The 115,343-nt window shown below is 47.3% G+C and carries 98 protein-coding genes, 1 tRNA gene, 1 pseudogene and 1 riboswitch; of the genes and pseudogenes, 44 read left to right on the top strand and 56 right to left on the bottom strand.

Going from position 1 to position 115,343, the window contains the following annotated elements; all coding sequences use genetic code 11:
• Nucleotides 1-354 precede the first annotated feature (354 nt).
• Entirely contained in the window at nt 355-567 is a 213-nt protein-coding gene (locus tag JIE71_RS05175; protein WP_199507668.1) for a PspC domain-containing protein, read from the bottom strand.
• Nucleotides 568-1,211: 644 nt separating this feature from the next.
• On the opposite strand from JIE71_RS05175, the gene nadR reads away from it, so the two are divergent.
• Nucleotides 1,212-2,270, top strand: a complete 1,059-nt coding sequence (nadR, locus tag JIE71_RS05170; RefSeq protein WP_206767398.1) for a multifunctional transcriptional regulator/nicotinamide-nucleotide adenylyltransferase/ribosylnicotinamide kinase NadR — start codon at nt 1,212-1,214, stop codon at nt 2,268-2,270.
• A 108-nt stretch (nt 2,271-2,378) separates the two neighbouring features.
• A complete protein-coding gene (gene pnuC / locus JIE71_RS05165) occupies nt 2,379-3,134 on the top strand; it encodes a nicotinamide riboside transporter PnuC (protein ID WP_199507667.1) in 756 nt (251 codons plus the stop codon).
• Between the two features lie 69 nt (nt 3,135-3,203).
• On the opposite strand, the gene JIE71_RS05160 is transcribed toward pnuC, so the two are convergent.
• From JIE71_RS05160 to JIE71_RS05085, 16 genes are all read right to left on the bottom strand, one after another.
• Nucleotides 3,204-3,446 (bottom strand): hypothetical protein, encoded by a 243-nt coding sequence (locus JIE71_RS05160; RefSeq protein ID WP_199507666.1) that lies wholly within the window; start codon nt 3,444-3,446, stop codon nt 3,204-3,206.
• Nucleotides 3,447-3,870: 424 nt separating this feature from the next.
• Entirely contained in the window at nt 3,871-4,098 is a 228-nt protein-coding gene (locus JIE71_RS05155; RefSeq protein ID WP_199507665.1) for a hypothetical protein, read from the bottom strand.
• A gap of 645 nt (nt 4,099-4,743) precedes the next feature.
• Nucleotides 4,744-5,175 carry a hypothetical protein gene (locus JIE71_RS05150; RefSeq protein ID WP_199507664.1) on the bottom strand — a complete coding sequence of 144 codons (432 nt, stop codon included), beginning with the start codon at nt 5,173-5,175 and terminating at the stop codon, nt 4,744-4,746.
• A gap of 40 nt (nt 5,176-5,215) precedes the next feature.
• Complete coding sequence (locus JIE71_RS05145; RefSeq protein WP_199507663.1) at nt 5,216-6,283, bottom strand: polymorphic toxin type 44 domain-containing protein; 1,068 nt, start codon at nt 6,281-6,283, stop codon at nt 5,216-5,218.
• On the bottom strand, nt 6,273-9,113 hold the full coding sequence (locus tag JIE71_RS05140; protein WP_199507662.1) for a type VI secretion system Vgr family protein: 2,841 nt from the start codon (nt 9,111-9,113) through the stop codon (nt 6,273-6,275). Before JIE71_RS05140 ends, JIE71_RS05145 begins: the two co-directional genes overlap by 11 nt.
• Nucleotides 9,114-9,481: 368 nt before the next feature.
• Nucleotides 9,482-10,582 (bottom strand): type VI secretion system protein TssA, encoded by a 1,101-nt coding sequence (tssA, locus tag JIE71_RS05135; RefSeq protein ID WP_199507661.1) that lies wholly within the window; start codon nt 10,580-10,582, stop codon nt 9,482-9,484.
• Nucleotides 10,579-13,377, bottom strand: a complete 2,799-nt coding sequence (tssH, locus tag JIE71_RS05130; RefSeq protein ID WP_199507660.1) for a type VI secretion system ATPase TssH — start codon at nt 13,375-13,377, stop codon at nt 10,579-10,581. Before tssH ends, tssA begins: the two co-directional genes overlap by 4 nt.
• Before the next feature lie 99 nt (nt 13,378-13,476).
• Nucleotides 13,477-14,472, bottom strand: coding sequence for a type VI secretion system baseplate subunit TssG (tssG, locus tag JIE71_RS05125; RefSeq protein WP_199507659.1), 996 nt, complete (start codon nt 14,470-14,472; stop codon nt 13,477-13,479).
• Nucleotides 14,436-16,259 (bottom strand): type VI secretion system baseplate subunit TssF, encoded by a 1,824-nt coding sequence (gene tssF / locus JIE71_RS05120; protein WP_199507658.1) that lies wholly within the window; start codon nt 16,257-16,259, stop codon nt 14,436-14,438. The genes tssG and tssF overlap by 37 nt, the downstream gene beginning before the upstream one ends.
• A 57-nt stretch (nt 16,260-16,316) precedes the next feature.
• A complete protein-coding gene (gene tssE, locus JIE71_RS05115; protein ID WP_199507657.1) occupies nt 16,317-16,796 on the bottom strand; it encodes a type VI secretion system baseplate subunit TssE in 480 nt (159 codons plus the stop codon).
• 75 nt (nt 16,797-16,871) lie between these two features.
• Nucleotides 16,872-17,375, bottom strand: coding sequence for an Hcp family type VI secretion system effector (locus tag JIE71_RS05110; RefSeq protein ID WP_199507656.1), 504 nt, complete (start codon nt 17,373-17,375; stop codon nt 16,872-16,874).
• A gap of 37 nt (nt 17,376-17,412) precedes the next feature.
• Nucleotides 17,413-18,885, bottom strand: a complete 1,473-nt coding sequence (gene tssC / locus JIE71_RS05105) for a type VI secretion system contractile sheath large subunit (protein ID WP_416232012.1) — start codon at nt 18,883-18,885, stop codon at nt 17,413-17,415.
• A gap of 6 nt (nt 18,886-18,891) precedes the next feature.
• A complete protein-coding gene (gene tssB, locus JIE71_RS05100; RefSeq protein WP_199507654.1) occupies nt 18,892-19,401 on the bottom strand; it encodes a type VI secretion system contractile sheath small subunit in 510 nt (169 codons plus the stop codon).
• Nucleotides 19,402-19,440: 39 nt separating this feature from the next.
• The gene (locus tag JIE71_RS05095) at nt 19,441-20,106 is read right to left on the bottom strand and encodes a hypothetical protein (protein ID WP_199507653.1); all 666 of its coding nucleotides are present in this window, start codon (nt 20,104-20,106) and stop codon (nt 19,441-19,443) included.
• A gap of 44 nt (nt 20,107-20,150) precedes the next feature.
• Nucleotides 20,151-20,579 carry a tetratricopeptide repeat protein gene (locus JIE71_RS05090; RefSeq protein WP_199507652.1) on the bottom strand — a complete coding sequence of 143 codons (429 nt, stop codon included), beginning with the start codon at nt 20,577-20,579 and terminating at the stop codon, nt 20,151-20,153.
• Nucleotides 20,580-21,228: 649 nt separating this feature from the next.
• Nucleotides 21,229-21,303, bottom strand: a tRNA-Gly gene (locus JIE71_RS05085).
• Nucleotides 21,304-21,719: 416 nt separating this feature from the next.
• Between JIE71_RS05085 and JIE71_RS05080 the strand changes: the two genes are divergently transcribed.
• From JIE71_RS05080 to JIE71_RS05065, 4 genes are all read left to right on the top strand, one after another.
• A complete protein-coding gene (locus tag JIE71_RS05080; protein ID WP_199507651.1) occupies nt 21,720-22,532 on the top strand; it encodes a M48 family metallopeptidase in 813 nt (270 codons plus the stop codon).
• 215 nt (nt 22,533-22,747) lie between these two features.
• Complete coding sequence (locus JIE71_RS05075) at nt 22,748-23,083, top strand: BolA family protein (RefSeq protein ID WP_199507650.1); 336 nt, start codon at nt 22,748-22,750, stop codon at nt 23,081-23,083.
• A gap of 49 nt (nt 23,084-23,132) precedes the next feature.
• The gene (locus JIE71_RS05070; protein ID WP_199507649.1) at nt 23,133-23,492 is read left to right on the top strand and encodes a SirB2 family protein; all 360 of its coding nucleotides are present in this window, start codon (nt 23,133-23,135) and stop codon (nt 23,490-23,492) included.
• A gap of 138 nt (nt 23,493-23,630) precedes the next feature.
• Nucleotides 23,631-24,029: a hypothetical protein gene (locus JIE71_RS05065; protein WP_199507648.1), complete on the top strand. Its 399-nt coding sequence runs from the start codon at nt 23,631-23,633 to the stop codon at nt 24,027-24,029.
• A 43-nt stretch (nt 24,030-24,072) separates the two neighbouring features.
• Here the strand turns inward: JIE71_RS05065 and trxC are convergent, their stop codons facing one another.
• Entirely contained in the window at nt 24,073-24,510 is a 438-nt protein-coding gene (trxC, locus tag JIE71_RS05060) for a thioredoxin TrxC (protein ID WP_199507647.1), read from the bottom strand.
• A gap of 166 nt (nt 24,511-24,676) precedes the next feature.
• Nucleotides 24,677-25,558, bottom strand: a complete 882-nt coding sequence (locus JIE71_RS05055; protein ID WP_199507646.1) for an MBL fold metallo-hydrolase — start codon at nt 25,556-25,558, stop codon at nt 24,677-24,679.
• A gap of 366 nt (nt 25,559-25,924) precedes the next feature.
• On the opposite strand from JIE71_RS05055, the gene JIE71_RS05050 reads away from it, so the two are divergent.
• From JIE71_RS05050 to JIE71_RS05030, 5 genes are all read left to right on the top strand, one after another.
• Nucleotides 25,925-26,308, top strand: a complete 384-nt coding sequence (locus tag JIE71_RS05050; protein WP_416232011.1) for an ArsR/SmtB family transcription factor — start codon at nt 25,925-25,927, stop codon at nt 26,306-26,308.
• Nucleotides 26,309-26,363: 55 nt separating this feature from the next.
• Nucleotides 26,364-28,067, top strand: coding sequence for a SulP family inorganic anion transporter (locus JIE71_RS05045; RefSeq protein WP_199507645.1), 1,704 nt, complete (start codon nt 26,364-26,366; stop codon nt 28,065-28,067).
• Between the two features lie 109 nt (nt 28,068-28,176).
• Nucleotides 28,177-28,503 (top strand): beta-lactamase hydrolase domain-containing protein, encoded by a 327-nt coding sequence (locus tag JIE71_RS05040; RefSeq protein WP_199507644.1) that lies wholly within the window; start codon nt 28,177-28,179, stop codon nt 28,501-28,503.
• A 91-nt stretch (nt 28,504-28,594) separates the two neighbouring features.
• Nucleotides 28,595-28,927, top strand: a complete 333-nt coding sequence (locus tag JIE71_RS05035) for a TIGR01244 family sulfur transferase (protein WP_199507643.1) — start codon at nt 28,595-28,597, stop codon at nt 28,925-28,927.
• Nucleotides 28,928-29,154: 227 nt separating this feature from the next.
• Entirely contained in the window at nt 29,155-29,592 is a 438-nt protein-coding gene (locus JIE71_RS05030; protein WP_199507642.1) for a hypothetical protein, read from the top strand.
• Nucleotides 29,593-29,791: 199 nt separating this feature from the next.
• Here JIE71_RS05030 and JIE71_RS05025 read toward each other — a convergent pair whose 3' ends face one another.
• Both JIE71_RS05025 and ahpF read right to left on the bottom strand, forming a co-directional pair.
• Nucleotides 29,792-31,240 carry an alanine/glycine:cation symporter family protein gene (locus JIE71_RS05025; protein ID WP_199507641.1) on the bottom strand — a complete coding sequence of 483 codons (1,449 nt, stop codon included), beginning with the start codon at nt 31,238-31,240 and terminating at the stop codon, nt 29,792-29,794.
• A gap of 255 nt (nt 31,241-31,495) precedes the next feature.
• Nucleotides 31,496-33,073: an alkyl hydroperoxide reductase subunit F gene (gene ahpF / locus JIE71_RS05020; protein WP_199507640.1), complete on the bottom strand. Its 1,578-nt coding sequence runs from the start codon at nt 33,071-33,073 to the stop codon at nt 31,496-31,498.
• A gap of 429 nt (nt 33,074-33,502) precedes the next feature.
• Here ahpF and JIE71_RS05015 point away from each other — a divergent pair, with 429 nt between their 5' ends.
• Nucleotides 33,503-33,751: a YdcH family protein gene (locus JIE71_RS05015; RefSeq protein WP_199507639.1), complete on the top strand. Its 249-nt coding sequence runs from the start codon at nt 33,503-33,505 to the stop codon at nt 33,749-33,751.
• 175 nt (nt 33,752-33,926) lie between these two features.
• Here JIE71_RS05015 and ahpC read toward each other — a convergent pair whose 3' ends face one another.
• Complete coding sequence (ahpC, locus tag JIE71_RS05010; protein WP_199507638.1) at nt 33,927-34,493, bottom strand: alkyl hydroperoxide reductase subunit C; 567 nt, start codon at nt 34,491-34,493, stop codon at nt 33,927-33,929.
• A 186-nt stretch (nt 34,494-34,679) separates the two neighbouring features.
• On the opposite strand from ahpC, the gene JIE71_RS05005 reads away from it, so the two are divergent.
• Nucleotides 34,680-35,588, top strand: coding sequence for a hydrogen peroxide-inducible genes activator (locus JIE71_RS05005; RefSeq protein ID WP_199507637.1), 909 nt, complete (start codon nt 34,680-34,682; stop codon nt 35,586-35,588).
• Between the two features lie 69 nt (nt 35,589-35,657).
• Here the strand turns inward: JIE71_RS05005 and JIE71_RS05000 are convergent, their stop codons facing one another.
• The 6 genes from JIE71_RS05000 to JIE71_RS04975 all read right to left on the bottom strand — a co-directional run bounded on the left by JIE71_RS05000 (nt 35,658) and on the right by JIE71_RS04975 (nt 43,460).
• On the bottom strand, nt 35,658-36,284 hold the full coding sequence (locus tag JIE71_RS05000) for a M48 family metallopeptidase (RefSeq protein WP_199507636.1): 627 nt from the start codon (nt 36,282-36,284) through the stop codon (nt 35,658-35,660).
• A 43-nt stretch (nt 36,285-36,327) separates the two neighbouring features.
• On the bottom strand, nt 36,328-37,743 hold the full coding sequence (locus JIE71_RS04995; RefSeq protein WP_199507635.1) for a DUF1513 domain-containing protein: 1,416 nt from the start codon (nt 37,741-37,743) through the stop codon (nt 36,328-36,330).
• Between the two features lie 2 nt (nt 37,744-37,745).
• Nucleotides 37,746-38,888, bottom strand: coding sequence for an imelysin family protein (locus JIE71_RS04990; RefSeq protein ID WP_199507634.1), 1,143 nt, complete (start codon nt 38,886-38,888; stop codon nt 37,746-37,748).
• A 318-nt stretch (nt 38,889-39,206) separates the two neighbouring features.
• Nucleotides 39,207-40,874: a di-heme oxidoredictase family protein gene (locus JIE71_RS04985; protein ID WP_199507633.1), complete on the bottom strand. Its 1,668-nt coding sequence runs from the start codon at nt 40,872-40,874 to the stop codon at nt 39,207-39,209.
• 161 nt (nt 40,875-41,035) lie between these two features.
• Nucleotides 41,036-42,487 (bottom strand): imelysin family protein, encoded by a 1,452-nt coding sequence (locus JIE71_RS04980; RefSeq protein WP_416232010.1) that lies wholly within the window; start codon nt 42,485-42,487, stop codon nt 41,036-41,038.
• 316 nt (nt 42,488-42,803) lie between these two features.
• The gene (locus JIE71_RS04975; RefSeq protein ID WP_199507631.1) at nt 42,804-43,460 is read right to left on the bottom strand and encodes an OmpA family protein; all 657 of its coding nucleotides are present in this window, start codon (nt 43,458-43,460) and stop codon (nt 42,804-42,806) included.
• Nucleotides 43,461-43,822: 362 nt separating this feature from the next.
• Between JIE71_RS04975 and JIE71_RS04970 the strand changes: the two genes are divergently transcribed.
• The 5 genes from JIE71_RS04970 to minE all read left to right on the top strand — a co-directional run bounded on the left by JIE71_RS04970 (nt 43,823) and on the right by minE (nt 48,297).
• On the top strand, nt 43,823-44,785 hold the full coding sequence (locus tag JIE71_RS04970) for an acyltransferase (RefSeq protein ID WP_199507630.1): 963 nt from the start codon (nt 43,823-43,825) through the stop codon (nt 44,783-44,785).
• 57 nt (nt 44,786-44,842) lie between these two features.
• Nucleotides 44,843-45,916, top strand: a complete 1,074-nt coding sequence (locus JIE71_RS04965) for a hypothetical protein (protein WP_199507629.1) — start codon at nt 44,843-44,845, stop codon at nt 45,914-45,916.
• Nucleotides 45,917-46,115: 199 nt separating this feature from the next.
• Nucleotides 46,116-46,889, top strand: a complete 774-nt coding sequence (gene minC / locus JIE71_RS04960; RefSeq protein ID WP_199507628.1) for a septum site-determining protein MinC — start codon at nt 46,116-46,118, stop codon at nt 46,887-46,889.
• A gap of 302 nt (nt 46,890-47,191) precedes the next feature.
• Nucleotides 47,192-48,004, top strand: a complete 813-nt coding sequence (gene minD / locus JIE71_RS04955) for a septum site-determining protein MinD (protein WP_199507627.1) — start codon at nt 47,192-47,194, stop codon at nt 48,002-48,004.
• 2 nt (nt 48,005-48,006) lie between these two features.
• Nucleotides 48,007-48,297 (top strand): cell division topological specificity factor MinE, encoded by a 291-nt coding sequence (minE, locus tag JIE71_RS04950; protein WP_199507626.1) that lies wholly within the window; start codon nt 48,007-48,009, stop codon nt 48,295-48,297.
• A 130-nt stretch (nt 48,298-48,427) separates the two neighbouring features.
• On the opposite strand, the gene JIE71_RS04945 is transcribed toward minE, so the two are convergent.
• The 9 genes and pseudogenes from JIE71_RS04945 to pilG form a co-directional block, all read right to left on the bottom strand.
• The gene (locus tag JIE71_RS04945) at nt 48,428-48,955 is read right to left on the bottom strand and encodes a cytochrome b (RefSeq protein ID WP_199507625.1); all 528 of its coding nucleotides are present in this window, start codon (nt 48,953-48,955) and stop codon (nt 48,428-48,430) included.
• 55 nt (nt 48,956-49,010) lie between these two features.
• On the bottom strand, nt 49,011-49,583 hold the full coding sequence (locus tag JIE71_RS04940; RefSeq protein WP_199507624.1) for a hypothetical protein: 573 nt from the start codon (nt 49,581-49,583) through the stop codon (nt 49,011-49,013).
• A 48-nt stretch (nt 49,584-49,631) separates the two neighbouring features.
• Nucleotides 49,632-50,627, bottom strand: a complete 996-nt coding sequence (locus JIE71_RS04935; RefSeq protein ID WP_323126910.1) for a chemotaxis protein CheB — start codon at nt 50,625-50,627, stop codon at nt 49,632-49,634.
• Nucleotides 50,620-57,660 (bottom strand): Hpt domain-containing protein, encoded by a 7,041-nt coding sequence (locus JIE71_RS04930; RefSeq protein ID WP_199507623.1) that lies wholly within the window; start codon nt 57,658-57,660, stop codon nt 50,620-50,622. Before JIE71_RS04930 ends, JIE71_RS04935 begins: the two co-directional genes overlap by 8 nt.
• 131 nt (nt 57,661-57,791) lie before the next feature.
• Nucleotides 57,792-58,655: a CheR family methyltransferase gene (locus JIE71_RS04925; RefSeq protein ID WP_199507622.1), complete on the bottom strand. Its 864-nt coding sequence runs from the start codon at nt 58,653-58,655 to the stop codon at nt 57,792-57,794.
• Between the two features lie 111 nt (nt 58,656-58,766).
• A pseudogene (locus tag JIE71_RS04920) lies at nt 58,767-59,804 on the bottom strand (methyl-accepting chemotaxis protein); the annotation flags it as partial.
• Nucleotides 59,805-60,348: 544 nt separating this feature from the next.
• Complete coding sequence (locus JIE71_RS04915; RefSeq protein WP_199507620.1) at nt 60,349-60,879, bottom strand: chemotaxis protein CheW; 531 nt, start codon at nt 60,877-60,879, stop codon at nt 60,349-60,351.
• Nucleotides 60,880-60,882: 3 nt separating this feature from the next.
• Entirely contained in the window at nt 60,883-61,245 is a 363-nt protein-coding gene (locus JIE71_RS04910) for a response regulator (RefSeq protein WP_199507619.1), read from the bottom strand.
• A gap of 134 nt (nt 61,246-61,379) precedes the next feature.
• Nucleotides 61,380-61,766, bottom strand: a complete 387-nt coding sequence (gene pilG / locus JIE71_RS04905; RefSeq protein ID WP_199507618.1) for a twitching motility response regulator PilG — start codon at nt 61,764-61,766, stop codon at nt 61,380-61,382.
• Nucleotides 61,767-62,319: 553 nt separating this feature from the next.
• Here pilG and JIE71_RS04900 point away from each other — a divergent pair.
• From JIE71_RS04900 to JIE71_RS04870, 7 genes are all read left to right on the top strand, one after another.
• The gene (locus JIE71_RS04900; RefSeq protein ID WP_228284550.1) at nt 62,320-63,447 is read left to right on the top strand and encodes an efflux RND transporter periplasmic adaptor subunit; all 1,128 of its coding nucleotides are present in this window, start codon (nt 62,320-62,322) and stop codon (nt 63,445-63,447) included.
• A gap of 260 nt (nt 63,448-63,707) precedes the next feature.
• Complete coding sequence (locus JIE71_RS04895) at nt 63,708-64,430, top strand: response regulator transcription factor (RefSeq protein WP_199507616.1); 723 nt, start codon at nt 63,708-63,710, stop codon at nt 64,428-64,430.
• A 95-nt stretch (nt 64,431-64,525) separates the two neighbouring features.
• On the top strand, nt 64,526-66,400 hold the full coding sequence (locus JIE71_RS04890) for a sensor histidine kinase (RefSeq protein WP_199507615.1): 1,875 nt from the start codon (nt 64,526-64,528) through the stop codon (nt 66,398-66,400).
• 232 nt (nt 66,401-66,632) lie between these two features.
• Entirely contained in the window at nt 66,633-67,403 is a 771-nt protein-coding gene (locus tag JIE71_RS04885) for a methionine ABC transporter ATP-binding protein (protein ID WP_199507614.1), read from the top strand.
• Between the two features lie 19 nt (nt 67,404-67,422).
• Nucleotides 67,423-68,109 (top strand): methionine ABC transporter permease, encoded by a 687-nt coding sequence (locus tag JIE71_RS04880; RefSeq protein WP_416232009.1) that lies wholly within the window; start codon nt 67,423-67,425, stop codon nt 68,107-68,109.
• A 343-nt stretch (nt 68,110-68,452) separates the two neighbouring features.
• Complete coding sequence (locus JIE71_RS04875; protein WP_199507613.1) at nt 68,453-69,436, top strand: MetQ/NlpA family ABC transporter substrate-binding protein; 984 nt, start codon at nt 68,453-68,455, stop codon at nt 69,434-69,436.
• Between the two features lie 379 nt (nt 69,437-69,815).
• Entirely contained in the window at nt 69,816-70,664 is an 849-nt protein-coding gene (locus JIE71_RS04870; RefSeq protein WP_199507612.1) for an aldo/keto reductase, read from the top strand.
• Between the two features lie 106 nt (nt 70,665-70,770).
• Here the strand turns inward: JIE71_RS04870 and ccmE are convergent, their stop codons facing one another.
• From ccmE to ccmA, 5 genes are all read right to left on the bottom strand, one after another.
• Nucleotides 70,771-71,268 (bottom strand): cytochrome c maturation protein CcmE, encoded by a 498-nt coding sequence (gene ccmE, locus JIE71_RS04865; protein WP_199507611.1) that lies wholly within the window; start codon nt 71,266-71,268, stop codon nt 70,771-70,773.
• Nucleotides 71,269-71,500: 232 nt separating this feature from the next.
• Nucleotides 71,501-71,701 (bottom strand): heme exporter protein CcmD, encoded by a 201-nt coding sequence (gene ccmD, locus JIE71_RS04860; RefSeq protein WP_199507610.1) that lies wholly within the window; start codon nt 71,699-71,701, stop codon nt 71,501-71,503.
• A gap of 16 nt (nt 71,702-71,717) precedes the next feature.
• Entirely contained in the window at nt 71,718-72,506 is a 789-nt protein-coding gene (locus JIE71_RS04855; RefSeq protein WP_199507609.1) for a heme ABC transporter permease, read from the bottom strand.
• 156 nt (nt 72,507-72,662) lie between these two features.
• Complete coding sequence (locus JIE71_RS04850; protein ID WP_199507608.1) at nt 72,663-73,364, bottom strand: heme exporter protein CcmB; 702 nt, start codon at nt 73,362-73,364, stop codon at nt 72,663-72,665.
• 16 nt (nt 73,365-73,380) lie between these two features.
• Nucleotides 73,381-74,010 (bottom strand): heme ABC exporter ATP-binding protein CcmA, encoded by a 630-nt coding sequence (gene ccmA, locus JIE71_RS04845; protein WP_199507831.1) that lies wholly within the window; start codon nt 74,008-74,010, stop codon nt 73,381-73,383.
• Nucleotides 74,011-74,667: 657 nt separating this feature from the next.
• Here ccmA and JIE71_RS04840 point away from each other — a divergent pair.
• Together JIE71_RS04840 and JIE71_RS04835 are read left to right on the top strand one after the other, a co-directional pair.
• Nucleotides 74,668-75,381: a YbjN domain-containing protein gene (locus JIE71_RS04840; protein ID WP_199507607.1), complete on the top strand. Its 714-nt coding sequence runs from the start codon at nt 74,668-74,670 to the stop codon at nt 75,379-75,381.
• Nucleotides 75,382-75,438: 57 nt separating this feature from the next.
• Complete coding sequence (locus JIE71_RS04835) at nt 75,439-76,368, top strand: histone deacetylase (protein WP_199507606.1); 930 nt, start codon at nt 75,439-75,441, stop codon at nt 76,366-76,368.
• Here the strand turns inward: JIE71_RS04835 and JIE71_RS04830 are convergent, their stop codons facing one another.
• Both JIE71_RS04830 and coaBC read right to left on the bottom strand, forming a co-directional pair.
• A complete protein-coding gene (locus tag JIE71_RS04830; protein WP_199507605.1) occupies nt 76,369-77,142 on the bottom strand; it encodes a sulfite exporter TauE/SafE family protein in 774 nt (257 codons plus the stop codon). It lies immediately after the preceding gene.
• Between the two features lie 45 nt (nt 77,143-77,187).
• A complete protein-coding gene (gene coaBC, locus JIE71_RS04825; protein WP_199507604.1) occupies nt 77,188-78,504 on the bottom strand; it encodes a bifunctional phosphopantothenoylcysteine decarboxylase/phosphopantothenate--cysteine ligase CoaBC in 1,317 nt (438 codons plus the stop codon).
• A gap of 191 nt (nt 78,505-78,695) precedes the next feature.
• On the opposite strand from coaBC, the gene radC reads away from it, so the two are divergent.
• From radC to JIE71_RS04810, 3 genes are all read left to right on the top strand, one after another.
• Nucleotides 78,696-79,415: a RadC family protein gene (gene radC, locus JIE71_RS04820; protein WP_199507603.1), complete on the top strand. Its 720-nt coding sequence runs from the start codon at nt 78,696-78,698 to the stop codon at nt 79,413-79,415.
• A 245-nt stretch (nt 79,416-79,660) separates the two neighbouring features.
• The gene (locus JIE71_RS04815; protein WP_199507602.1) at nt 79,661-82,489 is read left to right on the top strand and encodes an acyl-CoA dehydrogenase; all 2,829 of its coding nucleotides are present in this window, start codon (nt 79,661-79,663) and stop codon (nt 82,487-82,489) included.
• 487 nt (nt 82,490-82,976) lie between these two features.
• On the top strand, nt 82,977-84,344 hold the full coding sequence (locus JIE71_RS04810; protein ID WP_199507601.1) for a dicarboxylate/amino acid:cation symporter: 1,368 nt from the start codon (nt 82,977-82,979) through the stop codon (nt 84,342-84,344).
• Between the two features lie 104 nt (nt 84,345-84,448).
• Here JIE71_RS04810 and JIE71_RS04805 read toward each other — a convergent pair whose 3' ends face one another.
• Nucleotides 84,449-85,204 carry a TSUP family transporter gene (locus tag JIE71_RS04805; RefSeq protein WP_199507600.1) on the bottom strand — a complete coding sequence of 252 codons (756 nt, stop codon included), beginning with the start codon at nt 85,202-85,204 and terminating at the stop codon, nt 84,449-84,451.
• Nucleotides 85,205-85,577: 373 nt separating this feature from the next.
• Between JIE71_RS04805 and nhaA the strand changes: the two genes are divergently transcribed.
• Entirely contained in the window at nt 85,578-86,777 is a 1,200-nt protein-coding gene (nhaA, locus tag JIE71_RS04800) for a Na+/H+ antiporter NhaA (protein ID WP_199507599.1), read from the top strand.
• Nucleotides 86,778-86,939: 162 nt separating this feature from the next.
• Nucleotides 86,940-88,226 (top strand): oxygenase MpaB family protein, encoded by a 1,287-nt coding sequence (locus tag JIE71_RS04795; protein WP_199507598.1) that lies wholly within the window; start codon nt 86,940-86,942, stop codon nt 88,224-88,226.
• A 27-nt stretch (nt 88,227-88,253) separates the two neighbouring features.
• Here JIE71_RS04795 and JIE71_RS04790 read toward each other — a convergent pair whose 3' ends face one another.
• Complete coding sequence (locus JIE71_RS04790; RefSeq protein ID WP_199507597.1) at nt 88,254-88,994, bottom strand: NUDIX hydrolase; 741 nt, start codon at nt 88,992-88,994, stop codon at nt 88,254-88,256.
• Nucleotides 88,995-89,340: 346 nt separating this feature from the next.
• Here JIE71_RS04790 and JIE71_RS04785 point away from each other — a divergent pair, with 346 nt between their 5' ends.
• The 3 genes from JIE71_RS04785 (at nt 89,341) to JIE71_RS04775 (ending at nt 92,163) form a co-directional block, all read left to right on the top strand.
• Nucleotides 89,341-90,156 carry an SDR family oxidoreductase gene (locus JIE71_RS04785; protein ID WP_199507596.1) on the top strand — a complete coding sequence of 272 codons (816 nt, stop codon included), beginning with the start codon at nt 89,341-89,343 and terminating at the stop codon, nt 90,154-90,156.
• Nucleotides 90,149-91,423 (top strand): AGE family epimerase/isomerase, encoded by a 1,275-nt coding sequence (locus tag JIE71_RS04780; protein ID WP_199507595.1) that lies wholly within the window; start codon nt 90,149-90,151, stop codon nt 91,421-91,423. Before JIE71_RS04785 ends, JIE71_RS04780 begins: the two co-directional genes overlap by 8 nt.
• 176 nt (nt 91,424-91,599) lie before the next feature.
• Nucleotides 91,600-92,163, top strand: a complete 564-nt coding sequence (locus JIE71_RS04775) for an NUDIX hydrolase (RefSeq protein WP_199507594.1) — start codon at nt 91,600-91,602, stop codon at nt 92,161-92,163.
• 130 nt (nt 92,164-92,293) lie between these two features.
• Here the strand turns inward: JIE71_RS04775 and JIE71_RS04770 are convergent, their stop codons facing one another.
• The gene (locus tag JIE71_RS04770) at nt 92,294-95,362 is read right to left on the bottom strand and encodes an insulinase family protein (protein WP_199507593.1); all 3,069 of its coding nucleotides are present in this window, start codon (nt 95,360-95,362) and stop codon (nt 92,294-92,296) included.
• A gap of 604 nt (nt 95,363-95,966) precedes the next feature.
• Here JIE71_RS04770 and JIE71_RS04765 point away from each other — a divergent pair.
• The gene (locus JIE71_RS04765) at nt 95,967-96,434 is read left to right on the top strand and encodes a universal stress protein (RefSeq protein WP_199507592.1); all 468 of its coding nucleotides are present in this window, start codon (nt 95,967-95,969) and stop codon (nt 96,432-96,434) included.
• Nucleotides 96,435-96,603: 169 nt separating this feature from the next.
• Here the strand turns inward: JIE71_RS04765 and JIE71_RS04760 are convergent, their stop codons facing one another.
• Nucleotides 96,604-97,542, bottom strand: a complete 939-nt coding sequence (locus JIE71_RS04760) for a LysR substrate-binding domain-containing protein (protein WP_199507591.1) — start codon at nt 97,540-97,542, stop codon at nt 96,604-96,606.
• 188 nt (nt 97,543-97,730) lie between these two features.
• Here JIE71_RS04760 and JIE71_RS04755 point away from each other — a divergent pair, with 188 nt between their 5' ends.
• Nucleotides 97,731-98,828 (top strand): YeiH family protein, encoded by a 1,098-nt coding sequence (locus JIE71_RS04755; protein ID WP_199507590.1) that lies wholly within the window; start codon nt 97,731-97,733, stop codon nt 98,826-98,828.
• Nucleotides 98,829-98,846: 18 nt separating this feature from the next.
• On the opposite strand, the gene JIE71_RS04750 is transcribed toward JIE71_RS04755, so the two are convergent.
• Nucleotides 98,847-99,272, bottom strand: coding sequence for a YbaN family protein (locus tag JIE71_RS04750; RefSeq protein ID WP_199507589.1), 426 nt, complete (start codon nt 99,270-99,272; stop codon nt 98,847-98,849).
• Nucleotides 99,273-99,521: 249 nt separating this feature from the next.
• Nucleotides 99,522-99,638, top strand: a riboswitch (TPP riboswitch).
• A gap of 114 nt (nt 99,639-99,752) precedes the next feature.
• Between JIE71_RS04750 and JIE71_RS04745 the strand changes: the two genes are divergently transcribed.
• A complete protein-coding gene (locus JIE71_RS04745; RefSeq protein ID WP_199507588.1) occupies nt 99,753-100,646 on the top strand; it encodes an ABC transporter substrate-binding protein in 894 nt (297 codons plus the stop codon).
• Between the two features lie 106 nt (nt 100,647-100,752).
• Here JIE71_RS04745 and JIE71_RS04740 read toward each other — a convergent pair whose 3' ends face one another.
• Nucleotides 100,753-102,036 (bottom strand): VWA domain-containing protein, encoded by a 1,284-nt coding sequence (locus tag JIE71_RS04740; RefSeq protein ID WP_199507587.1) that lies wholly within the window; start codon nt 102,034-102,036, stop codon nt 100,753-100,755.
• Nucleotides 102,037-102,214: 178 nt separating this feature from the next.
• Here JIE71_RS04740 and JIE71_RS04735 point away from each other — a divergent pair, with 178 nt between their 5' ends.
• Together JIE71_RS04735 and JIE71_RS04730 are read left to right on the top strand one after the other, a co-directional pair.
• A complete protein-coding gene (locus tag JIE71_RS04735; RefSeq protein WP_199507586.1) occupies nt 102,215-102,493 on the top strand; it encodes a hypothetical protein in 279 nt (92 codons plus the stop codon).
• A 99-nt stretch (nt 102,494-102,592) separates the two neighbouring features.
• Entirely contained in the window at nt 102,593-103,069 is a 477-nt protein-coding gene (locus tag JIE71_RS04730) for a hypothetical protein (protein ID WP_199507585.1), read from the top strand.
• Between the two features lie 366 nt (nt 103,070-103,435).
• Here the strand turns inward: JIE71_RS04730 and JIE71_RS04725 are convergent, their stop codons facing one another.
• Nucleotides 103,436-106,366: a valine--tRNA ligase gene (locus tag JIE71_RS04725; RefSeq protein WP_199507584.1), complete on the bottom strand. Its 2,931-nt coding sequence runs from the start codon at nt 106,364-106,366 to the stop codon at nt 103,436-103,438.
• A gap of 311 nt (nt 106,367-106,677) precedes the next feature.
• Between JIE71_RS04725 and JIE71_RS04720 the strand changes: the two genes are divergently transcribed.
• Complete coding sequence (locus JIE71_RS04720) at nt 106,678-107,700, top strand: formate/nitrite transporter family protein (RefSeq protein ID WP_199507583.1); 1,023 nt, start codon at nt 106,678-106,680, stop codon at nt 107,698-107,700.
• Between the two features lie 30 nt (nt 107,701-107,730).
• Here JIE71_RS04720 and JIE71_RS04715 read toward each other — a convergent pair whose 3' ends face one another.
• The 5 genes from JIE71_RS04715 to JIE71_RS04695 all read right to left on the bottom strand — a co-directional run bounded on the left by JIE71_RS04715 (nt 107,731) and on the right by JIE71_RS04695 (nt 111,540).
• Nucleotides 107,731-108,198, bottom strand: coding sequence for a YbjQ family protein (locus tag JIE71_RS04715; protein ID WP_199507582.1), 468 nt, complete (start codon nt 108,196-108,198; stop codon nt 107,731-107,733).
• Nucleotides 108,199-108,247: 49 nt separating this feature from the next.
• Complete coding sequence (locus tag JIE71_RS04710; protein WP_199507581.1) at nt 108,248-108,658, bottom strand: YbjQ family protein; 411 nt, start codon at nt 108,656-108,658, stop codon at nt 108,248-108,250.
• 171 nt (nt 108,659-108,829) lie between these two features.
• Nucleotides 108,830-109,387 carry a YecA family protein gene (locus JIE71_RS04705; protein ID WP_199507580.1) on the bottom strand — a complete coding sequence of 186 codons (558 nt, stop codon included), beginning with the start codon at nt 109,385-109,387 and terminating at the stop codon, nt 108,830-108,832.
• Nucleotides 109,388-109,781: 394 nt separating this feature from the next.
• Nucleotides 109,782-110,033, bottom strand: coding sequence for a PA3496 family putative envelope integrity protein (locus JIE71_RS04700; protein ID WP_199507579.1), 252 nt, complete (start codon nt 110,031-110,033; stop codon nt 109,782-109,784).
• Between the two features lie 148 nt (nt 110,034-110,181).
• Nucleotides 110,182-111,540 (bottom strand): hypothetical protein, encoded by a 1,359-nt coding sequence (locus tag JIE71_RS04695; protein WP_199507578.1) that lies wholly within the window; start codon nt 111,538-111,540, stop codon nt 110,182-110,184.
• Between the two features lie 355 nt (nt 111,541-111,895).
• Here JIE71_RS04695 and serB point away from each other — a divergent pair, with 355 nt between their 5' ends.
• From serB to JIE71_RS04680, 3 genes are all read left to right on the top strand, one after another.
• Nucleotides 111,896-113,092, top strand: coding sequence for a phosphoserine phosphatase SerB (gene serB, locus JIE71_RS04690; RefSeq protein ID WP_199507577.1), 1,197 nt, complete (start codon nt 111,896-111,898; stop codon nt 113,090-113,092).
• A 348-nt stretch (nt 113,093-113,440) separates the two neighbouring features.
• The gene (locus tag JIE71_RS04685; RefSeq protein ID WP_199507576.1) at nt 113,441-114,397 is read left to right on the top strand and encodes a DUF368 domain-containing protein; all 957 of its coding nucleotides are present in this window, start codon (nt 113,441-113,443) and stop codon (nt 114,395-114,397) included.
• 418 nt (nt 114,398-114,815) lie between these two features.
• Nucleotides 114,816-115,205, top strand: a complete 390-nt coding sequence (locus tag JIE71_RS04680) for a hypothetical protein (protein WP_199507575.1) — start codon at nt 114,816-114,818, stop codon at nt 115,203-115,205.
• Nucleotides 115,206-115,343 lie beyond the last annotated feature (138 nt).

The following is a 115,343-nucleotide window of genomic DNA, read 5'->3' as shown; positions in this document are numbered from 1 at the left end:
GGACACAGCAGCGCTGCATTTGCCAATATCGGCACTCGCTGCCTTGGTGTGTCCATTTGTTTGCTCACCTTACTAAAAAACAAGGATTTTATCCATACATCGCGCAACTAAATTTTTGTCTTAAGCACGATTGACGCGCATTTGCACAAAAAAATACCCAGATGGATGAGCATCTGGGCAGGAGGAAAAGCGGATGTTTATGATCCTGCTTGTGCAGGTTTTTTATTATAAGTACGCACTTGTTCTTATTATTATTAATCTGTCAATCTTACTGCTGTCTGAGATAAAGCGTTTTCTTATACTGGTAAAAAAATATGCTTTATTAAATTAAACGTATTAACAAATATAAAAGCATTAACGATATGAAGCGTCAGTGGCGTTTGGCATCACAACCCACAAAACGATATAAATCAAAATACCAGGGACAGCCGCGCTTAACGAAGATATCACTACGAATAAGACACGCACCCAAAACGGTGACCAGCCAAAATATTCTGCAATACCACCCATCACGCCAGCAATCATGCGGTTTTTTCGCGACCTGTGTAGTTTTGCTAGTGTTTCCACAATAAGTACCTCTCTCTGTGTTTCTTTATCGTTTTAATCGTTATTTTTAAATGATTTTTAAATTTGTAATGTCTAAATATTTAGTAGCAATCCGTTTAAATTTTAAAAAATTGTTTGGTATTTATTCTAATACTTCTTTTTAATATTCAGATACTAGAACACAGCATCAACACTTTTTTATATTTGTTTTATTATTCTTTTTGCGCTTAATGGCGCTTATTTTTTATAAAAGTGTCGTGCTGTGAACTTAACTTTGAGTATAGCAAGCGGACGCTTTTCTACTGTTGAGTGTATGAGTGTACTTTGTGAACTTGTGCAACGTAATATTGCCCTTACCTGTCACACCTTGTCATAAATCCCTGATTCTAAATGGGTATTTCAAAATGTTTCGATATTAACTTTGTTGCTCAGGTGTTACTTTGCAGGCTTTATGATGCTAAGTCTTTCAAATTAAACGTATAAATCTAACACGTGTAAATTTACATCTATACAGCATAACAGCGCTGCCGCTTACAATAACCTACCTGCATTCCAATAGAATTGTTTATACCATATTTTATGCTTCAGACCATTTGCCAAACCTTAAGGCAAATAAAGAACAAACCAAACATAAGAATAAGACAAGAAAAAGGATGTAATACGCGATGATTCAAGATTTTGGGGTATTGATTTCGGATTTTGAACCGCTGCATTTAGGACATCTACGCCATATTATGGCGGCGGTTGGACAGGTTAAAACGTTGCATGTGGTGATTACGCCAAGTGCGCGCCCGCATTCTGATTTTGTCATTACTTTGCAAGACAAAGCGCGCTGGCTACAGATGGCGTGCGCCGATTTGCCTTTTGTGGTGCTACACCTGTCACAAGCGCCTATTCCTGCTTATGATGCTAAGGCGTTGCCTACACCACTGGGCGATTATAAAACACAAATCTCAGCACTGTATAAAACGCTAGAATGCCCTACCGAGACGCCGCTGTATGTAACCAAGGACAGTATTTTTGCCCAGCTTGATGACGTTCAGGACAAAGAAATAGAAACCGCTGCTCTACCCTTTATGACATTGGAAACAACAGGCTTTGATAGCGCAGCCATTGCAGCAGACCCTGTCGCGTACTGGTCGGCGCTACACCCTGAGGCGCGCGGCGACTATACCAAAACCGTGGCAATCGTCGGTGGTGAAAGCTCTGGCAAAACGACTTTATTACATAAGCTGGTCAATTATTACGGTGCAAGCTACGCGCTAGAAATGGGGCGGCTGTATGTGGGTACGGACTTGGGCGGTAGCGAGCTGGGCTTGCAATACAGCGACTATGCGCCGATTGCCCTCGACCATGCCGAAGCGATGCGCGCCGCGAAAAAAGAAGCGCTGGCGCCTGTCACCATCATTGATACCGACTTTGTGACCACGCAAGCATTTTGTGAGGAGTATGAGGGGCGCACGCATCCATTTGTGGCTGCCTGTGCGGAGACCTTTCGCTGCGACTACACCATCATGCTCGACAACAATACGCCGTGGGTCGATGATGGTATGCGCTCGCTGGGCGACCCTGAGGCACGTGGACGCTTTGAAGCGCGTCTGCTTGAGATATTTGCGCGTCATAACATCATCCCGCATGTGATTGATGCGCCTGACTATGACGCCCGTTATGAAGCGGCAGTGGCATTTATTAACGCGCATATCTATCAGCAAAATGACGATTGATTACCTGTTTGGTTTGCACGGACAACGTGTCTACTGAGTACGATTTCGAGATTCTGTTAATCACTTTAATAATAAAAAGAACAACCAATATAAGTAAGGACGAGCCGTATGCGTATTCAATTTTTGGACAATTTAACAGGTAAATGGGCGATGCAATGGATTATCGCTTGGTTTATTTTTGGGGTCGCAGCACTGTCAGCGGGGTTTTGGCTGACGACAGAGCACACAGGACTAGATATATTTTATTTAGGCGTGTCCTTTGTGGGACTTATCTGTGTGGTATCGCTGTCGTTTCGTAAAAACGTCATGGGTAATGGCTTGGGCATGGCGGCGACCGCAGGTGAAGTCGTGGTACAGGCGACCTCAGGCGCGGTCGGTCTGATGCTTGCGCCGCTATTTAACTTTTTTACCCACGTCTACGGTATTTTTTATTGGTCAAAGCACACCGATGCTGATGGCGACATGGTGCCTAAGTCAGCAAGCAAATGGGTATGGCTGATTACTGCGGCATTTATTGTGATTGGTTTGGCACTTTTCCCAACCGTGAACCGCTTGCTCGCCAGCTACGGCTATGCAGTGGTCGAAAATGACAACAGCTTATTTTTAGGTGTAATATCGTTCTTTTGGATTAATGTGTTGGCGTTCGTGCTGTCCATCACCGCGCAGGCGGCGATGATTTTGCGCTACTCGTTTAACTGGTGGCTATGGATTATCGTGAATTTTGTTTGGCTCATCGTCAATCTGATGTCGGGCAACTGTATCTTTGCCATCCAAACGATGGTTTATCAGGTCAATGCTTTTGTGGGCTTGTATGAGTGGCATCGCAGTGAGCAAGACGCTGCTAACGCGCCTGCGAGTCCATAGCACTTACTTAACCTTTTGCCCTACACTTTTAGTCAGTCTCGGGTAAGCTGCTAGGTAAAAGCATTTCATTTAACCGTTATAAGCCATCACTGCTAGCGCAAATAGCCAGATATTGATACCGATAGCAACTATCCAAGAGAGGTTGACCTGCCAGTTTTTACCTGTAAATGCCTTTTGTGCTTCGGGGGTTATCGGTTGTATGGGGTAGGGATTGTCCTTACCATCCCACGTCAGCAGCTTTTTTACTTCAGGGTGTAAAATAGCGCGCTTGGCAAGCGTAATGATTGGCTTGAAATAAATTATCCAGTGCAATGAGTGACCCAACTATCAGCATAACTGCCCGCCCAGCGCCTGTATGACGGCTGTTTAGTATGCCTAATTTGCGATAAATGATATCTGCGCACGCAAATAGCGACTTGCTGGTATCTGCAGGATAGGCTTGGCAAATCTCGTTATCAATTGGTAAATCCTCGGCTGGACGCTCCATATAGGTACGAATAAATGCCCAGTGTACGCGGGGGTCTACTCTATAGTCCTCAAGCTTAAGGTGATGAGTGATATCACCCGTTTTAGGATCTGCGACATAAAGATTGAGCGGTGTATAAGCTTGGTTATAGCGATCTAAATGTAAGTCTGGATGAACGTCTTTATAATCGACTATTTTAAGCTCATAAGGCTGCCTAAACTTCATTAATGGTAAATACCCCCAAATCACATGGGTTCGCTTTTTACCTTGTCAGTTGTAGCGATCGATACAAGGTTTTCCTATCGGTGCATAATCATGAGAGCGAATGGTCTGGCTCTCAAAGCCACTTTCATCTATATAAATAATACGGTAGCCTTGCTGTATAAAGCGATCAAGCTTATGCTGATATATCGCTCTCTTCATCGGACACGCTTTTGGATGTTCCAAGGTCTTTTTTTGACTAATCTCAAGGCGTTTTAGAGCATGAAAGATACCCATGTTCATCAAAAAAATAATTACGCTTTTCTGCAGATGAAAAGAATTTATCCATAGGTTCTAGAATATCAACTATTATTTATTTTGCTTTAATTATCTTTTTAAAAAAATATTGATTATTTACTTGACTATAAGTAGCCTCTTATAGCAAATATTAAAACTACTTGTTTTTATATCTATAAAATCATCATAAATTTTAATTGCATACTTACAAAACCCATCATCACTAATAAAAAATTATTTTGAATATTCTGTAGATGTTGTATTGATTGAATCAGCATCATACAAAGCTATATTAACTTTGTTTTCTTTACTGGAGAAAACATACTTTCTTCTAATACTAAAGGAATATGACTCCTGTGGTTTTATAGTAGTAGTACTATTGAGCATTCTATCTACCTCTTCCAATGAAGGCTCTATAGAATTAGCGTTAGACTCACCTCTAAATAACTTTAAATCATAATTTTTTAAGTTAACTACTTCTACCCCAGGGCTTAAAACACAAGAATATACAATAGAAAAATTATAAATAAAGATATAAACGAAAAAGGTATTTTGAAATCTTCATACTTTTTAAAACACCTCTAAATTTCTAGGATTTACTTTTTATACAAAAACAGTAGTGATTGATTTTTATTATTAATTTAACTAAATATCATCTTCAGCTATTGACAACTTTCTATAGCAAATATCCAATCCTCTAGTCTCAATATCATTATAACCATCATAGATATTTATTTTATACTTACAAGACCCACTATCTCCTATTATAAAACTTCTTCCCGAAACTAAACCTTCTTTTTCGTATGATACATCTACTCTTATTTTTTCATTATTTATTAAGGATTTCATACTAATATTATAAGTATAACTTTCATTTGGTTTTATATATACTATATTATCAAACATGTCTTCCACTTCATCTAGATCAGGGTCAGAATTTTTGTTTTTAAATTCACCTTTAGTTGCTCTAATAATATTATTTGTATTATTAATTATTTTTAAACCTGGAAAGAAAAGACTATAAAAAATATAAGCCAAAAAAGAAATAATTAAAAAAATAGCTATTTTATATTTCATAAAAAATCCGTATAAATTTCAATCAGTATGGTTTCATTAACTATCTAAGACAATAATGTTTTACTTTTGAAACTGGAAGTTTATTATTTGGTTGAGAAATTATCTCCCTTAAAAGTATAGATGCTGTAATATTTTTGCTTAGTTTATACTTTTCGTAAAGTCCAATTCCAATTTCCATAGCTGTCTTATCATCCGCAGTATCGCCGCTCATTTCTAATCTTACAGCGTCACTTACATACTGAGCGATATTAGAACCTGTAATCAACTCATTTGCTGTAAATCCAACTGACCTTCCTACGTACCCATAATGAATGTTCGACCATATATCTAGATAGTAATCATATTCTTTGTACTTATGATAGTAAGTTTCAGACCACGTATTACTTGGTGGTGGTAGAGGACGATGGACAGCTACATGTTTAAACTTCTCTCGAATTTTAAGCTTATGATCCCATGGCTTTCCAGTATTCACTTGTCCAATCCAAAGCTCTGCAGCGGTAATTTTAGATCTACTTCTATGGTTTGCACCTGATATAGGGTACCCTGTCTGTTTAGATATTCGTGTAATTGACGCGTCAGCTTTATCAAACACCCTTCTGAGTTGATTAGAGAGTTCACCTGTTAAGTGATATCTCATTCTATGTGCAACTGGAGAATTAACATTAGTCTTTATTTCATCAACGATATATTGAGCTACTTGGATAGCACCATCTTTATGACTACAAGCAGCAATACGCACTTGCCGTTCCATCTCCTTATTTGATTGAGTCACAGCTTTTGTTGATTTAATATAAATTGAATTGGAGTTTCTGCCTAGTGAGTCCATACTTCCTGTATCAGAAGCCTCTATTATACCTTGAGCTAAAACAAGTTTGGTATTAGAGCTCGCCATTACTTGGTAAGTTATAAGCATATCGTCAACACTAACTTTGGTATCATCGTATTGAAACCGAATTGTTTTACTTCCTAATTTTTCGATAGACCCTATCAATGGTAATTTAGAAAAAATACCAGCATTATTAATGTCAATTCGATACTGAATTTTAGATAGAACTGGTAGGCTACCACTGATATGCAAATGAATATACCCTGTTTTCTTAGCCATCATCTTGCCCCTCTATAACATGTATTTCAATTTCTGCTGGCTCTTCAGTAATGAACTGCTCAGTGTATCCAAAATTATCCGTTTTACCCGTGATCACTTCTTCTGAGGTATGGTTATAGGCAATATAATCACGGTTACGTATAGGATTTCCCTGTTCGTCCTCAGCTTTATATTTTAGATAAAACTTCTCGCCATCTATAATTCTGGACTGTCTTAAACTAATTGATTGAATGCCCCCGTCACCCTCCCCACCCCCACTACCCCAGTCCACCTTACTTGCCTTATAGCCCGCTTGACTTGGCGTAATCAATGTCACATCGCCACCTAACATCTCAATACCGCTACCTGCCGCTTTTAGGGTCAGTGTATCGGGCGCGATGATGTCGATACTGCTGCGGCTATGGATGCGTAGGATCTGCTCACTGTCTAGGCGCATCTCGTTTTGATGCGCTTGGATGACCATATCGCCATGAGCGGCGGTGTGCGTCTGGGCTTTGTTGCTGTAGTACTGCACATTGCCCGCGACCAGATGATTGATCTGCGATTGGCTGTGGTGATGTGTGCTGTCTGTGGCATGGCTATGCGTATTTTTCGTGCTGGTCTGCTGACTGTGCTGCCCTGTAAAGATACCCATATCATGCTGGGCGTGTATTAGGATATGCGGCTGTTGCCATGTACCTGCATCACTCAAGGCAGTGTCGGTGCTGTCTTTACTAACCTGTGCATAGGGGGGTTCGCCGTCTTCCATGGGTGGTTCACTGTTGGCTTTTAGTCCAACAGGCTGATGGGTGCTTGCTAGGGTGGCGTAGGCTTGTTGCTGCTGGTCGGCGGTTTGTAGTTGGCTGTGGTTTTGATGACTCATGTGCCCTTTGCTATTGTCGCTACTGATGTACAGTCCTGTGCTGCCTTGTAGACTGCCTGCCGCTTGGGTTTCGATGCTGATACCTTGTCCACGCGCTTGACCTCGGATGTGGTCGGTCTGCTGATACAGTTGCCCAAGGTTCATGCTGCTGTGATGACTGCTACTGTAGAGACTGATTTGTTCACTGCCTGTATATAGGTCAAACATCAGCTGGTTGTAGCCATTGGTGGTGCTGTCTTTGGTAGCGTCCCCTGTACGGCTGCTATCGATACTTTGGGTCTTGATGCCGTCGATAGGGTGGCTGTGACTTTGGTTCATAAACCATGTGGGGCTGGTGGCGTCAATGGCATCGCTGTCACTGGTGATGCTGTTGTGCTGGGCATCAGGGTTGCCTTGACCATTATGCGTGCTGCCGACGATGACAGGGTGAGTGATGTCACCACCGATAAAGTCGATTAAAACGTGCTGACCATGGCGTAGTGGGTGCGTCTGCCCCATGTGGTCAGCGACCACATGGCTTGCGATGGGTACCCACTGTGCGCTGTCGTCCATGCTCATGTCATCTTCGTGCTGCCAGTGGTAGCGGATATGGGCGCGGTGGTTGCGGTCGGTGGTGATGCCTTGGCTGCCCTCTGCAATGATGCTGGCGCTCATGAGTCCATGCAGGCTCGGATGTGCTTGTCCTAAACTGGTGAGCTGCTGCCCGTAGGGAATGTGATGGTGATACGGGTGCGGCTGATAGTGCGCGATGATGTGATGGGTGTGCTCGGTCTTATTAAGCTTGGCTTTGCCGCGCTGTTTGGGCTGCAAGGTGGTCGGGTCGATATACGATTGCCCGAGCCATTCTACAGGTAGGTGGTTGTCTATCTTGTGACAGATGGCGCTGATGCTAATGGGCTCGGTGACAAAGGGGTTACCTGCCACGTGATAGCTGTGCGGCAGCTGTAGATGACGAATATTGCCTTGTAGCTCGCCTTGATAGGCACGCTGCTCATAATAGTATTGCTGGCGCTGTGCCAGCTGCTCAAGGGCATCGCTGTCCATGTGGGTATGGCTGTGCAGATAGCGTTGATGTGCGCCGTCTTGCTTGGTGTCGCTTTGATGACTGCCGCTATAGCGGTCGCGTAGGCGGTTGTCATAACGGTGCAGATGTGTTTCTTTAACATGACCGCTGATTTGCGGGCGTAGCATGGTGATGCGGTCTTGGGTGTCTGCCATGCTCGCAGGGGTTTGGCTTAGGGTATCGGCGATGTCATCGCCATCAGGGTGCAAGGCTTTGTCATCGTGGCGCACGAGCACGAGGGTGTGTGCGCTATCGCTATACTCGTAGTAGCCTGTGATGCCAAAGCGCTGTAGATGCTGCTGCAAGTAGGCAAGGTCGGTTTGGTTGTACTGGACGCTATGCTGTATGTGGCAGTCTTTGAGCACGTCGCTCATTTTTATATCAAAATTAAAGGGGCTGACAATGTCCTCTACCAAGGCCGCCAAGCTTAGGTGATGGTGACGGCGATTGTGCGCGCTCAGGCGCAATTGATACAAGGCAGGCTCAACCACGATGCGATATGTTGCCATACCGCCATTACTGCCAAGGGCACTTGCCTCTGTGATGATACCGTGGCGCACTTGGCGGGGTGTGAGCATGCTGCCTGTTTGCCAATGCAAAGACAGCGCCTGACCAATCCATGACGCGACCGACAGCCCTGCGCGCTCATTAACCAGTGTGATGACATAGCGATAGCCGCAAAATAGCGCATCGGTACGCGCCTTGTAAGACAGTCGGCGTAGGTCTTGATGATAAGGACTGGGATAGTGTTCAGGCGCAGGCAGCGCGTCTGTTTCTTGATACGCCGCATCAGGGATATCCGCCCCGAGCAAGCTTTCTAATAAGAACGCCTCACTGATGATACTTTGCGCCAGCTCCGTTTGTGCGCTACGCAGCTGTAGGTATCGATGCGCCTGTGTCCACACCATGATTGACTCCTATTGAATGACTTCACGTCATGAGCAGTGACCCATACATCACATTGTGGGCGTTTGCCTGCCTCTGATTTTTAAAGGATTAAGGTAATGCGTTGGGTGGCTATGGTCTTTATTAATGACTTTTCTGTAGCTAGGACGTGTCTTCACTTCAAACGTCTACGACTAAATAGGCTAAAAATGGCTAAATCTTTGGCAAACGGTGTCAAATAGCTGGTCAATACCTCAATATTATCTGCGCTATTTTCCTTGTTTGCCTGTGATTTATCTCATTTTTATCACCATTTTTAAAATGAAGACACGCCCTAAAGACCATAACCGATATAGATAGCGGCATCTGCTAGTCAATGCCGCTGTGTTTTTTAATACTCTTCATGAGCAGGGGCTGGCGGTGTGATACCGATCATATCCACCAATGAAGACATTTGCTGCTCGTCCTTGATGACCCGTGCCAGCCACTGATCCAGCGGCATATCCGCCCACTCAATCGCCCGCTTTAATAAAAAAGTCACAGGGCTGTGTGGCTCATTGCGCGCAAAGTAGTCTTGAATTTGTGCCATCTGTGTCAGTGCATGCTGTCGATTGGTAAGGTGGTCGCTGTGCTGAGGATTAAAGCCCGATACAGCAGGTTGCAGCGGTGCGCTGGACTGTCCTGCGTCTTCTAAACCCTCACTGACTGGAATTGCTGTCTCAGCTGCTGCCGCTGCGTGCTCAGCAATCAATGGACCAAGGTGCGCGTCTAGGGTTTCAAGCAGCTCGGTCACTGGCGCAAAGACAGGCGCGTCCATACCCATCACATCATTTAACTGATCGGTCAGTGCTTGCCAGCGCGTTTGCATGGTTTTTAACGCATCAAACAGCGTGGTCTGCCAATGCGGGGCGCTTTGGCGAATGGCTTGGTGATAGTCGCCGACACTCAGACCCGCCTCGACATCATGGTTTTGCTGACGCTGCTTGTCATGCTCACGCGCACTTAAAAAGTGATTGTAGTTATAGCTGTGATGCGCGGCGTCCGATAGTGGCAGCTGACGCAGATTATCAATCATCGCTTTGACAAACCAAGACAGCAGACCTGCACGGATATCCATGCTGTCATCATCATCGAGCGGTGGATACATCGCTGCCCAATACTCTGTATTGAGCGCGTTCAAAAAGGCAAGACCGTGATTAAGACCCGTTAAGTGATCGGTGTGACCGAGTGCATCCACATACCACAGCGCAATTTTCAGGTCTTTACTGGTCTCAGTAATCAAGCTTACGCATTCTGACTTGACAAAATCCCAATCCGCCACGCGCAGCTCAGTTACCCAGTCCCCTTGTGCCAATGCTGGGTCGTCTTCGATACGGGCAGCCGTGATGGCGTCCAGTCTGGGGTCAAAGCTTAAGTCCTCGCCCACACCGTAGTCACTGGGCTCAATCGGCGTCAGTAGGGTTTCAATATCCGTTAATACCGTACGGCTCATGACAATGCCTCCTCTGACTCAGTAGCACTGCTACCCGCGTGCGCGCTGGACTGTGCCATTTGTGACAAAGGTACGACGGGCGTGGTGATTAGCTCATAAACAAACCCATCCGCCTCATCAACGCTGATTGTGATGCGCTCAAGTGTGCCTTTGGTATCATCATGTGCGAGCAATTGACTGGCAAGCTGCGGCAATAAAGTATGATTAATAATAGCGTCCGCGTTTCTCGCGCCCGAATCGACTTCATGACAGCGCGACAAAATCACCTCAATCACTTCAGGATCAATCTGGCACTCCACACCATAATTGGTATGGATACGCGCAACGATTTTATTTAATTTGATATCAATAATGGTTGCTAGCGCATCATCGGTTAGCGGATAAAAAGGAATAGTGGTCAGACGCCCCAAAAATGCAGGTTTAAAGTCCTTATACAGCTGCGGATTGATCAGCTGTTTGAGCGCTTCGCTATCAGGCAGAACATGCTCACTGTCACCTGTGGTATTGAGGCACGCCTGCATGATGGTCGATGACCCAACATTACTGGTCAGTAAGATCAAGGTGTTTTTAAAGTCAATGACGCGACCTTCGCTGTCTTCCATCACGCCTTTATCAAACACTTGGTAAAACAAATCGAGTACATCAGGGTGCGCTTTTTCAACTTCATCGAGCAGCAATACGCTATAAGGACGACGGCGGACAGCTTCGGTCAACACGCCACCTTCACCATAGCCCACATAGCCTGGCGGCGAGCCTTTGAGTGATGCCACACTATGCGCTTCTTGGTATTCTGACAGATTAATGGTAATCAGGTTCTGCGCGCCGCCGTACAACACTTCTGCCAAGGTATGCGCCGTTTGCGTTTTGCCCACGCCACTCGGGCCGACCAATAAGAAAATCCCTTGTGGGCGACTTGGGTCATCCAAACGCGCTTTTGCGGTATGAATGCGTTTTACAATGGCGTCTAAGGCGTGGTCTTGTCCAATCACTTGCTGCTGTAATACAGGCGCAAGCTTGAGCACACGCTCTTTTTCATCGCCCGCCATGTCGTTAAGTGGAATACCCGTCCAGTCAGAAATGACTTGTTTAATCACCACTTCGTTTAGTACCGCGTGTACCAAGTGATACGCGTCTTGCGCCTCTACCAAGGCTTGCTCGATTGATTGATATTCGGCTTGTTTGTCCAAGCGCTCACTTGAGGACAGCTCACCGCGCAGCTCAGCACTTAACGTATCTAGCTGTTGATTCAGCGTTTGCTGCGTTTGCCATGCTGTGGTCATCGCGTCCGTAAATTTTTTATTTTCTTGACGTTCTTCATCAAGGGCAGCAATTTTTTGGCTCAGCTTTTCTTGTAGCTCGGTACTGCCCACACGTTTAAGCTGGTCATCCAAATGCTGGATATGCAGAGTAAGCTGTTTATCGGTGGCAAGGCGTTTATCAATCGCGTTTGGAATGGAGGTTTTTGACAGGCTGACGCGAGCAGCGGCGGTGTCCAGGACGCTGACTGCCTTATCGGGCAATTGACGCTCGCTGATATAGCGCGCTGACAGCTCGACAGCGGCGCGCAATGCGTCATCTTCGATAATGATGTCAAAGTGCTGCTGCATCTTGGCGCTTAACCCACGAATCATGGCAATCGCAGTTTTGGTATCAGGCTCTTTGACCTGCACCACTTGAAAACGGCGGGACAATGCCGCGTCTTTTTCAAAGTATTTTTTATATTCTGACCATGTGGTCGCGGCAATCGTACGCAGCTCCCCACGTGCTAAGGCAGGCTTTAACAAGTTTGCCGCATCGTTTTGCCCTGCCGCGCCGCCTGCCCCAATCAAGGTATGGGCTTCGTCAATGAATAAAATAATCGGCTGCGGCGACGACTGTACTGCCTCAATCACTTGTTTTAGGCGGCTTTCAAACTCGCCTTTGACGCTAGCCCCTGCCTGCAACAGTCCCAAGTCTAAGGTGTGTAATGCCACATCTTGCAATTGTGCGGGCACGTCTTTAGCGACAATTTTTTGTGCCAATCCTTCAACGACTGCCGTTTTACCCACGCCAGCTTCCCCTGTCAGGATAGGGTTGTTTTGACGGCGGCGGATAAGAATATCAATCAGTTGATGAATCTCAAATTCGCGCCCGATAACAGGGTCAATTTTGCCTGCGCGTGCTTGAGCGGTTAAGTTATAAGTATATTGATCGAGCGCTGCCTGTGCGTCATTATTACCCGATTGAGTGGTGTCTACAGTTGCTGCTGGTTCAGACGCTTGTTGGCTGTCCTTGTTTACTGGCTCATCGGACTCGCCAGCGACTGATGCAGATTCTGTACTTTGCGCGCAGATTTTGTCATAGTCATTCTTTAGCATCGCCGCATCAATATAGCACAGCGCTTCAGGCAGACTTGCCAAAAGTGGCTGATAGTCATCAAAATTTAACAGCACCAGCAGGATATGCCCTGATTTTACTTGTGCTTCTTGGGCGTTGTGGTTCGCCTGCGTACTCGCCACTTGCCACGCATCTTGTAATAGCGCCATCAAACGACTGCTAAAGACGACCGAGCTTTCAGGACTGACCGACCATGTCTCTAGCTGCTCCTGTAGCATAGCCAGCAGCTCAGGCTGATTGATGCTGTTTTTATTTAAAATGGCAGCGACATCGTTATTTGGCGTGGCAACCAGCTCATAGAGCAGATGCAGGACATCGACCTCTTGATGCCCCATTTCAATACAGTGCTTTGCCGCTTGTTGTAGGCTTTGACGGCAGCTTGGGCTGAGGCGCGTAATGACCGCTTTTAATTGGCTCATAATAGATATCCTAGGTAAATAATGGCTAAATAAACAAGGAGTTGCGTTAACAATAAGAACGAAACCAGCAGATAAGGTAAAAGGACATCGTCATTACCTTTATGCTGCAGGCAGTAGATAGCGGGTATCGCGGTGATGCTCGGTCGCGGGTTTTGAGCATAAGAAGTTGCCTTGTCCCAAACCGCCCAGACTGCTTTTATTGAGCTGTAAACCGTGAATGTGCCGTTTGTGCAGCTCAAGCGTCATTTCAATGGCAAGGGTGATACCGCACCACTTACGCACAAAATCAACAATCACGCGGCACATATCCCCCGATGGCAATAATCGCAGATACTCTTCTTCGTTGAGACGGTGGCATATCAGCCTGATTTTGCTGTCGTACTGCACCACACGCGAGCCACAAAAGCTGGATACACCGAGACTCGCATGCTGCGTGCCCAGTGCCGTCTGTTCCTCGCTTGGTAAGTCAAACCACTCCGCGACGAACTGCTCTACCGTCACTTTAATATTTAAAAAACGTGATAGCGCGTGTGCGAGCTGGGCTGCCGTCAAGCGTCCTGGGGCAATCGTCCCTGCATAGGCAATCAGACTATCGGTCGTTGATATTTTTTTAGGCTGACGTGCAAGGCTGCGTAGGCTTAGCAGGTATTTATCATTTTGCGTGCCCATTTCATATTGCAGCGGCAAGTGATAAAACCAGCTGGCATCGACGTACAGCTGGGTTAGACGGTGATTGAACAAGTCCATAAAAGCAGCAGCGGCTTTGTCTTTGCCATGTTGCACACGCGACGCCAAGTAATCGGTATATAACGCGGGCATTGCCGACAAAGGACCTGTCAAACCAATGACACTGGGACAAATATCTAAGCTCGGCTGGTGATTGTCCCACGACTCTTGCGGCTGCAAAGTCATAGACTCAATCTCAGCGAGCGGAAACGCGAGCGATAGTGAGGCGCGAAAATTCACCGTTATCGGCTGTTCACTACGGTTTACTGCCTGCTGAATCAACCGATAGGCTTGTATCAGCTCATAGCGCTGCGGCTCAGCGAGTAGCGAGCCTAAATAAGAGGAGCAAAACCGCTGCGGGGCTGACATCGATAGATCTCCTCTTTGGTTACGGCATCTGTCATCACAATTTCCACAAAACTGTTTAGGCTGGCATGGTAGCCAAATACCACCGCCAATAAATGCGCAAACTGGCGGATACTAACTTCTAAAAATGGCTCTTTTTGGATGCCAATATGAATGACGGTACCGCGTATGAACCCTGGCTGTGGATAGCGCTGAATGCGCTTGGTTTTTACGCTCGTCTCTACCGAGACCAAACCATCAATCAGTTGTTTATTGGCAGCAGTTTCAGGCGCATCAAACAGTGTTAGGTATTCTTTTAACAGGTCGGCATTTTGTGCGGACAAAGACAAAAAGTTTAAGCCCAATAAAGAGATTAAGCGCCAGCGTTCATCGCCTGTATAGTTGACACGCACCGTGCGGGTCGGCTGCTTTAAAAATGTCAAACGACTAAAGCCTGTCATACTGTCACTAAACAAGTCACCACGGCTCTGCCCAAACAGCAGCTGTGATGGCAAATCACGATTGGTACAGCGCAAGGTGGCACTCATCGTCAAAGTATTGGCGACGTCTTCTGCATGCTTATCAACAAACATAATCTGATATTCAAAGCCTTGATGAAACTCAGCCATATCTTTATCACGCTTGAGGTGATAATAGCGACCCGCCCCTTGCTGCTCATGGTGATTCAGACCATAAAACGAGTAGTAGCGATGCTGTAATAGCTGATGGTCGCGCTTTTTGGATGCGGTGACAGAGGTGACATCAAACACTTCATGTTGATACAGCGCATTGGTATCGGGGACAAGGTCGTAATATACGCTCTGATGCGTGACTTGAATGGGTTTTGCCGCGCAATCAAAGATATTAACCATCGGCGTACAAAACAGCTTAAGACTACCTGCGCTCAATTGCTGCAAGTTTTTTAGGCGGATGGAATCTTTTTTATCAAATTTAAAAAAGCACTGTATCTCAAAGCCTTGAGAATCAATATCTTGCGCTGAACACAGCGTATCCAGCTCTAGCCGCAAAAAGTTAAACTTTTCAGGAAAGTAAAAATACTCTTTTAATAAGGTAGAGGCGGCATTACTGACATTGGTATCAGGCAATATTTGCTGCTCAGGATCAAAGCCCAGCAGCGTAAAAGGACTGCCCGCTTTATGGATATCACGGACGCCGCGAATACGCGTCTGCTCGACATCGCAGTACAGTAAATCCCATAGGCTTGTGCCTTGACTGGCGTCATTATCGACATACAAATCAATCGGATGCTGCATCAGGCAAGTGGCATCGATATTGGGATTGGTCAATGAAATTTTGATTTTGATACAGCCATTTAGATAGCTGCCTTTTGAATATATCGGATCTTTTAACGACTCAAAGACCACCTCATCAATGGCAATCGGCAAGAGCGTGACATCTTGGGTGGATTGGAACTGACAGACCGTGCCTTTAATTTTTTGTGTGTTAAAGCTGCTGTGGCGCGGGATACGTACGCCGTTTGTGAGCGTACTGGCATGCACGCCTGTGGTAAATTGGGCGATGGATGTTGCGGGTAGCGGCTTTTGGTAATCAGGATAGACCACTTGTAGCAGCGACTCGGTAAAATCTGCATACGAGTCATCGAGCTTTTTATTGATACGCGCACTGATAAGTGAGAACGCCTGAATCAGCCGCTCAATATGCGGGTCATCAACCGTATCTTGCCCCATCAATAAACGACTGGCAATTTTGGGATATTTTTTGGCAAACGCCTTTGACTGCTTGTTAAACAAGCTAAGCTCATGCTCAAAATAAGGCAGCAAACTGTCCATAATACCTCGGTAGCATCAGTAGCAGCACAATACGCTGATACGACAGCTGTCTAAAAACTACATAATCTCGTAACGCTGGGTGCTTGGCTCAAAATAAGCATCAAAACTCACCAGCTCCTGCGAGGGATATACTTTTAATAACGCATCAATAGAAAAGCACAACTGATTAACGTCGGCAGCACCAATATCAAGGCTGACTTTGACATTTTTCAAACGGCTGTCTTGCAGCTCGACCGTACGCGCAATCTGACGACAGATATAATCACAATCATTGGGATTGGCACTGCTCAGCCCCACAAAATCCAAAATACCAAAGTTTAAAATAGAGCCTTCAATATGCTCATAACCTGCGACATTTTTATCAAATACTGCACGGGTATTGAGCAAGTACTCTAAGTCTTTAGCCACCGACGCCTTTAGCTCTTCTAGATTTAAGCGTCTGACCAGCATGTCTTCAGCAGCGACGCGAGGCTTATCATCGAATAACAAATCAAACAAGTTGGGTCGAAAGCCAATCTCTTGTTTACCAAAGCTCATCGCGCACCTACCTAAATCAGAAAAAAGAAAGGCTTGTTTCCAAACCCTTCTTTTTTGTTTAATCCACCATACCCATTACGCGGTATAGGTTGGGGTGTTGTTCGCCAGTGACCATTTTTTGGTAACCGCGCCTTTGGCTGTACCGTTAATGTCTTGCTGGGTGTATGTCCACTCAACCGCAGCATACTTTAGACCGATCTCTTCAGTTGGCACGCCTTCTGCTTGTACTGATGGTTCAACGTGTGAGATGAGCGCATGCTTTAGTTTTACTTCTAGATATTTCACGCGCTTATCACCGTTGGCACGGTAAAAGTCAATCTGTACTTCATCAAAGGTATAACCCGCTGAACACGCTTCCCACAGCTTTGGACTGGTTGAATCCAAATCTTTTAGGAACGTCATATCAGCGTGCTCACAGCGCTCTGAGGTATGACCACCAACACTACTGGCGGTGGCTGATTTTGGCTGACGAATCAGGTGATCCCAAGTGTTTACTTCAAGCCAGCCTTTGTGCTCGCTGTCACGTGACTCGCCGTCAACCTTGTATTTACCACGGAACTGAATATAAATATCTTTCATTAAGAACCCTTAAATATAAAAAAGTAAGATAACTTGATTAGCCATTTGCTTGTGGCAACTGAGTGACCAAGCGCAAAGAAACCGACAGCTCATCAAGTTGGAAATGCGGTCTTAAAAAGACCACCGACTTGTAGACACCTGGTTTACCAGGTACTTCTACAACTTGTACTGAAGCTTCACGCAGTGGATATTGCGCTTTGGCTTCTTGAGAGGCGCCATCGTCCAGCAACACATAGCGAGAGATCCAATCGTTCAAGAATGTCTCAACATTACCAGCAGACAAGAAGCTGCCGACTTTATCGCGCATCATGGCTTTTAAGTAGTGAGCAATACGCGAGACCGCCATGATGTACTGAAGCTGCGTTGACAGTACGGCATTGGCATTGGCGTCATCATTTTGATAGGTTTTCGCCTTTTGCGCTGATTGCGCGCCAAAAAATGCCGCGTAGTTGGTGTTTTTACAGTGCACTAAGGGGATAAAGCCCAAATCACTCAGCTCTTTTTCACGGCGATCAGTGATCGAGATTTCTGTTGGGCATTTTAGTGCCAAATCACCTTCATCGGTCTTAAAGGTATATACAGGCAGACCTTCAACCAAACCACCACCCTCAACACCGCGAATCGCAGCACACCAGCGGTAATCTGAAAAGGCTTCGGTCAATCGTGAGGCAAAGGCATAGGCGGCGTTAATCCATAAGTATTCGTTATGGTCCGCACCCGATACCGACTCTACAAAGTTAAAACCATCAACGACCGTACCGTCTTTAGGATTGTATGGCAGACGACCTAAAAAGCGTGGTACTGTCAGCGCCACATATCTTGAGTCTTCTGACTGTCTAAACGCGCGCCAGCGGATGTATTCTGCGGTCTCAAAAATCTTGGACAAATCGCGTGGACGACCAATATCGGTGAACGAATCCAAGCCAAACATCTCAGAAGACGCCGCTGAAATGAAGGGCGCATGCGCAGCGGCGGCGACGTGTGACAGCTGCTCAAGCAAGTACATATCCGCATTTTGGCGAGTAAATTCAAAGTCACCAATCAAAGCGGCATACGGTTCACCACCGAAGCTGCCAAACTCTTCTTCATAGATTTTTTTGAACAGCGTGCTTTGGTCAAAATCAATAGACGATTGAAAATCCTTGGTCAGCTCACGCTTGGTCGTGTTAAGCATACGAATCTTGAGCATCGACTCAGAGGGGGTTTGGCTGCACAGATAATGCAGGCCGCGCCAGCTGGATTCCATCTTTTGAAATTCAGGCGCATGCATGATGGCGCTTAGCTGCTCTGAAATCAGCGCATCAATTTCAGCAATACGGGTATCAATAGAAGCGGCTAAATTATCTGACATCACTACCGTGCCTTGCATTACTTCATGGGCAAGCTCGGAGATTTGGCTTTTAGCGCGGTCTTTTTCTTCCGTCGATTTGGCAATATTACTTTGGGTTACGATATCGTCTAGGATGTCGTATTGCTCTTCTGCCATTGGCAATTGCTGTGCTAGGCTCATGGTCATTTACTCCTGATTGGCGGCGCTGGTCTTCGCCATTTGTTTGACCTGCTCCGTATTGTTCAGCACGTCTTCTAGCAAATCCTCAAGCTTTTCATTGGCTGAGATTTTGTTACGGATATCAGCCAGTCGATCACGGGCTTCAACCAATTGGCGTAGCGGCTCGACCTGATTGGCAATCGACTCGGGACGAAAGTCATCAATACTGTTAAATGCCAAATCAACCGCAAATTCGCCGCGCTTGTCGCTGACTTTGTTATCAACCTTAAAAGTCGCGCGTGGTGCGAGTCCTGACATCACCTCATCGAAAGTGTCTAGATCAATTTCAACGAACTTCTTGTCTTTTAACTTGGGTTGCTCAAGGGTTGAGTCGCCTGAGAACTCCCCCATCACACCGACGACGAAAGGAATCTCTTTGGTCTCAATCGCATCACCAATCTCGACGTCATAGGTCAAGTGCACACGCGGCGCACGGACTTTAGAGAGCTTTTTTTGGATACTGTCTTGCTTTGCCATAATCTATTACCTAACGTTAATCATAATAAGAAGTGAGCGCTACTTAGATGAGCGTACAACGCCAAACGGATCTCGTGGGCTGCTGCTGGCTCTAGGCGCACTATAGGTTACCCGTTTTGGTGTGGTTATCTTTTTCGCAGGTCTTTTTACCGTTGGTTTTGCCGCTCTTCTAACAACAGTACGTGGTTTGGTGTATTTTTTACGTACGACGCGTTTTTTAGGCAGCGATTCATCGTAGTTAAACCCATAGATGTCGCCATACGTTTTGCTTAGCGCGTGTTGATACTCTTTTAAAAACGTCGCATCACTCTCTGCCAGCCCAATGCTATAGCCAGATTGTATTTGTGACTCAGCAAGCGCCACACTGTCTAACAGTAAGATTTGTTTGATATAAGGTGCGTCACTACCAAGCACTGCCGCTTCGCCTGCAGCATACACTGCATCTTCTGCATAGCCGTATTGATAATAAGTCTGTGCCAACGTCTCCCACGCACGTCTGTCCTCAGGATGAGTCAATACATAGTCATTAAGCTGGGCAACCAACTGCTCAACCTTTTCTGGCTTTAGCGCTGCGGTCTCTACTACGGCAGTCTCTGCCTCATTAACTGACGTCTCTTGAACGTCGTCGGCATGACTCAGCTGAAAGGGTAAAAGCAGTACGAGAGCCAACAAGGTCTTGCGATAAGTACGGTATATAGGCGTCATAGCGATATTCTTTTGATGTCGGGCACGGTTATACAAAAAATGAGTCAAGAAGCATTAATCAAACTGGTAATACTGGTCAGACCTTCTTTAATCTCTTCGCGTTCGGAATCATTAATGAGTGCTTCGTTATGATAACTACTGCTGTTTTGCTGCACGATACGAATGGTCGAGAGCAATGCAATTTTACGTGCACCAGTAGTGTCAGGATTGAGCGCCAATGCTTCATTGGCGGCACGTAGCGCACGGGTATAGTTATGACTGTCAAAATAGCCTTGTGCGCTTTGCACCCAGTCTTCTGCAGAAAGAGATGTGCCTGCTTCATCAAGATGAGGCACTAAATGAGCAGCGTTTAATGTAGGTAGCGACATCTGAGTGGGTGACACTGTTTTGTCAGTCTTACCTGTTGTGCTACAAGCTGAAAGCGCTAGGGACAGTGCCAATACGGTCATGACCGATACGGTACGTAAGATCATTGTAATCACCTGATGCTAAACAAAAGACAAATAAGCATGGATAAGTATCAACGTTTGAAACAATCTATTTAAATTAAAACCAAACATTTATCTCATATATTAGAAAAGAGATTATACATATAGCTAACAAAATTTCAATAAAAAAATTTGATTTTTATTTGACTATTAAATTAAACTTAACTATTTATTTTCAAAATCCTTTATTACTGTATAAATTAAACATAAAACGCTTAAATATGATAAGTATGGGCAAATGACACTATGATATACAAGTCAACAAAAGGTAAATATATTGTAGATATTTGTTCTTAAAAAACCTTAATATAAATAGGGTTTTATACTATATATCTAAGAAATTTTGTTTGTTATATACGTATTTGTTATATGCACAGGAGCGTCAATTTTTATTGAGCAGTGTAAAACGTGAGAGCATCGCCTAAGCAGTCGACCATGCAAGATACCGTGAAATCGCTGCAGAAAAACAGATTAATAGCTGAGACGGGAAAAATTTGGTTAAAAGTTTGAGGAGTAAAAGCGGCACAAAAGCTCGCTGCCCAAATAGATGGGTATGAGAGTGCTAGAAAAGATATGATAAAAAAATACAGACGAAAAAAAAGCCTCACAAATACTGTGAGGCTTTTTTAGAATTTGGAGCGGGATAAGAGATTCGAACTCTCGACCCCAACCTTGGCAAGGTTGTGCTCTACCACTGAGCTAATCCCGCATGTTTCAAGTCGGTCTGTGGTGTATGACGTTTTGGCTAAGCGATGTGCTGTTGCCGTTATGTCTGTGCCGTCTTGATAGGTTGGCTATTATAGAGAATTTAACTTTACTGTCAACACCTTTTTTTCAATTTTTTTGGATTTATGAGCAAATATCTTACAAGCCATTGATTTTAAAATTTTTATTCTAGCGCTTTTTTTATATTTTTTTAGCAGCGCCTCATCTTTTGATAGCGCCGATCCATAAAGGTACGCAAACCTTTCTTACATTTAGACAATACTTACAATCGCACGCAGTAATGTTACGGTTTGCTTCTTGGTTTTTATACGTCTGTCTCTTTATACTTTTTATCATTAACGCAGTGCGCTACTGATTTAGCATTGCGTCTGCTTTGATAGATTTCTTACGAGGGTAATTATGAAAAAGTTATTAACGACTGCCGTACTGGCCACGTCTGTATCGGCGATGGGTCTGACAGGCTGTACCAGCACGACCAATACAGGCGCGATCGGTGTTGACCGCAACCAGTTATTACTGGTATCTAGTGAGCAAGTACAGCAAATGTCAGCGCAAAGCTATGCACAAAGTATCCAAGAAGCACGTGCTAAAGGTGTCCTCGATACCAATACCGCGCAATTAAACCGCTTAAAACGTATTGCCAATCGCTTGGTAGGACAAGTGGGCGTCTATCGTCCTGACGCGGCGAAGTGGAACTGGGAAGTACATACCATTAAGTCCAATGACTTAAATGCTTTTGTGATGCCAGGTGGTAAAGTGATGTTTTATACAGGCATTATTGATCGTTTAAATCTGAGCGATGATGAGATTGCTGCGATTATGGGTCATGAGATGGCGCACGCCTTACGTGAACACGCGCGCGAGCGTCTGTCACGTCAATACGCGACACAAACAGGTATTGGTGTGGCTGCTAGCGTATTCGGTCTGTCACAGAACCAAGCCCAGCTTGCCAATATCGCAGGGGATGTGGGTATCAGCCGTCCGCATAGCCGTACCCAAGAGAGTGAGGCCGACCAAATCGGTCTAGAGCTGATGGCACGCGCAGGGTTTAATCCTAATGCCGCAATTACTTTATGGCAAAAAATGCAGCGCGCTGAGAGCGGCGAGCCGCCACAATTCTTAAGCACGCATCCAAACAGTAGCAACCGTATTGCCAACTTACAAAGCTTGATGCCAAAGGTACGCCCACTGTATCAGCAAGCGATTCGTTAATATGATTTTGCTAGGCAAATGAAGCAAAGCGTAACGCCCAAACCGTTTGATTAAATACAAAAGCGCTTATGGATATAGGCGCTTTTTTTGTGTCTGTTTGTTTACATACGCTTGGGTGGATATACGCACGCCAAAGCCCTTTGCTACATTCTTTTCTGTGTGGGCGTCTGTGCTTTGTTATAATCGGGCAGACATTTTTTTGTGAGGACAACGCCATGTTTGATGCCACCACTGCCCCAGTCCATGCCGCTTTACTTGACGCTTTGAGCGTATTGACGCCGCAGCATATTGAGCTACTTAATGAGTCGATGAATCATTCGGGCTATTTTGAAGGTAAAGAAAGTCATTTTAAACTGACCATTGTCAGTGACGCCTTTGCAGGTAAGCGCTTGGTTGCCCGCCATCAGCAGATTTATGGTTTGGTCGCGCCGTTATTGACCGCGCAAGGCGGCTCGGTACACGCGCTGGCGATTCATGCCTACACGCCTGATGAATGGCAAGGGGAAAGCCCTGACAGTCCACTCTGCGCGAGCAAACGTCAGGCGCAATAATCACTTTATTATTTGCCAATAAAAACACACCGAACCTAGGATAAAGGTCATGAAACACGTGCATATGTTGATGGCGGTAGTGGTCATCCTCCTTTTCTTGTACCAAAGCTATTTGGCAGTCAGTGCCAATAAACGCGCCCCAAAAGCAGTAAAAATCGGCACGCATATCGTGTACGCGGTATTGATACTCTCTGGCGGCTGGATGCTGATGCAACTATTGAACGCGGGTGCCCCTGTACAATGGGTGATGGCAAAAATTGTGCTACTGGTCGCTGCCATTAGCGCGAGTATCAAAGCCTTTAACCCACAAGCGACCGCCGCGCAAACCAAAGCGGGCGTCTTTATCGCAGGCGTGGCGTATATCGGTATCGTGACGCTCGCCTTTATTAAGCCTGACAACTTTTTCTAAAGCGGTGTTTAAATGGTATTGTGTGACATACCCCGTTAAAATAATAGCGCCCAAACAGGCTACAGCAAAATCACAGAAGACGCGTGCCATCTTTGCTATGCTAAAACAAGTAAAACCAATACAACGGAGGGAGGCAATATGAAACTATGGTTAGCGGCGAGCGCGCTATTGCTCGGTGGTGCGGGTCTGACAGGGTGCGCCTCGACTGGCAATATCGCGCCGCAGTACGTCTCCCCCGCACAGTATCAACCGTACGACTGTCAGACGCTCGTCAATGAATACAATCGCGTGGAGCGCTATATCGATGGCGCTCGCCGTGAGCGTAGCACGCTTGCGGCCTCAGGTGTGGGCGTGGGTATCTCGGCAGGACGCTGGGGCATCTCGCCCAATATCAGCCTTGGTGTGGGTCAAAGTAACAATACGCGCGCGCGTGATGCCAAGCTTGCCCGCCTCTATGGCGAACGTGATGCGCTGATTCAATCCGCACGCGCTAAAGGTTGCAATTTTGCCAGCAATCTAAAGCTGTATGGCGAGTAAAAAATCGCTATCAGTACAAATCAGACGAATAGAATAAGGTCAGTTAAGCAGGCAGCGAGCGCACCCATTGCATAATTTGTGCGGCGGATAATGCGCCTGACTGCCGCCCGATGGCCTGCCCGCCTCTAAACGCCACCATCGTCGGTAGGCTGCGAATATTAAACGGTGCGGCGGCTTGTTCATAGCGGTCGGTTTGTAGTTTAGCAAACACGACGGTCGGCATTTGGCTTGCTGCCTCTTTAAACTGCGGCGCCATTATCAAACACGGCTGACACCAGCTCGCCCAAAAATCTACGATGGTCAGCACGTCATTTTTTTGCGTGACTTTGGCGATGTTCATATCCGTCAACTCTTGCACTTGCCCTGTTAATAGCCCTTGTCCGCATTTACCGCACTTTGGCGCATCTTGCACGCGCTCTACGGGTAGACGATTGGTGGCATTGCAGTGGGTACAAACGATATGCTGAGACGGTGCACTCATAGTCTATTTCCTTTTCGCTATTTTTAATTGTAGGTTAAAACCAAGCCTGCTGGTCTTCAGACAGGCTTTTTTATGCGTGATATCGCATATCTTAGCATGACCCAGCTTGGCAATTTTGGTCAGTGCGGGTTTGGTAAACCAAACTTTACGACAAAAGAATCAAGCATCAATGCGCGGTCACACCCAAGACATTGATCGGTACTTTAAGATAGCGTGTACCGTTATCTTCAGGCTCAGGCAATGCGCCTGCATCAATATTAATCTGTACTGACGGAATAATCAGACGCGGCATCGCAAGTGTGGCGTCACGGCGCTCACGCATCTCAACAAACTCAGCTTCGTTGATACCGTCTTTGACGTGGATGTTACCTTGTTTTTGCGCACGCACGGTGGTGGTTGGGCAATGCTTGCGCCCCTCAGACGGATAGTCGTGACACAAGTAAATCATGGTGTCTTCATCGAGCGCTAAAATCTTGTGAATCGACTGGTACAAGGTCGCCGCGTCCCCACCAGGAAAGTCACAACGCGCCGTACCCACATCAGGTGCAAACAAGGTATCGCCGACAAAGATAACCTGCTTGTCGGTATCAGTTGCCACATACGCCATGTCCGCAGGTGTGTGCCCTGGTACGTGCATGGCACGAATCTCAATCTTACCCAGCATCAAGGTGCTGCCCTCTTCGGTTAATATATCAAACTGGCTGGCGTCGGTGCGAAAACTGCTGTCAAAATTATAAATCTCTTTAAATATCGTCTGTACTTCGGTGATGTACTTACCCATCACCAGCTCGCCGCCGAGCGCGTCTTTTAACGCTATTGCGCCTGATACGTGGTCAGCGTGCGCATGCGTATCAATGATGTATTTAAGCGTCCAGCCTTTGTCTTTTACAAAGTCCGTTACCGTATCGACACTTTCGGTACTCGTGCGGCCTGACTTGGCATCAAAATCCAGCACGGGGTCGATGATGGCGCACACGCCTGCGTCCGCATCCGCGAGTACATGAGAGAAGGTTTCGGTATCGTTATGTAAAAATGAATGGACTTGCATAATAATCTCCTTATATGAGTGAGATAGTGATACGGTATGTCTGTGTAATTACGGCTTATATGTAATAACACCACCTTAGCATTTGTATTTTATTACATAAATTTATATTATGTAAATAAATATAATATTGTGGTATTATGCATATAGTTAAGTCAACTTAAAAATGATACAGCGAGATTAAAGGCTATTTTTTCAGCATCAAAAGACGAAGTCACAGCAAGCCAAGGAAAATAGCATTTAATCGAGCGTTTTTCTGACGCCATATCAGTTTTACTTAGGTTTTACTATATACCTAATAATGACTTTCTGATTCATAAAGCGGATGCTTTATACTATAGGTTCTGTTTGTTATTTTTGGACGCGCTTATGACCACACAGACATCAGACTATACTGATACAGATGCTCAAGATTTGACGGAATTTAATGCCCAAGTGGATACACATACCCTCACCGCACATATGCAGGCCGCCTCACAAGAAGCCAGCCAACTGCTTAAGTCTTTGTCTCATCCTGACCGCTTACTGCTTTTGTGTCAGTTGACGCAAGGTGAGTATTGCGTGAGTGAACTGGAAGGCTTGGTAGGCATTGGTCAGCCGAGCCTGTCGCAGCAGCTGGGCATTTTGCGTAAAGATAAGCTCGTGAGTACGCGCCGCGCAGGAAAGCAAATTTATTACCGCATCGCCAGCGACGATGCGATGGCCGTTTTGGCACTGTTATACGAGCGCTTTTGTAAGCCATCTACCTCATAAATAACCCGCACTATCAATACTTCTTTTATCATCAAAGCACAGCTGCGGGGTACACATGCAAACCATGCTTGACTGGCTGCCCACATGGATACGCCACTATTCGCTCAAGTCTTTGCCGACCGATGTGGTGGCAGGGGTTGTGGTGGGGATTTTGGTCATTCCGCAGAGTCTTGGCTATGCGGTGCTGGCAGGCTTGCCGCCTGTGTATGGGCTGTATGCGGCGATTGTTCCTGTACTGGTATACGCGTGGCTTGGTTCAAGCAATGTGCAAGCGGTCGGACCTGTGGCAATTACCGCCATTATGACCGCGAGCAGCTTACACAGCTTTGCTGATGAGGGCAGTACACAATATGCACTGATGGCAAGTTTGCTGGCCGCGATGGTTGGTGCGCTCTTATTTATCGCGGGACGCTTGCGGCTAGGCTGGATTATGCAGTTTATCAGTCGCGGGGTGTCGGCAGGCTTTGTGAGTGGGGCGGCGGTCTTAATTTTTGTCAGTCAGATTAAATATGTGACGCACATTCCCATCTCAGGCGACAGTTTGATTGGTTATTTGACCAGTATGCAGCAGCATATAGCCGACTGGCATTTATTGACGCTGATTATCGGCGGGCTGTCTTTTCTTTTATTGATCATCAACCGCTATGGGTCGCAGTGGGTATGGCGTCCGCTATTGCCTGCGGCGGCGGCAAAGTGGGCGGAGCGCTTATTTCCTTTGGTCTTATTAGTCATTGCCACCGCGCTAAGTATGTCGCTGGATTGGTCACAGGCAGGCGTATCTGTCATTGGCGCGATTCCTAAGGGTTTGCCTGCCTTTACTGTGCCGTATTTGCCTGATTTTCATGATGTGCTGGTGCTGCTACCAAGCGCGGGGTTGATGGCGCTGATTGTTTTTGTTTCCAGCAGTTCGGTTGCCAGCACGTATGCGCGCCTGCGTAACGAGCCATTTGATGCCAACCGCGAGCTGACAGGCTTGGGGCTGGCAAATATTGCAGGCGGACTGTTTCAAAGCTTTGCGGTCGCGGGCGGCTTTTCGCGTACCGCAATCAATGTCGACTCGGGCGCAAGAACGCCGCTTGCCAGCGTTGTTACTGTGCTGGTGATGATTGGGGCGCTGATTGCCTTTGGCCAACTGCTCGCGCCCCTGCCCTATGCGCTGCTTGGCGCGACCATCATGGCGTCGATTATCGGGCTGATTGATATAGCAACGCTGCGCTCAGCATGGCAACGTGACCGCTTGGATGCGGCAAGTTTTTTGGCGGCGTTTATTGGCGTGCTGGCTTTCGGGCTAAATACAGGACTCGTCATCGGGCTGATGGTGTCCTTTGCCAGTCTGATTTGGCAATCGAGTCATCCGCACGTGGCTATCGTTGGCGAGCTGTCGGGCACGGGGCATTTTCGCAATATTCATCGCCATAGCGTGCGTACCTTTGAGCATATGATTTTATTACGCGTCGATGAGAGCTTGTTTTTTGGTAATAGCGAATCGGTACATCGGCACATTGTCGATGCCATGCATGCCTATCCTAAGGCGACGGAAATTGTGCTGATTATGGCAGCAGTCAACCATATTGATTTGACCGCGCAAGAGATGCTGATTAAGCTCAATCAAGAACTGATAGCGCAAGGCAAGCGTCTGCATTTTAGCTTTATTAAAGGCCCTGTGATGGACGTTATTGGTGATACACCCATTATCACTGAACTGTCAGGACATGTGTATTTAAGCACGGTCGATGCCGTGCATACGTTAAGCAAATAGCACGAAGAAACATAACCTTTAGATTTTTACTATATTCCTTTATGGCAATACACGCGTAACCTTTATTCTGTTATTATATTCCTTTATAGCAATATTATGATGATGCGTTATGAATGATGATATTACCCTTTACCGACAGATTTACCCACGTCAGTGCGCCCCACTAAAGGCGCTTGGGTATCAAAGCATAATGAATGTGCGCCCTGATAATGAGACGCCTGAGCAGCCGAGTAGCGCACAAATCGCCGATGCAGCCAAAGAGGCAGGACTGCACTACTATCATCTGCCTGTGGTGCACCAAAGTATCAGTAAAGCGGCGGTACAGCAGTTCGCCGATTATTATAAGGCCGCGCCCAAGCCGATATTTATGTGCTGCGCGACTGGCGCACGTGCCAAAAAGCTGTATCAAATCGCCTGCGTACAAGGGCTATTGTAAAGCGCGTATACGTGCTACTGTAACGCCAGTATTGAGCGGCGCAGCCTGTGCTGCCTATACCCAAAATAGTTATCATAATAAGGAACCTACCATGAGCCACAATATCCATATCACAGGACAAATCAGCCCAGAGCAAGTACCGATGATTGCCGAAAATGGCTTCAAAACCATCATCAACAACCGTCCTGATGGCGAATCACCCGACCAGCCGACCAGCGCTGAGATTGCGGCGGCATGTGAAGAAGCAGGTATTGCTTATAAAGAGATTTCGTTCTCAGGTAATGGCTTGACGCAACAGCATGTTGAAGACTTTGCCGATTATTTTAATCAAGCCGAGCAGCCAATGCTGATTTTTTGCCGTACGGGCAACCGCTCAACAGGTATTTATGAAGCAGCAAAACAGATGGATTTGTTAGACGACTAATAAGTGCTTTTGTGCGTGTCCATAATCGTCGCATACCTTAATCAGCTGCGCCCTTCCAAAATTTGGATGGGCGTTTTTTTGTCAGCCCTATCATAAAGTTTCATTCAAGATTTATGATAAGGTCTGTGTTTAAACCTTTCATGCAATGAAAGTCAATAATCATTCTAATTCTTCGCTCGGTTGACTGATATGAAGGGCGCACAATATATTCTATAAGGCTGATGATAATGAAATATATCAAACAGATTAAAAGACCTGATGGTATCCGTTATTGGGACTTATCGTACTACTACGACGAAATCGTGCCCGAGTTACTTAAACGCAGAGAAGACTTGGGCGACTTATTATCAAGTGATTTAAACGGCATAGCTAATAGAGAGAAGACGCTCAACAGTGGTGTAATCAAGACGATTTGTTATGATTTGGAAAATGATAAAGTATCATTGACGATTGATCAAAGACAAGGCAAAGAATCAATAGAAATTATCTATTCTGGTATCGTAAATTTCAATATTAATTGTTGTATATTACCAATCACCATCATGGCACATGAAATAGACGTTACTCCTGATAATGATGTCGTACACTCATTATTCTTATTGGGCGACACCGCAATGGATTTTAAATGTAAAAACATAGCGCTGACCTATAAGCCTATTGAGTAAGTCACCGTTCAGGCTCTAAGTAAATGCTTTGAAAAATATGGTGCAAAACACGCATCATCCCAGAAGATGAAGCGGGTGAAATACTTTGCCTATCGGGCGTTTTGGCAAGGCACCAGTATTTGGCATAAAAAAACTATTTGCCATAAAAAAACCACTTTAGCTGAGCCAAAGTGGTTTTTTAAAATAAAGCAAAGAACGGTTACTGCTTTTGTTCTAGCGCTTCTTGTACAGCTTTTTTACCCCATGCACTTAAGTCAAGATCCAGCTTTTCGTACTCTTGCGCGTCAAATAACGGCTCTTTGATACCTGCCTTTAACTGACTTGCAAAGTCGTCAAGTAGACGCTTGGCACGTGGGAACAGCATGATGAGTGCCAATAAGTTTGCTAGCGCCAATACGCCCATGAGTGGATCTGCGAAGAAGAACACCGCGGTCGCTGCGGGTGCCACTGCGCCCAAGAACAAGATAGCAATCACGACAATACGTAGTACCAAGGTTGCCATTTTGACGTTCTTTTTGACCAAGAAGTTAATGGCGTTTTCACCCATGTAGTAGTTGTACATGATTGAGCTTAATGCAAACAACAACAGCGAGATGGTCAATACATATTGCGACCAATCACCAAGCTGGGCGGTCAGCGCTTGCTGCGCGAGTACAATACCGTCAACCTCTGCACCTGGCTGATACACGCCGCTTAAAAGCACCATAAAGGCGGTCGCACTACAGACCAAAATAGTATCGATAAATACTGATAACGATTGCGAGATGCCTTGACTGACTGGGTGCGTGGCATAAGCGGTAGCCGCAACGTTCGGCGCTGAACCTAGACCGGCTTCGTTTGAGAACAGACCACGTTTCATACCTTGCTCAATCGCCACACCGATACCGCCACCGACGACAGACTCAATACCAAAGGCATTTTTGAAAATCAGTGCCATCAAGGCAGGCAGTTCTGTGATGTTTAACACAATGACAATGACTGCCATGCCAAGGTAGATCAGTGCCATGATAGGAATAATAACGTCAGCTGCTTTAGCAATACGCTGAATGCCACCAAAGACAATAAAGCCACCTGCAATTGCCAGTACCACACCCGATATCCAGCGATCAATACCAAAGCTTTCTAAGGCAGAGCCCGCTACCGTGTTGCCTTGGAAGGCCACGAAGCCAATAGAGAAAGACAGCAGTAAAGAGACGGCATAAATAACCGCCAGCCAGCGATAATCTTTACCCAAACCATGCAAGATATAACTTGCAGGGCCACCACGGAAGTTGCGGTCAGCATCTCGGCGTTTGTACAGCTGAGCCAAGCTACACTCTACAATACTGGTCATCATACCAATAAGGGCGACTGCCCACATCCAAAACACCGCGCCAGGACCACCTAACGAAATAGCAACCGCTACACCAGCGATGTTACCGCCGCCGACACGTCCACCGATCGAGACAAGCAACGCCTGACGGGCAGAAATACCATCTTCGCCCACTTCGTCGGTTTTGAACACACGGAACATGCGCTTAAAATAGGTAAACTGAGCAAACCTACCCACGATGGTGAACAGCAACCCGAAAATAATCAGCATGGGCACGAGCGCCCAGCCCCACGTTAAATCGCCAACTAAGGCGAAAAAGTTTTCAATATGTTCCATATTTAATTTCCTTATACGACATGGTATTACAATAGGCTTTGCCGAGCGCATTATCACATTATCAAGATAAATTTGTAACGAAAATGCAGGTTTTGTAACATAAATGATGACTTTTTTTTGAAAAAATTGCTGTACTTATCAACTTAAGTAAATTTTTTTAATTTTAAAATGCAGCTTTATGACCTTTGCGAATATGGTACGCATAAAAAAAGCCACCTCAATAGAGATGGCTTCTTTGTCAACACAGTCTACAATTTATTGCATAACCAAATATTCAAAGGCAGACAGCGCCGCTTTACTGCCTTCGCCCATAGCGATGTTAATTTGCTTGAAGGGTACGGTAGTCACGTCACCACAGGCAAAGATACCTTTACGATCAGTGCGGCAGCGCTCATCAATTTCAATCTCGCCAAAGCGATTCACATCGACGAAGCCTTTAATAAACTCAGTGTTGGGTACCAGACCAATCTGTACAAACACAGCGGATAAATCCAGCGTTTTTGTCTCACCTGTCACGCGGTCTTGGTAGACAATCGCGCTCACTTTACCATCAGTCGCTTTGATTTCTTGGGTTGCAGCATTGGTAATGATATCGATATTGGCTTTACTTTTCGCTTTGTTAATCAGCACTTGGTCAGCTTTTAGGCTATCGGCAAATTCAAAGACCGTCACATGCTTGACGATACCCGCCAAATCAAGCGCCGCTTCGATACCTGAGTTACCACCACCAATCACCGACACGTCTTTTCCTTTAAAGAATGGACCGTCGCAGTGCGGGCAGTATGCCACGCCTTGACCGATATTCTCCTCTTCGCCTGGCACACCAAGCTTACGCCATTTTGCCCCTGTGGCCAGGATGATGCTGCGTGTGGTAAAGGCTTCGCCTGTATTTAGGTGAATGCGGTAGTTTTCGTCTTCGGTTTCGCTGATTTCTTTAACCGTCACGTGCTGCTTAATGGTGATGTCGTACTCTGCCAAGTGCTTTTCAAAATCGCTTGATAAGTGACTGCCAGTAGTTAGCGGCACAGAGATCAGGTTTTCAATATCTTGCGTGTCTTTGACTTGTCCGCCGATACGGTCAGCGACCATCGTCACTTTCAGCCCTTTACGTGCCGTATAAATCGCCGCTGCCACACCCGCAGGCCCCGCACCGATGACGGTCACGTCTTGCTGCTCTAGCGCTGGGCTGTCTTCGCTCGGCGCGGACAATAAGTCTGGATACTGATCTTGCAGTTTTTCAATCAGCTTTGCGGTATCAATTTTACCATTGGCAAAGGGCTTGCCATTTAAAAATACCGCAGGTACGCCTTGGATATTGTTGGCCTCAACTTGCTCTTGGAACAGACCACCATCAATCATCTCGTTGCTGATATGGTCATTTAATAGGGCAAATTGGTTCAGCGCCTGCACGACTTCTGGGCAGTTGTGGCATGACAAAGAAACATAGGTCTGAAAGTTCAGCGGTTGACCAATACGCTTGATGATGCTTTGGATACCTTCGTCCAGTTTGAGGGTGTGGCCACCCGCCTGCAAAATTGCCAAAATCAGCGAGGTAAATTCGTGCCCACCTGGAATACCGCTAAAGATGATACCTGTATTGCGTGCGTCGCCATGCTCTAAGCTCTGTACGCTAAAGCTGATGGGGCTTGGCAAACTGTCATCACTTTGTGCAGGGTCAAAGACAATCTTGTCAGTTGCGCTGGCTACTTTTTCTAAAAAGTCGATAAGCTCAGCACGTTTTTGATGCTCGCCTGCGCCGAGTACAAAGGCAACATTGTGGCGCATGTTTTCGCTATAGCTGGTAATGGCGTCGATTAAACTCTTATCTATCATGATGTGTCCTCTTATTATATGCTTTGTTACGTGCGTATCATTAGCCCGTCTGTCTGTATGAAATGGTTAAGCATGCTTTAGCATCGTTTACTCAAAAAAAAGAGGCCAAAGCGGCTGTTGATGTGTCTATTATCAAGGTATCGCCTACAACTGACAAGCTGAGAAACTCAATCACTACGTTTTATAAAACTTATTATTGACAGACATATATTTTAAATTATTAATAAATAGCCATAAAATAAACTTGGCAGGTGTGCATTGTTTTCGCTACAATCGAGAATAGGTTGCAAATAGAACAGGCGAAATAATGCTCCTTTTTTGTCCTTATGCAGCCTTATACCTTATTGATAAATAAGGACAAGCAGGCTATCAACACCGAATGCGCCAAGGCGGTTCGACCACATTGGTGCCACATACAAGGATGAGTTTATGATAAAGACCGACACATGGCTTGAGAATCGCGACATCATCAAAGAGCTGCAACAAACCGACGCCCATTTTGCTGAAATATTTGAAGCGCACTGTCAGCTGGATAAGAAAATCAACCGTCTGGAACAAGACGTCATCAAGCACAGCAGCCGAGATGAAGAGATTGAGCAGATGAAACGGCAAAAACTGCATCTAAAAGATGAAATTTACCAAATCATTCAAAAGAATAAAGCCCAAACCGCCACGTAACCGCACGCATATTTTTATCTTGTTATACCCCCTTTTTATTCAATACCTTTTACTACCCTCTCAATGATAGCCTACCTCTACCACGAAAAAGCCCCCATCTTTTTGACGGGGGCTTTTTGTGCTAAGCGCTCAGTTTTTACCCTAAGCGATAGACTGTATAAAATAAAGCGGTTGCTTAGATTTTACCAACAAGGTCAAGGCTTGGCTTCAAGGTCGCTGAACCTTCTTCCCATGCTGCTGGGCAAACTTCGCCGTCGTTTTCACGCACGTACTGAGCCGCTTTTACTTTGCGAACCATATCTTTTGCGCTACGGCCGATGCCTAGGTCATGAATTTCTGCAACTTTGATCAGACCGTCTGGGTCAACCAAGAAGGTGCCGCGTAGGGCTGCGTTGTCTTCTTCAATCATGATGTTAAAGCCACGGGTGATTTTGCCAGTACCGTCGCCCAGCATTGGGAACTGTACTTTACCGATAGCATCTGAAGAATCGTGCCATGCTTTGTGTACAAAATGCGTGTCGGTAGATACTGCGTATACTTCTACGCCCAAGCCTTTTAGCTCTTCGTAATGGTTTGCCATGTCTTCAAGTTCAGTTGGGCACACAAACGTAAAGTCATGTGGGTAGAACATAAAGATTGCCCAGTTGCCTTTTACGTCATCTGAAGTAACGGTTTTAAACTCACCATTTACAAATGCTTGTGTTGAAAATTCTGGGATTTCTTGATTGATAATAGCTGCCATGTTGGCTCCTTTTTTTGTGTGTTTTGTAGAATAGATGATGGTGGTCTTAAGCTTTTGCCTTGACCCCGTCGACTTACTCGACCTACTATACGTGAATCAGACAATTTATCCAGTTAAAACTTTTTATCCTGATGTTTTGTTTTATTAATGTTGTTAGACTATTCTATCTACTATAAGCGAGTCGTTATGATTACTCTGCGTCAACTTGAATTTGCCTTAGCCGTTGCCAAGCACCGTCATTTTAAACGCGCTGCTGAAGACTGCAATATCTCTCAATCTGCTTTGAGCTTGGGCATCGCTGAGCTAGAAAAACAGCTAGATACACAGATTTTTGAACGTAATAACAAACAAGTCTTAATCACCCCAATCGGCAAAGAAATCTTGAACCGTGCTGAGCGTGTGTTTGCTGAGATTCACGATCTGACCGCACGCGCACACAGCCATCAGACGCCGCTTGCCTACCCGATGACCGTGGGTATTATCCCAACCATCGCACCCTACTTATTACCTAAAGTCTTGCCAAGTTTGCGCAAGCAATATCCCAATTTTCGCATGACCATCATCGAGCAGCAGACTGAGCGTTTGCTCGAAAAGGTGCGCTACGGGCATATTGATACTGCCATTATTGCGCTGCCGTATGCGGTCGATGGCTTGCATACGTTTGAGTTTTGGGCGGAGGACTTTTTTGCGGTCTTTCCGCAAGATGACAGCCATGCCAAGCTCGACACCATTGACGCGGACACCCTAGCAACCGCCAATTTAATGCTGCTTGGCGAAGGGCACTGCCTAACCGATCAAGCGCTGTCGGTGTGTCAATATGAGCGTGCTGATATGAAATCGAGCTTTTCTAACGCCAGTCTAAATACCTTGATTCAGATGGCGCTGACCAATATGGGCACGACTCTTGTGCCAGAGATGGCGCTAGATCAGCTGCATTTGCAAGACCAAGGCGCGGTGGCAATCCCACTTGATGAAGCAGGGCCGCATCGCCGCATTGCCTTTGTCACTCGCTTAAATTATGCACGCGTGGACGATGTCAATCTGCTCGGTAATTTGTTTAAAAAAGCTTTAACTCTTGATGCAACGAAAGAATAGAGCAAACCTAACGGTCAGCAAACTGCAAACACCGTTGGGGATAGGCGACGATATGGGTATACCTTTTGGCTATGGTGTGCGACCTGCCAGCCTGTCATGCCAATACTGATAATCAGGCATGGCCTGCCGGAGTGTGCGCCAAAAGGCGGGACTGTGATTGGCATGGTGCAAATGGCACAGCTCATGAACAATCACATACTCTGTGCATTCAATCGGATACGCGGGCAAGTATACGGACAGCCAGACCCGCCGTGCGCGCGTGTTACAGCTGCCCCAGCGGGTATGCATTTTCTTAATACGCACTTCATTGGCGGTTGCCCCTACAATGGGTTGCCACTTGACAAACAGCTCGGGAATGACGGTCTGTAACTGATTACGGTAGTAGCGTAGTTTGGCGGTATCGTTCAGCGCAAAAGGCTGCTCTTGTCCCCACAACACCGTCATCGATGAGGAAAGCTGCTGCGATTGCTGCTGCATCACTACTTGCGGGTGATGTGTCAGCGCCCACGCGACACGCTGGCTGATGGCGTGTGCCATTTGCGACATCGACAATCTATGCGGCACAGAGCATTGCAAACGATAGGGCTTTAGGCGAAAGTTAATATTCTTGACAGACTTTTTTTGGATATCCAGTGTGATGCCTGCACCCAGCAGCTGAGCACGCACGGCGTCCAACTGTACGGTTGCGTCATTCACTGTCTATCTCCTAATTACCCATCACTCATTTCATAGTGCAAGGCTATAGCGCTTGTAAATGATTGTCAAAAGACATGCGGTGATGCACATGCTGCACCTCTAGGTGATAGCGCGTATTGCCTTTACTGTCTGTATCGCTATTCGCGTCTTTGTCTTTAACGTCATTTTCTATCACCGCAATATGCGTCAGTTGTCCTTGGCCGTCACTGACAATAAAGCCCGCTTCATCCGCCAGTGCGTGTACCGCCGCGCCCGCACAATCGGGCAGTTTGACACTGTCAATCAAGGTATGCGTCGCCACATCAAACACCGCCGCACAACCGCCGATGGGTGTGGTTACACACAATAAATCCCGCGCACTGTCCACCGCCACACTGGCAATATACTGGTGAAAGCGCTGCCAGGCGCCATTGGGCATTTGCATGGCCGTTAAGCTCGGCTCGCCGCGCTGATGCGTGAGTACCAGCGGTACGTTCAAATGTCGCTCGCCTTGAAACTGCACGCCAATCATCACGCGACCATCATCATGCACGTCTAAATGGCGAATGCTCATCTGAGTGTGCTCGGGCGTGACCTCTTCGAGCAAGCGCCCATCGTAGCGGTTTAGGTAGGCAAGCGTTGGGCGCATGCTGTCGAGGTTCAACTCCTTACGTGAAGCTTGCTCGGTTTTGATGCCACCATTAGCAATAATGAGCGTCTCGCCATCAGGGTGCATGACCAGCTCATGTGGCCCGATACCGTAGGCGTCAAATTCTTTGATTTTTTGATAACCATGTTGCGCATCATACACGCCGATTTTACCCGTTAACTCGACCGTATCGTTTTCACTGACGTACAGCAGCAGACCATCTAGACTGTAGCACGCATGCCCATAAAAGTGCCGATGTATCGGTGCGGTAATTGCGTGCTTTAGTTGACCGTGATTACTCCCAAGCACCCAAAAACGCTCGCTCGGTCGCCGACCCATGACCACTACATCCCGCGTGGCAGTATCCGCGCTCGGCTGTACCACGATGTCGTGCACGCGCTCGGGCATGGTGGTCTGCCACACCAGTTGGCGCTCAGCATCAATACCGACCACACCATAGCCCGCTTCTGTACTATCAGAGGCATTGTCTGCGAGATGCTGATACGGCATCGAGGCGACGCCACTGACCCAACACACCGTACGCGGTAGCTGCTGGGTCTGATAGCGGATACCATCTTGATAGATACTGCTGCTGGTAATTGAGTGATATTGGTGCTGCATATCGGGCATTTGCGTCCGTGTAAGCTCGGTCAGTCGTTGACGTACGCCGTCAGTATAGTCACGCAATGTGGCCTCAGGGTGCTGCTGCTTGCGATACCAATGGTGCGCGCCGACGATAGCCGCTGTGCCGCATAGCGTGCCAGCAATGCCCTTTAGCCCCTCGTACCACCAAGGCTGCGCGGTAGCGGATGGTTTGGATAAGCGGGTCATGATTAATCGCCGTCAGTACTGTTAAAGCCCACGCGAATGCCGAGCGCAGGTATCAGCTGGTGCTTAATAATTTGTGTGATGTGGGTCAGATGCTCGTGCAGCTTGGTTTGCTGTGCTTTATCCGCCGTCGTGATATCCTCAGGCATTTGCGCAAGTAGACTGCTGGTCTCAGCGAGCGCGGTCGATAACTCATTACCGACTTGGCTATTGCTGCTGCTCAGCATGGCGGTCAATACAGGGTCAGTCAAGGCCGTGTTTAACGCAGCGACTTTGGCATTAATGATGGCACGGCTTTCACCCGCTGTTGCAGCTGGCACGTGCCCTTTGGCTTTGCTTGTTAAGCCAAGCGGCTGCTCAATGGCATTGGACTTCATGGTCTCAACCAAAGACAGCAAGGAGTTCATCCATTGGTTTAAGCCTTTGTCATTGTCTTGAGTTTCATCAATCGCCAACAGTGTCGCGGCGTTTTGTTGCCAGTTGTCAGTGATGCTTTGTAAACGCGTTTGTAAAGCTTGACTTGCACTCAACACATACGCGCACTGCCCAGCATCTAAGCTGTCATTAGCATATAGCGCCTCTTCCAATCCTGGCACGCCTTGGACGATGGCGCTTTCATTGGCGAGTGCATCGGCAGTTAGCTTTGGATTGGCACGGATCAGCTCGGACACGCCGCTGTGTACGAGACCGCGCTCATCAGGATAATAATTGATGTACAGATTGCTCATGCTCTCGGTCGCTGGACCAAAATGAATCATTTCTGCATTTGCCCACGCTTGCGCCAGTACCAGCCACTGCGCGCGCAGTGCGTCTAGCCCCTCTCCTGAGACAGGCGCATTTTGGCAATGCTTTTGTGCTAATGTATTCAACATTTCGCTTTCTTTAACCGCGTCCGCATACGCAGGTATCACTAGATCATTGGCGACGTGCTTTAGATATGCCGCCTCAGCTTCAGGACTGATGTCCGCCGCTGGAATGGTTGGCTGGCTGTCAGCGGCTGCGCTCGTATCGGTTTGGGCATCGACTTTTTGGCTATCGGCTTGGGCATCTGCATTCGCCGTTTGTTTTTCAGCGGGCTTGGCACAGCTGATTAACAAGCCTGCACTAAGCGCGGAGAGAGCCATCATCAGGACATGATTTTTTTTCATAATCTTCTCGGTGGTGAGTTCAGCATAATGTGCTGATAGGTATTTATATCGAGCGCGTTTTTGGCATTGACGCTTTCAGTAGAACTGCTGGACATAGCGCAGATTGGGTCAGTGCGCTTGTTTTCACAAATTCTTTAGGGCGTGTCTTCATTTTAAAAATGGTGATAAAAATGAGATAAACCGTCGTCAAACAAGGAAAAAATTGCAGAGAATATAGACATATTCACAAAATTTTTGACGATGTTTGGCAAGATTTAGCCGTTTTTAGCCCATTTAGTCACAGACGTTTGAATTGAAGACACGCCCTAATACATTTATTTATAAAGACTGCAAAAAGGCGCTTAACTCTGCGCGGCCTTGCTTATCTAACTGTAAAACTTTTTCTTGGTGTGTTTTGGCTTCGCCGCCATGCCACAGCACCGCTTCCATCGGTGTGCGAGCGCGACCATCGTGCAAGAAAGTGGCTTGCTCATCGACCGTTTTTGCCAAGCCAATACCCCACAACGCAGGTGTGCGCCAATCATACGAAGTCGCTAGAAACTCAACTTGCGCGCTTTTATCAGGCAGCGTGCCTGCAACCGTACGATCAGCCAAGTCCTCACCCATATTGTGCAGCAGCAAGTCGGTATAAGGATAAATCACCTGCCCATGCTGTTCAAGGCGGTCATCATTAGTAGTTGGCAACTGATAACGTGGGGTGTGACAGCTCTGACAACCTATATCATAAAAACGCTTTTTGCCCGCCAAGACTTGCGAGTCATTGGCGTTACGACGGTTGGGCACCGCAAGGTTGCGGGTATAAAATTCCACAAAGCGAGCAACCTCATCACTGACCTCGACACGCGGTTTGCCCTCGCCTTGCGCGTCTGCACCTGTCGGCGCGTTCAGACAAGCACTTTGCGCTTTAGTGCACGATTCATGCGGGCGGATGCTGGATGTTAAGCCCATGTCTTCATTAAAGGCGCTTTGGTTTTGGGTTAACAGACGCGTCTGCCCAGCTTTCCAGCCAAAGCGTCCAAGCGCATGTTCGCCTGTCTGGGGGTCCAACACCCAGTTATAGCGTCCGCGAATGCCGTCAGCGTCCTTATCATCACTGTCCGCTTGCTGCTTAATTTGTTCATCAGAGATTTGCTCCAGCAAACCCAAACCAATCATTGGTGGTGCCACACGTGGCGAGAGCATCAACGCATCATCAAGCGTGCCGTAGCCTGCGTCACTCAAGCGAAACGTCGGCTTACGCAGCGTCTCAACATAGCCATCAGCAAAGCGCATCGGCACCTCTTCCCATGTAACCTCAATACGCGCTTCGGCAGGCACACCTTCAATAGCGCGGTCTTGCAATTGTCCACCATAAATGGGGTGCGCGACTTTTTCTATCATAGAATTTTTGAGCTTTTCACGCTCATTGTCATTGCTTGCTGGCATCGCAAGGCGCATCAATAGACTGTCCGCGCTATCGGTCGCAGACATCGGCGCATGACCGCGTCCATCTTTAATATGACAGGATTGACACGCTGCGACATTAAATAATGGCCCAAGACCATCGCGGCTGTCGGTGCTGGCAGGCGCAATCACCCACGGCTGCTTAAAAAATGCATTACCAATAAAAAACTGCCCCTTGCGTGAGGCACTGATATTTGATGAAGGCTTAGAATAGCTCTCGCTGCTGGTAATGGTAATACCCGTGTCACCGCCTTGCTTAATCTCTTGCGGGTCAAAGCGTACCAACTGCTGCATCGACACACCTGCCAGCGACTCGATGGTCTCTGCTCGCGCCTCGCTGACACTTAATAGCTCGTTATCAGTTTTGCTGGTTTGGCTCGGCACATCATTGGTCGTCGATTCCGACTCATTCGCTGGTTGACAAGCGCTTACTAAGAGCGCAGATAAGGCGACGAGTACGTTTGCTCTGATAATACTCGACGCATACTTTGGCGTATGACGAAAAGTCGCAGCGTGAGAAAAAGCAGCCCATAATAGGTTCATAAAAATAACCTCAAGAATGGCAAAATATCAGCTATTAATCAGCAATGATAACAATGAAGATTGAAAATAAAAACAACCAAAAACGCCATCACCTATACGTGCGTCAGCAAGGCGCTGAGCACATAACAGATGATGGCGTCATAAAGTTAATGCCCAAGCCCTTAGAACTGCGAACCTGTATCGGCATCTAAATTATCAATACCAATCGCATTGGCGGCGTTTTCAATACCCGAGGTAAGGTTTTGTAGGCTGCTAATGGCCGCTTCCATATAGCCACGGCGTTTGTTTTGCTCTTCTGCCGAGACGCCAACCTTGTCTGCTTGCCCAACGGTTGCAATCATTTGATCGACTTTTACACCTTTTTCTTCACCTTGTACGACGATGGTATTAAACGCATCTTTAACTTGCTGGAAGTCAGCTGCCAACTTATCCGCTGCCTCCTTTTGTTCATTGTCTACCAAATACTGCTGAACCCCATAGCCGCCGACCGACTCGCCAGCGACCGTTTTATAGCTGCCTTCAAAGACGTTTTGAATACCGCGTGCATTGTTGGCATAGCTTAGGTGCGTCAGGTCACTAAAGCACTCATGCTCATCTTCTGTCGAGCCTGTAACGAACGCCACTTGCATACGCTCAGAGGCCAGCTCACCAAGCGCAAGGCTGCCCATTTGATACATGATTTGGCGAACGGCATTGTCATTTTTGCGTGCCAAAAAGTCACTGCGTAGCGTATCTGTGCTGTCAGTTCGCCACTGCGCTTCCATGGCTGTCAAATCATCCACCAACAGCTGTGCAGCGGCTTCTAAATATTCACCGCGGCGGGTACAGATACTGGCATCCTCATTGGTCATACTGCCACTGGTGCATTCGCCATCGCCTGTCTGATAGTCACTCACAGGACGCTTGCCCGCGCCTGCGTCTACCCCATTGGTGTCTTGACCCCATAATAAAAACTCAATGGCATGATAGCCTGTGGTCACATTGGCTTCGCTACCGCCGACTTCGTTCAACTCTGCAAGCAACTCAGGTGTGATACTGCTGGTGTCTTTTTTAACGCTACCAACACTGATGCTGTCGCTATTAATGATATTGTCTTTGCTATTGTACTCGCCTTGATAGTCATCACTGACATAGTCAATCAGCGCTTCATCCAGTGGCCATGCGTTTAACTGCCCTTCCCAGTCATCGATACTGGCAATAGCACGCTTGTCATTTTTGGTGACAAAACCTTGGTCAAAACGGAAAATCTCAGTTTGAGAGTACGGCACACGTGCTGTTTTGTACGCTGCTTTAGCCGCTTCTAAATTGGCTTCAGTTGGCGTCTCTACAAATGTATTAATCGCCGCTTTAAGCGCTTTTGCCGTATCAAGTGAATCACTATAAGCTGCATGTGCCATATCTGCATAACTCATAACCAGTCGGTCAATACTCGCCTGTTCTGTACCTGAAAGCTCGTCACTTGCTTGTGCTGGGCTGCTTTCTGTTTGCGTCGTCTGCTCTGTCGCCGCACTGTCATCGGTTTGTTTGGTACAACCGCTCATCAATAACACACTTGCCAAAGCCGCTGCTAAAGTCGTTGGAAGTAGCTTGCGAGTAGTCACTGTGGTTTTCATACGCATCCTTGGTAAAAGTTTTGGATAAATTTAGTAATAATTGCGTTACAAAATAGTGGCATAAATTATAAGGTTATTGATAACGATTATCAAATGTATTTTGAGCTATCAATGGCCTCTTTTTCTTACCTCTTATGCCCTGTCTTTACAATCTCGAGCACGTTTTTATTTTTATTAAATAACTACTAAAAATTTAAAAACGATGGACGAAAAAAAGGGCTGACTGTGCGTCAACCCTTGATTGGTTTCTGTCTATTCGATTGATTTTTTTTATTTTAAGTCAAAAAAACAGTCTAAGACTAAGCCTTACCGTCTATTAGTTAACGCTTTGTGGTGCGTTAATAGTTAGCTCAACACGGCGGTTTTGCTGACGGCCTGATTCAGTGTTGTTGCTTGCTACTGGACGAGACTCACCATAAGCAACAACTTGGATGCGACTAGAAGCAACACCACTCGCTGTTAGATAGTTGGCGACCGAGTAAGCACGTTGACGAGACAGATCCATGTTGTAGGTGGCATCGCCGCGGCTATCAGTATGACCTGCGATGGTCACTGTCGTTTGATTATATTGATTCATGGTTGAAGCCAACTTACTTAATGTTGGTTTAAACGATGAGTTTAAAGTCGCATCATCAAATGCAAATGTGATATTGCCTGGCATCACAAGGTCAATATCACCTGTGGTTGGATTTTGCTCGACGCTCACACCTGTGCCGCTCATTTGCTGCTCAAGCTGCTTTGCTTGACGCTCCATGTAATAGCCTACACCAGCGCCTAGAGCTGCACCGATAGCAGCGTCACGACCTGTCTTGTCACCACCAGTCGCTTTAGAAATGGTAGCACCACCAACAGCACCTGCGATAGTGCCGATAGCGGTCTTATTTAGACGCTGCTGCCCTGTATTTGGGTCAGTAGTACACCCTGTCAAAACCATACCAGAAGCAACTGCAGCAATCATAAGTTGGTTACGCATAAATTTCCCCTCAACAAATAATGTGTCCCTCAAGTGAAAATAGGATGACGGTAGATAAACCACCATTCCTATGTACCCTAAAGGTCATTTATTAAATTAATTCATTTGTAGTGCCTTGCACTTTCTTTATTATTATGGCGAGGAGAACCTATCTGTGTGTAATATTTTGTCACACCTATGTATGAAATGTGCATGACAGTTTGCCCATTTACAAGTAGTTCTGCTTTCAGCAGATACTATTCTCATTTTTGAATATGTTAACGGTCGTACACTCATATAGATTTCTGCTAGAATCGAACCTATAGTGCATTATTTTCACTCTGATTGCGCCAACCATCATTGCGGATACAAGGACATCACTCATGCAACTGGCATCTGTCATCAAAAAGCTACATCAGCGTAGCCCAAAACTGGGACAAGCTGTTTCATTGACCACGGCGACCAGCGTCATTGCTGCCAACAGTATCGTATGTAGCCTACCAATTTGGTTTACAGGTGGCATGAAAATGATTACAGGCGCAAAAATTGCTGATAAGGCGGTAATTGGTATTACCAACCATTGGATTGGGGTAAACAACAAACTGATTGATGAATTGGTACCACAAAAAGACTGGCGTATCGATTTACCTGATGATATCGACCCGAATGGCAAGTATCTTTTGGTCAGCAACCATCAGTCATGGGTAGATACCAGCATTATGCAATATATCAGTGAAGACCGTCTGCCTTTGACACGCTTTTTTACCAAGTTTGAGCTGATTTACATTCCGATTGTCGGGCAGACCTTTTACTTTTTAGATTTTCCAATGATGCGTCGTCATTCAAAAGAAGCCATCGCCAAAAACCCAGCACTACGTGGTAAAGATATTGAGGAAGCCAAACGCGCCTGTTCACTACTAAAAAACAAACCCTTTACCCTACTCAACTATCTTGAGGGCACAAGGTTTACACAAGCAAAACACGATGCGCAAAATGCTCCTTATAAGCATCTGTTAAAACCGCGTGCAGGCGGCTTTGCCTTGGCTTTACAGACGCTTGGCGAGGAGATTGATGGTATTCTTGATATGACCATTGTCTATCCTGAAGGTGTGCCAACCTATAGCGACTTGTGGAAAGGCAATGTCAAGCAGCTTGGCGTGCATATCCGTCATGTAGAGATGCCTGAAACCTTGTTTCATGACATTAAGGCTGGCGGCTATAATGAGGACGAAACCATAAAATCTGCGTTATTTGATTGGCTCGATGGCATTTGGCAAGACAAAGACAAGCGTATCGATAAGATGTTGGCAATGTTTGAAAACCCGCACAAAGACGGCGCTGAATAAATAGCAAACCACCACGCATCACGATTATATTACATCACGACTAAATAAGGTAAGCCTGTGTCCCAAACCCAAGCGCCCCCGATCACTGAGCAGCCGACCCAGCAGACAGTTACGCACGCGCCCAGCCCCCCGCCCAAGCCGCCCAGTCGCTTAAAGCTTGGCTATGATATTTTTATGCTGGTGGTCATTAGTATTGACTTACTATTCATCAGTCTCGATGCAGTGCTGATGAGTCAGTTTAGTGCCAATGCTGCTGAGTGGCTGAACATCACACAAAGTCTTGCTTGGTATCAAAACACACTGCATGAGCCATTACGCACAGCAGGCGGATTTTTTACCGTATTCTTGGTGGTGGAGCTGTTTGTTCGCTGGATGCTTGCCGTCTATCAGCGCACTTATTATCGCTGGTTCTTTTTTCCTTTTGTACACTGGTACGAGGTGCTGGGCTGTTTTCCGCAGCTGCGTATGCTCAGGCTGTTTCGTGTGGTGGTCATCGGGCGCAGGCTGTATCAGCTCGGCTATCAGGTCTTACCTCAGCTGTGGATTGAGCGCATCAAGTTTTATGGCGATATTTTGCTCGAAGAGCTGTCCGACCGCGTGGTCTTGACGATTATTGCCAACTTTCGCGGTGAGCTGACTGATCCCAAAGCACAGCAGTCGATTATTGATTCCGCCATCACGCGCAACCGCGAACAGATAGAGACTGGAATACTCTCGATGCTACGCCAAGAGCTGATTCCGCAGTTGCAGCAATTAAAAGGCAATCCCGCAACAGGCAATATCATCGCTACCGAGGTGGGCAATGCCATTGAAGACGGCTTAGCAAACACGCCTGAGCTGCGCCGCTATGTGCGTATGATACCAATTGCAGGCAGCTTGATTGAATCGCAAATGCTACAAATCGGGCACAACGTCGGTGAAAATGTAGCGAGTGCGATTGCTGAGCGTTTGCTTGAGACCGAGCGTTTGGATGCCTTAATGCAAAGCATCGCGCACGGTATTGCCAATATGGATACCCAAAACAGCGCACTTGAAACATTGATTGCTGCCTTGATAGCTGATAGCTTAAGCGGTCTTGAAGCACAGGTCAAAGTACAGCAATGGAAACACAAGGATATGCTGAATCTGTAACGCTGCCCGATAACGTAAAGCGCTTACTTAGCTAAGCGCATTTTGTCATATTTTATCCCATCTAGGGCTTGTGAAACCCGCCTGTCTCTTAGTACACTGCTGTGTATCTGTACGCCTGACCCTATAACAACAATGACACCATTCACGCTGACCGCTTGCGCTGCGATGGCAGCATCAGTATCTTTTAAGGACCCGCTTTATGACGATTTCAGATACCGACTCTAACGCCGCCACTCCTGCCATCAATTTTTATGGCAAAATGCTGACCTTTTCGCGCTTGCAGCTGCATACCGATGATATGGCAGCGTTAGAGGCACAGTTCGCGCAAACGCTAAGTAATAAAGAAAGCAATATCCCTGTGATTATCGACAGTAGTGTTGAGCAGGATTTGAGCGCGCTGGTTGATTTACTCTGGTCATGGGGACTCCAGCCTATCGGTGTAGTGACAGGTATCTTAGAAGAGCAAGCACGTGCACTACGTCTTGCCATCTTTCCTGCCGATGGTAAGCGTATTGAACGCATCGTCCCCAAAAAAGCCCCTATCGTTGAGCCGCAGACACAAGAGGCCGCGAGCACAGCGGCAGACACTACCCCTGCCCCACAGTTTGATGACGCGCTGGCCTCTGAAGGGCAAAACACCACTCTGATTTATGACCAAATGCTGCGCTCAGGACAGAGCCTCAATCATGTGGGCGGCGATTTGATTTTGACCAACAGTGTCAACAGCGGCGCAGAAGCCATCACTGATAATAGTTTGCACGTCTACGGCCGCGCGCAAGGTCGTCTCGTCGCAGGCGCAACGGGTGATAAAGATGCGCGTATCTTTTGTCACGTGTTCAATCCAACCCTCGTGTCTGTCGCAGGCACGTACTGCCTACGCGACAACTTGCCTGATGAGGTGATTGACCGCGCAGTACAAGTCCGATTTGTTGAGGGTGAAGGCTTGGTTTTTAGTATTATTGATGACGATTAATCGTTATTTTAAGCAGTTTATCAGCGCTGATGACTGAGTATTACTATTCATTTGACGCTCAGCATCAGCATAGCGTTACCTTTTGATTATTTCGCCGTGACTTGCTATAAATTTTTGTTTATTTATGCTAGGCTTACGGTCGCAGGTTGCGCTTATCCCCAAAGCTTTGAGTCGATTCGGTCATCCATACCCAATCCTCAAACTGCCACTGCACGGTGTGTTCAACACGTCTTTTTTGGCAAGGATAAGCCACCTAGTATTATTTATTCAGACATCTCATACATTCATAGGAGTGCGCCATTGTGGCAAAGATTGTTGTGATCACTTCGGGTAAAGGCGGTGTGGGCAAAACCACGACCAGCGCTTCTTTTGCTGCCGGCTTGGCGTTACGCGGAAACAAAACCGTTGTTATCGATTTCGATGTGGGTTTACGTAACCTTGATTTAATCATGGGCTGTGAAAACCGTATTGTTTACGATTTTGTAGACGTTATCAGCGGTAATGCCCGTCTGTCTCAAGCGCTCGTTAAAGACAAGCAGCTGGAAAACCTCTACATCCTACCTGCCAGTCAGACGCGTGACAAAGACGCGCTTACCGACGAAGGCGTGGCTGAGGTAATGGCCGAGCTCTCTAAGCAGTTTGACTATATTATCTGTGACTCGCCTGCAGGTATCGAGCGCGGCGCGCAGCTGGCCATGTATCATGCTGACGAAGCGATTATCGTCACCAACCCTGAAATTTCTTCAGTACGTGACTCAGATCGTATTATCGGTATTTTGCAAAGTCGCACTAAAAAGGTTGAAGAAAACCAAGGCTCAGTCCGTGAACATTTGGTCATCACTCGCTACAACCCAGAGCGCGCAGCAGCCAATGAGATGATGGATATCGACACCATCTCAAATGACATTCTAAAAGTGCCACTGCTTGGGGTTATTCCTGAAAACCACGCTGTCCTTGAAGCATCGAACCATGGTGAGCCTGTCATTCATTATACCGACTCTGTTGCGGGTCAATGCTATGATGATATTGTCGCCCGATTCTTAGGCGAAGAGCGCCCATTGCGTCATCTTGAGGTGAAGAAAAAGAGCTTCTTACAGCGCTGGTTTGGGGGTTAATAATGAGTAAGAAAAAAGGATTTTGGAGCAGCTTGTTTGGTTCAGAGAATCAAACAAACGGCAGCGCAAACATGGCAACTGAGCGCTTAAAAGTCATCGTTGCCAGCGAAAACCGCTTAAACAGTCGCTTGACGGCTGAGCGCATCGAAAAGATGAAACGTGAAATCTTAGAAGTGGTTAATAAGTACGTGAATGGCGTGCAAATTAATGATGTCAATATCAACCACCGTCACGAAGACAGCCTCGATGTGCTTGAGATGAATATCAGCTTGCCTGAACATCAAAAAAAATAAGCACTATAAGCCTTATGGCACTTGCATGATAAATGACCGAACATAACGTACAAAAAGACCCTCAATAATGATTGAGGGTCTTTTTTATATCAAGGATGACTGCTAACGCTCGTCAAGACCATTTGCGCCCTTATTTCATACGTGCAATCAAATTGTCTTTTTTGATAAATTGATGATATAGCGCTGCGCCAATGTGCAACAGCGTAAAAATAATAATCATGGGCCAAATAATATCAGTGTGTAAATCGTTATAAAAACGTGCCATTCCTCTGTCTGGGGTGACAAATACAGGAATCTGAAACACACCAAAAATATCGACAGGACGCCCGCCATAGACGCTCATAAGTAAGCCTGCGATAGGCATTGCAATCAATATAGCATATAGCGCAAAATGTGTTAAATGTGCCATGCCTGTTTGCCATTTTGGTGCAGGCGCAGCTGGTGGTGCTTTGGTAAACAAACGATTAATTACCCGTGCAATCATCCAACACAACAAGCTGATACCAAATGCTTTATGAAGGCTCATGTAACTGCTGCCGCCTATGTTTTCATTGAGCAAAATCATGCCCCACGTAATCAATAATAATACAGCGCTTATCCAATGAAAAATACGGCTACTCACAGACCATTTTTGTACCGTACTATTAGAATGATTCATACATTTTCTTCTTATTGTTTTTATTTACATGGTTTAAATGAGATGGCTTTCGCTGTTAGCTGTCCAAATCTACTAAATGGTGCGCAATTTTTTCCAAGTCAGGAACAAGATAAACGGTATCTGCAACCATTACTGCTTGATACATGTACGATAACACGACATTTTCTCCCAAATGTTCACCAACTACATGGTTATTGTTATCAGTATCAGTAGATTTACGAAAAATATTTTGGCTGTATTTTTGTCGGTTTTTTTCAACATTAATGGCAGATGCCGTTTGATACTCTTCAGGCAAGTCAATGTCTTTTACTTCTGAGATACGCACCATAAAACTGTCCAGCTCGCCTTTGGTTTGTAGCGCGATGCGATGTACATCAGTATTACCCTCTAGCACAATCAATTTATCAGGATTCGTATCACGCGGGAGTAAATGAAACACGGACACTTCTTGCGCTTGCCATAAGTAATTCCAGATACGTTCATGATAGCTATCCACACTGAGAATCAAACTGCTGGGTATCAACCAGTCTGGCTGATTTTTTGCAGGTATAACCGTAACTTCGAACAAGCCGTTATCGGTCGTTAATAAGCTGACTGCTTCAAAAGTGTGTCTTCGAACTTGGCTCATAGGTTATCCACCGTGGGTTTCATCATCTGTATGTTTTATCCGTAGTCATCATGACAATGAATATGAAATTTGTGTCATTTCGGCAATATAATCGGTCAACTTTTGCGCCAGCGCTTCAGGACTGCCTACAAACTGGCAGTATCCTGAATCAATAATGCTTTGAGGCTGACTGGGACAGGTGCTGAGACTGGGCTCCTGTGCCCACAGCTGGCTGTGATTGTCTTGAATCCCTGCCAAGTGCTGTGAGCCATCTTTTCCCATACCTGAGAAAATAATACTAATCAGACGGTTGCCATAAACATCACTGGCATTTTTAAGAATTTCACCGATTGCAGGCTTATAACCACCCTGCCATTCTTGATCCTTAACAATCACGCGCCCCTCAGAGTCGCAGACAATTTGCTGATTGATCGGAACGATTAAGCAGTGACCTGATTGCAATCGTCGCGTACTGGTAATCAGTTGACAGCGCCAGTTATTATGCCGATTAATAACACGTGGCAAAGTCTCAACCATACTTGGGTTAAAATGATGCGCCAGCAAAATACAAATGGGTAAGTTTGGCGATAAATTGTCTAAAAATGTTTTGATTGCACTCGGACCACCCATTGAAGCACCAAGTAGCACTACATATTGCCAATGGGGCTGCGTATGCGCATATATCGAAGATGTGACCAGTGTCGGTATCTCCAGTATCTGTGCCAGTTTTCGCTTAAGCTTACGCTGCCACTTGCTGTAACATTGAACGGCATTAAAGTAAGGGGCTTGAGAGAAGCCAACCAACACTGCTTTTGATTGCGTATTGGCAATTAAAGTCGCTGTTTCATCGTCATAATCCCCATCAATGAGCCATACATCAATCTTATTCTTAATGGGTTTTCGTTTTAGCTGTGCACGGTTGACACTATCAATTACTGTAAAACCACAATCACGAACGGTCTCGCTCAGCGCCAGCCTTTGATGCTGATTTTCAGCGACAATCAGCATACTAATATCGCCTGTCCTACACTTGGCCAATAGCGTGTGCTCCCTTTCATCAGTCACTGCTAACACTTAACTCTATACCCAATAAAGTTTGGATTTTATTGAGCAGCTCATTTTCTTGGAAAGGTTTGCCCATATAGTCGCTCACCCCTGCCTCAAAAGCACGCTCGCGATGCTTTTCACCCGTTCTTGAGGTAATCATGATGATCGGAATATCGCGTAAGCGCTCATTGTGGCGTACTTGATTGGCCACTTCAAAACCATCCATACGCGGCATTTCAATATCAAGTAAAATCAAATCAGGCTTCGCTTCTTGGAGTATCTCTAGTGCATCAATACCGTCTTTAGCGACCATGGTACTGATACCTTGGCGCTCTAAGAAACGTGACGTTACTTTTCTTACGGTTACGGAGTCATCGACCACCAAGACACTAATAGTCTTGTCTTCTTGCGTTTGCTTTTTCGCCTGTCCTACTTGCTTCATTTCTTTGATGATGGTGGTATTTCGCATCAGAGCAATCGGATCTAAAATCAGCATAACCGAGCCATCACCCATGATGGTCGCCGCTGAGATGCCCGATAGATGTGACAGCTGGCGGCCAAGTGGCTTCACGACCACCTCAATGCGCGAGCCTGCGATTTGGTCAACCTGTAACGCAAGATTTTGGCCTGCTCGGTTTTTGATAATAATAACAGGTAGGCTACTGCTGGTATTGACGGACAACTCGTTTAGCTCTGCGCCTGTTAAAATCTCATTGAGATAACGCACACGGTAATCGTTGTCTTCAATGCGCATGGTGGACTTGCCTGAGCGGTAGTGGCTGTATAGCAGCTCAGGCTCAAGACGTATCACACGCTCGATATGCACCAGCGGAATAGCATAGTAGCGATCCGCGGCGCGTACCACCAGCGCATCAGATACAGCAACGGTCAATGGCACACGAATGGTAAATCGAGAGCCGAGACCACGTTGTGAGTTGACGGATACCACGCCCCCAAGTTGGCGAATCTCGCTAATCACGACGTCCATACCGACACCGCGCCCTGAGATTTGGGTTACTGTTTTGGTCGTGGTCAGGCCTGCGTTAAAGATATACTGCATGACTTCAAGGTCAGACAGTTGGTCATTGCTATCAATCAAGCCTTGAGCAATGGCTTTTTGGCGAACGGCCTCAACATTAATACCACGGCCATCATCAGTAAGATGAATGACCATCTCGCTACCTTCACGCGCCAGTTCCAAGCGAATCTGACCCCCGCGCTCTTTACCTGCCTCCAAGCGCTCTTGCGGACTTTCAATACCATGGTCCACAGCATTACGTAGCATGTGTTCAAGGGGTGAGGTAATACGCTCCAGGATGGTTCTGTCCATTTCATCGTCAGCAGTATCAACAATCAACTCAACCGATTTGTTCAGCTCATTGGCTGTCTGTCGTACAATACGCTCAAGACGTGGTACCAGACGCGAGAAAGGTACGATTCGGGAGTTCATCAAGCCGTCTTGCAATTCCGCTTGCGTCCGTGATAACTGAAGCAATAGGTTTTCGTTATCGCGGGTTTTTTCTAACAGCGTTGTGTTGATGTCTAGCAAATCCGACGCCGACTCAGAAAGCGACTTGGACAACTGATTTAGCGCCGAGTATTGATCCATCTCGAGTGGGTCAAAACCTTCGTTTTCAATCAGTTCGACATCATCGATCTGTGACAGAATTTGTGCTTCAAGCTCAATCTCCATACGGCGCAGCTGATCGGCCAAGCGCTGTACAGTCGTACCCATTTCTTCAATACTGTTGGTTAAGCTGCTCATACCCATATCAATGCGCGCACGGTTGATAGCAGACTCACCTGAGAGGTTAATCATGTGCTCAACCAAATTGCTTGAGATACGGATCATCTCGTTATTGCTGCTTTGCTGTTCTTTATCAAACGCTCCTGTCATTGAAGGCATACGACTGATGTCTTCAACGCGGCGTATGGCAGCTTGCTTGTTTTGGTTGGCAAGGACAACTGCCAACTGCGTTTGTAATGACTGAGTTGGTATTGCTTTTAAGCTGTCTGGATTTTTGATAAATTTTTGTAGGGCACCAATCAAAGCACTGGGAATGGGTGCATTGATTTTATGCTTTAAAATAAATATGGCATCGGATAACCAATCATGACACGCCACTAAAAGTTGAGCGACTTTTTTGGTTGCTGGACGACGGCGAATGGCCAACTCTTCGTATACCGACTCCATTTGGTGGGCCAAGTCTGCCACCCCATTGGCGTCTACCATACGAGCGCCACCTTTGATAGTATGCAAGTTACGCTGCAGTGTCTGTAAAGCGACCAAGTCACTGATGTTGTTTAAAAACAGTTGCAAGTATTTATTGCTACTTAAAATCAGTTCATCCGCTTCTTCTAAGAACACGTCTAAAATATCAGGATCAGGCAAGCCATTAGGCCATGACGCGTCAATCATCACATCCAAGCTGACCAAGTCATTATCGTCACTATCAGCAGTCACTTCTTCTGCGTCAATCTCTGGCTCAGCGTCGATGTAGTTTTGAGTTTGTAGCGCAGGCAAGACAAGCGTGACCGTCTCAGGCAACTCTTTTGCCTGTAAAAACTCTTGCAGTTGGGCAATCAGTTCTTTGGCAAAGAAAGACTCTTGATAACGCACCATATGGTCAATTTGCAATGATAGCGTGTCTTGTACCATCTGCATGATAGTCAACCATTGATCGGTAGGCTCAATGGTTTGCTCAACGAACGCTTCATAAATACTTTCTGCTTCGTGCGTAAGGTTACCAATACTTTGAATACCCGCCATACGCGCACCACCTTTAATGGTGTGTAAATGACGCTGTAGTACCTTTAAGGTATTGGTGTTATAGATATCATCACGCCACGCTGTAAACGTTTGAGATACCGCTGTGTCTAACTCCTGCGCTTCTTCTAAGAAAATCTCAAGCAGCTCAATATCAGTATCAATCGTTTCAGGTAGCGACTGCTCTGCAGGCATCGTTTGCACAGGCTTTTGTGGTAATGGTTCAGTACTTTCTACTGGGGCTGTTGGCGCTGCAAAGATAGGCGCATAATCTGGCGCAGGTACTTCCTCTACCGATTCAGTGCTTGGCGCAGTAACTGCCTCTACTTCTTGCTCAGATGTACTGTCCTCATAGCTGTTTAACCATGCTTCTAATGCACTAACAATCTCTTTATCTATCTTAAGCGACATACTGCCTGCTAAAGCATCAAACAACTCTACAAGTTGCTTATGCGCACTGCTCATCAGACGAATAAAATCTGCCTCAAAACGAATCGCTGGCTGCTGTTCAAGCAGCGCGTACGCTTGATTCAGCGCTGTGAGAATACGTGTAAATTTGACCGATTTTGTCGTTTTCGCCATCAGTGCAGTCGCCTGATGCTGCTGGGCTTGGGCATACTCTTGAATCTGATTGTCATCATAGGTGGTGCAGATAGATTCTAGATTCATTTCGGCGTCAAGCAGACCATCAACACCGATATCTAGCAGCTCAGCAACATTTAAATCAATAGGCATTACAGATTGTGGTTCTGATTTCTCTAACAGTCCTTGTAAATAGGATATGTCGTTCTGCTGATCTGACGATACTGGCTCTGGCAGACTCTGCATTCGCATACTGTCTTCATAAGCATTTAGGTAGTTATTAATCAGCACACTTGCCTGCTGCAGGGCTTGTAAATGCTGCACTCTAATAGGTGTATCGTGCTGCTGTAGTTGCTCTAAACTCTTTTCAATCATGGCACTAACATCACTGATAGCGCTTAATGTGTTTGATCCTGATGCACCGCGTAGGGTATGAAAAGCACGCACCAACTCATCACTGACTTCAGCTTCTGCGTCTTGCTGATGGGTATCAATAAATTCATCAATAATGTGTAACAATGATTTTGCTTCATCAATAAATATCTGACAAAACTCAAGCTCGTCCTCATCGGCAATCGGCTCAACGGCCGAGGTATCGACGATAAGCTCATTGGCGGAATAAATACTTTGTAAGGCTTTATCGAGTAGCGGTGCTTCTGTGGATGTGGTCTCATTATTTGCATCATCAGATACTTGATCTGATTGTAGCTCACGATAGCTAAAGGCATCGCCAAGCTGTTTGCTATAAGCCTGCGCACATGCAACCCAAAGCGTCATCATTTCAGGGTAATCTTGATGCTGCTCGGCAAAAATAGTAATCAATTCAGGATAGGCATCTAGCACATCACCAACCAGCGCTACGGTATCGGCTGAAGCAGCGATGGTACGATCCAGTATGCGATTTAGCATATTCTCAATCGCCCATGCAAGCTCGGCTGTATGGTGAGCGCCTACCATTCTTCCTGAGCCTTTGAGCGTATGAAAACCTCGGCGAATGTCTTTTAGCGTATCTAAAGCTTCAGGATTTTGTTGCCACTGCTGATATAATGGTACGATTTCTTCTAAGACTTCTTCAGCCTCTTCAATAAAAATCTCTTTAATATCAGGGTCAGCATCGTCACTGTCTTTGGGTAAATCTACTTCAGCAATAAAAGGCAATAGTGCTACTGGTATGTCAGGGACTGACTGCATCACTGATTCTGACTCATGAACACTGGCTACAGGTGCAACCGCAGTCTGGGTATCGTATTCGTCCTGCTCTGCAACACCTGTAATCTCAATGGGTTCCACCACAGGCGCGCTAACGGCAGCATTTGTATTTGCATCAGCATCGACTACTGTATCAGTAGACGCTACCTCAGAGGACAAGCCATCATGATATGCACGATGGGCTAATATGTTGTCACAATGCAATATAAGCACCGCAGTATCTATACTCGGTGTTTCCTCTGCTGCAAAATCAGCAACCAGCACCTTGGTGGCTTGCGCAGCGTCACCAACCACAGTGGCGACCTCTGTAGTCACGTCAATGGTTTTATCCAAAACACGATTTAATAGGTTTTCGACCGCCCACGCCATTTCACTAATACCAAACGCACCGACCATACGCCCTGAGCCTTTAAGGGTATGAAAGCTACGGCGTATTTCTGTCAATGGGCTGAAATCTTGAGGATCGTGTTGCCAGCTTGGCAAAGTTGCTTCGAGTGTCTCAAGCACCTCTTCAACCTCTTCGATAAAGATTTCGCGTATCTCTTCGTCGATATCAAAGTCATCATGCTTGGTTTTGGTACGGGCGGCTTGTAGTAGCTCACTCTCTGCTGACTCAGATGTCTCATTGCGGGCAGCACCTACCACGTTAGCGCTATCAGCTGCTTCTGTCTCATCATGAGTACTTGCTTCTTTTGACTCTATGTCTGCTGGCTCCACCTTGTCTGATTGGACAGCGTCTGTATCAGGTGCAATCTCACCACTGTCATCGTAACGCACCACATCGCTACTTGCCTCTTGCGGCTTACCATAGGCGCCTTGGTTATAACGCGCAGTATCATTGGCATCAATCGGGCGTGTGATCAACTCATCAAGCTGGCGATGAGCCTCATCAATATAGCTGGCCGCCTGCAACAATAGCGGTTCATCAAAAACTTGTTGCGCCAAATAGTCCAAAAGCAGCTCAATAGCAGACAAGCCTTCAGCGAGCGACTGGTTCAGCTTCCAGCTTAAGGTATGTAAGTCATTGGCTATAATTTGTGCAAACAATGTGGCCATGTTGTCCATGACAGTGCGCACATCAGACAATCCCATATCATCAAACGCATGTGAGATTTGGGTAAACGTCTCCATTGGTGGCAGTAGCTGTGTGCGATGACGTTGCACATAGTCATTAAAATGATGCTTGACACTCTCAACCAAAATACGCAGCTCACGTAAAGCATCTTCATCAATCGCCGTCACTTCGGACATATCTTCTGCGGCCACGGACTCTTGAGCTGTCAATGACGGCGCTTGACCTATCTTGGTGCGAATGGTTTGGTCGGTGTGATACACTGCACTATATAGCTCTTGTAATTGACGCTCAATCTGCCATTGTACTTGCGCAAAGTCTCTTTCTGAGTGAGCGTTTTCTTCAACCTCGGTTAAGACCTGCGCCATCTGTGCTTCATAGAGTTTCCAGCCGCGGGCGCGGAATCTCTCCTTAACACGGCGCAGCGGCTCAATTAAGGTCAGTGGCTTATCTAACGTGAAAATAATCGCTTCAATATCACTCAAAGTACGGGTTAAAAAATCACCAGATATGGTTTTTGCATCAAGAGACTGATCAATTAAGCGGTGGGCATCATCATCCAATACGCTCATACGATTGAGCATGAGGTACATATCAGCGATAACACCCTCAATGCGCTCCTCGCTCACAGCGCATAAGCGGCTACCGTTTTGGTGCTTGGTATAAGCGGCAAGAATATGCTCAAGTTCTGCCAAAATCTCTGTGTAGCGCTCAGGCGTTGGTATCTCATTTTGCGCCACGTTACTCAACCAAATATTTGCCACATACCAAAGTCGTTGATGTGCTGCTACCAAAACCTCTTGAGATAGATGATGACTGACATCTTGCAGCTTAGGTAAAGCGTCACTGTGATTGACATTCTGCGTGCGCAACTCTTGAGTTTGCTGCTCCCAAGTACTAAGTAGGGTCTGATACGGTAATTCAGGCAGCACCACAGGCAAAGCACTAGACGAATTTTTAGAGCTATCTGGCGGACTCATACGAGCGCTCAGTTGCTGCACCCGTGAATCAACGACTGCGGCCGTATTGGCATCTTGGGCAGAAACGCCTTGTACCAATGTGAGTAATTCATGAATTGTTTTATAGATTAAAGAGGCACGGTAGCTGCCTTTTTGTATATAAGCGAGCAGTTCACTTTGTAATAATTGATGAGCGAAAATGGCTTGTCTTAACACCAAATCATTCATTGGTTGATGCGCATAAGCTGCAACCAATACGCTAAGTGCGGCCGCTAAGCTGGCCAAATCTGGCAGACGCGCCATAACCAGCGTACCATCAATATCATGATAGCATTGAGCCCATGGCTCAATATCAACGCCATGTGTATCTTTGAGCCAGCCTTCAGACAGTTCATTCAACTGCTGATTTAGGAGTGGCCATAGCCATTCTAGCGTCACCATTTCATTGGGCTGGTTCATCATAGGATTGTCCTAACTCGTTTATCATCTGTCCAAACATCACTAAAAGACAGAACCTGTTTTTTAAATAATGCTAGCCACATTGTCTAGTAGCCCAATCATGGGCGGATGTTATCAGTTATCTATTGCCGTGGTCATGCGCGTATTTTCTGCCAGCCGTTGATCTGTACATGTTTCACGCGGCTCATATTCTTTGGGCGCCAACTAAGGCCTTCGCCTGGTGCTAGAATCAAGTAGCCGCCAACTGCGCATTGTGCTGCCAAACGATTTAAAATATCGCGTTGATCAAACTGGCGAAAATAAATCAGCATATTTTGGCAAGTAATCACTTGCTGTAAATGCGTTGTGGGCATTTCTTTGGTAAAAATATTGTGCCAAACAAAATCCACCTTATCCCTTAAAACACGATTGACATACCAGCGTGATGGTTCTGTTGACAATGGCGTACCTGTGGTCACATGATTGTCGGTCGAAAAAGAGGGCATAGGGTGGATAAACTGCTGACACTCATGTGGGATAAGGTGTTGCTGACGTCCTTCATACTCCGCTTTTCGTGCTTGAGCCAAGGCAGTTTGACTGACATCTGTACCCAATATGTGATAATTGTATAGATTTTTAGCAGCCAAATTCATGGCTAGGGACCAAACCTCCTGTCCTGCTGCACAACCCACACTCCAAATTCTAAAAGGCGGTTTTTTTCCTGACTTCGTAGACTGTTTTTCTGCAGAAATGGCTGCTTTTGTAATAAACTGAATAGAAGGCAAGTGACGAAAGAAACGGCTTTCGGGTATCAGTACACTGTCAATCAGTTGTTGACGCAGCTCGGGATGTGTGGGCAACTTTTGCCATAAATCGTTCAAAGACAATGTATAGCTACTGGCGGTCTGACTCACAGCATTTATCAACCATTGCTGCTGCTCATTTGGCAGCACAAATCCAATTTCTTTTTCTATATATTGTTGCCACTGCTGAACTGGGAATGAACCATTGCGTTCCATGCTAGGCACCTTTAATCGCCGCTTTCCTAAAATCTCGTTATCATCAATACTGTTTGATAATTGTTTGACAATCACGTTTACAGTACCAGACACTGCCTATAACAGTTCGCATTACATATTACGATAATGATCGTCATCACTTGAGAGCTTAAAGCCTGCAACCGATTCCTGTAGTGCTGCAGCCATCTCATTTAGCTCACCAACCGAACGCGCTGTTGCCATCGTACCTGATGAGGTTTGCGAAGTAATGTCTTGAATGATGTTCATGGTATTTGAGATATGACCAGCTGAATCAGCTTGTTGCTGTGCAGCATTTGAGATGTTTTGAATCAGCTCAGCCAAAGTGTTTGAGACACTTTGTACCTCGTCAAGGGCCTCACCTGCATCTTTTGCTAAGCGTGCACCACGCACCACTTCTGCTGTGGTTGACTCCATCGACATAACGGCTTCGTTGGTATCCGCTTGAATGGTTTTTACCAAAGTTTCGATCTGCTTGGTTGCATTGGCTGAACGCTCTGCCAGACGCTGAACCTCATCAGCAACAACCGCAAAGCCGCGCCCCGCTTCACCCGCCATCGATGCCTGAATGGCTGCGTTTAGTGCCAAAACGTTGGTCTGGTCAGCAATGTCGTTAATCAAGTTAACGATATCGCCAATTTCCTGTGATGACTCACCCAAGCGCTTGATACGCTTTGAGGTTTCCTGAATCTGATCGCGGATAACGTTCATACCTTCAATCGAGCGCTGTACAACTTCTGCGCCATTATAAGCAATCGCTACCGAGCGCTGAGCAACGGCTGCTGACTCTGTCGCATTGGTTGATACTTGGTCAATAGAAACTGCCATCTCGTTAATGGCGGCTGAGGCACCTGCAATCTCTTGTGCTTGGTGTTCAGAAGCTTCTGCCAACTCAACTGCCGTTAACTGCGTTTGCTCTGAAGATTGAGAGACACGATCAGCCGTGCTGTTGATGACCAGTACCAGCTGACGCAACTGGTCAATTGCAAAGTTTACTGAGTCGGCGATAGCCCCTGTAAAGTCCTCTGAGACCGTCGCATTGACTGTCAGATCCCCTTCTGCCAAATCCCCCAATTCATCCAATAGGCGCAAAATCGCCATTTGGTTACGTTCGTTTTCTTCTTGGATTTGGCGCGCGCGTTCAGACTCTGTTTCGGCTTCTTGACGACGACGCAAGGTTTCTTTTTCGACGAGCACACGCTCAGAAGCACCGCGCTGCTTAAACAGCTGGTAAAAGGCATATAGTACGCCTGCCATACCAACCAAAAATAAAAGACCTGGAATGATAATGTTGCTAACAGCCAAAACTTCATGATCAATACTAAAAAACAGCCACAGCAGACAGGCCACACTGACAAAGGCAAAGACGCCCAGTATCTTGCCCCATAAGCTCTCTGATTCTGTAACGGCTGGTGTTGTGGTATTACCACCATTGGCAAAGCTTTTGGTATCGCTCATTGTGTTTATTCCTTCCAAACGGTCGTCGGAGTCATGTCGTGACTGACTTTATTCATAGTGAGTCCATTCCTATTGTATGCGCTTATCCAAAAAAAGCTCACTAGGATTAAAGCCGGTATGATTACAGGTATCTTTTTAAAACAATCCTATCAAAACCATCAAACAGACACTTCATATAAAATAAGGTATCTGCGCTGTCGTATGCTGATTGTGTTACTTATATCGCCGCTTCAATATAGCGTGGATCTTGCATGAGCAGGCTGGGCATGAAGATAAACCAGTCTTCTTGATTTTTGACAAACTTGCCATGATTATAAGGTGCAAAAGGAGACTCAACATCAATGGCTGAAGGGCGATATTGGCTACGTGTAAACTGTTCAATCCCAATAACACGGTCGACCAACAGCCCTGAAAATATAGAAGGCTGGTCAATCACAATGACTTTTCGCTGATTGAGCTGACGGGCACGGCTAGATATGTGCAAAAATTTACACATATCGGTTAGCGGTAGCAAGCGTCCACGAACATTAGCAATACCAAGTAGCCAAGGCTGTACCAAAGGCACGCCTGTATAATCAGGCACTACCAGCACCTCGGCCACCTCGCCTAAAGGGGCCACCAAACGCTGACCGCCCACTTCAAAGACCACACCTTGCCAGTCGGTTTCTAGCATTCCCAAGCGACCACTTTTACGTGTCTTGGCCAAATCTGCGAGCCGCAGTAGTTCAATGAACCCTCTAGAAGCCATGAGTTACCCCACTACATTACGAATAGTATTGACTAAATGCACCTCATCAACAGGCTTCGTAAGATACTCTTTGGCCCCTTGACGTTTGCCCCATACTCTATCGGTTTCTTGATTTTTGGTACTGATGATAACCACAGGAATGTGTGCAGTGGATTTATTGCGCGTAATTTTACGGGTGGCCTGAAAACCATTCATCTCTGGCATCACCACATCCATTAAAATCACATCAGGCAGATGCGTCTCTGCCATTGCACATCCTTGTTCACCATTTGATGCCTCTAAGACTTTAAAGTCATTTTTGGCAAGCATATCGCGAAATTTTGCCATTTCAGATGGCGAATCATCAATGACTAACACAGTTGTCATGAATATTCCCTCAGTCTTTGGTCATGCTACTGACATGGTGACGGATACCTAACAAAACCATACTTTTCTTATAATCGCAGACGTCAAACGTCCTTGTCTGCTCGTCCGATGTCAGCAGATATCCGATGATAAATCTATGCTTGAGCGCGATATTGGTTAATCGCGTCAAACAGCTCATCTTTACTAAATGGCTTGGTGAGATATTCATCAGAGCCAACAATACGCCCACGAGCTTTATCAAACAGGCCGTCTTTTGATGACAGCATGATGACTGGCTTATTGGCATAATCAGGATTGTTTTTAATTAAAGCGCACGTTTGATAACCGTCAAGGCGTGGCATCATGATATCAACGAAGATGATGTCTGGATTGTTATCAACAATTTTAGCAAGTGCGTCGAAACCGTCAATGGCGGTCACAACTTCACATCCTGCTTTTTGCAGTAATGTCTCAGCAGTGCGTCGAATGGTTTTTGAATCATCAATTACCATGACCTTTAACCCTTCAAAATTATTTTCCATTATTCATGTCCTATGAATGACTGTTTACTCTAAATACCAATAGTAAGGCTTAAATACAGCATAATATTAGTGATGTCTACAAAGCGAAATCATAGCGTAGATACACATTTGCCTACTCTATTTATATACTGCGCCTCTCAGCATAGCAAAAAACAAGCACCACTTAATAATAAAATGAGCCACAATACAACAATATATGTTTTATGAACTTTATATGGTCTCTTGCAAAGCACAGATTTCTTTTTTGCTATCACGTAAACACATGATACTAAGACATTTGACGACAATACCGGTAACCTAAAGAATATGGCGTATGGCATTATCTTTCTGTCTTTGTAACGCACTTGTATCTTTATCGTATTCTATGTGCGTTTCGGCATACTCTGCAAGGTTTTTCTAAAGATTTTATTTTTGTTTAATAAATAGCGCTATGCCGCTTTAATTTAGCATTCTTATATGATAGATAGATGACTGTCGCTACAGTTTTCGTTTCAGGATATACTTATAATAGGTATATAGCCAATGCTATAGACATACTTGAGGAGAAATGGTCTTGGTCTTGCAAAAAAAATACCGTGGGTGGCTGCTGGTACTGCCTGTCGTTTTAAGTGCATGCCAGCCTCAAAGCCCAACAGATGCACGTGATATTGACGATGGTGCGCCCAAACAAGCGCACATCGTCGTGAATAAAGACAGTGTGTCCATGGCACAAGAAGATATTTTGAGCATTAAATCTTCGCGCTATCAACCAAGCTTGGGTTTACAAGGGACACTGGCGCCTATCCAAGAAACCACATATCGGGCACTTAAAGATGCAACCGTTACCGAGATCTTTGTTGAGCCAGACCAGTGGGTGGATAAAAATACACCGCTATTGATGCTTAGCAGTATCAGTACACAAGACACGAGTGAGACAGCACAAGATGCAAGTACCGAAAACTTAAACGCGCATAAAATTCCACGCTCTAATGCGCAGCAAACCTCACCTACACAAGAAGAGGCAGCAGAGAATCACTCAGTGCTGGCAGAAAACATGACAACAGCGAAGGATACAGAAGAAGTAGACACACTACTCATGCGCGCGCGCTTCGCTGGACGTGTCGATGCCCTCTATGTACAAGAAGGCGCCCACGTCCAAATCAAAGACAACTTACTGCATTTAGCAGATGACCGTAACTTACAATTTACCGCCGCGGTCCCCCTGCAAGCCAAGTCGCAGCTGTCAGTAGGACAAACCGTCAACTTTACGACTGACAATTTAAGCGAGCGCTTTACTGGTCAAGTCAGTGCGTTACTTGCCAGCAATACCCCAAACCAACTGCGCGTTGAAGTGCACGTGCTTGAACAAGTGAGCGAAACCTCGCCACTGCGCCCTGATATGACGGTGACAGGACGGGTAAATTATGGACAAATTGAAGTAGGTACTATCGTACCTGAGCGCGGTATTCACGATGCTGACTTGTCTGCGCTTAAGTCGCCACCTTATCAGCCACTATCTCCTCTAACCGCAAATGTTTGGGTTATTAAACAAGACCAGCGCCTTACGCGTCAGCCTGTTGAGGTGATTGAATACGACCCCAATACCAAGCAGTATTTGGTCGCTGGCATCAGTAACGACAGTTTGATCTGTTTGGCAAACTTGCCTATTGAGTCGGCAGGTAAAAAAGTCGTCATTTCTTAATAGGCAACCGCGTATTGGTTTGTAAGGTGTAGATATGCGCCATATATCCGTTACACTATACAGAAATCGTAACAAAGCGAGCCTTGTATAGTAAGTAGGCCATTAGGCATTATAGGCTATGATTGGTAACGTACCGCTGTTTGCTAATAATATTTGACAACGCAAAATTTGTACTTTACGCGCCTAAACAGACGTTACCCCTACTTTGTTAAACTTTAGATATGAAATAACAACAACGAGCATTTTATTGAGGATATTTTATGAGTAAGCAGATTTTATTGATTGAAGATGACCCAGATTTGGCTGAGCTAATCAGTGATTATCTGACTATGAACTACTATGATGTTCATCATGCTGGTCTTGGTCAAGAAGGTCTGGACATTTTAGATGCCAAAGAGCGCGATATTGATTTGGTAGTGCTTGATTTGATGTTGCCAGATATGGATGGCATGCAGGTGTGTCAAAAAATCCGTAGCAATAAAAACAACATTACCAGCAAAGTGCCCATCATCATGTTAACGGCGAAAGGCGACACGACCGATCGCGTCCTTGGTCTTGAGATGGGTGCAGACGATTATATCTCTAAACCTTTTGAGCCTCGTGAGTTGCTTGCGCGTATCCGTGCGGTCATCCGTCGCCACGAGCAGCCAAACCAAGCGGACAGTCAATCAGACAGCTTGACCTTTGGTCGTTTGAGTGTGTTCCCTGACAGTCACGAAGTCACTATTGATGATAAGCCTGTACGTCTGACCACGCATCAGTTTCAATTGCTCCATTACTTTGCCACCCATTCAGGCAAAGTATTGAACCGTGAGCAGCTGTGGCAAGCGATGCCCAATGATGACAGCTCGGACAATATTGATCGCGCCATTGACGTACACATCTCCCGTTTGCGCGCTTTGATTGAAGACAACCCACGTCAACCAAAACGTATTATTACCGTACGCGGCGTAGGCTATCAATTCGCTACTGACCAAGTATAATTATTAACCATACAAGGCGCTATTTTGGCCTTGTGTGGTTTTCTGTGTCGTAAAATCGTGCTTTATTTTATGCCTGTTATGATAGAGACTGCTTAATGCAACAGCTGGGTTTTCGTTCTGTATTTGCCAAGCTTTTTGCCAGTGTGATGCTGGCATTAATTTTATTTGCAGTCGCCATGGTGCTGTTGACGCAGCTGGTGCACGATAAGGATGCCACTATTCGCTCTGAGGTGGTTGCCACTCAAGTCTTAGGACAAGTTGACCCGTTTTTAGGAGAGTTAAACACGGCGATTGAAAACGACAACCGCTTACAAGCGCGCTTTATGTTGGCAGTGGTCAAAAAAAGCTTTGATATTTTTGATGAATCACTGCAAGCTAAGATGGGATTGTACGATCAGCAAGGCATGCTGCTGATGCAAACAGACAACAGTGATTTGCCGCGCGAACTGCCTGATGCACCTTCTTTTTTGGCGCGTATCTTTCCTTCGTTTGCAGACATGCCGCCCATTCCACAGCGTGCGCAAGTATATAGCAGTACTGGTTATACGTTACTTTATGAGTCACGCCTGCCCCCCAAAAAACCCGTACTGTCTGCCGCTCTAAATCTATTTACAGGAACCTTGCTACTGCTCATTATTATGGCAGGGGTATTATGGTGGATTGCGCGCTCCATGACATGGCGTATCAACCAAATGAGCCAGCAGATGAGCGAGCTGGGGGACGGCGACTTTACGGTACGCGTGAACAGTCGTGGTAACGATGAGATTGCCTCACTCGCACGTGGCTTTAACCAAGCGGCACAAAAGATTGAGCACTTGGTTAACGCCAATAATCTGCTACTCGCCCACGCATCGCATGAGCTGCGTACGCCCATTACTCGTATCCGTTTACAGATAGAGATGATGGATATGTTGGCAAGCAATCTGCCTACTGACGTTAAGGCAAAATTTGATAAGCGCGCTCAAGCGATTAATCGTGACTTATCAGGGCTGAATGATTTGGTAGAAAGCATCTTGCTGGTCAGTCGTCTAGACGCAGGACATGCCATGCAGCAGATTGAATCTATTGACGTGTACGATCTTATTAACCAAGAGCGTCAGCACTATCCACAAGCGACTTTTATTGGTGAGCACTTAACTATCGAAGGCCAGCCGCCGCTATTAACACATTTGATTCGTAATCTATTAAACAATGCCATGTTGCATGGGATACCCCCTGTCACCATACTACTTTATGGTGTTGATGAGATGAGTGATGCAAAAGACATCCCTCATTATCTACAGTCTGCGTTATATACCGCCCTTAACAATGCAGCTAAAGACAGTACTGGCGACTCGCTCATACCGCTGCCTAAACCAGAGGCAATGTCTACGTTCTCTAGCGACGTGGTACCTGATTTATATCAAAATGGGGAGCGTTTAGACGTTAGTCATGATGCCTCTTTTGTACCGAGCACAGCATATACCTCTACTTTATTATCCCCGACTTATGATGACGTCTCTAGACATCATGACAGTCACTGGGCAACAGAGTGGTCAGGAAAACTCAAAAAACTGATGTGGGATGTTGTCCCGAACGAGGCATTGGCACCCATACAACCTACGCATCATCAAAAAGCAGACGCTAAAAAAGAAAGCTTGTTTACCAAGCACCTAAAAAAAGCAAAAGCTGCCAGCGCGCCCAAATATATGGTCTTAGCTGTTATCGACCAAGGTACAGGTATCCCTGAAGACAAACGTGAGGAGATATTTAGCCCCTTTGTACGTTTGCAACAAAAAAATAAAGGCTCAGGTTTAGGACTGTCCTTAGTGTCGCAAATCGTTACTGCCCATCAAGGGCGTATCATGACCGATACCCTCTATGGGCGCACACGCTTTTTGGTCGTGCTGCCTGTTGCGCACGATCCTAATTATCATGACAACATGGCGCAAAACCTAACCGAAAAACACCGCTTACCCATTCCTGATTAAACGGTGTTTAACTCGTCTTTTTTTTATCCTTATTTTATAGCGTATGTTTCATATTCCTTGACATATTATCCATTTGCGCGTATGGATATTCAAACTTACGCAGATATGCTATATTATCGCCCCTTATTCTTCATCATTACGCGACCTAACGCGGAAAAGACATGACGCGCGGCAGTGGCACATTGACCATCGCCGCCATGATGACCTTTTTTTATTGTATTTTGAGCACTCTATGAATGACATGATTGTCTTAAATGAGGTGACCAAGCGCTTTGCCAGTACGCCCACTGCGGACAGCCCAGCCAATGCGCCCCGCTACTTTACTGCGGTTGAGCCGACATCCCTTGCCATCAAGCAAGGCGAAATCTTTGGTTTGATGGGCTATTCAGGAGCAGGAAAATCAACCCTGTTACGATTAATCAATTTGCTCGAGCGTCCCAATAGCGGTCAAGTCGTGATAGACGGCGTTGACTTGATGGGTTTGTCTGCCAAAGATTTGCGCGTGGCACGGCACAATATCGGTATGATTTTTCAGCAGTTTAACCTGATGAGTAACCGCACGGTGTTTGAAAACGTGGCCTTTAACCTTCAAGTGTCAGGCTACCCAAGCGCGCAAATACATAAGCGCGTTATGGAGTGCTTGGAGATTGTGGACTTAAGCGACCGCGCTTCGCACTACCCTGCTCAGCTCTCAGGCGGACAAAAGCAGCGTGTGGGTATTGCCCGCGCCATCGCACCTAGCCCGAAAGTACTGCTTGCGGACGAGCCTACCAGTGCCCTTGACCCTGCGACGACGCGCAGTCTGTTAACGTGTCTGCACGACATTAACGAAAAGCTTGGCGTCACCATTGTGATTGTGACGCATGAGATGAGCGTGATTCGCCGCTTGTGTGACCGTGTGGCACTTTTACATAAAGGCTCACTGCTCGAAGTGGCCGACATCGCTGATGGTCAGATTCATGCCAACACTGAGATTGGTCAACGCTTAATCATCGAAGACTGATGCGCCAGGAGAAAAAACTATGTTAACAGGTGCAGAATTGTCCGCCTCGATAGACAGACTGCTAGAGCTGCGTAAAGAAATTTGGCAAGCGTCGCTAGAGACTTTTTTGATGCTCGGCATCTCGACCACGGTTGCGATTTTAATCGGTGGGTTGTTTGGTATTTTCTTGTTTTTGTCGAGTGACAAGCAGTTTTTGCAAAACAAAACCCTATACGGCATTTTAGGTGCGATTACCAACTTTATGCGCGCTTTCCCGTTTGTTATTTTGATGATTGCCATGAGTCCATTTACCAAGGCAATCGTTGGTACAGGCATCGGGCCAATCGCTGCGTCACTTGTGCTGGCTATTGCAGGCTCTTTTTATTTTGCTCGTTTGGTTGAGCAAAACTTGCGTGAAGTGCCGCGTGGCATTATGGAGGCGACCGAGTCGATGGGCGCGCCACCGATGACCATTATTAAAGTGCTGTTAAACGAAGCCCGCTCAGGTATGGTACTGTCAGTGACCATTTTGTGTATCAGCTTGCTGTCCTACTCGGCAGCAGCAGGTATGATTGGCGGTGGCGGTTTGGGTGATTTGGCCATCCGTTATGGCTATTATCGTTATCAAACTGAGGTTATGGTCTTTATCGTCTTGATGCTCTCTATCATGGTTATTGCCATTCAAGCCTTTGGTAATTGGCTGGCGACGCGCTTAGATAAGCGCTAAAATAGCCTCACGATAACCGTCAGGCGTTTAATAACACGGTCGCTGACGGCAGTAAACAAATACAGTAGCTGTTCTGGTGCCGCTATCGTAGCGCGGTACTAGGGCATGCCCCTAATTCAAGCGTTTATGACTAAATGGGCTAAAAATGGTTAAATCTTTGGCAAACGGTGTCAAATAGCTGGCTAATATCTTGATATTACCTGCGCTATTTTCCTTGTTTGCCTGCGATTTATCCATTTTTATCACCATTTTTAAAATAGGGACACGCCCTAGGCTGTATTTTGCGTTTTTGTTGATTTATATTTTTGCGTTTTTATTTTGTACATACTATCAAGGATATTTTATGAAACTAACAGACATCAGCCGCCAAGTGGTTGGCGCGTTTGCTATCGCTGGCGTATCAGGTTTGGTACTTGTGGGCTGCAATAATTCATCAGCCCCAGAAAGTACTACTGAAAGCACCACGACTGAGACCAGTGAAACCACTACAGCGACAGGTGACATCGACCCGAACCATACCAAAATCGTTATCGGCACGACCGAAGGCGACTTTGCAGATATGGTACGTAACCAAGTAAAAGGTACACTAGAAGCCCAAGGTTATGAAGTTGAGCTGGTGCCGTTCACCGACTACGTCCGTCCAAACAAAGCGCTTGCTGAAGGTGATCTTGACATCAATATCTTCCAGCACAAGCCATATTTAGACAACTTCAAAAAGGAAAATAACCTAGACTTGGTTGAAGTGTTCCAAGTACCAACCGCGCCACTGGGTCTATATTCTGGTAAGAAAACCAAACTAGACGAAGCCTACAAAGGTATGAGCGTCTCTGCGCCAAATGATCCAAGTAACTTTGCGCGTGCGCTGGTTATGATGCAAGATTTGGGCTGGATTACCCTAAAAGACGGTATCGACCCACTAACAGCATCAAAAGCGGACATCGCTGACAACAGCAAATACGATATCGATATCGTTGAGCTAGAAGCAGCGCAGCTGCCACGTGCGCGTGATGAAGTCGACTTTGCTATCATCAACGGCAACTATGCGACCGATGCTGGCATCAAACTGACTGACGCGCTAGCGCAAGAAGAAAGCTTTGCCTACATCAACTGGTCAGCGGTAAAAACTGCTGACAAAGATGCCAAGTGGCTACAAGACGTGACCGCAGCGTATAACTCTGACGAGTTCAAGCAATATGCGCACAAAACCTTCCCTGGCTACAAATATCCAAAAATCTGGGGTGAAGACCACAGCGCGCATATGGCTGGCGGCGACAAAGCAGCGGCTGACACTACCGCACCTGCACAACCCGAAGCGGCGGCTCAGTAAGCCTGTCTTTACATGACGTAAAGTCACTGCTTTTGTAGCACTGTCTGCCCTCATAAATACCCAACCCGTTCTGCTGGTTGGGTATTTTTTTGCTTTGTTATTGGCGATTTCATGACGTTACAGCCTGTGTGCCCTTTGTATGAAAGCGTCACCCGCCCTATCGTTGGCGCGTTATTTTTCTTATAGTAAATACGTTTTGTTTAAGCGGCACAGTCATTCACGATGCAATCAAATGAATATGCCGCTTAAACGATTCTTTTTTATTTTATGCACTTTTATTTTTAGACACGATAACAGTGATATGCGCAATAAAGCTGGCCTTTGTACCAGCGTATAACGAATAAATAAACCAAAATACAGACAACAATAAGGACGCATTATGAGTAATAAAACCTATAACATCCGCACCGCAGGTGAAGCCAACATTCCTGTACTGGGTCTTGGAACATGGCAATCAACAGGCGATGACTGCGTTGAAGTGGTCAGTAAAGCATTACAAATGGGCTATGAGCACATTGACACCGCACAGGCGTATGACAATGAAAAACAAGTCGGTGAAGGTATCAAAAAATCAGGCGTGGCACGCGATAAATTCTTTTTGACCACCAAAATCTTCCCTGATGATTTGAAGTTTCAGCCTGAAAAACTCAAAGAAGCCGCAAAACGTTCGCTAGAAAATCTAGATACCGATTATGTTGATCTGCTTTTACTGCACTGGCCAGATGACCGTGTGCCTTTATCAGAAACCATTCCTGCGCTGTGCGAGTTACAAAAGCAAGGTTTGACCAAGCATATTGGTGTCTCAAACTTCAATATTGAGCAAATTATCGAAGCCAAGAAATACGCGGACGTGCCACTGGTTGTCAACCAAGTGGAGTTCCATCCGTTTATTAAGCAAAGCACGCTACAGAGCTTTTTAAACAATCATCATATCTTGCTTGAAGCCTATTCACCGCTTGCGCGCGGCGATGTGTTTGATAATGAAATTATGAAAGAAATTGCTGATAAGCACGGCGTCAATCCAGCACAAATCTCTATCGCTTGGATTTTGTCAGATAAAGACCGCGTGGCGATTCCAAAAACATCGAATCCAGATCACTTACAAGGCAACTTAGACGCGGCGAAAATTACGCTCAGCGATGAAGACATCCAAAAGATTAATACGCTGGCCAGCAGCAATGGACGCAAGATTGAGCATCCTGATTACTCGCCTGAGTGGGATGACTGATACTTTATTTATCGTTGATACATGACACAAAGAAAGCCGCCTTGTTTAGCAAAGCGGCTTTTTTATGAACTCATTAGAATTTTTATTTTTACAATCAGTTATTCGTTCACTGTACCAGCGTTTCCGTTTGATGCACCTTTTCGGCAGGGTTGTACTGCTCAGAGCTGGGCATACCTTGGCGGTTGTTTTCTTTGAGGGATTTGGCGACCTCAGGCGGCATATAGTTTTCATCATGCTTAGCAAGCACTTCACCTGCGACAAAGGTTTCGCCCTGCATTTTACCTGTCGCGACCACGCCTGAATTTTCAGCAAATAAATCAGGTAAGATACCCTTATAAGTCACTGGAACGGTCGATTTAAAATCAGTAATGGCAAATTCGACATTGAGTGGGTCTGCCTCAGAGCGCTTGACACTGCCTGCAACCACCATGCCGCCTGCGCGGATGCGCTTATCTTGAGGCGCTTCACCTTGCGCGATGGCGGTGGCATCGAAGTAATAATCCGTCTGTTGACCAATAGCATACAGCACCAGCACTACAGCAACGGCAGCACCTGCCAGCGTAAATAAGACCCACATCAGTTTTTTGCGTCGAACAGCGTTCATTAAATGACCTCATTGATGAGTAGAGGACAGGCAGAATATGCCCATCTTGCCAAACCGTCCTTGGGTGGGAGTGCCTTATTTACCGAGTTAGGCAGCTTAGGCTTACAGCACGCTTATTCATCGTACCATGCGCGCATCCTTACGTGTGCTGCACGATAATAGCAGCAATCACGCTCGCTTTTCAAGCTGTTGATTTTTCTAAACTTTATAGCAAAAGAACAAGTGCAAAAACTTAGATAGACTTATTCGAGGCGCGCTGTGCTTGGCGTGCTTGCTGAATGGCAAGCTCTTTAAGTAGTGTCTGGCGCTGCTTGCGACTGTAGAGAATCAGCAGCAGCACCGCACCGATGGTAATGCCCCAGCACGACCAAACAAACACGCCGTGTTTGCCCATGGCAAAAAATTCAGACAAGCTATAAAAATAAGGCTGCATGGTGCATTCCTCGCAATTATTTGTGCTGTGCGCGCACGTATTCTTTGACCCATGCTTTGGCTTGGTCACGCGACAATATCAAAGTGTTGGTGCGGTAAATGGCAAGCGCTGCCACCAAAAGATAACTGCCAATCATCATGAGCAGCAGCGGCATCCACATGTCCGCTGACATTTTGGGTGCTTCGGTTAAGGTAAAGGTTGCGCCTTGATGCAAGGTGTTCCACCACTCGACCGAGTATTTGATAATCGGCAAATTGACCGCGCCGACAATAGAAAGTATCGCTGCGGCCTTGCCACGATTGGAGGTATGCTCAAAAGCCGCAAACAATGCCATCACGCCTGCGTACAAAAATGCTAAAATCAGCATCGAGGTCAGGCGCGCGTCCCATACCCAGTACGTGCCCCACGTTGGCTTTGCCCAAATCGAGCCTGTTAGTAGGCTAATCACGCAAAGTAAAAAACCAATCGGTGCCAATGCTTGCGCGACCAAATTGGCGGTTTTAATTTTCCAAACTAAGTAAATAACCCCAAGTACGGCAAGGGCAAAATAAATCGAGATAGCAAGGCTCGCGGCTGGCACGTGAATAAAGATAATACGGTAGCTGTTGCCTTGCAAATAATCAGGCGGCGCAAACGCCAAGCCCCAAACGCTGCCTATCAATAAGCACAAACCCGCCAGCAGCGACAGCCACTTGACCCACGGCGCAAAGATATGAAAAAACTGCTTGGTACCCACAGTAATCAAAAATCCCTGCCACAGACGTTGCCAGAGATTTGGGGATGAAACGTTTTTTAAGTTGGGCATGGTATTGACCTATTGCACAGCATGGTAATAAGAACCCGTCATCGCATCAAAGCGGCCGAGGCGATGGGCATCTGTCAGGCATATTATAGCAAAATTGCCCGTTTTCAACATATTCGTTGGCACGCTTGCGCGTCGTGTTGGCATAAAAGACACGCCTTAGTTGAGCCATGCCATCTTGAGTGTCACCGCAATCGCCCACGGCATAATCAGCACCGACATAATGCTGCCTGCCAGTAGTAGCGCAAAAATGGGTAAGCCATTGAGTCCTGTGGCGAACAAATCGACCGCCCCTGTAGCAAAGATTAAGACTGGCAGCTGCATCGGCAGCGCGATAAGGGGCACCAGCACCGCGCCATTTTTTAAAGACAAAGTGAGACTGCTGGCGATGGCGGAGAGCATGAGCAGCATGGGACTGCCAACCACGATAGACGCCATTAATACGCCTGCTTCGCCCCAACTGATACCAAACATCGGCACGGCGAGCAAGCTCAGCAGCGCCACAAAACCACTACTAAATAGCCAATGAATACTCAGACGAATCAGCACCCATAGCGGAATCGACGCCCGTGCGACCACCAACTGTGCCAGTGTGCCATTATCTAAGGCAGGCTTAAACAAGCCATCCACGCCCATCACCAATGATATCAGCGCGGCAATCCACACCGCCGACACGCCAAGGCGTTGCAGCATCTGCGGCTCGCTACCAAGGGCCAATGGAAACAAGGTGATAATCACCAAAAACAACACGAGCGGATACAGCCACTGCACCGCCCCTTGCTGCTTGAGCTGCCACTCGCGCCGCCACATCTGCCCAAAACCAATCGTTTGGGCGCGCGCTGCCAAGGTTGCGCTACTCATCTTGGACTCCTCATCTCTATACCATATAAGTAGACAAATCTAGCGTCTGATTGGCAACCGAGACGGTTTGATGACTGGTCATTACTATCGCCCCGCCTGCCTGCACAAAGTCTTGCAACTTGTCTTCCATACGCGCCACCATAGCCACGTCGAGCGCGGTAAACGGCTCATCGAGTAGCCAAAGCGGTGTCACCTCAGGCGTCAATAAATACAAGCGTGCAAGCGTAATGCGCCGCGTCTGCCCTGCGGACAGATGGCTTGAACTGATACTTTCAAAACCTGCCAGCCCTACCCAAGATAATGCCGCGTCAATTTCGTCACCGCTTGGGTTGATACCATAAAGGTTGAGTAAAAACCGTAGATTTTGTGCCACGGTCAGATTGGGATGAATGCCCAGCTGATGCGATACATAGACAGGTTGAATGGGCAGACTTTCTTCACCCAAATACATTGTCGTGCCTGTTAGGACAGGCAGTAACCCTGCCAGCTGCATCAATAGCGTGGTTTTTCCCGTGCCATTGGCGCCAATCAAATGACAGATACTGCCTGCACGCAGCGACGCATGGACACCCTCGCACAGCGCGATTTCTCCCCGCTGTACGGTCCAATTATCCAAAACCAATACCGCATCGGCAGGCGCTGTCATCGTCATTTGGCGTATCCGTTGTTGCTGATCTATGACTTAAGTCAGTTAAGTCACGTTGTTTGAGGGTTACTCGTTTCAAACCGTACAGTATAACAAATTGTCCCTTTGCCCACACATCTGATTCAAAAAAGCGCCGCAAAATCCTGCGACATTGACAACTGAGTAATGACCGCTAATGCGGATGTTTGCGCGAGTACCTAGCCATGATTTTATCGCCTCCAAGCGCCTGACTGTCGGATGCTAGGGTGCTATGACTGGCTTAGTTACCACTTATATGAGATGCTACAGTATAGCCCTTGTTCTTGCATTGATAGGGATTTATGATTTGCGCTTTGCGCAAGCTGCTCACTAGGGCGTGTTGACCATTCGACCATGGCACTGACAGCGACTATTTTTTAGGCGATTCGAGGTTAAAAATAATAAGTTTAGTCATTCTAAGCGCTTATTTTTAACGATGAAGCGGCAAAAAAGAGTCCTGTCCCCTGCTTTTATCATTGGGGCTGATGCTAAAATTGCCCCATACTGCGTTACAAATCTCGCTAAGGCATCTGCATTATCGTCGCTTTGTGCCTTGTCTGGAACAATTTTAGCAATCAGCAGTGCCTATTTGCGAATGTTCAACACGCCCTATATTTACGAATAAAGATAAGCCTACTTATGAGTCAAAATAATAAAATATCTCTTTGGCAAAGAATCAAACAGTTTTTTGAACCTGAACCTGCGCCTGTACCAGAGCAGCGTCCCACCGCGCGTGCTATAGAGAACAGCAAGGCGGATACCTCAGAACCCATGACTCCGATCTCTGAGCCGACTACCACAACAGCAGCCAGCACAGACAAACACAATACCCCCATCGCCGATGAGCTAAAGCGTTATTTTGATAAACAAGAATGGCAATACAGCGAATATGGCGCAAAGGCAGACGACTCACAGCAGACCACGCATTTGTCTTTGCGCATGCGTCATAAAGGCATTGAATGTGGTTACCTGTTTCGCATTCAGGAGCGTAACGGCTTACTGGCGGTGTATGGGATTTTGCCGTTTACCATTCCTGACAGTCACAAAAGCGCGGCACTGCTGCTGCTCACGCAAATCAACTATGACATGATTGTGGGCAATTTAGAAATGGATGTGAACGACGGCGAAATACGCTACAAAAATGCGCTGGATGTCGAAGTGATGGGCATCAGCCCTCAGATTATCGACCATCTGCTACAAAGTGTGGTGGCAATGACGACAGTCGCCTATGAGGTGTTTAATGACTTATTAAATACCAGCGCGCCTGCCAGCGATATCGAGACACTATTACAAGAGCTCCAGCAAGAAGCCGATGCGCGCACGTTTTTTTTACCTACCGACTCGGTGCAATAGTCGCAACAGCGATAGCAACAACCGTTACGCCTTTATTTACCCCAAAAAGAGTGATGTATGCTAAAGATTGCTTATTCTGAGATTTTTCGCTATCAAGTGCCCGAAAAGCACCGCTTTCCTATGCAAAAATACACCATGATACCTGAGCGCTTGCTCGCAGAGGGGACTATAACGACTGCGAATTTTTTTGCGCCACGTGCCTTAACTGAAGATGAAATCTTAACCACACACACCGCTGACTACTGGCGCAAGCTAAAGACCCAAACCCTAACCGCAAAAGAAGCGCGTCCGATTGGCTTTGAGATGACGCCAAGACTGGTCGAGCGCGGACGCCATATTGCGCACGCCACCTATCAATGCGCGCTCTATGCCAAAGAATACGGCATCGCCATGAATGTCGCAGGCGGTACGCATCATTCGTTTGCCGACCACGGTGAGGGCTTTTGTGTATTTAATGATGTGTGCATCGCCAGCAACCTGCTGCTGTCTCGCGGGGAAGCAGAGAAGATTTTAATCGTTGATTTGGACGTGCATCAAGGCAATGGTAACGCAAGCATCATGGCGGATGAGCCACGCGTCTTTGTGTTTAGCATGCATGGCGCAAAGAATTATCCGTTTCGTAAGCCGCCGTCTGATTTAGACATCGAGCTGCCCAACGACACAGACGATGCCGCTTATCTTGGTATTTTAAAAGACACCTTGCCGCGCTTAATTAAAGAGGTCGCACCCGATATGATATTTTATCAATCGGCAGTCGATGTCTTGGCAACGGATAAGCTCGGTAAATTGGCGCTGACGAGGGCGGGCTGTTACGAGCGCGACCGCTTTGTATTAAGCCAAGCCAAAGACGCAGGCATCCCTGTCGCAGTGGTCATGGGTGGTGGCTATTCTGAAAATATTGACGATGTGGTCGAAGCGCATTGTAATACGTTTCGCTTGGCGCAGGCGTTGTTTTTTGCGCCGCAGTCTGCCGCGCTACAAATGTGATTATACCAGTAGCGCGGTCACTCCTTGCCAAGCCACACGCACACCCAAAATACTGATAATCAATAAAATCAGTTGGCGAAAGCGTGCTTGTGAGAGGTAGCGGCGCAGATAAATACCCAGCCACAGCATCACTACCGATACCGCGCTCAAAAGTGCAATCAGCTGCCAATCAGGCGCGCTTAATGCGCCAATTTGCTCACGTAAGACGATAATCTGCGCAACTTTGCCAAAGAAGTAACACAAATTACCCACCTTGGCGATGGTGTTTTTATCATCACTGATTGACAACAGATACATCATCAAAATGGTAGACATGGCGTTGGTCGAGCCGCCGATAATGCCTGCAAGTAGCCCTGCGCCGATTAAAGATGCGCGGGTATTGGGCAAGCGAATTTTCTTACCGAGCAAACTGCTGATGACATAATAGGCAATCACTGCCGCAAGCAATAATAGTAAATAAGTACTGTCAATCCATAGCAGCATTTGTGCGCCAATTACGCCACCAACAAGGCTGACCAGTGCCAAGAGCCAATAGTGCTTCAGGTAATAGACGGCGTTATACCACAGACCATGTCCGCCCACCAGCCACGTCATGAGATTCATAAGCATCGAGGGAAACAGCACCAGCACAATGGCGTGTGACAACGGATACATGCTCGCCAGCGCCGTGGTGGTCACTAAGGTCGAGCCGAGTCCACTGATGCCATGCAACAATGCTGCCGCCGCAAAAATCAATGTCAGCAGCTGCGTCTGTACTTCCGTGTGCTCGTTCATAGCAGCGCCTTATCCTTGGATGCTAAGTAAAATGCTCAATAATCGCTATGCGTATTCGGGCAATAATGCACCGATAAGCGCGGTTAATTGTGTAGCAATATTGTCTTTACTCGCCTTCTCCAGCGTCACGGCGTCTTTTTGATAGCGCTCAGCAAAAAATACGCGCATCGCATTGTCATCACTGGCAAAACCAATATCGCTGCGTGAGACATCATTACAAGCAATCATATCCAGCTTTTTGGCAGCCAGCTTGCCGCGCGCGTAATGCTCAACGTCTTGGGTTTCCGCAGCAAAGCCGACCACAAATAAATCAGGATAATCGGCCGAAATGGTCGCTAAGATATCGGGATTTTTGACCAGCTCAAGTACCATATTGTCTTGGGTCTTTTTAATCTTTTGCGGGGCAGCATCACGGGTGCGATAGTCGGCGACGGCAGCGGTAGCGATAAAAATATCCGCGGGACGCGGCGTATGGTCGTGGTCGTGGTCGTGGTCGTGGTCGTGGTCGTGGTCGTGGTCGTGGTCGTGGTCACAGCATAATACATCAGGATGCGTGCCTTCAACACAAGCGGCGCTGGTTGCTAACATCTCAGCAGCATCACGCACATCAATACGCGTCGCACCAATCGGCGTCTCAAGCGCCACTTTGCCGCCCACAATCAGTATCACTTCAGCACCTGCCGCCACGCACGCCCGCGCAAGCGCAAAGCCCATTTTGCCAGAAGAGTGATTGGACAAATAACGCACAGGATCAATCGCTTCAATCGTTGGGCCTGCGGTAATGACCACGCGCTTATCTGCTAAGACTTGCGGCGTAGCTTGTTGGGCACAAAAATGCAGCACTTGCGCAAATAGCATCTCAGGCTCAGGCAAACGCCCCGCTCCGACATCACCACACGCCTGCTCGCCACTATCAGGCAGGATAATGTGATAGTTCAGGTCACGCAGCGTGGTGACGTTCAGCTGTACTGCTGGATGCGCCCACATCTGCTGATTCATTGCAGGGGCAATCAAGACAGGCGCAGTCGTCGCCAAGCAAACGGTGGTCAATAAGTCATCCGCCGCGCCCATACACAGACGCGCTAGCGTATTGGCGGAGGCTGGCGCAATCACTACCAAATCTGCCCATTTTGCCAGCTCAATATGTCCCATGCCTGCCTCAGCGCGCTCATCCAGCAAAGAGGTATGTACCTCATTACCCGTCAAAGCCTGCAACGTCAGCGGCGTGATAAATGCCTGCGCGCCTGTGGTCATCACCACGCGCACCTCAAATCCTGCTTTGATTAATAAACGGGCAAACACAGCCGACTTATAAGCGGCAATGCCCCCTGTGATGGCAAGTAAAATATTGGTCGTTGGCATAACAAAGGTCACAAAAAAGAAAAGAGAAACGCAAGCATAAGCGTAGGTAAAAAAGAACAACTATAGTAACAATTCTGGCCTAGGTTGGGTAAAATTTTCTTGACCAACTATTTTTTAATGACTTTTATCGACTTATTTATAAAAAATCGCCATACTGAGCTTTTTATGATTTTGCTGGGGACGCTTGGGTTATGGCAATTAAAGACTGGCACATTGATGATAGACCACGAGAAAAGCTACTTAATTTAGGCGCGGCGCATTTAACGGATGCTGAAATCTTGGCCATATTTTTGCGCACGGGCACCGCGTCATTGTCGGCTATTGAGCTTGCGCGCACGTTGATTGAGGAGTTTGGTAGTTTGGCGGAGCTTTTGGGCGCACCAAAAGAGACGGTACTTGCTTGTCACGGCATGGGGCCTGCCAAATACGCACAAATCATCGCATCACTTGAGATGGGCACGCGCTATTTGGGTAGCCAGCTAAAAGCCAAGCCCAACTTTTCGCATGCCGAGATGGTCAAGTCGTATCTTAGCACCCAACTGCGCCGCGAGCGCCGTGAAGTATTTGCGCTCTTGTCACTCGATAATGGGCTACAGATGCTCGATTTTACGGTGTTGTTTACTGGTGGGATTGCGTCTTGTTCGGTGTGCATCAAAGCTGTTTTGCGCCATGCGCTCAATCACAGTGCCACGCAGCTTATTATCGCGCACAACCATCCGCACACGAGTGCTGCGCCATCAAAAGCCGATAATGAGCTAACGGCACGCTTGGCAGAGGCCGCTGCGCTGATTGACATGCGTCTGATTGATCATATTATCATTGGTCGCAATGATGTGTTTTCTTATACCGAAAACAGACTTCTGCTCAATAATAAAGGCGTGGATACAGATTGTAGACACAGCGTAGCATGATTGATATTGATACGCATTACCATTTTTTACATAGTAGAAGATAACTTTATTACAACATTGTTCAGAGAATGTGAGTAACTATATTATAATCCTTACAGCTACCTACATAATTAAGCGTCAGATGCATCGGTTTCTTTGTACTTTATTGTGTTACATGACTATAGGGTTTTATAAACAAGTCGTGACTTAGGGTTTATTTAGCGCTTATTATTGGTTTTTACTCATGCTTTGTTAGGGAGACAATCATGGCGATTGGCTTATTTCTTTTAGCAGTCCTCATCCAACTTGCCGTCGTCTTGGTCATCTTTTTGCTGTCCTTGTCGCGCACTACAGGTAGCGTGCTCACAATCATCGCCGTGCTGCTGACCATCTATATCAGTCCGTGGGCACTGGTTGTCGGTGTGCCAATTATTCTTTTGTGCTTAATCTTACTTATTGACCCCATTCGTCAATCCTTAATTACCAAACCGACATATAAGGCACTGTCAGGCGCGATGCCAAGCATGAGCGACACTGAGCGTGAGGCGCTGGATGCGGGCACCAGCTGGTGGGAAAAAGAGCTGTTCATGGGCGCGCCCAACTGGAAAACCTTTGCCGATTATCCGTACCCCCTGTTGTCCGAGACCGAGCAGCGCTTTCTTGATAATGAGGTTGAAACCTTATGCTCGATGCTTGATGAGTGGGAGATTCAAAACACGCATAAAGGTTTGCCGCCGCATATTTGGCAGTTTATTAAAGACAGCGGCTTACTTGGTTTGATTATCCCTAAAGAATATGGCGGACTTGAGTTTAGTGCCTACGCGCAAAGCCGCATCATGAGTAAAATCGCCTCACGCTCGCCTACGGCTGCAGTCAGCTGCATGGTTCCCAATTCGCTTGGTCCTGGTGAGCTTTTAATGCACTACGGTACAGACGCGCAAAAACAGCGCTGGTTGCCCGGACTTGCCTCAGGTGCTGAGATTCCGTGTTTTGGTCTGACAGGCCCTGAAGCTGGCTCGGACGCAGGTGCGATTCCTGATACGGGTGTGGTGTGCTACGGTCAGCACGAAGGACAGAACGTGCTCGGTTTACGCATGACCTTTTCTAAGCGCTGGATTACCTTAGCGCCGATTGCGACTGTTGTGGGCTTGGCGTTTAAACTTTATGACCCTGAAGGACTGCTTGGTGATGCCAATAAAAGCGATTACGGCATTACCTGTGCGCTGATTCCTGCCAGTCACGAAGGCGTCATCACAGGCGCGCGTCATCATCCCAGTGGCTCGCCCTTTATGAACGGCACGGTCGATGGCAAGGATGTGTTTATCCCGCTTGATTACATCATCGGCGGCGTAGACAATGCAGGACGCGGCTGGCGCATGCTGATGGAATGCCTCGGCGTCGGGCGTGGTATCTCTTTACCTGCGTTATCGACGGCGTCAAGCGAAATGGCATACTTAAATGTCGGCGCGTTTGCCAAAGTGCGTGAGCAATTTAAAATCTCTGTCGGTAAGTTTGAAGGGGTGCAAGACGTTACCAGCCGTATGGCAAGCCAAACCTATATGCTAGAGGCATTTCGTCATTTGGTCACTTGCGGTCTCAACCAAGGCGGCACACCATCAGTGATGACCGCAATGGCAAAATATTATGCCACCGAAACCATGCGCGGCGTAATTAATGACGGTATGGACGTGGTCGGCGGGCGCGCCATTCAGATGGGGCCGCGTAACTTCTTAGCAACAGCTTATCAAGCGATTCCTGTCTCTATCACGGTTGAGGGCGCGAATATTCTCACGCGCTCATTGATGATTTTTGGTCAAGGGGCGATGCGCTGTCATCCGTACTTGTTTGATGAATTGCAACTGCTGCAACAAGAAGACAAATCTGGTGCAATAAAAGACTTTGATACCTTGTTCTTTAAGCATTTGGGCTACACCTTTAATCGCGGTGCAAAAGCATTTGTCGCAGGCTACTTGGGCGGCAGCAATAAAGTACCGCGCTTTGCCAATAAGTTTACCCGCCCCTATTATCAGCACGTCAACCGTTTGAGCGCAGGTTTTGCCTTGACTGCGGATATGGCGCTCGGTTTACTCGCAGGTGATTTAAAGCGTAAAGAGATGCTATCAGGACGCCTTGCTGACATCCACGCGCACTTATTTATCATCACCGCAATCTTGCAGTTTTATCAGCATGGCAGCCAGTCCGAGGCCGAGCGTTTGCACGCACGTGTTGCCCTTGATGACAGCCTATACGCCATTCAAGAAGCGTTTTTTGCCTTTTTTGCCAACTTCCCAAATCGTATGGCAGCCAAATTAGTACGCTTTGTCACCTTCCCCACAGGTCGTATCTTTAGCCCTGTTAATGACGAGCTAAAGCGCCAGCTGGGTGATGTGTTTATGGCGGATGGCGTGGACAATCCATTCCGCGATTACCTGAAAAAAATGGTTTATTACAATACTAACCCTGATGACATCACAGGTCGCTTGGAGAGCACGTATCAAGCTTTGCTCGGCGTTGAGCCGTTATGGCAGCGCTTTAAAAAGGCGGAGCATCATGGCGAGTTTGCAGGTTTAAGTTTTGAAGACCATGTGGTATCGGCCAGCCAGCAAGCGTTTATCACCGAAGAAGAGGCAGAAGTGTTGATTGAATACAATGCCATGCGCTTTGATTCGCTATTGACCGATGTGTTCGATGAGCAGTTAGAGCACGCGCTTGAACGTCCAAATCCGCACAATATTGACAATGCGGTGTATCAGCTGACCGACTATGCCGAGCGTAAAGCCCGTTTTCAGGCGTTGGTCAGCGCGGCAGCGGAGCCTGATACAGAAACGCACAGCGGCGATGAAAACCCCAATCATGGCTATGAGCCAGATGGTGATGTGAAAACGCAAGAGCAGCAGCACGCACCTACTGAAGCGATGCAGCAAACCAATTTTAACCAGTCAAATCCTGACGAAGAAGCACTGGCGCACCGTTACCGCGATGCCGAATCCACACTGAGCGAGCGCATGAGTCGCAATCATTCTTCTTTAAAGGACTACGACACCGATGCCATATCTACTGATGAGTCAGAGCGTGATGAGGATAAGCGTAACTGATTACTTTGGTTGAGTGTGTATATGTTCGTCATTTTTTAGCGCCTGTCTTTAACTTAAACGTTGAAGACGGCATCTCTAGAAATGAGAATATTTTGAAGTGACGCGCCGTATGTTGGCGCGTTTTTGGTTTAACTTTTATGCATTCATAGAAAAACTTTTGTTTATTATGGTTTTTAAAAGGGGTACCATAATAGGCATACAAAATGTATAGGCAAGCTCCTTTACAGGTTCTTAATTAAAAGGATTTAAGACAAAGTAGGCAGTCATCATGTGCCAAAGCGAACCAATTGGTTGTAAAAATATCTTGCAGTGACGCTGCAAATGCTTTTATAGTGTCGCCGGCAATTGGCGCTAGTGATTGCTAAAAGACAGTTATAGACATAGTGTGACGCACCATGACAAGGAGGTTTTGACCGCTACTAAAGGTCAACATGGCCTGTATCCTTTGCATGTTGCTAAGCAGTATGCAAGACCAAGGATATGGATTATGTGGAAAAATTTAGGACTTACGGGCAAGATTATCGTTGCCATGATACTCGGTATCATTGTCGGTCTGGCGATAAATTGGCTGAACTTAAATGGTGAAGGCGGTTTTGTAAATACCTATATTACCAATGGTTTCTTTGCCATCGTCGGTACGCTCTTCGTCAACTCGCTAAAAATGCTGGTCGTACCCTTGGTACTGGTCTCGCTGATTTGCGGGGTGTGTGGTATCGGTGATATTCGCCTCTTAGGTCGTATCGGTACTAAGACCTTCTTTGTTTATATGGTGACCACTGCCTTAGCGATTGCCACTGCAATTGGTTTGGGTTCGCTGTTTGGTATCGGCTCGGGCATGAACATTCAAACAGAAGCTGCTTTTGAAGCCAAAGAAGCGCCGCCGCTACTCGAAGTATTCTCAAACATCGTCCCATCAAACCCCATCGCCGCCATGGTCAATGGCGATATGCTCTCTATCATCTTCTTTGCTATCTTGCTTGGTATCAGTATCTTGATGGTAGGTAAGCCCGCAAAAGGTTTGGTACAGAGCCTTGAGCTGATTAACGAAGTCATCTTAAAGATGGTGACCATCATCATGAACCTCGCTCCTTATGGTGTCTTTGCGCTACTTGCTAAGGCCATGTCAGAGCTGGGCTTTGAGTTGATTCTGTCACTCTTAAGCTATATGGCAGTCTTGGTTGGCTCACTGGCCTTCCACTTCTTTGTCACCATGATGATTATTCTCAAGCTGTTCTCAGGATTGTCGATTCGTACCTTCTTAGCAAAAATGCGCGAAGTACAGATTTTTGCATTCAGTACTTCAAGCTCGAACGCGACCATTCCTATCACTCTACGTACCGTAACTAAGCGTATGGGTGTTGATAACTCAGTGGCTTCATTTACTGTGCCCTTTGGTGCGACCATCAATATGGATGGTACGGCGATTATGCAAGGTACAGCGACCATCTTTATCGCCAATATTTATGGCGTGGATTTGAGTATTGTTGATTATCTTATCGTAATTTTAATGTCGGTACTAGCATCTATTGGTACAGCAGGTGTACCAGGTGTGGGTCTGATTATGCTTTCAATGGTATTCGCGCAAGTAGGTTTGCCTGTCGAAGGTATCGGTCTTATCTTGGGTGTTGACCGTATTCTAGATATGTTGCGTACCGCGGTGAACGTCGGTGGTGATGCCGCCGTGACCACTATCGTGGCCAAATCTGAAGGCAAGCTTGACGTGGCAGTTTATGATGATCCTGACGCAGGTTCAAAAGACGTTTATGATGGTCACATTGATGGCGACAGTGAGCGCGAGCTATCAGCCGTATTCCACGATGGCAAGATGGGCAGCGAGTACGACAACCGTCCTTAATGCCAAACGTGCTTAACCAATTATAAGCCAAAGATGATATGAAAAAGCCTCCGATGTATCGGAGGCTTTTTTTGATAGTCGTGATGGGTATAAAATACGTGCTGTTAGCTCATCACATATTTAGTGACCATCGCCAAACAGACCAGCACAATCACAGGGCGTATTAATTTACTGCCGCCTTTAACCACCATGTGCGAGCCAAAATACGCACCGATGGTCTGCCCGACCAGCATAGCAAAGCCCACTGCCCACAACACCTTGCCCCCCAGAATAAAAAATATCAGCGAGCCAATATTGGTAGAAAGGTTTAAAACCTTTGCTGTACCTGTCGCTTCAATAATTTTGCGCCCGCGTAGAGCCACATTGCCAAGCGCAAAAAACATACCTGTACCAGGGCCGATGTAACCATCATAAGCACCAACTAAAGGCACGGCGATTTTTTGCCATTTGCTTTCACTGATGCGCGGTGCGGCTTCGACCTCTCCGAGGCTGGGCGCAAATAAGGTATAAATACCAATCGCAGCAATCAAAAAGGGAATGACAGTCTCTAACATATCAGGTGGCGACAGCTGCACGGCAACGGTGCCAATCACTGAGCCTAAGAATGCCGCGACAATCGCTGTTTTCATTTGACTGGGTTTGACCACACCTTTTTTTATCATAGTGACGGATGCGGCAAATGCGCCCGAGGTTGCCTGAAATTTGTTGGTGCCCAAGGTCATGATGGGCGGGATATTGGCCAATAGCATGGCAGGGATGGTGAGTAGACCACCACCCCCCGCGATAGCGTCAATAAAGCCTGCAACAGCAGCCACCACAGCCAACATAGCGATGATGTCTAACGATAAGGAGATATCCATATTACTGGCCTTATAAAAAAAATTATGCTAAAAGGTAACAGCTTTTAAAAAACTGTCCATCAGAAAGAGCGAACTTTTGATAGACAAATAAATTTTGACTGTATTTGTCAGCTTGACTATAGAAGCTTTAGAATAATACGCCATTGATACGTACCCAAGCGTAACAATGGGGTATCATAACTATGGTGGTCGATATAATGCCACACTTAGCAAGCACCATCAGGCTGTTTGTTTATCATTTTTGCCCATGAGGGTGACTTTTACTATGGGCAGTACCGCTTCTTTTATCTGCTATTATCACAATGTATTTTGTGGTACGAAATAGGTATAGGCGAGAGATGATGATATTTTTTGATACGTAAATGAGGATACTATGGCAATACAAAGGATTAAGGCGTTTTTTGAGTACGAGGCAGCGGGCGGCATTGTGCTGGCACTCGCCGCCATCGCTGCGATGATTATCGCAAACACACCGCTACATGATTGGTACGAAGCCTTTATTCACGCTCCTGTTTCTGTGCAAATTGGAGAGTTTGCTATTGCCAAAGACGCGCACCACTGGATTAATGATGGTCTGATGGCGGTGTTCTTCTTTTTAGTAGGGCTAGAGTTAAAGCGCGAAGTTTTGGTCGGTGAGCTGTCGAACGTCAAGCAAATCATCCTGCCTGCGGGTGCTGCTCTTGGTGGTATGATTATGCCTGCGCTGGTCTATGTGTTCTTTAACTATCACGACGCGCATTATCTCAAGGGCTGGGCCATTCCAGCGGCGACCGACATTGCTTTTGCTTTGGGTATTCTAAGCCTGCTGGGCAACAAAGTGCCCAACTCACTCAAGGTCTTTTTGGTCTCGATTGCCATTTTTGATGATATCGGTGCGATTTTAATCATTGCGCTGTTTTATACCAGTGAGCTGTCACTTGGGTCGCTCGCGATTGCAGGTTTGTGCTTACCGTTCTTATTCTTACTAAACCGCCGCAATGTGACCAGCATCACGCCGTATCTATTAATCGGCATCATCATGTGGATTGCGGTGCTCAAATCAGGTATTCACGCAACGCTTGCAGGTGTGGTCTTGGCGCTATTTATTCCGATGTTTGACCGCACCGACCCTGAGCACTCACCGCTTGAGGAGCTGGAGCACGACTTACAAAACACGGTGTCCTTTGGTATCTTGCCGATTTTTGCTTTTGCCAATGCAGGTATCTCGTTGCAAGGCGCAGGCGTTGGCGAGCTGTTCCACTCTGTACCGCTTGGTATTGCGGCAGGTCTGTTTATCGGTAAGCAAGTCGGTGTGATGCTGATGTGCTGGATTATCTTTAAATTGGGTATTTCAAAAATGCCAAGCGGCATGGACTTTAAGCAAGTTTATGGCGCGGCGCTGCTCTGCGGTGTTGGTTTTACCATGAGTTTGTTTATTGGTGGTTTGGCATTCGGCGGCGAAACGCCTGGCTTTGATGAGCGCTTGGGTATCATTATGGGTTCAATCATTTCAGGTATCGCAGGCTATGTGATGCTAAAGTTAACCTTGAAAGACAATGTGAATACCACGTCTGTCGATTTGACGCGTCATTAATGACATTAAGTGGCGATGATGCTACATTGATAGTCGACGGCTGTGCGCTCTAAATGGTACTGATAACGACCTATCGCCCTGTGCCTAGGTCGTTTTTTTATGGCTTTTTGTGCATAAGCATGATTTATGGGTTTATTTTTTCACCTTTTATAGGCGGCTTTGATGACGTCCACTGCTCGAGCATTTACTGACAACGCGCCTTACTTACGCCACGGGCGCACTACATGTCCCGACGACCACAGCGATTTACAAGTGCTGCGCCGTATCAAGCGTTTTTTGTTGCCCAAGGATTTTGTCATATCCCCTGCACTATTAACTGATATGGCGGCAGGCTACGATATTGGCGATGGATTGATGGATCCTTTGTGTATGCAGCGGCTGCCTGTGATTAAGCCTTTGCAGCAAATGGCAGCAGGCAGTATTGAGACGCACGAATATATGGCGCTGCCCGAATTTGCAGCATTGACCGAGCAATTCTCTGCCCATCCTGATTGGTTCGACCCCAAACTTGCCGAGATTGGTGCGACCGCCTATCGCCGCTATCCGCTGATGCTGATTTGGCTGCTGCGTAATGTGGCATTGATGGCGGGCTATAGCATTCCTGCCTTATCCTTACCGCTGATACAAACAGGCGCGCTGGTACACGACGCGCTACCGCGACTGATGCGCACCTATGCCTATATTTTGGCGGTGTCGGAATATCCTGCACTTAAAAAACAAGCAAATATTCCCTTACAACAAGTACTGGCGATAGGTAGCGAGGGCTGGCGGCAGTCGATTCAAGTGCGCTACATCCATAGCGTGGTGCGCCGTCAGCTGCTACATGAGACGCCGAGCGTGGCGGCATTGGCAAACGGAGCTACGCCCACGTGGGATGCCGATTACTGGGGCATACCGATTAATCAGACCGATATGGTGGCGACGCATTTGCAGTTTTCGCTATTGATTATGCGCGGTTTGCAGCTGCTCGGCGCGCGTATCAGTAAAGAGGAAGCGGCGGGGATATTGCACCTTTGGAGCCTTGCCAGTTATTGGCTAGGTGTGGACATCAAGCGCTTGCCCGAGGACGAAACCGCCTGCTGGGAATGGCTGTACAGCTATCTGTCGATACAGCAGCTGGACTTTAAGATGGGGCGACCTTTGGCAAAAGCATTGCACGATTTGCCCAGTCAAATCATGGGCGAGGACAATCGGCGCGGGCGATTTGTTGAGCAGGTCAATGCCAGCGTGACACGCACTCTAGTTGGCGATGATATCGGTGACGGCTTGGACTTGCCCAAATCCAAATTGCGCTTTGGTGTTTTGTCCTCCGTACCGATACTCTTTGCGCTAGACACTGCCCGCCAGCGCAATGACAAGGTTGCGGACAAGCTTGAGCGCTTTCGAGCCAAGCGCCAAGACAACATGAACTGGTGGCTCAAAGAAAACGACAAATATTACCAACAATAAAACGGCTTTTTAAACCAATAAAAGCAACTAGCGCGAGTGTATCGCCTCATCTGCCAGGCGATAATACCAGTCAACCTCTCTATCAAAGCCAATCTCCATCAGACTCGCCAGCACGCGCCCTGTCAGCCCCCATACGGTCTCGCCCTCCACCTGCCAGCTGGGTGTGACCATCGTATATCGCTCGGGACCCACAGGATACGGCACACTATACTCGACCGTTGGCGCGTCAATCAGCGCCTCAAAATCTGCCCAAAATATCCGTGCAATCTCGCCAAGCTCAGGCACCAGTGTCAAATCACTGTCTATTAGCGCTACGATAGGACGCACGCTCAGTCCCTTCTTGGACTCTTGCGGCGGCAGTTGCCCAATGATATGCACGCGGCTTGCGGGCAACGCGGTCTCCTCGCTTGCCTCACGCAGTGCGGTCACCACATTGTTGCCATCGCCTTCATCATGTTTGCCGCCAGCGCACGACACCTCGCCCGCATGATTGTTTAAGTGTCCCGCGCGGCGGGTCAATAGCAAGCGCGGGCGCGCTTCATTGGTAATTGCAACCAAAATAGACGCATCAGCGACGGGCGTGTGCTGCAATGCGTCCAATATCTGCGCGCAGTAGCCGATATCACTATCGGTCGCCGATGGGCTGACATCGCTACCGAGTAGCTGTGCTTGTAAGCGCTCTGCCATCTGTCGTAGCACAGGCTGCTGAATATGGCGCGGAATCGCCACACTCAGCTCATCAAACCGCGGCGAATGCGTAAGCGTCATTCCCTGCTCCTTGTTCTTGTTATCTTGTCCTTTAGCATAGCCTAAAACACCATCTGAATCACCCGCGTATCTGTGTTACTTATAAGGCGTGCGCGTGTTGTAAATATCTTGCTGCCTTTACATCACGATTACACGCAGTAACTCGCGGTAGCAATAAACGACACGCAATTATTTGTAAAAGTGGTAGGCTAACTTATGTTTGCTTAGCAAGACGGCGCATTTTTCAAACATAGTTTCATAGGGTTTGGATAAGTGATATCGGGCGACATCTCCATCTTTTAGCAAACATCCATCGTACTTTTAAACCACTAAATAATGTTAAAACAATAAATAATAAGGAATACTCATGACAGACCATCTCGATGATTTACTCCCAGACGTAGAATACATTACTGATAACTACAAAGGCGCGGATAAGCTCAAAGACAAGCGCGTCATCATCACAGGTGGCGATAGCGGCATCGGGCGCGCAGTGGCACTACACATGGCACGCGAGGGCGCAAAAGTCGCGATTCTTTACCACAGCGATGAAGAGCAAGCGACTGAGACACGAAAAGGCATTGAAGCTGAAGGCAGCGAAGCGCTGGTCATTCAAAACAACGCCAGCGATAGCGACAGCTGTAAAAACGCGGTGCAACAAGTGGTCGATGCGTGGGGCGGTGTGGATGTACTGGTCAACAATGCAGGTATGCAAAAGCCTTATAACGACTTAACCGATATCAGTGATGACGACTGGCAACAGCATTTTGATGTCAATATGGCGGGGATTTTTTATACCACCCGCGCCGCACTGCCCCACATGCAAAAGGGCAGCAGCGTAATTAATACCACCTCGGTCAATGCCTTTGTCGGTAATGATGTGTTGGTGCCTTATACCTCAACCAAAGGCGCTATCGTCGGCTATACTCGCGCCCTTGCCTTGCAACTTGCGGAGCGTGGCATTCGTGTCAATCAAGTTGCCCCAGGCCCTATCGCCACCGAAATCCAAAAGGCGTTTAAGGACTTTGATAAAGACATTATTAAGTCCATGACCACACCGATGGGACGTATCGGGCAGCCGTATGAGCTGGGCGGCGCGTATGTGTTCCTCGCCTCAAGTGACAGCAGCTTTGTCACAGGTCAGACCATCCACGTTAATGGCGGGATGATTACCAATGGCTAATGCAATGAAGGTGCAGCGCATCGACAGTAGTGTCTGCTCGCATGTCCAGCATAGCAGCTGGGCGGCGCACCCGTCACATCAGCAGTGGCTGATTAATGAAGGTCAGCGGCTACTGACCCACTATCAAAAGGCCCGCATGGCGGATGGTTTTGGTTCACTGGGTAATGATGGCAAATTGCAAGACCAGCGCGCAAAAGGCGTGGTTACTGCAAGGATGATACATTGCTATGCACTGGCATCGATGATGGGTGTACCGAGCGCAGGTGTCATGGCAGATTATGGCATTGACGCGCTACTTGATGGCGCGCTGCGTGATAAGGTACATGGCGGCTGGTTTGAAGACAGCTATACTCCTTCGCGCAAAAACGCTTATTTACATGCCTTTGTTTTGATTGCTGCGGGCAGTGCCACCCTTGCCCAGCGTCCGCGTGCGGCAGAACTACTCAGCGTTGTCCTTGATATTATTGAGACGCACTTTTGGCAAATGGAGGAGTCGGTCATGCAGCCTTCTTTTGCTACCGATTGGTCAGATGCAGAAAGCTATCAAGGCGCGAACTGCAATATGCACACGACCGAAGCCTTTTTAATTGCGGCGGATGCGACCAATGATGATAAGTACCTGCAGCGTGCGCTACAACTTGGCAAGCGCTTTGGGCATGATATTGCAAGTGCGTATGATTGGCGGATTCCTGAGCATTTTGACGCCTCATGGCAAATGCTGCCTGATTATAACCAAGACCAAGCTACCGATGATTTGCGCCCTTGGGGTTTGACGCCAGGGCATTTTGCGGAATGGGCGGGACTGCTTATCAAGATTGAGACCGCACTACAACAGCGCCAGCAAGACGCGCCTGCATGGCTGCTTGATAATGCCATTGCGCTTTTTGATAGTGCGATGGCGCGTGGTTGGGCGGCTGATGGCAAGTCAGGCATGGTGTACACGATTGGTTGGGATGATGCGGTGTCAGTCGCGATTCGTCCTTATTGGGTACAAGCCGAAACTGCCAATACAGCATTACTATTAGCACGGCGTACAGGCGACAGACGTTTTGAAGCCATTTATCGTGAAGTATGGGATTATATCGCCCTGTATTTGGTTGATTACGATTTGGGCGGTTGGCGGCATGAGGTCGATGCCAGTGGCAATCTGAGCGCCGTCGTCTACCCGCACCGTGAGGATCTGTATCACGACTTTCAGGCAACCGTCACCCCGCTGATTCCCAACTCTGGCTCTATCGCTGGCGGACTACTGCGCAAATACAGTTAATATTGAGGCGTGTCCCTAGTTCAAGCGTTTATGACTAAATAGGAACACGCCCTAGACAAAAACATAGCCTAACAAACGCGCTATTGGGAATTTGCTTCTTACAGGAATCCCCTATTTGCACTGAACTTTTGCGCTACAATGGGGCTTATTTTTATTTTTGCTAAAAGGTAGCCCGTATGCGCTATTGCTTAGAATGCGGTCACGAGGCCGAATACAAAATCCCTGAGATGGACAACATGCCGCGCTTGGTCTGCCCAAACTGCGGCTACATCCATTATGAAAACCCCAAAATCATCTGCGGCACGCTGGTCGTACATGAAGACAAAATATTACTCTGCCGCCGTGCTATCGAGCCACGTTACGGCTATTGGACGATACCTGCAGGTTTTATGGAAAATGGCGAGACCATCGCCGAGGGCGCAGCACGTGAGAGCTTTGAAGAAGCGGACGCTATCGCCGTCAACCCGCAATTGTACTGCATCTATGACATTCCCGACATCGGGCAGATTTATATCATTTACTTAACCGACCTAAAAGACGGCGCGTATGGCGCTGGGGTTGAGAGCATTGAATGCGCGCTGTTCGATGAAGCGGACATTCCATGGGATGATATCGCCTTTGAAGCAGTACAACGCACACTCAAGCGCTACTTTAATGACCGCGTCACGCATGATAGCCGCGACAGCTACCCTGTACATCAAGACCGCATCAGTAAAGACAAAAGCATTAAGCGGTATTAGGCGTGTTTTCAATTTAAACGCCTGTGACTAGGGCGTGTCCCTATTTTAAAAATGGTGATAAAAATAAGCACACACAAAAAAGCCAAGCATCACACTTGGCTTTTTTTATGAAACAACTTATTAAGCAAAATTAGCTTTTGACTTTATTGACCTCAAAGCCCAGCTCGCGGACGTGCGCTTCTTTGTCATACGGCGCAAGTACGGCGCGGACGTATGGCTGGTCGAGCAGGTATTTGCGAGCCACACGCTGCAAGTCATCAATAGTCACGCCAAGGATAAGGGCGCGCATTTTGCGTTGCCAATCGGCGCTACGCTCGTGCAAATCGGCAAAGCATGCCTTGACCGCCTCACCCGCTGGCGAACCAGGTTTGTCCATACCTGAGATGATGCCCAAGATGGCTTCTTCTAATTGCGCGTCGGTTTGCGGCTCATTTAACAACCAATCAATACTGTCCGTGAAGTGTTCAAAGGTTTCCGCGCAGTACGGGTCACGGTAGCTAAAAAATTTAAAGGCGCAGGCGTTGGCGTCATAGCCTGCCCCGCCACCGTATGCACCGCCACGCTCACGAATCGCGCTGTGCAAGTAGCCGTTACGCAAGTATGGCGCAAGTACCATCAGGGCAGCGGTGTCTTCGCTGTCCGCAGGCGGCGCGGCATACACGCTGGCATTGTGATAGACGTTGGTCGCCACCAGCCACGCGCTGTCGGTCACAGGTTGTACCGCTTGGGCATCATCATTATCTGCATTGCCATTATCTGTCTTGTCACCTGACAAGGCGGCATCTAGCGGCAGCTTAAATACCGCAGGCACGTCTTGATTGATGTCTGCGCCGCTATACGCTACAGACGCATCCAACTGCCAACTGTCAATAATGCGCGCGCGCAGGTTGTCCGTTTGCTCGGCTTCACAAATCAGTAGCGCGTGCTTGGGCAAATGAATCAAGCGTTGATGCAGAGCCATAAGGCCACTCGCCAAATCATCCCACACGCTATCATCGTTATCCGCTTCATTCAGAAAGCCTTTTAACGCGTTTAGCGCAGGCAGACCGCTACGCACATATTCAAGGTGCGCTTGGCGGCTCATGCCACGGCTCGCAGTTTGCATCGCGTAGGCGTGACCTGCACTTGCCAGACGTGATTGCCAGCCCGCTTGGCGCTGCTGCAAGATTTCTTTAATGCGGCTGTGCTCGTTAAAGACGCTGTGCTCCATCACTTCTTTTAATAAATCGATAGCATTTGGCTTGCGGTTTAATGCACGCGTCGCCACCACGAAGTAGCTGTTAATATCATTACGCGCATGCACGCTGGTACGCTGGCTGATACGCGCAGTGACGCCTGAAGAATGCGCGGCTTGTTTTGCCTGCATCTCGTGCGCGCTCATGCTGTCGGTGCCCAGCTCTGATAACAGGCTGAGATAAATCGGCAAGAGCGGATGGTTAATCACGTCATTGGCAGGCAAATCACCGACGTTGTCATGCCCCTCTAGCGGCGCGGTCAAGGGTACAATCACTTGATAATAATACAAGCCATTGGTGCCCGCTTCGTACTCAAACAGACTGCTGTCGCGTCCACTTAGGTTCACCGTCGTACGCTTGCCGTCTTGCCATTGGATGTCTTCTGGCACGTCTTCCAAGCCGACTTTTGGCAATAGGCTCAAATCATCGGGCGCTGCTTGACGCGCTGCCAAGTCAAGCGCCTGCTGACGCAAAATCGCCTTGTCATCGTCGGTGAGATTCGCAGCGATGGTGTCCAAGCGCGTTTGCTCAGCGGCGGCTTGGCGCGCAGACTTTTCACTGTCAGGCACACAGCTCACGCGCACGCGGTGCGGGTTGTCAATCAAGTGCGTCTTAATCAAGTTAGGCAGCCAGTCTTTGTCTTTGACTTGCTCGCGTAGCCATGCTAAATGCTCATCCACCGCCCACACGTCAATCGGATTGCCATCATGCACAGCGGTGCTAAAGCCTTCGAGCATCAAGTTTAGCCCGTAAGGAATGCTGTCGCCGCCAATATGACGCTGGTCAATCTCAATCTGATGCAAAATGGTTTCGATCACTTCATCATCAATCGGCGCACTGGCGACCTTATTTAGCAAATCCAAAATGCCTTGCTCGACCGCTTCGGCGTGCTCAGGCTCAGAGCCGCGCAAGCCTGTATAAAACACCATCTCATAATGACTGTCGTCCAAACCAAGTAGCGGGCTGGGCGCTTTGCCAAGGGGATGACTGTCCAAATACGCGCGCAGTGGCGAGCCTGCATGCTCAATCAATACGCCCTCTAACAGACGCAGTGCCAAGCGCTGCTTGGGGTCAGTGATGGCAGGTAATAACCACGCCAAGACGTGATGCGTTTGGTTTGCGCCCGCTTCGTCCACGCCATAAGTTTCGGTCGCGCTAATCGGTGCTGACAAGCGCTGTTCAGGGCGTGAGACGTGCTTTTTGCCTGTTTCAAAGCGCGCTAAGGCATCGTCATGCAATTTGGCTTGGGTTTCCTGCACAGGAATATTACCAAAGCTCATAATCACACTGTTTGATGGGTGGTAATGGCTTTCGTGAAACGCCACCAGCTCGCTGTGCGTCAAATCAGGAATATCCGCAGGGTCACCGCCTGAGTTGTAGTGATAGGTCGTGGTCGGGAACAGATGATGCGCGACCGCATGATACAGCTGGTCAATCTCGCCACTCATCGCGCCTTTCATTTCATTAAACACAATGCCTTTAAACTGTGGTTTATCGTTTTCGTCCAGCTCTACGCGGATGCCTTCTTGGGCAAAGTCCAGCGGGTGAATATTGGGAAAAAATGACGCGTCCAAATATACCGACAACAAGTTAAAGTAGTCGTTTTTATTTTGCGTGGCATACGGATACGCTGTCCAATCGGCAGCGGTCATCGCATTCATAAAGGTGTTTAGCGAGCGCTTAATCATCGAAAAAAACGGGTCGCGTACTGGGAACTTTTCTGAGCCGCACAGTGCCACGTGCTCTAAAATGTGCGCCTCACCTTTGGAGTCCATCGGCTGGGTGCGAAAGCCCACCAAAAAAGCATTTTCGTCACTCGGATGCGCCAAATGGTAATGCATCGCGCCCGTTTTTTTGTGCTGGCTAATCAGCACATCCATCGACAGCGCCTCGATATGGCGATGCTCAATCAGTGCAAATTCAGGATGTAGAGTCAAATCAGCGGTAAAATCGGTCTCGGTCATGGGTATCCTTATACAGCGCGTCGTCCTATCGTCTTTTATTATAGGGTCGCCTTATGGGGTAAAAATATAGAAGGTGAAAGATGAGTGGGTTAAACTACCGTTAAGCCCAAAGAAAAATCATATGTCTTAATAAATACGCTCAATTAAACGGTATTTTTCTTGCTTGCTGTGGCTGCGCCTCCAGAGGCTACGAAAAATACCGTCTAATCTCGCTATATCAGCGTTATAACAATTTAATGATATAACTAATAAACTTAAAAAAAGGTGGGTAACGCCTATCACATCGCACGCCAGCGTAAAAAACGCTGCCGTAATCTGTCTCTATCAAAGGAAAGGCATTTGCCTAACGCTGTTAATTGGGGACGCGGCAAGCTAAATCAAGGCACGCCTAAAACCGTGCTAAGAAAAAGACAAAAAGGAATACCTATAAAAAATAAGGAGCTGTCCTATAAGACAAACCCCATCTAAAAATCTTGTAAAATCAACGCTAAAGAACAGCAAAAAACGGCATCAAAAATACGCATACAATAAGCACACGCATACCCCTTAACAGCCCATGACAGTAGTGCTAATATAAAAGACACGGTTTTTTAGGAGCACGCTCATGAGCTATCAACACATCTTACTGGTCACCGACCTCTTGCCTGATGCCCATATCGTCGCGCAAAAGGCCAAACGCATCGTCGAGAATCGACCCAATGCCAAATTATCCGTGTTACACATCGTCCGCGATACGATGGTTGGCTTCGGTTACGAGCTGGTACCCGCCTCCAGCCTCTATGACGCGATTGATGATGAGCGCTGTCAAGAAGCACGCGTCAAACTGGCAGATTTTCTGACAGAAAATGATTTACATACGGTCAACTCTGAAGTAACGACCGCCATTTCTAGCAGCGAAGGCATCGTCAATTATTGCCATAAAAATGACGTCGATTTATTAGTCATCGGTCGTCACGAACGTCATGGCTTGTCAGCATGGCTCAATGGCGCGACAGCGGATAACATCTTGCCTAATGTCCCTTGCGACTGCTTGATTGTGCGCTTGGACAAACCCAAACCGCGTGACTTATAAACGCTGGCAACAGCTGATAAACGCCCATTAACGACTTAAGCTTTGGCATCGTCTGATGATTATTAACGCGCCAGCGCTAGCAAATAGCGCTGGCGTTGTTATATGATCTTCTTTGTCTTGAAGCGCCTTTCTTTTCGCAGCCAATTTCTTTTTAAGTTTTAATTTCTCTTTAAGTTTTATCGGTATTGAGCATCGTCATAAAGGCTTGCCAAATGGCACTTTTGTGCCGCGCTTTGTGCCAGACGAGCCACCATGTACGCGCAAGGTCAATGCCTGTCACCTTCACTTGTACCAAGCTGCCCGCGTCCAGCTCAGGCTGGATGACGTGCTGGGACAGACAGCCGATGCCAATATCGGCGCTGACCATGTGTTTAATCGCCTCCGACTGCTGCACCGCCATCATTACCCGAGCCTCAGGCAAATGCTGCAATAACTGCTCGTCAATCACCTGCCGCGTGCCTGAGCCAACCTCGCGCACCAATAGCGGCAAGCGCGCCAGCTGATTGGGGCTGAGCTGATAGCACTGCGCCGTATCGTCATAATCACATTCAGCGAGCCATTTACTGCCCGCCTTGGCAAACACCATCAGCGTATCGGTACGCCATGCCCGCTGCACGATTGCGTTAGTATCACTTGGGCGCGGCGTACCCTCAACCAGCGCCATATCAACGGTCAACTGCTCAACCTCATGTACCACCTCTTGCGTATTGGCAATGGTCACATCAATGTGCGCCTCAGGCAACGCACCATAAAGCTCCGCGATTAGTGGCGGCAAGGCATAATTGCCAATGGTAGTACTCGCGCCAATGCGAATTTGCTCGGTTTGGTGCTCGTGATACTGTTCTAGGCTCACTGCTTGTTCAAGCAACGTCTGCGCCTGCACATAAATAGCGTGCGCGTTGTGATGCGGAAGCAGACGCCGTCCGACGCGCTCAAAGAGCGGCATTTGTAAACGCGTCTCCAGCGTCCCAAGCGCACTACTGACCGCCGATTGCGACAGATGCAGCGCTTCACTTGCGGCGCTGGTGCTGCCTGTTTGGTAAATACTGACAAAGACTGCGAGTTGCTTGAGAGTCAGCTTAGGTAATGGCAGGGCGTGTGGCGTCATGGCGCGTCCTGATGTTGTGTGGCTTACGTCATTATTTAATAAACAAGCCGTTATCTAATAAATAATTTACCCAAAAAATCGATAACAACTATCTTTTCAATCTGTTTTTATTATAAATAGTGACGCCGTATACTGTCCATATTGCAAATAAAGATTAAGTTATGCCTTTTTGGCAATAAGGATAAACGATGGCAATCGCGACCTACCGCGCCCTACAGCGCACGCTTGAGAGCTACACCCCGCGCACGCCGCACGCACTCGGTATTGTGGTGGTAGCTATCGGTAGTGTGCTGTGTCTGTGGCTGGCGCAAGTGGCGGTGACGTCTTCTGTCGGGCGCACGCTTGGGCTGTCGTCTTTGACGTTAGCAATCATCATTGGGATGCTGCTCGGCAATTCTATCTATCCGCGCTATGCACCCAAACTTACGGCGGGTGTGGGCTTTGCCAAAAGCAAGCTCTTACGCCTTGCTATCGTGTTTTATGGCTTTAAGCTGACCTTTACCCAAGTCGCGGGCGTGGGGCTGCCAGCGGTATTGTGTGATGCCTTGGTGCTGGGTTCGACGTTTTTTTTAACCTATCAGTTGGGCACGCGCTGGCTAAAACTCGATAAACAAACCACGCTATTAATCGGTGCGGGTGCAAGCATTTGCGGCGCGGCGGCGGTCATTGCGACCGAACCTGTGGTCGAAGCCAAGGCACACAAGGTGACGATAGCCGTGGCGACGGTGGTGGTCTTTGGCACACTATCGATGCTGCTGTATCCGTTTTTGTATCACTTGGGCTGGCTTGCGCCGTGGCTGGATGCCGAAAGCTATGGTATTTATAGCGGCTCGACCATTCATGAAGTGGCGCAAGTGGTGGTCGCGGGTAACGCCATTAATGCCGATGTCGGCAATACAGCGGTGGTCACTAAGATGATACGTGTGATGATGCTCGCGCCATTTTTGCTGCTGCTGTCTTTTATTTTAACCGCTAAACACGAACCCAATACCGAAAAACTGCCTCTAAAAACCCGCCTACAGCGCGTCAATGTGCCATGGTTTGCCTTTGGTTTTATCGTGGTCGTGATGCTGCACACGTGGTTGCCGCTGGATGCGCGGCTGGTGAGCGCCTTGGTACAGGTGGACAATGTACTGTTAACGATGGCGATGTTTGCCCTTGGTCTGACCACGCATTTAGGCGCAATTAAGGAGGCGGGCATCAAGCCCTTGTTGCTGGGTGCGGTGGTGTTTGGCTGGCTTATCTTGGGCGGCGGGCTGATTAATGTTGGTGTCGGCTTATTATAAGGTTAAATAAAACGCGGCTCACTTGGCATCAGGCAAGCGAAACAGATAAATCGCCACACCCGTACATACGGCTGCCACAAGCCATGCTATCCATAGCATGTCACCCTCTAGACGATAAAACAGCAGCGCTGTCGATACCGCCATCATCACCGTCGCGAGCCATTTGGCATAGCGCGGCACGGCGTGATTGGCCTCCCAATCGCGCACAAACTTGCCAAACCATTTGTGATTAATCAGCCAAAAATGAAAGCGCTTCGAGCTGCGCGCCCAGCATGCGGCAGCGAGCAAAATAAAGGGCGCGGTCGGCATCACGGGCAAAACCGCGCCGATAATCCCGAGCACAAAAAACACCCAGCCCAAAACAACAAACAGCCAGCGCACGGCTGGGCTTTTGGCTTGGTTGCTGCGCGGTCGGTGATAAAAAACCTGTTTATTTTTACTCATAAAGATAATGTCATTGTACCAATCAGAAACTATCAGTCAGCCAGCATGCAACATTGCTAAACGTGGTACAAGGTCATTTTTGCAGGTTTTTGCTATTAATGCGTGTTTCTACTACACAGTTCAGTAAATACTCGAATTGTATTTTTATTTTATGAATCTCTTTGCGCAAAAAAATAGGCGAATTGATCATTGATACCAAATCTTGCGCCCACGTACATAAGTCCTTTATGATAGCTGTGCAATACCCAATTCATCTTGTCGGGGTGCGTTGATTGATGACTGTAAATACCGTCAACATCATCGCTGAGAGAAACCCGTGAACCTGAAGCAGTTAGCACTGACGTAGGAAACCAGGATGACACGTTTTTGCGCTTAGCCGAGCGTGTTTGTCATGGTGCATCGAACATTAAGGTCAACCTTTCTTGTTTTGCATCAACCGTATCAGTCTGATTGTTTCCCCTATCTATAAAGGAAACAAGCATGCCACCAACCACCGACCTCACCCTTACCCTTGAATGGTTTTTAAACCCCGATCACTTGCCCTTTATTGCCGGTGTAATGACGGGCGCGTATACGCAAGCAGGACTCAACGTCACCATTATTGAACCTGATGATCATTATGACGGCTTTGCTGAACTACAGAATCAACGCATCGACCTACATGTAAACGAGCCAATCCATTTATTCGAGCATTACGCGCCAAACCTACGGGCGCTGGGCTGTTTTTTTGAAACTGACGGCGGCATATTAATGCGTCAATCGAGTATGGATAAGCTAAAAAACAATCAACCCATTCGTATCTGCACGCCTGCGGCTGAAGAAAAAACCAATCGCATTGGTTTTGAGATTTTATCCCGCTACGCCAATCAAAATGGCTTTGGCATCAGCCGCGAGAATGTAACGTTTGTACAAAAAGATTTTTACCACATAAAAAATCTACAAGAAGATCCAAGCCTTGATGGCGCTTGGCTTTGCTTTTATAACTTTGAAGGTGTGGAAGCGACTCACGAAAACTTAGACTTTACGTTCATCGACCAACATTTATCCCCTTATCCTAACTTTTCAGCATTAGAGATTCTTACAACCGATGAGACTTACAGCGCCAAAAAAGACGCGATAGAGGCCTTTATTCAAGTCACCAACCAAATGACAGAACACTGTAAAAGTGAGCCTGAGTCTGCGCGCCGCATGTATTATGACTATAGTAAAACTGACGCAGATGCCCTGATGGACAGCATCATTGATAATACGCTTGGCAGATTGATCACGCCAATCACACCTGATGCAAGTAAGTGGCTAGAGCTACGCGAGATGCTAGCCGAGATCGATATCGTGACGTTGACGGATGCGCAATATCAATCGCTGTGGACGTGATAAGTGTTTTAAACTTTAGAATAATTTAAAGCATAAAACCGCTCAAAGTTGGACTGACCCCTGAAAGTTGGACAGTTTTTTATTGTCAGCGCATCAAGACAAATACTTAATCTCGTACAATACCCAGCTGTTTTGCTTCTATGAGCCAGCTGGGAAATTCTTCTAACATATTGTCATACAAGGCTGCTTCGCTGATATCGTCTAAATCATCGAGTTCAAAAAAATTGCAGTTATCAACGACGCGCCCCGTCATGTCATCCAAGTTTTTTAAGATGCCGTAGCTGCTGCCACCCAAGCCTACGAACTGCCAAAATATCGGGAGCGGCGCCGCGTCAACCATGACCTTGGTAATGCCTCGCGTATCGCGCACGCCCCCATCACTGATAAACAGTACATAAATAGGTACGTCCAACCCATCTTTTTTATAAAAATCCGTCACCGCTTTGATGACGTCCGCTTCATTATTGACCCGCGCACCGAGCTTCCATTGACGCCAGCCGCCATGCACCGTATCAATAAAGCCCTCATAATTACTGAGGCTAACCTCGCCCAAATATTGATTGTGCTGACCAAACGCCCAGCAATCGAGCGCCTGATTGTCATCAAAGCTCACCGCCAGCGGCAACAAGCGATTGACCACCTCTTGTACGCGCCCTTGTTTGTATTGGCGGTTCATAGAGCCTGTCGCGTCCAGCACCAGCGCAACCTTTGCCGTGAGCCGTTGCAGCTGGCGTTTTTCGAGCGATACGGTGACTTTTTTGGCAAGGTTGACCAGTTTAGGGGCTTTCTGCAGCATTACTTTTTCGAGATTGACCTTTGCGCTTGGGACATCAGGTGCGGCTACGGGCTCAGAATCAGCGACCACACCGCCAAAGTGCTGCACAATCGCGGCAAGCCCACCATTAAAGCCTTGCGCCACATTCGCCACGCGCCATACCCCATTTTTACGATACAGCTGTATCAGCATACTCGCTTGCTGCTCGGCAAAGTCGGCAGATTGATACACCGCTTGCGCCTTTTGCGTCTGCTGGTAAAGGCTCACATCCAGATGGTCGATTTGCTTGAGCGGCGTATCGGCGGATAAGACAAAAAATAAACTGTCCACGGTGGTTGGCAACGCGGCGAGCGTCACCTCAAACACTGCCTGTATGCCCCTAGCCGCTGTCGGGTTCAGCTCGTATTGCGTCAAGCGAATGTGTCCACACGGCGAGGTCGGCTGATTATAAAACACCATATAATCATCATGAATCAGCTTGCCAGACGCATCCAACGCAAAGCAGCTGATGTCCATGTCTATCGGACTTTGGCGCGTGAACGTGAGTGTCAATGGAACGCTAGCGTCAATAGCAAGACTGCTTATGGGTAAACGCTGTCCGATAGTGAGATTCATGGGCTTTCCTTTTATAGGTGTTTTATGGTCTAAAACTATAAACTGCTAATTAAGCTAAAAACGCTGCTTCTCTTTTAGAGAATATATACTCTCTTGCTGCTTTATAATAGTATAAATAACCAACTTATTTTTGTATTTATACGTTATTCTAACGACCTATTATTTTTAGACAATCGCCGTGCTAACCATAACATCCCTTGCGATAGCGCTACTCACACTGGCGGCGCTGACGCCACTTGCGGTCAGCGGTATGAGCGCGAGCAAACTAATCAAAAATAGTATCGCAGCGCCTGTCCTGCCCATTACGCACTTTCCCAACACGTTGTCCAAGGACTGCAACGATGGCGCGGTAAAGCTGTATGACGAATGCGCCGCCCAAGTCACGATTTTAAAAGACGCACTCTGTACCGCCCGCGCTGAGAATAAAAAAGTGCTGATCGTCTATGGTGGCGAGTGATGTATCTGGGGCCATGTGCTGGACAATTACTTTCACGGCAAGTTTAGAAGTTTTGATTATAAGTGGCGTCAGGATGATGGCAATATACAAAGATGGTCGATGCGCGAGCGCATTTCGCCAACAGATGTCAAAGAAGCACACGCTCTGAATCGGTATGTCGCCAATAACTTTGTCATCGCACATATCGAAAATGTCTATGCCAACGGGGATGAGGCGGTCGCCCTGATGGGCTTTGACCCTGACGATATTGATTACTATCCGTTTATCGTCGCGCTAGACCGTGAGGGCAAGTATGTAGGTAATATGGTCTCACCCGACGCTATTAGAGGCTTTGAGATACGCAGTAGCGGCGGGGAAGAATTTCGCGGTTATGATAGAGGTATCTTGCTGAATCAGTTAAAAAACTTAAGGCAGAGGCTTCTAAAAAGGCTGAATAGTAGGAAAAATAAAAAACCGCCCAATTTTTTGAACGGCATTACTTTACAATTGAAAAAACTTATAAAAATATATTGTTTTGGTATATTAAACTATAATCTTTTCATGATTTATACTTCTACCAAAGGGAGGGTACATTGATGTTGAGTCTCTGATAACGTACTTAGCAACAGTATTGCCTTCTTGGTTCACTTCATCGTACCAGTAAGTATCTGTATCTTGACCTTTTCTTTGCTCCCACTTAGTGTCAGTTTGCACTAATTTATGTTCTTTGGGTATATTTAGCTTCTTTATATAATCGTCCATTACATAGCTCCTTAATTTGCAAGTTAAAATCTTATTATATTTTCAATAATCTAATTTAATAGCAATATAATGTTCAGTATTGTAAATTAGTAATATATAAATAGCGTTATAAATTAGTGCTTATTCAAAATAAAATTTCTAATAAAAAAACGCCCCCATCACAGAGGCGTTTTTTGTTTATCAGACAGCTAGGACGTTAACTCACAACGCCTTTAACTGCTCAATCTGTGCATTCATGGTATCAAGCTGCCCTTCTAGCTCAGCCAGTTTGGCGCGTTCTGCTTCGACCACCTCCGCTGGTGCTTTGCTGACAAAGCCTTCATTACCCAGCTTGCGTGCGATGCCATCGGCTAGTTTTTGCAGCTTTTCTTGCGCTTTTCCCAGACGGTTTAGCTCGGCGGTGGGGTCGATCAGCCCTTTCATCGGTACGAGGACGCGCAGCTGCCCGACCATGCTCGATGACGACAGGGGCGCGTTGTCATCAGTGCTGAGGATATCGAGGCTATCGACTTTAGCCAGCGCTTTGAACTGGTTTTCGATACGCGCTAGGCGGTCGGTCTCGTCTTGGGTGATGCCTTGGAGCAGTACAGGCAGGCGCACCGCGTTGCCAAGCTTCATCTCACCGCGAATATTACGCACGCTTGCGATCAGCTCTTGTAGCCATGCCATGTCCGCCTCGACCTGCTCGCTGATCTGCGCGTCGTTCGCCTGTGGGTAGGCGGCGACGACGATGCTGTCGGTGTCTTTACGACCCAGTAGCGGTGCGATGGTCTGCCAGACTTCTTCGGTCAGGTACGGCATGATGGGGTGGGCAAAGCGCAGCGCGGTCTCAAGCACGTGCAGGAGCACATAGCGGATTTGCGCCTTGCGCTCGTCCGATACCGCGTCGTCATTGAGGCTGGCTTTGGCAAGCTCGACATACCAATCACAGTATTCATTCCAGATGAATTCATAGATGTCTTGGCTGACCATATCCAGACGATACTGGGCGAAGTGCTGGCGGATATCGCTGATGGTAGAGTTCAGACGACTCATAATCCAGCGCTCTGGCAGCTCCCACACGTCACTGTTGGCGCTCTGGTCGATGGGCTTGGCGTTGCCTTCTTTATCTACGCAGTTCATAAGTACAAAGCGGCTGGCGTTCCAGATCTTATTACAGAAGTTGCGGTAGCCTTCGACACGTTTTAGGTCAAAGTTGATGTCGCGTCCTGTGCTTGCCAGCGAGGTAAAGGTAAAGCGCAGCGCATCTGTACCATAGGCGGGGATGCCTTCTGGAAATTCTTTACGCGTTTGCTTTTCGATTTTGGCGGCGTCTTTGGGGTTCATCATGTTGCTGGTACGCTTAGCAACCAATGATTCAAGGTCGATACCGTCGATGATGTCGATGGGGTCAAGGACGTTGCCTTTTGACTTGGACATTTTTTGCCCGTTGCCATCACGTACCAGACCGTGAACATAGACGGTTTTGAATGGAATTTGTGCGCTGCCGTCGTCATTTTTAACGAAGTAGAGCGTCATCATAATCATACGGGCGACCCAGAAGAAAATGATGTCAAAGCCTGTGACCAGTACGCTGGTCGGGTGAAAGGTTGCCATCACGCGTGGGTCGGCGCTGCCGTCTGCCCAGCCAAGGGTGCTAAAGGTCCATAGCGCCGAGCTGAACCACGTGTCCAGTACGTCATTGTCTTGGGTTAGAGCCACGTCCGCGCCCAGATTGTACTTGCTGCGCACTTCTTCTTCGTCACGCGCCACATAGATGTTTCCCGCTTCGTCATACCATGCAGGGATACGGTGACCCCACCACAGCTGGCGGCTGATACACCAGTCTTGTAGGTCGGTCATCCACGCCATGTACATGTTTTTGTACTGCGCAGGGACGAACTCGATGCTGCCATCTTCAACTGCATCAATCGCAGGTTTGGCCAGTTTTTCGACCGCGACGTACCATTGATCGGTCAGCCACGGCTCGACGATGACGCCACTACGGTCACCGCGTGGCGCTTTGAGCGCATAGTCTTCGATGGCTTCTAACCAGTCGTTTTCGGTGGCTTCGGCGACCAGTTGCTTACGCGCGGCAAAACGCTCTAGCCCTGCATAGCGCTCAGGCGTGGTCTCAAGGCTTGGCTCGCGAGTTTGCAGATCAGGATAGACCTGCATTTCAGGCAAGATATGCGCCTGCGCGTCTAGGATATTAATCAATGGCAGGTTGTGACGGCGACCCAGCTCATAGTCATTAAAGTCGTGCGCGGGGGTGATTTTTACGCAGCCTGTACCAAAGTCGCTCTCGACATAATCATCAGCAACGATAGGCACGACGCGCCCTGTGATGGGTAGCGTCACGGTTTTGCCAATCAAGTGCGCATAGCGCTCATCGCTTGGGTTGACGGCGACGGCGGTATCACCAAGTAAAGTTTCAGGGCGTGTGGTGGCGACGACCAGATAGTTTTTGCCGTCTTGGGTGGTCACATCGCTGTCGGTAAAGTGATAGCGAAAGTGCCATAGGCTGCCCTTTTCGTCATGGTTTTCGACTTCAAGATCAGACAGCGCGCTTTGGAAATTGGGATCCCAGTTCACCAGACGCTTGCCGCGATAAATCAAGCCATCGTCAAATAAACGCACGAACACTTCTTGTACCGCATTCGACAGCCCGTCATCCATAGTAAAGCGCTCACGTGTCCAATCGACTGAGCTGCCTAGACGGCGAATCTGACTGGTGATGTTGCCGCCTGATTCTTCTTTCCATTCCCACACCTTGTCCAAAAACGCTTCGCGCCCGATGTCATGGCGCTTGATGCCCTCAGCGTTTAGGCGGCGCTCGACCACCATTTGCGTGGCGATGCCCGCATGGTCGGTGCCTGGCTGCCATAGCGTGTTTTCGCCATTCATACGGTGAAAACGAGTCAAGGCGTCCATGATGGTGTTGTTAAAACCATGCCCCATGTGCAGCGAGCCTGTGACGTTCGGCGGCGGCAAGGCGATAGAAAACGAGTCTTCTTTATCAAAAGTGGGGGCAAAATAACCGTTGTCTTCCCAGCCTTGATACATGCCAGCTTCGACCATCGCAGGGTGATAGGCATTTTCTAATTGTTGCAAGGCAGCTTGGATGGAGGTGGTTAAATTGTGATTACTCATAACGTTCTCAAACAAAAAAGTGAATGGATAATAAGGGCATGTCGTTCAGACAATGACAAACAGCAATAACGCTGACCAATACGGCAGCTATCGGATCATAAAAATAATAAAGGTGAATTCGGCAAAAAAAGCACAATATCACTGATTTTATCTTATATGCGCGCATTTTGTTAGCATCGAATGCGTTTTGTCCGTGCATTCTGGTAGCAATCTGGTAGCAATTGGATAAAAGTCACCGCCGAGCGCTCGTGTTAAAATATTCTGCTTGCACGCATCTGTTGATGTGTCGCCCACTTCGATGAGTACCCCGCATGTCCGACCCCAAACCGAATGCCCAGCCTGACACTGACTTGAATACTAAGGAGCACCCGCATCCTGCTACCGATACCTGCCCATCCAAGTCACCAGAAGATGACGCCGAAAAAAATACAGTCAAAGTCATTACCGAGACACTGGAGGACGACACTTTGTCCGAGGACGTAAGCGACGAAGACAAAGAAACCATTGAAGCGGTGACTAACGAGGACAACATCAGCGAGCCAAAGAGCTACGCCAGCATTTTGCTGGAGCAAGTCATGGACGCCAAGGCAACGTTTAATCGCTCGCTCGGCGCGCTATTTACCAGTGCCTTTACCGCAGGGCTTGAGATTGGCTTTAGCTTGTTTGTCATTTTGTCCGTCTTTGCCGTGCTGCATGATTTGATGCCCAGCCAATATGCGATGACACTCTCCTCTTTGCTGTATCCGCTTGGCTTTATCATCGTGGTGATTGGGCAGTCGCTGCTATTCACCGAGCAGACTTCTTTACTCAGCCTGCCTGTGTTAAACAAAATCGAGCCGCTGCATAAGCTGCTACGTCTGTGGGGCATCGTCATCGCGGGCAATATTGTGGGCGGCTGTCTGTTTGCCGCCTTGATGATTGGGCTGGGCATTCACATGGGGCTGTTCACCACCGACGCCATTGATGCCTACGCGCATCATGTGCTCAAGTTTAAATGGTGGGTGATTTTTGGCAGTGCGATTTTGGCGGGCTGGATGATGGGCGTTGCCGCGTGGCTCGTGACATCGGCACGTGATACCTTAAGCCGTATTGTGCTGGTGTCCTTGATTACAGGCAGCATTGGCTTTTTGGGCTTGCATCACAGTATTGTTGGCAATATCGAGGTGTTTTCGGCACTGATGTACGGCACCACGGTGAGCCTCGGCACGTATTTGTGGTTTTTACTCGTGGTGTTGACAGGCAATACAATTGGCGGCGTGGTGTTCGTGGCGGTGCTCAAAAACCGTACCTTCTTATTTGATTTTGAAAAAACCAAAGCGCAAGTACGACGTTAAAACATTGAGTTAAAAAAAATAGGCATCAGATTAACGCGGCGCACTTTTTACCGCTGTGCCATAAGCAATGGCTTCGACCATCGTGCCCATTGGATTTAGGGTGGTAACTTCAAAGCGCAAGCCGTACACCGCGTCACAGCCTTGCTCGGCGGCTTCTTGACGCAGGCGCAATAAGGCTTCGCGGCGCGCACGCTCTAGCAAGGTTTCGTAGGTGGTGAGATTTTTACCAAAGAAATTTAACAGTTTGGCAATCGCCATTTTAAAATAATCTTGCGCGATAACCACGCTACCGAGCACCAAGGTGCCCTCGGTGTTGGCGGTTAATGGCGGCTGATAAAAGCGTTCATTGGACACGGTGATGTACGCAAACCGCGCTTCTTCACGTGCCAGCATATTCAGATGCTTTTGCTCGTTACGACGCCCAAAAAACCAGCCAACCGCAATGAGCAGCAGTATGGGCGCATAGTTAATCAATAGATTGGTTAACGTCTGGTTCATGAAGCGTCTCGATAAGGGCGCAAAAGAGTAACAGCCATCAGCAATGTCACTAGCCAAAGGGATTAAAGCGCGGTAAATCGTCCGCAGACGTGGTGCCAACCGTAGGCGCAGTCGGCGCAGGCGCTTGAGGCTGCACCTCATTACTGGGCACCGCTTTGACCGCTGTGCCATAGACAAACAGCTCAGACGCCCCTTGGGCAATACTGGACGTTGAAAACCGAATGCCAACGATAGCATCTGCGCCTAGCGCTTGAGCTTTGACAATCATACGGTCAATGGCTTCTTGGCGCGACTCTTCGAGCAGTTCGGTATATGAGGTCAGCTCGCCACCAACGAGGTTTTGTAGCCCTGCAAAAAAATCTTTGCCCACGTGCTTTGAGCGCACGGTACTGCCATACACGACATCGAGTCGCTCAGTGATGCGGTAGTTGGGTAAGTGCTCAAGGTTTGATAGCTGCATAGTCCTGCCCTTTTTACCAAGTGCGTGTCTGCGGTGTATAGTCTAACCACTATTAAAGTGTTACAGCGTTAGACTCGTTTAGCCTACTACTGTAGTACTTGCACTCGTCTGCCTTGTACCACTTTTAATATTGATTGACTATATGACCATCAGCCACGCTACAACGTCTGATTAATCGTTGGTATGAAACAACAAAAACAGCTCGGTTAAGTTGCCCTCGATACTGTTTGCCATCTGTGCCAGCGTGTCTTCGTCATTACGCATAGCGATCAGATCTTCGTCTTCGTCATCGACGCCGCTTAGCACGACCATCGGTAGCGTCAATACCGCAACATCCTCAGCGCTGTCATCATCGGCGAACCAGTCCTCGGCATCGTCGGCGTACATGGCATCAACGAAGCCAATCGACCATGCCACGATGTCTGAATCTTCAGAAAAATCCACCGCTTCTTCGCTGTTGCCTGCGTCTTCATTGAACGGCAGCTCAATCGGGGTTTCGTTTTTTAAATCATTGATAATCGCGGTACGCCAGCGCTGTACACCATCGACCACGTTGGCAGGTACTTGCGCGGTCTGATTGTCAAACAACGCATCGACCCAATTCGGCAACTCAGGGCCAATAATGGTCGCGGTCAAAAAGCCGTGCGTGGCGACGCTATCAAGAATATAAGGACTGTCTGAGCTGTCCAAAAAATCCAACAATTCATCAAAGCTTAGGGCGTTACTCATGGGAATTATCCTTATTGTTGTGGGGTACTTATGGTTATCGTCATGTAAGCGAGGTTATGACTATTAATAGCTGCTTTTATAGTCAGGTTTATTTGAAAATGATGCAGCGAGATTCAATACTATTTTTCGTAGCCTCTGGAAACGAAGTTACAGCAAGCAAGAAAAATAGTGTTTAATCGAGCGTGTGTCTAAAGCGCCATTATTTGTCATCGATATTAGGGCGTGTTGAACATGGTCTGTTTGTGGCTGTATTTAATGTAACGCTTACGCTTAATGAAATAAAGGTCAATCCGTCAAAATGATACAGAAAGGTTTAGGCGGGATAGCGGTTGTCTGTCACACGCGTTTATAGACACGGCTTATTGATGTTGTCGGCAAAAACAACAATGCGCCATTACAGCGCATCATCGTCATCCCAATCTTCGTCGTCATCGTCCCAGTCGTCATCATCGTCGCCTAGGTCTTCTAGCTCGTCTTTGAGCGCTTTTTCAAGACGCTTTTCTTCAAGCAAATTGTCAATCAAACGACGTTTTTCTAGGCTGCTTAAACGGGTGCGCGAGCTACTTTCGGCTTCTTCAACCAGTTTGGCATCATCATCATCTGCAAAATCACCATCAAAATCGTCATCAATATCAGAATCACTCATGACAAACTCCTATTATGTGGGCATATGAGAAACTACTTCGATTTATATATGCCTTATAAAGTTTTGCTACCCGCTTGTCAATCCTTTTCATCCTAAAGCGACAAACAAACGCTGCTTTAAGCCAAGCTACACAGTGTCTTGAGACGGTTTACTTTTCGTTATTACCGCTCATTAGTACGGCATTGCGTACATCGGCAAGGCGTTGCATCAAGGCCTCGTTGGCACCATCAAAGACGGCACATTCACGCTCATACACGGTGGTCGGACGTTTAAAGCTATAAACCTGTACATGGTGACCAATTTGTTTAAGTCCCGCAGTCGGTAATAAAATAAGCATTTGCTCTTTTTTACCTTTACTGTCTAGCAGACGCTCTAGCGCATCGCTTTGTGCTTCATCGCTCACGCCAACTTTGGCAGGCAATGCAAAGCGTGACAGCTCGATATGCTTATCATGGATGATTTTGTTGAGCATCAGATACAGTTTACCGAGCATCACACCCGCCAGCGCCACTTTGGCATGCTGATTGTCAGCTTTTAGTATTGCGCACGCGCCTGCATCGTCAAAGCTTGGACGACTTTGCAGATGCACGCCTGAGAGTATCGGCTGTGCGAGCAGCTCATCAATCGCTTGATTGAGCAGCTGCGTACATAGCGCCAGATACGGCATACGCAGCTCGGGCGCGAGGCGCTCTAACATATTGTATTCATCATGGAACATGATATTCACGCTGACACTGTCAAACTCACGCGTTGCGGACAGCTTGGTCGGTAGATTACTGACAGGCGCAGCAACCTCACTATCGGCTTCTGCCTCCGCGTCTTTATCGGTGCGTTGGTGCGATTTTAGATAGGCATTTAGTTCACGATGGATGTTTTTGCTCTTTAGAGCAGCGCGTTTTACGATGGTGTGCTGCTGACCGTCGGCGTCGACTTCTTCATTATCGGCATCGATGTCACTATTCTCTAGCGGCAACATGGTGGTTTTGTAGCTGTGCATATCGCGGCTTAAGGCATTCAGCTGCTCTTTGGTTGGGCGCGCGATGTAGCCGTATAACAGCCACAAAAACAAGTGCAGTATCAATGAGCCGACCACAAACGGCCACTGCATGGCAATAATCTCACCAGTGCTAACATCTTTTAAGGTCAGCTCAACCGTACCGATAACTGATTCGCCTTGCGTGGCAATCTGACGGATGGTATCGCCTTTTTGCATCGGCGCATTGCCCACAGGCACGAGCACGTCATTTTTGCTGTCCGTAATCACCAAGCGCGCAACGTCTTGCTCACTGGTATAACGGTTAGCGATGACACTTAAGCTCACGCGGTCTTTGTTTTGCATCGCAAGGCTGGCTTCGTCAATCAGCTGGGCGACCATCTGTTCGCCTTTTTGCTCACGGCTTTTGGTCAGCTGTTGGTCGGTACTGATGATAAGTAGCAGTGTCTGCAAACAAAAACTGACCAAGATAATAATGGCAAACAATCCTTGCCGTGGCGCAAAATACATCATGATGTCAAAACTTTATTGGGTGAAAAAAATAAAAACGAGGCAACCGCTCATCTTAGACTGTTTATCTTACATTGCCTTTCGTAGGCATAAAAGGCATTAACCAGCGCCGCTTATAGTCAGCTTACAGTGTATATCTATACAAAAACAAACACCATATTTGTATGGCATTTCATACGCTGGGCGTGCTCGCCATTTTACGCCAAAGCTGGCGCAAATGGGAATTTATCCGTCTGTTATTATCACAAAATGCGCGGGCAAAATGGCAAAAAATACTTCGCAACCCGCCTATAGTCGCTACGCAGTAAAGCTGTTATTATTCCTAATCTTCTAAGTGCATACAAGGGACAATTCAGCCATGCCAAAAAATACGCCTTACTCGTTACCAAAAGACAGCAAAGCATGGCAGCAAGCCGTGGACTCTGTGGCCTCGTTATTGCCTGATGGTACGGATTTGCGGGATTTTGACGCATTGCAGTCATTGCCTGTTTTTGCTTTGATCGTGGTATTGCCCGCGCACGTGCCTGCACTCGATATTCATCACTACGTGCAGTCATGGGTCGATGAGCAGCCAAGTTGGCATTTGGTCACGGTCGCTGAAGACCAACAAGCGCGCTTTGTCGATGTAACATTGGGCACCGCCAAAAACCAAACCACCAACACCCCATTTGTCGGCGCATCAGTCTTTCGCTATTTGCTCGTGCCAGTCGGTGACACCTTGATGCACCCTGCCAAAAAGACTGCTGCCGCACATATTATTGATGAACAATTAACCGCACGTCTGCGCCGCGACCTTGCTGCGCATTACGACACTCAAGACAACGCGGCCCCATCGGTTGTACCTGTTGACCGCGATAACTTGGTGGATTGTCATATTCTATCGGTCGGGCACATGCTGCGCACGCACAAGCTGGCGTGTTTTGATATGGATTCGACCTTAATTGAGCAAGAAGTCATCGTTGAGCTGGCCAAAACAGCAGGTATCGGCGCACAAGTCGAAGCCATCACCGAGTCAGCAATGCGCGGTGAGATTGATTTTGATGAATCGTTCGCGCAGCGTGTGGCGCTATTAAAAGGCATTCCAACCACGGTGCTTGATGAGATTTGTGAGCGCTTGACGCTATCAACAGGCGCACTGACGACTATCCGTGCCTTGAAGTCTTTGGGCTACCATACGGTGTTGGTCTCAGGCGGCTTTACCTACTTTGCTGAATATATCGCCGAGCAGCTCGGTATTGATGAGGTGCATGCCAATCACCTAGATATTGATGACGGCGAAGTCACAGGCCAAGTACAGCTGCCTATCGTCAACGGTGCCAAAAAAGCCGAAATCGCTAAACAAACCGCCAAGCATTTGGGTATCGAACTGTCACAAGTGGTGTGCGTCGGCGATGGCGCAAATGACTTGCCGATGATGGGCATTGCTGATTTGGGCGTCGCCTATCACGCCAAGCCCATTGTACAGGCGCGCGCTGATGCTGCGGTCAATGTCACAGGACTTGAGGGCGTCTTATACGCGCTTGGCTACCCTGCCTTGGTTCCTGCGCGCACCTAAGCGGACGAACATAACACGTCCATGACTGACAAGCGCTCTAGGGCGTGTCTTCATTTTAAAAATGGTGATAAAAATGAGATAAATTGAAGGCAAACAAGGAAAATAGCGTAGGTAATATCAGGATATTGACGCGCTATTTGACACCGTTTGCCAAAGATTTAGCCATTTTTAACCCATTTAGCTGTAAGCGTTTGAATTGAAGACACGCCCTAATAACCCCTACACTTTTATCCGTGTTTAATAAGGCACAGGTCACCGTCTGAATCAGTCGTTATCGCCTTTATTGACGCGGATTTATTTATCACTGTCTTTTTGTTTTTTACCTTTTTGTCGTTACAAGGAGTGGTCATGACCACACCCGCAAAACCTACCGCCTCCCAGCATCAGCCGCCTGAAACAAACAATACCCCAAAATCACTTGCCACTGTCTATGTTAAGGGTATGGCGATGGGTGCTGCCGATATCGTGCCTGGCGTATCAGGCGGGACGATTGCACTGATTGCAGGGATTTATGAGCGCTTGATTGGTGCGCTCAGTCGTATCGGCCCGCATTTATGGACAATTTTTCGTGCTGAGGGCGGCATGCGCGGTATAGCCGCAGTATGGCGACATGTCGATGCGACCTTTTTATTGTGTTTGGTACTCGGCATCGCTACCAGTTTTGCGACACTGGCAGGGATTATTAAAAACCTTTTAGACAACCAGCCGCTCTTGATTTGGTCGTTTTTCTTTGGTTTGGTAATCGCGACGGTCGTGATACTGCTCAGGGAGATTAAACAATGGACGCTCTCAAAAGGCGGCCTATTTATTATTGGCATGGTCGCAGCGGTGGTCATCAGTACCATGCCGCTATTAAATGCCGAGCCAAGTTTGCCTTATTTGTTTTTTGCAGGGGCGATTGCGATTTGCGCGATGATTTTACCAGGCATATCGGGGTCATTTATCCTACTGTTATTAGGCGTATATGACACGGTACTCGACGCGGTACACCGCCTTGATATTGGTATTGTGGCAACTGTGATGGCGGGCATGGTCACGGGTCTACTGCTATTCACGCGCGTGCTCAAATGGCTCTTATCTAACTATTATCAAGGCACGCTCGCGCTATTAACTGGTTTTATCGCAGGCTCGCTGGTCAAGGTTTGGCCGTGGAAAGTAACGACGGTGTCCCCACAAGCGGTACATAATGTGCTGCCGTGGCACTACCCAGATGGCGCGCACTGGCCTGTCACCCTTGGGTTGATTGTGCTGGGTGCGGTACTGGTCTGGCTCTTGTCATGGTGGGGCGCACGCCACGAAACCTAACGCATTTCATTGATTAGACATATCTAGGGCATGTCATCACTTAGCACATGAAATCATTTAGCGGTCTTAAACTGGCTAAATCTTGCCAAACAGCGTCAAAAATCTTGTGAATATACCAATATTCTCTGCAATTTTTTCCTTGTTTGACTGCGATTTATCTCACTTTAAGCCTCGCTATCTAAATGATGACATGCCCTAGCACTTATCCTAGGGGCGGCTATAGCTGCCCTTTTTTTGCACCTAATTTTTGCTTTTTTAATCCCATTTTTCGGCAACGTGCTGGCATTTTTTATAAATATGTATTGGTAAAACCAAACGTCAGCGGCTGACGCTTAGCACCCGCGCCTATATTCAGCTTTGATGTACATGTTGTCATAATACAAGCGTTCACATTCACCTAATGACAGCGAGAATAACGATGCTATTACTGGTTGGTTTGACACAAGGCACAGTAGCGCTACAAGGCGGCCTGCTGTTTGTGGTCGGGATGTCGCTGGGATTTTTAGCGGCAGTGCTTTTGCCAGCTCAGCGCTGGTTACTTTGGTATGTGTGCGGCGGCGTGCTGTATGTGCTTGCGGTCGCTTTGATACACAGCAGCCTTGTATATTTTGGGCAATTATCGACGTGGTACAGCTATGTGCTAGCGCTTGGTATCAGCTGGTTGCCGCTATTTGCATGGGTATTGTATCGCGCGCTGCGTTATGATGATGTCAGCAAACGCGTTGCCAAAGCGCGCAAGGCACATTCGCCACGATTGTTGGAGCACACGCCTGTCTATGGCGACGATTTTGAACCGCGTTTTGAATAGGGCGTGTTGACCATTCGCAAATAGGCACTGCTGATCGCTAAAATTGTTCCAGACAAGGCGCAAAGCGACGATAATGCAGATGCCTTAGCGAGATTTGTAACGCAGTATGGGGCAATTTTAGCATCAGCCCGCAGGGAC

It is taken from the genome of Psychrobacter sp. bablab_jr014, assembly GCF_016464015.1.
Classification (GTDB): Bacteria; Pseudomonadota; Gammaproteobacteria; order Pseudomonadales; family Moraxellaceae; genus Psychrobacter.
The sequence above is the reverse complement of the archived record's forward strand: the minus strand, read 5'-3'. Positions and strand labels throughout refer to the sequence as shown.

Bases quoted from the DNA above. Each gene is read 5' to 3' on its own strand.
- nadR (WP_206767398.1), top strand. From the start codon at position 1,212: ATGATTCAAGATTTTGGGGTATTGATTTCGGATTTTGAACCGCTGCAT.
- pnuC (WP_199507667.1), top strand. From the start codon at position 2,379: ATGCGTATTCAATTTTTGGACAATTTAACAGGTAAATGGGCGATGCAA.
- JIE71_RS05155 (WP_199507665.1), bottom strand. From the start codon at position 4,098: ATGGGTATCTTTCATGCTCTAAAACGCCTTGAGATTAGTCAAAAAAAG.
- JIE71_RS05150 (WP_199507664.1), bottom strand. From the start codon at position 5,175: ATGAAATATAAAATAGCTATTTTTTTAATTATTTCTTTTTTGGCTTAT.
- JIE71_RS05145 (WP_199507663.1), bottom strand. From the start codon at position 6,283: ATGATGGCTAAGAAAACAGGGTATATTCATTTGCATATCAGTGGTAGC.
- JIE71_RS05140 (WP_199507662.1), bottom strand. From the start codon at position 9,113: ATGGTGTGGACACAGGCGCATCGATACCTACAGCTGCGTAGCGCACAA.
- tssA (WP_199507661.1), bottom strand. From the start codon at position 10,582: ATGAGCCGTACGGTATTAACGGATATTGAAACCCTACTGACGCCGATT.
- tssH (WP_199507660.1), bottom strand. From the start codon at position 13,377: ATGAGCCAATTAAAAGCGGTCATTACGCGCCTCAGCCCAAGCTGCCGT.
- tssG (WP_199507659.1), bottom strand. From the start codon at position 14,472: ATGTCAGCCCCGCAGCGGTTTTGCTCCTCTTATTTAGGCTCGCTACTC.
- tssF (WP_199507658.1), bottom strand. From the start codon at position 16,259: ATGGACAGTTTGCTGCCTTATTTTGAGCATGAGCTTAGCTTGTTTAAC.
- tssE (WP_199507657.1), bottom strand. From the start codon at position 16,796: ATGAGCTTTGGTAAACAAGAGATTGGCTTTCGACCCAACTTGTTTGAT.
- JIE71_RS05110 (WP_199507656.1), bottom strand. From the start codon at position 17,375: ATGAAAGATATTTATATTCAGTTCCGTGGTAAATACAAGGTTGACGGC.
- tssC (WP_416232012.1), bottom strand. From the start codon at position 18,885: ATGAGCCTAGCACAGCAATTGCCAATGGCAGAAGAGCAATACGACATC.
- tssB (WP_199507654.1), bottom strand. From the start codon at position 19,401: ATGGCAAAGCAAGACAGTATCCAAAAAAAGCTCTCTAAAGTCCGTGCG.
- JIE71_RS05095 (WP_199507653.1), bottom strand. From the start codon at position 20,106: ATGACGCCTATATACCGTACTTATCGCAAGACCTTGTTGGCTCTCGTA.
- JIE71_RS05090 (WP_199507652.1), bottom strand. From the start codon at position 20,579: ATGATCTTACGTACCGTATCGGTCATGACCGTATTGGCACTGTCCCTA.
- JIE71_RS05080 (WP_199507651.1), top strand. From the start codon at position 21,720: ATGAAAAAGTTATTAACGACTGCCGTACTGGCCACGTCTGTATCGGCG.
- JIE71_RS05075 (WP_199507650.1), top strand. From the start codon at position 22,748: ATGTTTGATGCCACCACTGCCCCAGTCCATGCCGCTTTACTTGACGCT.
- JIE71_RS05070 (WP_199507649.1), top strand. From the start codon at position 23,133: ATGAAACACGTGCATATGTTGATGGCGGTAGTGGTCATCCTCCTTTTC.
- JIE71_RS05065 (WP_199507648.1), top strand. From the start codon at position 23,631: ATGAAACTATGGTTAGCGGCGAGCGCGCTATTGCTCGGTGGTGCGGGT.
- trxC (WP_199507647.1), bottom strand. From the start codon at position 24,510: ATGAGTGCACCGTCTCAGCATATCGTTTGTACCCACTGCAATGCCACC.
- JIE71_RS05055 (WP_199507646.1), bottom strand. From the start codon at position 25,558: ATGCAAGTCCATTCATTTTTACATAACGATACCGAAACCTTCTCTCAT.
- JIE71_RS05050 (WP_416232011.1), top strand. From the start codon at position 25,925: ATGACCACACAGACATCAGACTATACTGATACAGATGCTCAAGATTTG.
- JIE71_RS05045 (WP_199507645.1), top strand. From the start codon at position 26,364: ATGCAAACCATGCTTGACTGGCTGCCCACATGGATACGCCACTATTCG.
- JIE71_RS05040 (WP_199507644.1), top strand. From the start codon at position 28,177: ATGAATGATGATATTACCCTTTACCGACAGATTTACCCACGTCAGTGC.
- JIE71_RS05035 (WP_199507643.1), top strand. From the start codon at position 28,595: ATGAGCCACAATATCCATATCACAGGACAAATCAGCCCAGAGCAAGTA.
- JIE71_RS05030 (WP_199507642.1), top strand. From the start codon at position 29,155: ATGAAATATATCAAACAGATTAAAAGACCTGATGGTATCCGTTATTGG.
- JIE71_RS05025 (WP_199507641.1), bottom strand. From the start codon at position 31,240: ATGGAACATATTGAAAACTTTTTCGCCTTAGTTGGCGATTTAACGTGG.
- ahpF (WP_199507640.1), bottom strand. From the start codon at position 33,073: ATGATAGATAAGAGTTTAATCGACGCCATTACCAGCTATAGCGAAAAC.
- JIE71_RS05015 (WP_199507639.1), top strand. From the start codon at position 33,503: ATGATAAAGACCGACACATGGCTTGAGAATCGCGACATCATCAAAGAG.
- ahpC (WP_199507638.1), bottom strand. From the start codon at position 34,493: ATGGCAGCTATTATCAATCAAGAAATCCCAGAATTTTCAACACAAGCA.
- JIE71_RS05005 (WP_199507637.1), top strand. From the start codon at position 34,680: ATGATTACTCTGCGTCAACTTGAATTTGCCTTAGCCGTTGCCAAGCAC.
- JIE71_RS04995 (WP_199507635.1), bottom strand. From the start codon at position 37,743: ATGACCCGCTTATCCAAACCATCCGCTACCGCGCAGCCTTGGTGGTAC.
- JIE71_RS04990 (WP_199507634.1), bottom strand. From the start codon at position 38,888: ATGAAAAAAAATCATGTCCTGATGATGGCTCTCTCCGCGCTTAGTGCA.
- JIE71_RS04985 (WP_199507633.1), bottom strand. From the start codon at position 40,874: ATGAACCTATTATGGGCTGCTTTTTCTCACGCTGCGACTTTTCGTCAT.
- JIE71_RS04980 (WP_416232010.1), bottom strand. From the start codon at position 42,487: ATGAAAACCACAGTGACTACTCGCAAGCTACTTCCAACGACTTTAGCA.
- JIE71_RS04975 (WP_199507631.1), bottom strand. From the start codon at position 43,460: ATGCGTAACCAACTTATGATTGCTGCAGTTGCTTCTGGTATGGTTTTG.
- JIE71_RS04970 (WP_199507630.1), top strand. From the start codon at position 43,823: ATGCAACTGGCATCTGTCATCAAAAAGCTACATCAGCGTAGCCCAAAA.
- minC (WP_199507628.1), top strand. From the start codon at position 46,116: ATGACGATTTCAGATACCGACTCTAACGCCGCCACTCCTGCCATCAAT.
- minE (WP_199507626.1), top strand. From the start codon at position 48,007: ATGAGTAAGAAAAAAGGATTTTGGAGCAGCTTGTTTGGTTCAGAGAAT.
- JIE71_RS04945 (WP_199507625.1), bottom strand. From the start codon at position 48,955: ATGAATCATTCTAATAGTACGGTACAAAAATGGTCTGTGAGTAGCCGT.
- JIE71_RS04940 (WP_199507624.1), bottom strand. From the start codon at position 49,583: ATGAGCCAAGTTCGAAGACACACTTTTGAAGCAGTCAGCTTATTAACG.
- JIE71_RS04930 (WP_199507623.1), bottom strand. From the start codon at position 57,660: ATGATGAACCAGCCCAATGAAATGGTGACGCTAGAATGGCTATGGCCA.
- JIE71_RS04925 (WP_199507622.1), bottom strand. From the start codon at position 58,655: ATGGAACGCAATGGTTCATTCCCAGTTCAGCAGTGGCAACAATATATA.
- JIE71_RS04915 (WP_199507620.1), bottom strand. From the start codon at position 60,879: ATGGCTTCTAGAGGGTTCATTGAACTACTGCGGCTCGCAGATTTGGCC.
- JIE71_RS04910 (WP_199507619.1), bottom strand. From the start codon at position 61,245: ATGACAACTGTGTTAGTCATTGATGATTCGCCATCTGAAATGGCAAAA.
- pilG (WP_199507618.1), bottom strand. From the start codon at position 61,766: ATGGAAAATAATTTTGAAGGGTTAAAGGTCATGGTAATTGATGATTCA.
- JIE71_RS04895 (WP_199507616.1), top strand. From the start codon at position 63,708: ATGAGTAAGCAGATTTTATTGATTGAAGATGACCCAGATTTGGCTGAG.
- JIE71_RS04890 (WP_199507615.1), top strand. From the start codon at position 64,526: ATGCAACAGCTGGGTTTTCGTTCTGTATTTGCCAAGCTTTTTGCCAGT.
- JIE71_RS04885 (WP_199507614.1), top strand. From the start codon at position 66,633: ATGAATGACATGATTGTCTTAAATGAGGTGACCAAGCGCTTTGCCAGT.
- JIE71_RS04880 (WP_416232009.1), top strand. From the start codon at position 67,423: ATGTTAACAGGTGCAGAATTGTCCGCCTCGATAGACAGACTGCTAGAG.
- JIE71_RS04875 (WP_199507613.1), top strand. From the start codon at position 68,453: ATGAAACTAACAGACATCAGCCGCCAAGTGGTTGGCGCGTTTGCTATC.
- JIE71_RS04870 (WP_199507612.1), top strand. From the start codon at position 69,816: ATGAGTAATAAAACCTATAACATCCGCACCGCAGGTGAAGCCAACATT.
- ccmE (WP_199507611.1), bottom strand. From the start codon at position 71,268: ATGAACGCTGTTCGACGCAAAAAACTGATGTGGGTCTTATTTACGCTG.
- ccmD (WP_199507610.1), bottom strand. From the start codon at position 71,701: ATGCAGCCTTATTTTTATAGCTTGTCTGAATTTTTTGCCATGGGCAAA.
- JIE71_RS04855 (WP_199507609.1), bottom strand. From the start codon at position 72,506: ATGCCCAACTTAAAAAACGTTTCATCCCCAAATCTCTGGCAACGTCTG.
- JIE71_RS04850 (WP_199507608.1), bottom strand. From the start codon at position 73,364: ATGAGTAGCGCAACCTTGGCAGCGCGCGCCCAAACGATTGGTTTTGGG.
- ccmA (WP_199507831.1), bottom strand. From the start codon at position 74,010: ATGACAGCGCCTGCCGATGCGGTATTGGTTTTGGATAATTGGACCGTA.
- JIE71_RS04840 (WP_199507607.1), top strand. From the start codon at position 74,668: ATGAGTCAAAATAATAAAATATCTCTTTGGCAAAGAATCAAACAGTTT.
- JIE71_RS04835 (WP_199507606.1), top strand. From the start codon at position 75,439: ATGCTAAAGATTGCTTATTCTGAGATTTTTCGCTATCAAGTGCCCGAA.
- JIE71_RS04830 (WP_199507605.1), bottom strand. From the start codon at position 77,142: ATGAACGAGCACACGGAAGTACAGACGCAGCTGCTGACATTGATTTTT.
- coaBC (WP_199507604.1), bottom strand. From the start codon at position 78,504: ATGCCAACGACCAATATTTTACTTGCCATCACAGGGGGCATTGCCGCT.
- radC (WP_199507603.1), top strand. From the start codon at position 78,696: ATGGCAATTAAAGACTGGCACATTGATGATAGACCACGAGAAAAGCTA.
- JIE71_RS04815 (WP_199507602.1), top strand. From the start codon at position 79,661: ATGGCGATTGGCTTATTTCTTTTAGCAGTCCTCATCCAACTTGCCGTC.
- JIE71_RS04810 (WP_199507601.1), top strand. From the start codon at position 82,977: ATGTGGAAAAATTTAGGACTTACGGGCAAGATTATCGTTGCCATGATA.
- JIE71_RS04805 (WP_199507600.1), bottom strand. From the start codon at position 85,204: ATGGATATCTCCTTATCGTTAGACATCATCGCTATGTTGGCTGTGGTG.
- nhaA (WP_199507599.1), top strand. From the start codon at position 85,578: ATGGCAATACAAAGGATTAAGGCGTTTTTTGAGTACGAGGCAGCGGGC.
- JIE71_RS04795 (WP_199507598.1), top strand. From the start codon at position 86,940: ATGACGTCCACTGCTCGAGCATTTACTGACAACGCGCCTTACTTACGC.
- JIE71_RS04790 (WP_199507597.1), bottom strand. From the start codon at position 88,994: ATGACGCTTACGCATTCGCCGCGGTTTGATGAGCTGAGTGTGGCGATT.
- JIE71_RS04785 (WP_199507596.1), top strand. From the start codon at position 89,341: ATGACAGACCATCTCGATGATTTACTCCCAGACGTAGAATACATTACT.
- JIE71_RS04780 (WP_199507595.1), top strand. From the start codon at position 90,149: ATGGCTAATGCAATGAAGGTGCAGCGCATCGACAGTAGTGTCTGCTCG.
- JIE71_RS04775 (WP_199507594.1), top strand. From the start codon at position 91,600: ATGCGCTATTGCTTAGAATGCGGTCACGAGGCCGAATACAAAATCCCT.
- JIE71_RS04770 (WP_199507593.1), bottom strand. From the start codon at position 95,362: ATGACCGAGACCGATTTTACCGCTGATTTGACTCTACATCCTGAATTT.
- JIE71_RS04765 (WP_199507592.1), top strand. From the start codon at position 95,967: ATGAGCTATCAACACATCTTACTGGTCACCGACCTCTTGCCTGATGCC.
- JIE71_RS04760 (WP_199507591.1), bottom strand. From the start codon at position 97,542: ATGACGCCACACGCCCTGCCATTACCTAAGCTGACTCTCAAGCAACTC.
- JIE71_RS04755 (WP_199507590.1), top strand. From the start codon at position 97,731: ATGGCAATCGCGACCTACCGCGCCCTACAGCGCACGCTTGAGAGCTAC.
- JIE71_RS04750 (WP_199507589.1), bottom strand. From the start codon at position 99,272: ATGAGTAAAAATAAACAGGTTTTTTATCACCGACCGCGCAGCAACCAA.
- JIE71_RS04745 (WP_199507588.1), top strand. From the start codon at position 99,753: ATGCCACCAACCACCGACCTCACCCTTACCCTTGAATGGTTTTTAAAC.
- JIE71_RS04740 (WP_199507587.1), bottom strand. From the start codon at position 102,036: ATGAATCTCACTATCGGACAGCGTTTACCCATAAGCAGTCTTGCTATT.
- JIE71_RS04730 (WP_199507585.1), top strand. From the start codon at position 102,593: ATGCGCGAGCGCATTTCGCCAACAGATGTCAAAGAAGCACACGCTCTG.
- JIE71_RS04725 (WP_199507584.1), bottom strand. From the start codon at position 106,366: ATGAGTAATCACAATTTAACCACCTCCATCCAAGCTGCCTTGCAACAA.
- JIE71_RS04720 (WP_199507583.1), top strand. From the start codon at position 106,678: ATGTCCGACCCCAAACCGAATGCCCAGCCTGACACTGACTTGAATACT.
- JIE71_RS04715 (WP_199507582.1), bottom strand. From the start codon at position 108,198: ATGAACCAGACGTTAACCAATCTATTGATTAACTATGCGCCCATACTG.
- JIE71_RS04710 (WP_199507581.1), bottom strand. From the start codon at position 108,658: ATGCAGCTATCAAACCTTGAGCACTTACCCAACTACCGCATCACTGAG.
- JIE71_RS04705 (WP_199507580.1), bottom strand. From the start codon at position 109,387: ATGAGTAACGCCCTAAGCTTTGATGAATTGTTGGATTTTTTGGACAGC.
- JIE71_RS04700 (WP_199507579.1), bottom strand. From the start codon at position 110,033: ATGAGTGATTCTGATATTGATGACGATTTTGATGGTGATTTTGCAGAT.
- JIE71_RS04695 (WP_199507578.1), bottom strand. From the start codon at position 111,540: ATGATGTATTTTGCGCCACGGCAAGGATTGTTTGCCATTATTATCTTG.
- serB (WP_199507577.1), top strand. From the start codon at position 111,896: ATGCCAAAAAATACGCCTTACTCGTTACCAAAAGACAGCAAAGCATGG.
- JIE71_RS04685 (WP_199507576.1), top strand. From the start codon at position 113,441: ATGACCACACCCGCAAAACCTACCGCCTCCCAGCATCAGCCGCCTGAA.
- JIE71_RS04680 (WP_199507575.1), top strand. From the start codon at position 114,816: ATGCTATTACTGGTTGGTTTGACACAAGGCACAGTAGCGCTACAAGGC.